This window comes from Pseudonocardia phyllosphaerae, assembly GCF_046546475.1.
Taxonomy (GTDB): domain Bacteria; phylum Actinomycetota; class Actinomycetes; order Mycobacteriales; family Pseudonocardiaceae; genus Pseudonocardia; species Pseudonocardia phyllosphaerae.
This window is the reverse complement of sequence record NZ_JBKGXS010000011.1, coordinates 1-110,432: the sequence shown is the minus strand read 5'-3', so window position 1 is coordinate 110,432 and position 110,432 is coordinate 1. Positions and strand designations below refer to the sequence as shown.

At 73.4% G+C, this 110,432-nt stretch carries 118 protein-coding genes; 47 read left to right on the top strand and 71 right to left on the bottom strand.

Features of this window, described 5'->3' with window-relative positions:
• The first annotated feature begins 4 nt into the window (after positions 1-4).
• The gene (locus ACLE50_RS20410) at positions 5-1,300 is read left to right on the top strand and encodes a magnesium transporter MgtE N-terminal domain-containing protein (protein ID WP_410945204.1); all 1,296 of its coding nucleotides are present in this window, start codon (positions 5-7) and stop codon (positions 1,298-1,300) included.
• The gene (locus ACLE50_RS20405; RefSeq protein ID WP_410945203.1) at positions 1,293-1,892 is read left to right on the top strand and encodes a DUF1003 domain-containing protein; all 600 of its coding nucleotides are present in this window, start codon (positions 1,293-1,295) and stop codon (positions 1,890-1,892) included. Before ACLE50_RS20410 ends, ACLE50_RS20405 begins: the two co-directional genes overlap by 8 nt.
• On the opposite strand, the gene ACLE50_RS20400 is transcribed toward ACLE50_RS20405, so the two are convergent.
• Positions 1,870-2,343: a MarR family winged helix-turn-helix transcriptional regulator gene (locus ACLE50_RS20400; RefSeq protein WP_410945264.1), complete on the bottom strand. Its 474-nt coding sequence runs from the start codon at positions 2,341-2,343 to the stop codon at positions 1,870-1,872. The genes ACLE50_RS20405 and ACLE50_RS20400 overlap by 23 nt on opposite strands.
• Before the next feature lie 161 nt (positions 2,344-2,504).
• On the opposite strand from ACLE50_RS20400, the gene ACLE50_RS20395 reads away from it, so the two are divergent.
• On the top strand, positions 2,505-3,653 hold the full coding sequence (locus tag ACLE50_RS20395; protein ID WP_410945263.1) for an Mrp/NBP35 family ATP-binding protein: 1,149 nt from the start codon (positions 2,505-2,507) through the stop codon (positions 3,651-3,653).
• Positions 3,654-3,766: 113 nt separating this feature from the next.
• Here the strand turns inward: ACLE50_RS20395 and ACLE50_RS20390 are convergent, their stop codons facing one another.
• The 6 genes from ACLE50_RS20390 to ACLE50_RS20365 all read right to left on the bottom strand — a co-directional run bounded on the left by ACLE50_RS20390 (position 3,767) and on the right by ACLE50_RS20365 (position 9,119).
• Positions 3,767-5,023 (bottom strand): aspartate aminotransferase family protein, encoded by a 1,257-nt coding sequence (locus ACLE50_RS20390; protein ID WP_410945202.1) that lies wholly within the window; start codon positions 5,021-5,023, stop codon positions 3,767-3,769.
• Positions 5,024-5,436: 413 nt separating this feature from the next.
• Positions 5,437-6,366, bottom strand: a complete 930-nt coding sequence (locus tag ACLE50_RS20385) for an AEC family transporter (protein ID WP_410945201.1) — start codon at positions 6,364-6,366, stop codon at positions 5,437-5,439.
• Between the two features lie 28 nt (positions 6,367-6,394).
• Positions 6,395-7,072 (bottom strand): GntR family transcriptional regulator, encoded by a 678-nt coding sequence (locus ACLE50_RS20380; RefSeq protein ID WP_410945200.1) that lies wholly within the window; start codon positions 7,070-7,072, stop codon positions 6,395-6,397.
• A 4-nt stretch (positions 7,073-7,076) separates the two neighbouring features.
• On the bottom strand, positions 7,077-7,805 hold the full coding sequence (locus ACLE50_RS20375; protein ID WP_410945199.1) for a maleate cis-trans isomerase family protein: 729 nt from the start codon (positions 7,803-7,805) through the stop codon (positions 7,077-7,079).
• A complete protein-coding gene (locus ACLE50_RS20370; RefSeq protein ID WP_458788564.1) occupies positions 7,802-8,602 on the bottom strand; it encodes a maleate cis-trans isomerase family protein in 801 nt (266 codons plus the stop codon). Before ACLE50_RS20370 ends, ACLE50_RS20375 begins: the two co-directional genes overlap by 4 nt.
• A 16-nt stretch (positions 8,603-8,618) precedes the next feature.
• Positions 8,619-9,119, bottom strand: a complete 501-nt coding sequence (locus ACLE50_RS20365) for a DUF3830 family protein (protein ID WP_410945197.1) — start codon at positions 9,117-9,119, stop codon at positions 8,619-8,621.
• Positions 9,120-9,237: 118 nt separating this feature from the next.
• Here ACLE50_RS20365 and ACLE50_RS20360 point away from each other — a divergent pair, with 118 nt between their 5' ends.
• Positions 9,238-10,227 (top strand): D-2-hydroxyacid dehydrogenase, encoded by a 990-nt coding sequence (locus tag ACLE50_RS20360; RefSeq protein ID WP_410945196.1) that lies wholly within the window; start codon positions 9,238-9,240, stop codon positions 10,225-10,227.
• Complete coding sequence (locus ACLE50_RS20355) at positions 10,224-11,633, top strand: amidase (protein ID WP_410945195.1); 1,410 nt, start codon at positions 10,224-10,226, stop codon at positions 11,631-11,633. Before ACLE50_RS20360 ends, ACLE50_RS20355 begins: the two co-directional genes overlap by 4 nt.
• Before the next feature lie 310 nt (positions 11,634-11,943).
• On the opposite strand, the gene tatB is transcribed toward ACLE50_RS20355, so the two are convergent.
• The 4 genes from tatB to sigE form a co-directional block, all read right to left on the bottom strand.
• Positions 11,944-12,456: a Sec-independent protein translocase protein TatB gene (tatB, locus tag ACLE50_RS20350; protein ID WP_410945194.1), complete on the bottom strand. Its 513-nt coding sequence runs from the start codon at positions 12,454-12,456 to the stop codon at positions 11,944-11,946.
• A gap of 95 nt (positions 12,457-12,551) precedes the next feature.
• On the bottom strand, positions 12,552-14,180 hold the full coding sequence (locus ACLE50_RS20345) for a S1C family serine protease (protein WP_410945193.1): 1,629 nt from the start codon (positions 14,178-14,180) through the stop codon (positions 12,552-12,554).
• Positions 14,181-14,293: 113 nt separating this feature from the next.
• On the bottom strand, positions 14,294-15,001 hold the full coding sequence (locus ACLE50_RS20340) for an anti-sigma factor family protein (protein WP_410945192.1): 708 nt from the start codon (positions 14,999-15,001) through the stop codon (positions 14,294-14,296).
• Positions 14,998-15,597: an RNA polymerase sigma factor SigE gene (sigE, locus tag ACLE50_RS20335; RefSeq protein WP_410945191.1), complete on the bottom strand. Its 600-nt coding sequence runs from the start codon at positions 15,595-15,597 to the stop codon at positions 14,998-15,000. Before sigE ends, ACLE50_RS20340 begins: the two co-directional genes overlap by 4 nt.
• 140 nt (positions 15,598-15,737) lie before the next feature.
• Between sigE and ACLE50_RS20330 the strand changes: the two genes are divergently transcribed.
• On the top strand, positions 15,738-16,370 hold the full coding sequence (locus ACLE50_RS20330; RefSeq protein WP_410945190.1) for an O-methyltransferase: 633 nt from the start codon (positions 15,738-15,740) through the stop codon (positions 16,368-16,370).
• 148 nt (positions 16,371-16,518) lie between these two features.
• Here ACLE50_RS20330 and glgC read toward each other — a convergent pair whose 3' ends face one another.
• Positions 16,519-17,754, bottom strand: a complete 1,236-nt coding sequence (gene glgC / locus ACLE50_RS20325; RefSeq protein WP_410945189.1) for a glucose-1-phosphate adenylyltransferase — start codon at positions 17,752-17,754, stop codon at positions 16,519-16,521.
• Between the two features lie 176 nt (positions 17,755-17,930).
• Here glgC and glgA point away from each other — a divergent pair, with 176 nt between their 5' ends.
• A complete protein-coding gene (gene glgA, locus ACLE50_RS20320; protein ID WP_410945188.1) occupies positions 17,931-19,094 on the top strand; it encodes a glycogen synthase in 1,164 nt (387 codons plus the stop codon).
• A 56-nt stretch (positions 19,095-19,150) separates the two neighbouring features.
• Here glgA and ACLE50_RS20315 read toward each other — a convergent pair whose 3' ends face one another.
• The 8 genes from ACLE50_RS20315 to dapE all read right to left on the bottom strand — a co-directional run bounded on the left by ACLE50_RS20315 (position 19,151) and on the right by dapE (position 24,962).
• Positions 19,151-19,318, bottom strand: coding sequence for a DUF3117 domain-containing protein (locus tag ACLE50_RS20315; RefSeq protein WP_410945187.1), 168 nt, complete (start codon positions 19,316-19,318; stop codon positions 19,151-19,153).
• A gap of 267 nt (positions 19,319-19,585) precedes the next feature.
• Positions 19,586-20,296: a DNA-3-methyladenine glycosylase I gene (locus ACLE50_RS20310; protein ID WP_410945186.1), complete on the bottom strand. Its 711-nt coding sequence runs from the start codon at positions 20,294-20,296 to the stop codon at positions 19,586-19,588.
• 82 nt (positions 20,297-20,378) lie between these two features.
• Positions 20,379-20,846, bottom strand: coding sequence for an SRPBCC family protein (locus tag ACLE50_RS20305; RefSeq protein WP_410945262.1), 468 nt, complete (start codon positions 20,844-20,846; stop codon positions 20,379-20,381).
• Between the two features lie 85 nt (positions 20,847-20,931).
• Complete coding sequence (locus ACLE50_RS20300; RefSeq protein ID WP_410945185.1) at positions 20,932-21,285, bottom strand: DivIVA domain-containing protein; 354 nt, start codon at positions 21,283-21,285, stop codon at positions 20,932-20,934.
• A gap of 52 nt (positions 21,286-21,337) precedes the next feature.
• Positions 21,338-22,366, bottom strand: coding sequence for a glycosyltransferase family protein (locus ACLE50_RS20295; protein WP_410945184.1), 1,029 nt, complete (start codon positions 22,364-22,366; stop codon positions 21,338-21,340).
• Entirely contained in the window at positions 22,363-22,992 is a 630-nt protein-coding gene (locus ACLE50_RS20290; RefSeq protein WP_410945183.1) for an LOG family protein, read from the bottom strand. Before ACLE50_RS20290 ends, ACLE50_RS20295 begins: the two co-directional genes overlap by 4 nt.
• Positions 22,989-23,795 (bottom strand): LOG family protein, encoded by an 807-nt coding sequence (locus tag ACLE50_RS20285; protein WP_410945182.1) that lies wholly within the window; start codon positions 23,793-23,795, stop codon positions 22,989-22,991. The genes ACLE50_RS20290 and ACLE50_RS20285 overlap by 4 nt, the downstream gene beginning before the upstream one ends.
• A 96-nt stretch (positions 23,796-23,891) precedes the next feature.
• Positions 23,892-24,962 (bottom strand): succinyl-diaminopimelate desuccinylase, encoded by a 1,071-nt coding sequence (gene dapE, locus ACLE50_RS20280; RefSeq protein ID WP_410945261.1) that lies wholly within the window; start codon positions 24,960-24,962, stop codon positions 23,892-23,894.
• Positions 24,963-25,357: 395 nt separating this feature from the next.
• On the opposite strand from dapE, the gene ACLE50_RS20275 reads away from it, so the two are divergent.
• From ACLE50_RS20275 to ACLE50_RS20265, 3 genes are read left to right on the top strand one after another with little or no spacing between them, the layout of a single operon-like run.
• Positions 25,358-26,185 carry a helix-turn-helix transcriptional regulator gene (locus ACLE50_RS20275; protein WP_410945181.1) on the top strand — a complete coding sequence of 276 codons (828 nt, stop codon included), beginning with the start codon at positions 25,358-25,360 and terminating at the stop codon, positions 26,183-26,185.
• Between the two features lie 11 nt (positions 26,186-26,196).
• A complete protein-coding gene (gene dapD / locus ACLE50_RS20270) occupies positions 26,197-27,135 on the top strand; it encodes a 2,3,4,5-tetrahydropyridine-2,6-dicarboxylate N-succinyltransferase (RefSeq protein ID WP_410945180.1) in 939 nt (312 codons plus the stop codon).
• Between the two features lie 8 nt (positions 27,136-27,143).
• The gene (locus ACLE50_RS20265) at positions 27,144-28,121 is read left to right on the top strand and encodes a CHAD domain-containing protein (RefSeq protein WP_410945179.1); all 978 of its coding nucleotides are present in this window, start codon (positions 27,144-27,146) and stop codon (positions 28,119-28,121) included.
• 29 nt (positions 28,122-28,150) lie between these two features.
• Here ACLE50_RS20265 and ACLE50_RS20260 read toward each other — a convergent pair whose 3' ends face one another.
• From ACLE50_RS20260 to fdxA, 3 genes are all read right to left on the bottom strand, one after another.
• Positions 28,151-29,410 carry an MFS transporter gene (locus tag ACLE50_RS20260; protein WP_410945178.1) on the bottom strand — a complete coding sequence of 420 codons (1,260 nt, stop codon included), beginning with the start codon at positions 29,408-29,410 and terminating at the stop codon, positions 28,151-28,153.
• A gap of 118 nt (positions 29,411-29,528) precedes the next feature.
• Positions 29,529-30,635 carry a succinyldiaminopimelate transaminase gene (gene dapC, locus ACLE50_RS20255; RefSeq protein WP_410945177.1) on the bottom strand — a complete coding sequence of 369 codons (1,107 nt, stop codon included), beginning with the start codon at positions 30,633-30,635 and terminating at the stop codon, positions 29,529-29,531.
• The gene (gene fdxA, locus ACLE50_RS20250) at positions 30,632-30,958 is read right to left on the bottom strand and encodes a ferredoxin (RefSeq protein WP_410945176.1); all 327 of its coding nucleotides are present in this window, start codon (positions 30,956-30,958) and stop codon (positions 30,632-30,634) included. The genes dapC and fdxA overlap by 4 nt, the downstream gene beginning before the upstream one ends.
• Before the next feature lie 117 nt (positions 30,959-31,075).
• Between fdxA and ACLE50_RS20245 the strand changes: the two genes are divergently transcribed.
• Positions 31,076-32,164 carry a GNAT family N-acetyltransferase gene (locus ACLE50_RS20245; RefSeq protein ID WP_410945175.1) on the top strand — a complete coding sequence of 363 codons (1,089 nt, stop codon included), beginning with the start codon at positions 31,076-31,078 and terminating at the stop codon, positions 32,162-32,164.
• A 41-nt stretch (positions 32,165-32,205) separates the two neighbouring features.
• Here ACLE50_RS20245 and ACLE50_RS20240 read toward each other — a convergent pair whose 3' ends face one another.
• From ACLE50_RS20240 to typA, 11 genes are all read right to left on the bottom strand, one after another.
• The gene (locus ACLE50_RS20240) at positions 32,206-33,027 is read right to left on the bottom strand and encodes a hypothetical protein (protein ID WP_410945174.1); all 822 of its coding nucleotides are present in this window, start codon (positions 33,025-33,027) and stop codon (positions 32,206-32,208) included.
• The gene (locus ACLE50_RS20235; RefSeq protein WP_410945173.1) at positions 33,024-33,440 is read right to left on the bottom strand and encodes a hypothetical protein; all 417 of its coding nucleotides are present in this window, start codon (positions 33,438-33,440) and stop codon (positions 33,024-33,026) included. Before ACLE50_RS20235 ends, ACLE50_RS20240 begins: the two co-directional genes overlap by 4 nt.
• Positions 33,437-34,330, bottom strand: a complete 894-nt coding sequence (gene mshB, locus ACLE50_RS20230) for an N-acetyl-1-D-myo-inositol-2-amino-2-deoxy-alpha-D-glucopyranoside deacetylase (RefSeq protein ID WP_410945172.1) — start codon at positions 34,328-34,330, stop codon at positions 33,437-33,439. The genes ACLE50_RS20235 and mshB overlap by 4 nt, the downstream gene beginning before the upstream one ends.
• Before the next feature lie 9 nt (positions 34,331-34,339).
• Positions 34,340-35,491 (bottom strand): tRNA (adenosine(37)-N6)-threonylcarbamoyltransferase complex transferase subunit TsaD, encoded by a 1,152-nt coding sequence (gene tsaD, locus ACLE50_RS20225; protein WP_410945171.1) that lies wholly within the window; start codon positions 35,489-35,491, stop codon positions 34,340-34,342.
• 24 nt (positions 35,492-35,515) lie between these two features.
• Positions 35,516-36,556: an ABC transporter ATP-binding protein gene (locus ACLE50_RS20220; RefSeq protein WP_410945170.1), complete on the bottom strand. Its 1,041-nt coding sequence runs from the start codon at positions 36,554-36,556 to the stop codon at positions 35,516-35,518.
• Positions 36,553-37,650 carry an ABC transporter ATP-binding protein gene (locus ACLE50_RS20215; protein ID WP_410945169.1) on the bottom strand — a complete coding sequence of 366 codons (1,098 nt, stop codon included), beginning with the start codon at positions 37,648-37,650 and terminating at the stop codon, positions 36,553-36,555. The genes ACLE50_RS20220 and ACLE50_RS20215 overlap by 4 nt, the downstream gene beginning before the upstream one ends.
• A complete protein-coding gene (locus tag ACLE50_RS20210; protein ID WP_410945168.1) occupies positions 37,647-38,618 on the bottom strand; it encodes an ABC transporter permease in 972 nt (323 codons plus the stop codon). Before ACLE50_RS20210 ends, ACLE50_RS20215 begins: the two co-directional genes overlap by 4 nt.
• Complete coding sequence (locus ACLE50_RS20205) at positions 38,611-39,591, bottom strand: ABC transporter permease (protein ID WP_410945167.1); 981 nt, start codon at positions 39,589-39,591, stop codon at positions 38,611-38,613. Before ACLE50_RS20205 ends, ACLE50_RS20210 begins: the two co-directional genes overlap by 8 nt.
• 156 nt (positions 39,592-39,747) lie before the next feature.
• Positions 39,748-41,484 carry an ABC transporter family substrate-binding protein gene (locus ACLE50_RS20200; protein ID WP_410945166.1) on the bottom strand — a complete coding sequence of 579 codons (1,737 nt, stop codon included), beginning with the start codon at positions 41,482-41,484 and terminating at the stop codon, positions 39,748-39,750.
• A gap of 346 nt (positions 41,485-41,830) precedes the next feature.
• Positions 41,831-43,789 (bottom strand): ABC transporter family substrate-binding protein, encoded by a 1,959-nt coding sequence (locus ACLE50_RS20195; protein ID WP_410945165.1) that lies wholly within the window; start codon positions 43,787-43,789, stop codon positions 41,831-41,833.
• A 175-nt stretch (positions 43,790-43,964) separates the two neighbouring features.
• Entirely contained in the window at positions 43,965-45,890 is a 1,926-nt protein-coding gene (gene typA / locus ACLE50_RS20190; protein ID WP_410945260.1) for a translational GTPase TypA, read from the bottom strand.
• Between the two features lie 70 nt (positions 45,891-45,960).
• Here typA and ACLE50_RS20185 point away from each other — a divergent pair, with 70 nt between their 5' ends.
• Complete coding sequence (locus ACLE50_RS20185; protein WP_410945164.1) at positions 45,961-46,110, top strand: hypothetical protein; 150 nt, start codon at positions 45,961-45,963, stop codon at positions 46,108-46,110.
• Between the two features lie 179 nt (positions 46,111-46,289).
• Here the strand turns inward: ACLE50_RS20185 and ACLE50_RS20180 are convergent, their stop codons facing one another.
• A complete protein-coding gene (locus tag ACLE50_RS20180) occupies positions 46,290-47,339 on the bottom strand; it encodes a hypothetical protein (RefSeq protein WP_410945163.1) in 1,050 nt (349 codons plus the stop codon).
• Positions 47,340-47,649: 310 nt separating this feature from the next.
• Positions 47,650-48,474 (bottom strand): NUDIX domain-containing protein, encoded by an 825-nt coding sequence (locus tag ACLE50_RS20175; protein WP_410945162.1) that lies wholly within the window; start codon positions 48,472-48,474, stop codon positions 47,650-47,652.
• Positions 48,475-48,557: 83 nt separating this feature from the next.
• Here ACLE50_RS20175 and ACLE50_RS20170 point away from each other — a divergent pair, with 83 nt between their 5' ends.
• The 3 genes from ACLE50_RS20170 (at position 48,558) to ACLE50_RS20160 (ending at position 50,772) form a co-directional block, all read left to right on the top strand.
• Positions 48,558-49,613 (top strand): ABC transporter ATP-binding protein, encoded by a 1,056-nt coding sequence (locus ACLE50_RS20170; protein WP_410945161.1) that lies wholly within the window; start codon positions 48,558-48,560, stop codon positions 49,611-49,613.
• The gene (locus ACLE50_RS20165; protein ID WP_410945160.1) at positions 49,610-50,386 is read left to right on the top strand and encodes an ABC transporter permease; all 777 of its coding nucleotides are present in this window, start codon (positions 49,610-49,612) and stop codon (positions 50,384-50,386) included. The genes ACLE50_RS20170 and ACLE50_RS20165 overlap by 4 nt, the downstream gene beginning before the upstream one ends.
• Positions 50,387-50,466: 80 nt before the next feature.
• Complete coding sequence (locus ACLE50_RS20160) at positions 50,467-50,772, top strand: 4a-hydroxytetrahydrobiopterin dehydratase (RefSeq protein ID WP_410945159.1); 306 nt, start codon at positions 50,467-50,469, stop codon at positions 50,770-50,772.
• A 28-nt stretch (positions 50,773-50,800) separates the two neighbouring features.
• On the opposite strand, the gene ACLE50_RS20155 is transcribed toward ACLE50_RS20160, so the two are convergent.
• Positions 50,801-51,613, bottom strand: coding sequence for a carbon-nitrogen hydrolase family protein (locus tag ACLE50_RS20155; RefSeq protein WP_410945158.1), 813 nt, complete (start codon positions 51,611-51,613; stop codon positions 50,801-50,803).
• 220 nt (positions 51,614-51,833) lie between these two features.
• Here ACLE50_RS20155 and ACLE50_RS20150 point away from each other — a divergent pair, with 220 nt between their 5' ends.
• Positions 51,834-52,904 carry a 3-deoxy-7-phosphoheptulonate synthase gene (locus ACLE50_RS20150; protein WP_410945157.1) on the top strand — a complete coding sequence of 357 codons (1,071 nt, stop codon included), beginning with the start codon at positions 51,834-51,836 and terminating at the stop codon, positions 52,902-52,904.
• 160 nt (positions 52,905-53,064) lie between these two features.
• The gene (gene mscL / locus ACLE50_RS20145; protein WP_410945156.1) at positions 53,065-53,502 is read left to right on the top strand and encodes a large conductance mechanosensitive channel protein MscL; all 438 of its coding nucleotides are present in this window, start codon (positions 53,065-53,067) and stop codon (positions 53,500-53,502) included.
• 26 nt (positions 53,503-53,528) lie between these two features.
• Here mscL and ACLE50_RS20140 read toward each other — a convergent pair whose 3' ends face one another.
• Both ACLE50_RS20140 and ACLE50_RS20135 read right to left on the bottom strand, forming a co-directional pair.
• The gene (locus ACLE50_RS20140; RefSeq protein WP_410945155.1) at positions 53,529-54,017 is read right to left on the bottom strand and encodes a GNAT family N-acetyltransferase; all 489 of its coding nucleotides are present in this window, start codon (positions 54,015-54,017) and stop codon (positions 53,529-53,531) included.
• A gap of 35 nt (positions 54,018-54,052) precedes the next feature.
• On the bottom strand, positions 54,053-54,376 hold the full coding sequence (locus ACLE50_RS20135) for a hypothetical protein (protein ID WP_410945154.1): 324 nt from the start codon (positions 54,374-54,376) through the stop codon (positions 54,053-54,055).
• Positions 54,377-54,458: 82 nt separating this feature from the next.
• On the opposite strand from ACLE50_RS20135, the gene ACLE50_RS20130 reads away from it, so the two are divergent.
• Together ACLE50_RS20130 and ACLE50_RS20125 are read left to right on the top strand one after the other, a co-directional pair.
• Positions 54,459-54,674: a hypothetical protein gene (locus tag ACLE50_RS20130; RefSeq protein WP_410945153.1), complete on the top strand. Its 216-nt coding sequence runs from the start codon at positions 54,459-54,461 to the stop codon at positions 54,672-54,674.
• Between the two features lie 182 nt (positions 54,675-54,856).
• The gene (locus tag ACLE50_RS20125) at positions 54,857-57,172 is read left to right on the top strand and encodes a UvrD-helicase domain-containing protein (RefSeq protein WP_410945152.1); all 2,316 of its coding nucleotides are present in this window, start codon (positions 54,857-54,859) and stop codon (positions 57,170-57,172) included.
• Between the two features lie 6 nt (positions 57,173-57,178).
• Here ACLE50_RS20125 and ACLE50_RS20120 read toward each other — a convergent pair whose 3' ends face one another.
• The 4 genes from ACLE50_RS20120 to ACLE50_RS20105 form a co-directional block, all read right to left on the bottom strand.
• A complete protein-coding gene (locus ACLE50_RS20120; protein ID WP_410945151.1) occupies positions 57,179-57,697 on the bottom strand; it encodes an OsmC family protein in 519 nt (172 codons plus the stop codon).
• Between the two features lie 112 nt (positions 57,698-57,809).
• Complete coding sequence (locus ACLE50_RS20115) at positions 57,810-58,367, bottom strand: dihydrofolate reductase family protein (RefSeq protein WP_410945150.1); 558 nt, start codon at positions 58,365-58,367, stop codon at positions 57,810-57,812.
• Between the two features lie 97 nt (positions 58,368-58,464).
• On the bottom strand, positions 58,465-58,662 hold the full coding sequence (locus ACLE50_RS20110; protein WP_410945149.1) for a hypothetical protein: 198 nt from the start codon (positions 58,660-58,662) through the stop codon (positions 58,465-58,467).
• Positions 58,663-58,772: 110 nt separating this feature from the next.
• Complete coding sequence (locus ACLE50_RS20105) at positions 58,773-59,720, bottom strand: alpha/beta hydrolase (protein WP_410945148.1); 948 nt, start codon at positions 59,718-59,720, stop codon at positions 58,773-58,775.
• A 103-nt stretch (positions 59,721-59,823) separates the two neighbouring features.
• Here ACLE50_RS20105 and ACLE50_RS20100 point away from each other — a divergent pair, with 103 nt between their 5' ends.
• The 3 genes from ACLE50_RS20100 to ACLE50_RS20090 are packed head-to-tail and all read left to right on the top strand — an operon-like array spanning position 59,824 to position 61,108.
• On the top strand, positions 59,824-60,708 hold the full coding sequence (locus tag ACLE50_RS20100) for a helix-turn-helix domain-containing protein (RefSeq protein WP_410945147.1): 885 nt from the start codon (positions 59,824-59,826) through the stop codon (positions 60,706-60,708).
• Positions 60,702-60,869, top strand: coding sequence for a hypothetical protein (locus tag ACLE50_RS20095; protein WP_410945146.1), 168 nt, complete (start codon positions 60,702-60,704; stop codon positions 60,867-60,869). The genes ACLE50_RS20100 and ACLE50_RS20095 overlap by 7 nt, the downstream gene beginning before the upstream one ends.
• On the top strand, positions 60,866-61,108 hold the full coding sequence (locus ACLE50_RS20090) for a PIN domain-containing protein (RefSeq protein WP_410945145.1): 243 nt from the start codon (positions 60,866-60,868) through the stop codon (positions 61,106-61,108). Before ACLE50_RS20095 ends, ACLE50_RS20090 begins: the two co-directional genes overlap by 4 nt.
• A 138-nt stretch (positions 61,109-61,246) precedes the next feature.
• Here ACLE50_RS20090 and ACLE50_RS20085 read toward each other — a convergent pair whose 3' ends face one another.
• Entirely contained in the window at positions 61,247-61,909 is a 663-nt protein-coding gene (locus tag ACLE50_RS20085) for a TMEM175 family protein (protein WP_410945144.1), read from the bottom strand.
• A 194-nt stretch (positions 61,910-62,103) separates the two neighbouring features.
• Between ACLE50_RS20085 and ACLE50_RS20080 the strand changes: the two genes are divergently transcribed.
• Complete coding sequence (locus ACLE50_RS20080) at positions 62,104-62,739, top strand: TetR/AcrR family transcriptional regulator C-terminal domain-containing protein (protein WP_410945143.1); 636 nt, start codon at positions 62,104-62,106, stop codon at positions 62,737-62,739.
• Positions 62,740-62,854: 115 nt separating this feature from the next.
• Here ACLE50_RS20080 and ACLE50_RS20075 read toward each other — a convergent pair whose 3' ends face one another.
• From ACLE50_RS20075 to ACLE50_RS20050, 6 genes are all read right to left on the bottom strand, one after another.
• Positions 62,855-63,292, bottom strand: coding sequence for an HIT family protein (locus tag ACLE50_RS20075; RefSeq protein WP_410945142.1), 438 nt, complete (start codon positions 63,290-63,292; stop codon positions 62,855-62,857).
• A gap of 180 nt (positions 63,293-63,472) precedes the next feature.
• Positions 63,473-63,793, bottom strand: a complete 321-nt coding sequence (locus ACLE50_RS20070; RefSeq protein WP_410945141.1) for a HigA family addiction module antitoxin — start codon at positions 63,791-63,793, stop codon at positions 63,473-63,475.
• Positions 63,762-64,007, bottom strand: coding sequence for a type II toxin-antitoxin system RelE/ParE family toxin (locus ACLE50_RS20065; RefSeq protein WP_410945140.1), 246 nt, complete (start codon positions 64,005-64,007; stop codon positions 63,762-63,764). The genes ACLE50_RS20070 and ACLE50_RS20065 overlap by 32 nt, the downstream gene beginning before the upstream one ends.
• A 76-nt stretch (positions 64,008-64,083) precedes the next feature.
• A complete protein-coding gene (ychF, locus tag ACLE50_RS20060; protein ID WP_410945139.1) occupies positions 64,084-65,157 on the bottom strand; it encodes a redox-regulated ATPase YchF in 1,074 nt (357 codons plus the stop codon).
• A 24-nt stretch (positions 65,158-65,181) separates the two neighbouring features.
• Positions 65,182-65,850: a response regulator transcription factor gene (locus ACLE50_RS20055; protein WP_410945138.1), complete on the bottom strand. Its 669-nt coding sequence runs from the start codon at positions 65,848-65,850 to the stop codon at positions 65,182-65,184.
• A complete protein-coding gene (locus tag ACLE50_RS20050; RefSeq protein WP_410945137.1) occupies positions 65,847-67,322 on the bottom strand; it encodes a sensor histidine kinase in 1,476 nt (491 codons plus the stop codon). Before ACLE50_RS20050 ends, ACLE50_RS20055 begins: the two co-directional genes overlap by 4 nt.
• A gap of 135 nt (positions 67,323-67,457) precedes the next feature.
• Between ACLE50_RS20050 and ACLE50_RS20045 the strand changes: the two genes are divergently transcribed.
• Together ACLE50_RS20045 and ACLE50_RS20040 are read left to right on the top strand one after the other, a co-directional pair.
• The gene (locus ACLE50_RS20045) at positions 67,458-69,110 is read left to right on the top strand and encodes a DNA-3-methyladenine glycosylase 2 family protein (protein WP_410945136.1); all 1,653 of its coding nucleotides are present in this window, start codon (positions 67,458-67,460) and stop codon (positions 69,108-69,110) included.
• On the top strand, positions 69,107-69,613 hold the full coding sequence (locus ACLE50_RS20040) for a methylated-DNA--[protein]-cysteine S-methyltransferase (RefSeq protein ID WP_410945135.1): 507 nt from the start codon (positions 69,107-69,109) through the stop codon (positions 69,611-69,613). Before ACLE50_RS20045 ends, ACLE50_RS20040 begins: the two co-directional genes overlap by 4 nt.
• A 122-nt stretch (positions 69,614-69,735) precedes the next feature.
• On the opposite strand, the gene ACLE50_RS20035 is transcribed toward ACLE50_RS20040, so the two are convergent.
• Together ACLE50_RS20035 and ACLE50_RS20030 are read right to left on the bottom strand one after the other, a co-directional pair.
• Complete coding sequence (locus ACLE50_RS20035; protein ID WP_410945134.1) at positions 69,736-70,245, bottom strand: hypothetical protein; 510 nt, start codon at positions 70,243-70,245, stop codon at positions 69,736-69,738.
• A gap of 128 nt (positions 70,246-70,373) precedes the next feature.
• A complete protein-coding gene (locus tag ACLE50_RS20030) occupies positions 70,374-70,895 on the bottom strand; it encodes a DUF4232 domain-containing protein (RefSeq protein WP_410945133.1) in 522 nt (173 codons plus the stop codon).
• Between the two features lie 239 nt (positions 70,896-71,134).
• On the opposite strand from ACLE50_RS20030, the gene ACLE50_RS20025 reads away from it, so the two are divergent.
• On the top strand, positions 71,135-72,670 hold the full coding sequence (locus ACLE50_RS20025) for a DNA recombination protein RmuC (RefSeq protein WP_410945132.1): 1,536 nt from the start codon (positions 71,135-71,137) through the stop codon (positions 72,668-72,670).
• 4 nt (positions 72,671-72,674) lie between these two features.
• The gene (locus ACLE50_RS20020; RefSeq protein ID WP_410945131.1) at positions 72,675-73,829 is read left to right on the top strand and encodes a DUF6542 domain-containing protein; all 1,155 of its coding nucleotides are present in this window, start codon (positions 72,675-72,677) and stop codon (positions 73,827-73,829) included.
• Positions 73,830-73,988: 159 nt separating this feature from the next.
• Here the strand turns inward: ACLE50_RS20020 and ACLE50_RS20015 are convergent, their stop codons facing one another.
• Complete coding sequence (locus tag ACLE50_RS20015) at positions 73,989-74,960, bottom strand: 4-hydroxy-3-methylbut-2-enyl diphosphate reductase (protein WP_410945130.1); 972 nt, start codon at positions 74,958-74,960, stop codon at positions 73,989-73,991.
• A gap of 112 nt (positions 74,961-75,072) precedes the next feature.
• On the opposite strand from ACLE50_RS20015, the gene ACLE50_RS20010 reads away from it, so the two are divergent.
• Genes ACLE50_RS20010 through ACLE50_RS20000 form a run of 3 tightly spaced genes read left to right on the top strand, consistent with a single transcriptional unit; the run spans position 75,073 to position 77,185 of the window.
• The gene (locus tag ACLE50_RS20010; RefSeq protein ID WP_410945129.1) at positions 75,073-75,696 is read left to right on the top strand and encodes a lipid droplet-associated protein; all 624 of its coding nucleotides are present in this window, start codon (positions 75,073-75,075) and stop codon (positions 75,694-75,696) included.
• A complete protein-coding gene (gene xseA / locus ACLE50_RS20005; protein WP_410945128.1) occupies positions 75,693-76,952 on the top strand; it encodes an exodeoxyribonuclease VII large subunit in 1,260 nt (419 codons plus the stop codon). Before ACLE50_RS20010 ends, xseA begins: the two co-directional genes overlap by 4 nt.
• Complete coding sequence (locus ACLE50_RS20000; RefSeq protein WP_410945127.1) at positions 76,949-77,185, top strand: exodeoxyribonuclease VII small subunit; 237 nt, start codon at positions 76,949-76,951, stop codon at positions 77,183-77,185. Before xseA ends, ACLE50_RS20000 begins: the two co-directional genes overlap by 4 nt.
• Before the next feature lie 3 nt (positions 77,186-77,188).
• On the opposite strand, the gene ACLE50_RS19995 is transcribed toward ACLE50_RS20000, so the two are convergent.
• Entirely contained in the window at positions 77,189-77,806 is a 618-nt protein-coding gene (locus tag ACLE50_RS19995; protein WP_410945126.1) for a DUF4245 family protein, read from the bottom strand.
• 298 nt (positions 77,807-78,104) lie between these two features.
• Between ACLE50_RS19995 and glpX the strand changes: the two genes are divergently transcribed.
• The 4 genes from glpX to ACLE50_RS19975 all read left to right on the top strand — a co-directional run bounded on the left by glpX (position 78,105) and on the right by ACLE50_RS19975 (position 83,571).
• Entirely contained in the window at positions 78,105-79,097 is a 993-nt protein-coding gene (gene glpX, locus ACLE50_RS19990) for a class II fructose-bisphosphatase (protein ID WP_410945259.1), read from the top strand.
• An 87-nt stretch (positions 79,098-79,184) separates the two neighbouring features.
• Positions 79,185-80,585, top strand: a complete 1,401-nt coding sequence (locus ACLE50_RS19985) for a class II fumarate hydratase (RefSeq protein ID WP_410945125.1) — start codon at positions 79,185-79,187, stop codon at positions 80,583-80,585.
• 177 nt (positions 80,586-80,762) lie between these two features.
• Positions 80,763-82,013 carry an EAL domain-containing protein gene (locus ACLE50_RS19980; RefSeq protein ID WP_410945124.1) on the top strand — a complete coding sequence of 417 codons (1,251 nt, stop codon included), beginning with the start codon at positions 80,763-80,765 and terminating at the stop codon, positions 82,011-82,013.
• Between the two features lie 37 nt (positions 82,014-82,050).
• Positions 82,051-83,571 carry an ATP-dependent DNA ligase gene (locus ACLE50_RS19975; RefSeq protein WP_410945123.1) on the top strand — a complete coding sequence of 507 codons (1,521 nt, stop codon included), beginning with the start codon at positions 82,051-82,053 and terminating at the stop codon, positions 83,569-83,571.
• Here the strand turns inward: ACLE50_RS19975 and ACLE50_RS19970 are convergent.
• Positions 83,502-84,377, bottom strand: coding sequence for a GntR family transcriptional regulator (locus ACLE50_RS19970; RefSeq protein WP_410945122.1), 876 nt, complete (start codon positions 84,375-84,377; stop codon positions 83,502-83,504). The genes ACLE50_RS19975 and ACLE50_RS19970 overlap by 70 nt on opposite strands.
• 92 nt (positions 84,378-84,469) lie before the next feature.
• On the opposite strand from ACLE50_RS19970, the gene ACLE50_RS19965 reads away from it, so the two are divergent.
• Positions 84,470-85,921, top strand: coding sequence for a GuaB1 family IMP dehydrogenase-related protein (locus ACLE50_RS19965; RefSeq protein ID WP_410945121.1), 1,452 nt, complete (start codon positions 84,470-84,472; stop codon positions 85,919-85,921).
• A 76-nt stretch (positions 85,922-85,997) separates the two neighbouring features.
• On the opposite strand, the gene ACLE50_RS19960 is transcribed toward ACLE50_RS19965, so the two are convergent.
• Positions 85,998-87,278, bottom strand: coding sequence for a PhoH family protein (locus tag ACLE50_RS19960; RefSeq protein ID WP_410945258.1), 1,281 nt, complete (start codon positions 87,276-87,278; stop codon positions 85,998-86,000).
• Positions 87,279-87,772: 494 nt separating this feature from the next.
• Positions 87,773-89,050 (bottom strand): DUF885 domain-containing protein, encoded by a 1,278-nt coding sequence (locus tag ACLE50_RS19955; RefSeq protein ID WP_410945120.1) that lies wholly within the window; start codon positions 89,048-89,050, stop codon positions 87,773-87,775.
• 319 nt (positions 89,051-89,369) lie between these two features.
• Between ACLE50_RS19955 and ACLE50_RS19950 the strand changes: the two genes are divergently transcribed.
• Both ACLE50_RS19950 and ACLE50_RS19945 read left to right on the top strand, forming a co-directional pair.
• Positions 89,370-89,759, top strand: a complete 390-nt coding sequence (locus ACLE50_RS19950) for a hypothetical protein (RefSeq protein ID WP_410945119.1) — start codon at positions 89,370-89,372, stop codon at positions 89,757-89,759.
• Between the two features lie 875 nt (positions 89,760-90,634).
• On the top strand, positions 90,635-91,003 hold the full coding sequence (locus tag ACLE50_RS19945; RefSeq protein ID WP_410945118.1) for a hypothetical protein: 369 nt from the start codon (positions 90,635-90,637) through the stop codon (positions 91,001-91,003).
• Positions 91,004-91,136: 133 nt separating this feature from the next.
• Here ACLE50_RS19945 and ACLE50_RS19940 read toward each other — a convergent pair whose 3' ends face one another.
• Positions 91,137-91,901 (bottom strand): isoprenyl transferase, encoded by a 765-nt coding sequence (locus ACLE50_RS19940; RefSeq protein ID WP_410945257.1) that lies wholly within the window; start codon positions 91,899-91,901, stop codon positions 91,137-91,139.
• Between the two features lie 140 nt (positions 91,902-92,041).
• Between ACLE50_RS19940 and trhA the strand changes: the two genes are divergently transcribed.
• Positions 92,042-92,668 carry a PAQR family membrane homeostasis protein TrhA gene (gene trhA, locus ACLE50_RS19935; RefSeq protein ID WP_410945256.1) on the top strand — a complete coding sequence of 209 codons (627 nt, stop codon included), beginning with the start codon at positions 92,042-92,044 and terminating at the stop codon, positions 92,666-92,668.
• A gap of 7 nt (positions 92,669-92,675) precedes the next feature.
• Here the strand turns inward: trhA and ACLE50_RS19930 are convergent, their stop codons facing one another.
• From ACLE50_RS19930 to mca, 4 genes are all read right to left on the bottom strand, one after another.
• Positions 92,676-93,242 carry a hypothetical protein gene (locus tag ACLE50_RS19930; protein ID WP_410945117.1) on the bottom strand — a complete coding sequence of 189 codons (567 nt, stop codon included), beginning with the start codon at positions 93,240-93,242 and terminating at the stop codon, positions 92,676-92,678.
• Positions 93,243-93,301: 59 nt separating this feature from the next.
• Positions 93,302-95,365, bottom strand: coding sequence for a thioredoxin domain-containing protein (locus tag ACLE50_RS19925; protein ID WP_410945116.1), 2,064 nt, complete (start codon positions 95,363-95,365; stop codon positions 93,302-93,304).
• 34 nt (positions 95,366-95,399) lie between these two features.
• Entirely contained in the window at positions 95,400-95,672 is a 273-nt protein-coding gene (locus ACLE50_RS19920) for a hypothetical protein (protein ID WP_410945115.1), read from the bottom strand.
• A 95-nt stretch (positions 95,673-95,767) separates the two neighbouring features.
• On the bottom strand, positions 95,768-96,721 hold the full coding sequence (gene mca / locus ACLE50_RS19915; RefSeq protein ID WP_410945114.1) for a mycothiol conjugate amidase Mca: 954 nt from the start codon (positions 96,719-96,721) through the stop codon (positions 95,768-95,770).
• 431 nt (positions 96,722-97,152) lie between these two features.
• Between mca and greA the strand changes: the two genes are divergently transcribed.
• Complete coding sequence (greA, locus tag ACLE50_RS19910; protein ID WP_410945113.1) at positions 97,153-97,641, top strand: transcription elongation factor GreA; 489 nt, start codon at positions 97,153-97,155, stop codon at positions 97,639-97,641.
• A 97-nt stretch (positions 97,642-97,738) separates the two neighbouring features.
• Here the strand turns inward: greA and ilvA are convergent, their stop codons facing one another.
• Positions 97,739-98,989: a threonine ammonia-lyase gene (gene ilvA / locus ACLE50_RS19905; protein WP_410945112.1), complete on the bottom strand. Its 1,251-nt coding sequence runs from the start codon at positions 98,987-98,989 to the stop codon at positions 97,739-97,741.
• 84 nt (positions 98,990-99,073) lie between these two features.
• Between ilvA and ACLE50_RS19900 the strand changes: the two genes are divergently transcribed.
• The gene (locus ACLE50_RS19900; protein ID WP_410945111.1) at positions 99,074-99,298 is read left to right on the top strand and encodes a hypothetical protein; all 225 of its coding nucleotides are present in this window, start codon (positions 99,074-99,076) and stop codon (positions 99,296-99,298) included.
• Between the two features lie 31 nt (positions 99,299-99,329).
• Here the strand turns inward: ACLE50_RS19900 and ACLE50_RS19895 are convergent, their stop codons facing one another.
• Both ACLE50_RS19895 and ACLE50_RS19890 read right to left on the bottom strand, forming a co-directional pair.
• Positions 99,330-100,475, bottom strand: a complete 1,146-nt coding sequence (locus tag ACLE50_RS19895; protein ID WP_410945110.1) for a cystathionine gamma-synthase — start codon at positions 100,473-100,475, stop codon at positions 99,330-99,332.
• A gap of 101 nt (positions 100,476-100,576) precedes the next feature.
• Complete coding sequence (locus ACLE50_RS19890) at positions 100,577-101,944, bottom strand: cystathionine beta-synthase (RefSeq protein WP_410945109.1); 1,368 nt, start codon at positions 101,942-101,944, stop codon at positions 100,577-100,579.
• A 143-nt stretch (positions 101,945-102,087) separates the two neighbouring features.
• Between ACLE50_RS19890 and ACLE50_RS19885 the strand changes: the two genes are divergently transcribed.
• A complete protein-coding gene (locus ACLE50_RS19885) occupies positions 102,088-103,308 on the top strand; it encodes an acetyl-CoA C-acetyltransferase (protein ID WP_410945108.1) in 1,221 nt (406 codons plus the stop codon).
• Positions 103,309-103,440: 132 nt separating this feature from the next.
• Positions 103,441-103,866 (top strand): DUF2267 domain-containing protein, encoded by a 426-nt coding sequence (locus ACLE50_RS19880; RefSeq protein ID WP_410945255.1) that lies wholly within the window; start codon positions 103,441-103,443, stop codon positions 103,864-103,866.
• A gap of 185 nt (positions 103,867-104,051) precedes the next feature.
• On the opposite strand, the gene ACLE50_RS19875 is transcribed toward ACLE50_RS19880, so the two are convergent.
• The gene (locus ACLE50_RS19875) at positions 104,052-104,873 is read right to left on the bottom strand and encodes a Bax inhibitor-1/YccA family protein (protein WP_410945107.1); all 822 of its coding nucleotides are present in this window, start codon (positions 104,871-104,873) and stop codon (positions 104,052-104,054) included.
• A 125-nt stretch (positions 104,874-104,998) separates the two neighbouring features.
• Complete coding sequence (locus ACLE50_RS19870) at positions 104,999-105,361, bottom strand: hypothetical protein (protein WP_410945106.1); 363 nt, start codon at positions 105,359-105,361, stop codon at positions 104,999-105,001.
• Between the two features lie 178 nt (positions 105,362-105,539).
• Between ACLE50_RS19870 and ACLE50_RS19865 the strand changes: the two genes are divergently transcribed.
• Positions 105,540-105,773: a hypothetical protein gene (locus ACLE50_RS19865; RefSeq protein WP_410945105.1), complete on the top strand. Its 234-nt coding sequence runs from the start codon at positions 105,540-105,542 to the stop codon at positions 105,771-105,773.
• 5 nt (positions 105,774-105,778) lie between these two features.
• Here ACLE50_RS19865 and ACLE50_RS19860 read toward each other — a convergent pair whose 3' ends face one another.
• Positions 105,779-106,027, bottom strand: coding sequence for a hypothetical protein (locus ACLE50_RS19860; RefSeq protein WP_410945104.1), 249 nt, complete (start codon positions 106,025-106,027; stop codon positions 105,779-105,781).
• Between the two features lie 242 nt (positions 106,028-106,269).
• Between ACLE50_RS19860 and ACLE50_RS19855 the strand changes: the two genes are divergently transcribed.
• Positions 106,270-106,491, top strand: a complete 222-nt coding sequence (locus ACLE50_RS19855) for a DUF397 domain-containing protein (RefSeq protein ID WP_410945103.1) — start codon at positions 106,270-106,272, stop codon at positions 106,489-106,491.
• A gap of 33 nt (positions 106,492-106,524) precedes the next feature.
• Here ACLE50_RS19855 and ACLE50_RS19850 read toward each other — a convergent pair whose 3' ends face one another.
• Positions 106,525-107,580, bottom strand: a complete 1,056-nt coding sequence (locus ACLE50_RS19850) for an NAD(P)H-dependent flavin oxidoreductase (RefSeq protein ID WP_410945102.1) — start codon at positions 107,578-107,580, stop codon at positions 106,525-106,527.
• An 80-nt stretch (positions 107,581-107,660) separates the two neighbouring features.
• Between ACLE50_RS19850 and prcB the strand changes: the two genes are divergently transcribed.
• Complete coding sequence (gene prcB, locus ACLE50_RS19845; protein WP_410945101.1) at positions 107,661-108,452, top strand: proteasome subunit beta; 792 nt, start codon at positions 107,661-107,663, stop codon at positions 108,450-108,452.
• Between the two features lie 9 nt (positions 108,453-108,461).
• Here the strand turns inward: prcB and ACLE50_RS19840 are convergent, their stop codons facing one another.
• Both ACLE50_RS19840 and ACLE50_RS19835 read right to left on the bottom strand, forming a co-directional pair.
• Entirely contained in the window at positions 108,462-109,028 is a 567-nt protein-coding gene (locus ACLE50_RS19840; protein ID WP_410945100.1) for a GrpB family protein, read from the bottom strand.
• Between the two features lie 32 nt (positions 109,029-109,060).
• Positions 109,061-109,279: a hypothetical protein gene (locus ACLE50_RS19835; protein WP_410945099.1), complete on the bottom strand. Its 219-nt coding sequence runs from the start codon at positions 109,277-109,279 to the stop codon at positions 109,061-109,063.
• An 85-nt stretch (positions 109,280-109,364) separates the two neighbouring features.
• Between ACLE50_RS19835 and ACLE50_RS19830 the strand changes: the two genes are divergently transcribed.
• Together ACLE50_RS19830 and ACLE50_RS19825 are read left to right on the top strand one after the other, a co-directional pair.
• Positions 109,365-109,934, top strand: a complete 570-nt coding sequence (locus ACLE50_RS19830; RefSeq protein ID WP_410945098.1) for a TetR/AcrR family transcriptional regulator — start codon at positions 109,365-109,367, stop codon at positions 109,932-109,934.
• A 276-nt stretch (positions 109,935-110,210) separates the two neighbouring features.
• The coding region (locus tag ACLE50_RS19825) for a hypothetical protein (protein WP_410945097.1) at positions 110,211-110,432 on the top strand (222 nt) is incomplete at its 3' end.

Here is a 110,432-nt window from a genome sequence, read left to right as displayed (position 1 = left end):
GACCATGGCCTCGGCACGGGTGTTCGTCGCGCGCATGGCCGGCCTGGCCGTCTTCGGCCCGGACGGCGAGCGGATCGGGAAGGTGCGCGACGTCGTCGTCACGTTGCGCGTCGACAGCTCCCCGCCCCGGGTGCTGGGGCTGGTGGTGGACCTGTCGTCGCGGCGGCGGATCTTCGTGCCGATGCTGCGGGTCGCCGACGTCGCGCCGACCGCGGCGACCCTGGCCACCGGGTCGGTCAACCTGCGCGCGTTCGACCAGCGGCCCAACGAGACCCTGGTGCTCGGCGAGCTGCTCGACTCCCCGGTCACCGTGCGGGAGTCCGACGCCACGGGCACCGTCGTCGACGCCGCGATCGAGCCGACCCGCACCCGCGACTGGGCGATCACGAAGGTCGCCGTCCGGCACCGGCGCACCCGGCTGGCCCGTCGCGCCCGGGTCGAGGTGTACAGCTGGGAGTCCGTCTCCGGGCTCGACGTCGCCGCCGCCCGCGGCGCGGACCGGCTGCTCGCGGTGTTCGACGCGATGCGCCCGGCCGACGTCGCCGCCGCGCTGTCCAAGCTGCCCGAGGAGCGCCAGCGCCAGGTCGTCGACGCCCTCGACGACGAGCGCCTCGCCGACGTGTTCGAGGAGCTGTCCGAGGCCGACCAGCGCGAGCTGCTGGCCTACCTCGACGAGGACCGCGCCGCCGACGTCCTGGAGGCCATGTCCCCCGACGACGCCGCCGACCTGCTCGGCGAGCTGTCCGACGACGAGGCCGGCCGGTTGCTGGAGCTCATGGAGCCCGGCGAGTCCGAACCGGTCCGCCGGCTGCTGCGCTACGAGTGGGACACCGCGGGCGGCCTGATGACCCCGGAGCCGATCACGCTGGGCCCGGACGCGACCGTCGCCGAGGCCCTCGCCCGGGTCCGCAACCCCGAGGTGCCGGCGGCGCTGGCGAGCATGGTGTTCGTCGTCCGGCCCCCGACGGCGACGCCGACCGGGCGCTACCTGGGCTGCGTGCACGCCCAGCAGCTGCTGCGTGCGGCGCCGTTCGAGCTGGTCGCAGGCATGGTCGACACCGAGCTGGCGCAGCTGGGCCCGGACGCGGGCCTCGGCGAGGTGACCCGCTACTTCGCCACCTACAACCTGGTCGCGGGCCCGGTCGTCGACCCGGAGGAGCACCTGCTGGGCGCGGTCACCGTCGACGACGTGCTGGATCATCTGCTGCCGTCGGGCTGGCGGGACCGGGACTCGGCGACCGTGCGGGCCCACCAGGTCGACCCGGATGTTCTCGACGCGGAGGGGGTCTCCGGTGCCTGAGCCGCACTACGGACGCCGGCTGGACCAGCCGCGCGTCGCCCGCCGACGGTTCGAGGTCGATCCCGACGGCTTCGCCCGTATCTCCGAGCGGATCGCGCGCTTCCTCGGGACCGGGCGGTTCCTCGCGATCCAGACCGTGATCGTCACGGTGTGGATCGCGCTGAACCTGCTCTCCTGGCAGCTGCAGTGGGACCCGTACCCGTTCATCCTGCTCAACCTGGCGTTCTCCACCCAGGCCGCCTACGCCGCACCACTGATCCTGCTCGCCCAGAACCGGCAGGACGACCGCGACCGGATCGCGCTGGAGGAGGACCGGCGCCGCGCGGAACGGACCAAGGCCGACACCGAGTTCCTGGCCCGGGAGCTGGCCGCGCTGCGCCTGGCCGTCGGGGAGACGGCGTCGCGGGACTACCTGCGCGGCGAGCTGGACCGGCTCGGCGAGCGGCTCGACGACGCCGTTGCGCGGGCCGTCTCCCGCTCGACCGGCGAACCGGGGACCGAGGGGACGGAGCTGTCCGAGCCCGCGACCGACGGCCGCAAGGACGGGAAGAAGGCGCGCAAGCGCGGGGTCAAGGGACCAGCTTCCGGCTGATCCGCTCCAGGGCGGTGAGATCGGCGTCGTCGAGCCGGTCCGCGAAGTGCTCCCGGATGCCACGCATGTGGGTGACGGCGGCGACCCGCAGCCGCTCGTACCCGGCGACGGTGAGCTCGGCGCTGACGCCGCGGCCGTCGTCGGCGACCTTGGAGCGGGTGACCAGGGCGGCGCGCTCGAGCCGGTCGACCAGGCGGGTGACCCCGGAGCGGGACAGCAGCACGGCGTCGGCCAGCTCGGTCATCCGCAGCCGGTGCCCGGGCGCCTCGGAGAGCTGGACCAGCACGTCGTAGGCGGCCAGGGACAGGCGCTGCTCGACCTCCAGCTCCACCTCGAGCGCCTTGGTGATGCCCGAGTGCGCCCGCAGGAAGCTGCGCCAGGACGCCAGCTCGGCCGGCGTCGGGACGGCTCGGCGACGCCCGGACCCGGTCGGGGCTGCAGGGGCGGCGATGTCGTCCACCGGAGTGATCCTAGGAGACACCGGTTGCGCACGGAACGCGACCGGCCGTGACGACGGTGCGGCCGGTCACCGGAGGCGGCGGCGCGGGGGCGCACTCGGCGACGGCACGTAGCATGGAGAGGTCTCGAATGGGAGAGAGGTCGTTCCACGCCATGTCCGTCACCGGCAGCACCAGCACCGTCGAGGATGCGGTCCGGGCCGCGCTCGGCAAGGTCGAGGACCCCGAGATCCACAAGCCCATCACCGAGCTGGGGATGGTCAAGAGCGTCGCCGTCTCCGCCGACGGGCTCGCCGAGGTCGGCGTGTACCTGACCGTGGCCGGCTGCCCGATGCGCGAGACCATCACCTCGCGCGTGACCGACGCGGTGTCGCAGGTCCCCGGCGTCGAGCGGGTCGAGGTCGAGCTCGACGTCATGAGCGACGAGCAGCGCACCGAGCTGCGCAAGTCGCTGCGCGGCGACTCCGAGGAGCCGGTGATCCCGTTCGCGCAGCCGGGCTCGCTGACCCGCGTGTACTGCGTCGCGTCCGGCAAGGGCGGCGTCGGCAAGTCCTCGGTCACGGTGAACCTGGCCGCGGCACTCGCCCGGCGCGGGCTGAAGGTGGGCGTGGTCGACGCCGACATCTACGGCCACTCGGTGCCGCGGATGCTCGGCGCGAGCGACCGGCCCACCAAGGTCGAAGAGATGATCATGCCGCCGCAGGCGCACGGCGTGAAGGTCATCTCGATCGGCATGTTCACCGACGGCAACACCCCGGTCGTCTGGCGCGGGCCGATGCTGCACCGTGCGCTGCAGCAGTTCCTGTCCGACGTGTTCTGGGGCGACCTCGACGTGCTGCTGCTGGACCTGCCCCCGGGCACCGGTGACGTCGCGATCTCCACCGCGCAGCTGATCCCGAACGCGGAGCTGCTGGTCGTCACCACGCCGCAGCAGGCCGCGGCCGAGGTCGCCGAGCGCGCCGGGTCGATCTCGCTGCAGACGCGCCAGCGGCTGGCCGGGGTCGTCGAGAACATGTCCTGGATGGAGATGCCCGACGGCACCCGCGCCGAGATCTTCGGCTCCGGCGGCGGACGCACCGTCGCGGAGTCGCTGAGCCGCTCGCTCGGCGCGCACGTACCGCTGCTCGGCCAGGTGCCGCTGGAGCCGGCGCTGCGCGAGGGCGGCGACGCCGGGAACCCGATCGTGCTGGGGCAGCCGGACTCCCCGGCCGCGCAGGCGCTCGACTCGATCGCGGAGAAGCTGTCGGTGCGGGCCCGCGGGCTGGCGGGGATGAGCCTGAACATCTCCCCCGCCGGGCGCTGAGGTCCCGCGGACCCCGCCCCGTACGGCACCCCGCACGGACGACACACACGAGGCCCCGCCCACCGGATCCGGTGGGCGGGGCCTCGTGCTTTCTCGGTCCCCCGGGGGTCCGGTCAGCTCAGGGCGTCGTTGAGCGCCTTGGTCCAGAGTGCCAGGCCCTCGTCGATCTGGTCGGCGGTGACGACCAGCGGCGGGATCATCCGGACGATGTTGCCGAAGACGCCGCAGGTGAGCAGGAGCAGGCCCTGCGCGGCCGCGGCGGCGTGCACCTTGGCCGCGGTGGCGCCGTCGGGGCGGCCGTCGGCGTCGACGAACTCGATGCCGACCATGAGGCCGCGGCCGCGGACGTCGCCGATGGCCGGGACGTTCTCGGCGGACTCCCGGACGCCGGCGAGCAGCCGCTCGCCCTGCACGCGGGCGTTCTCGACCAGGCCCTCCTGCTCGACGACGTCGAGGGTCGCCAGCGCCGCGGCGCAGGCGACGGCGTTGCCGCCGTAGGTGCCGCCCTGCGAGCCCGGCCAGGCCTTCTCCATCAGCGCGGTCGGCGCGGCGATCGCCGAGAGCGGGAAGCCCGACGCCAGGCCCTTGGCGGTCACGATGATGTCCGGGGTGAAGCCCTCGGCGTGCTGGTGGCCCCAGAACCTGCCGGTGCGCCCGTAGCCGGTCTGGACCTCGTCGGCGATGATCAGGATGCCGTGCTTGTCGGCGCGCTCGCGCAGGCCGCGCAGGAACGCGGCGGGGGTCGGGACGTAGCCGCCCTCGCCGAGCACGGGCTCGATGATGAACGCGGCGACGTCCGACGCCGGCGCGGAGCTGGCGAGCACCCGGTCCAGCTCGCGCAGCGCGAACTCGACGGTCTCCTCCTCGCTCCAGCCGTAGCGGTAGGCGAACGGGAACGGCGAGAACGCGACGCCGCCCATCATCGGCCCGATCCCGGCGCGGATCTTCGCCCCGGACGTGGTCAGCGCAGCGGCGCCGAACGTACGGCCGTGGAAGCCGCCCTCGAACGCGACGATCGTGGACCGGCCGGTGGCCTGGCGAGCGAGCCGCACCGACGCCTCGACGGCCTCGGAGCCGGAGTTGGTGAAGAACACCGAGTCGATGCCCTCGGGCAGGACCTCACCGAGCCGGTCGGCCAGCTTCAGCAGCGGCTGGTGCATGACGGTCGTGTACTGACCGTGGATCAGCGTCCCGACCTGCTCCTGCGCGGCCTGCACCACCGTGGGATGGCAGTGCCCGGTGGACGTGACGCCGATGCCTGCGGTGAAGTCGAGGTACCGGCGGTCATCGGTGTCGTACAGGTACACACCCTCACCGCGGGCGGCCTGGACCGGGGTGGCCTGCTTCAGCAGCGGGGACAGCTGTGCCATGGGTTCGCAGCTCCTGGAGGTGTCGGGGCGCGGTCGTCGGATTCCGGATCCTGCATCCGGAACCACGGTTGTCGAGTTGTCGACAATCGTAGGGAAGCACGTCCGGGCGGGCTCGGGCAAGGGGCGGCGCGGGCCCGCTTTGCTCTGCTCACCTCTACGCATCACCCCTGGTTCGGGCCGTCGCTCGGCTCTGCTCACCCCGCGCAGAGCGGGTACCGCCCCGGAGTCGGCGCCGGCGGGCCGTCCTCAACCGGGCCGGGACCGGCCGACCGGCCCGGAGCTGCTGCGCCGAGGTGAGCAGCACCGGGAAACCCCGTTGAGCTGGGGTGATGCGTAGAGGTGAGCAGAGCAAAGGCGCCCCACAGCGCCCGGCCCCGGCGCCCGCCGGACACCCTCCCGGACGGTCGAGACGATCATGCCAATGCGGCGGCGACCACCAGCAGGACCGGGACCGAGACGATCGTCGTCGTCAGGCTCGCGTCGCGGGCGAGGGCGACGGCGCGGTCGTAGCGCATGGCGTAGCCGAAGACGTTCTGTGCGGTGGGCAGCGCCGCGCACACCACGGCGGCGAGCAGCGGCGGGCCGGACAGGCCGAGCAGGCCGCCGGCGAGGCCCCACGCGATCAGCGGGTGCGCGACGTTCTTGATCGCGACCACCCACCACAGCGAGGGGCCGGTGTCACCGGTGCCCGGACGCCGGGCACCGTGCAGCGAGATCCCGAACGCCAGCAGCATCGCCGGCACCGCCAGGTCGGCGATCAGCTCGACCGGCGCGGCGACCGGCCCGGGGATCCTCAGCCCGGTCGCGGACACGATCAGACCGAGCGCGGTGGCGACCGCGATCGGGTTGCGGGCGGGCGCGAGCACCAGCCGCCACCAGCTGGGACGTTCGCCGCGGCCGTCGCCGGGCAGCACGTCCATCAGCGTCGTGAACAGCGGCGTGAGCACCGCGAGCTGGAACAGCAGCACCGGGGCGACCGCGGCAGGGTTGCCGAGTACGTAGGTGACGATCGGGATGCCGAGGTTGCCGGCGTTGACGTAGCCCGACGCCATCGAGCCGACGACGGTCTCCCCCGCCGGGCGCCGCCGGGCCAGCGCGACCGGCACGAACAGCAGGCAGGCCAGCGAGCTGGTCACGGCGGTGACCACCAGCGCCGAGGACAGCACCGCACGGACGTCGGAGTGCGCGAGCGTGGTGAACAGCAGCGCCGGCGTCGCGACGAAGAACGCCGTGCGCGACAGCACCCGCGCGCCTTGGTCGCCGAGGACGCGCTGCCGCCCGAGCAGGTACCCGACCCCGACGACGACGCCGATGACCAGGAAACCCTCGAGCACACCCGCCACGGTTGGCGATGCTACGGACCCCGACGAATCAGGCGGCTCCGGGCATCGCGGACAGGATCCGGTTCACCGCGTCGTCCATGTGCACGCCGAGCCGGTCCAGCAGCAGCTCCGCGCGGCCGTCGCGCACGGCGTCGCGCAGCCCCTGGTGCTCGGCGACCAGCTCGGCCGCCGGCGGGGCGTTGCGCTGGAACGCGGCCAGGCACATCCGTGTCTCGACGAGCAGCCCCTCGGCCATCCGGCGCAGCCGCGGGCTCCCGGACGCCGCGACCAGCGCGGCATGGAAGTCGTGGTCGGCGTCGGCGATCGCGACGGAGTCGCCGACCGTGGCCGCGGCCTGCATGGAGCCGAGCGGGACGTCGAGCGCAGCGACGGCCGCGTCCCGGCTGCCCGCCAGCACCTGCAGTGCGGCGGCCCGTTCGACGGCGGTGCGGGCCAGGTAGACGTCGCGGACGTCGTCGGGACCGAGCTCGCGCACGAACAGCCCGCGGTGCCGCTCGCTGCGCAGCAGCCCCTCGGCGACGAGCCGCTGCATCGCCTCGCGCAGCGGCCCGCGGCTGACGCCGAGCCGGTTCGCGAGCTCGACCTCACCGAGCTGGGTGCCCGGCGCGAACGTGCCTCGCATGATCGCCGCGCGGATCCGGTCCGCCACGATCTCGGCGGTGGAACGCCGGCTGACCGGCTCGATCTCCGAGACGTCCAGGCCCATCAGGTCACCCCTTCGCGAACAACGTCCCCAGCCCGGATCGGCGCACGTCGGCACCGGCCAGGCGCAGCCCCTGCCAGATGCTGACCTGGTTCGCGGTCAGTACCGGCTTGCCGAGCCGGAAGTCCAGCGCGTCCAGGACGTCCACGGTGTGCAGCGCCGTGTCCGGCAACAGCACCGCGTCGGCCTGCGGCGCGTCCGACGACACCGCGTCGGCGAACTCCACCACCGTCTCCCCGGGCAGCGTCCCCACCTCGGCGGCGGTGATGATGTCGCGCGCCGAGATCGTCAGCACCGAGATCCCGAAGTGGGTCAGGAACTGCACGAACGCGCCCGCGACGTCCGGCGGGTAGGTCGCCCCCAGCGCGACGGAGCTGACCCCGAGACGCCGGCAGGCGTCGACGAACGCGAACGACGTGCTCGACGCCGGGACGCCCGCCGTCCTCTGCAGCGCCGCGACCTGCTGCGCCGCGCCGTCCGGTCCGAAGATGAAGCTGCCCGACGTACAGGCCCAGACGATCGAGTCCAGCGGGCCCGCCTCCTCGGCGAGCTCTCGGGCGCCCTCGGCGAGGACGTCGTCGCCGCCGATGTCGAGCAGCGCGTCCTCGCGGTGGGCGTCCACCTTCATCTCGGTGTGCACGAGCGGGAGCCGGCTGCCGTCGTCGAGCAGCTTCTCCGCACGCGGGTAGTCGTCCTCGGCCGAGTAGCCGGGGTACAGGATGCCGATCGTGCTCATATTGTGGACATTCCTACAGATTCCTCGGGCAGGCAAGTGGGTGGATCGCCCGGCTTCCAGGACTCGAGCAGCCGCCCGCTCCCGACCGCGGCACGGTCGATCTTGCGGCAGGCGTCCCACATCGTGACCTGGTTCGCCGTGATCACCGGCTTGCCCAGCGTGCGTTCCAGGGACTCGATCGCGTCGTAGGTCGGCAGGTTGGTGCAGGAGATGAACACCGCCTGCGCCTCCGGCCGGTCGACCGACCGGGCGATCTCGACGACGCGCGCCGGCGTCGTCCGCCAGATGTTGCCGACCAGCCCGAGACCCGCGCTCGCAACGGTCTCGACGTGGTGGTCGGCCAGGAAGGTGACCAGGCGTTCGGTCACCGACGCGACGTACGGGGTGGCGATCGCAACTCTGCTCACCCCCAGCACCGCGAGGGCCTCCACCAGCGCACCGCTGGTCGTCGACGCCCGCGGGGCGCCGGCGTCGAGGATCGTGCGGTGCAGGACGTACTCGGCCGCGGCGCCGGCGACGAAGCTGCCCGAGGTGCAGGCGTAGCTCACGACCCCGGGGCGCGGGGTGAGGACGTCGCGGGTCGCCTGGCGCACCGGGCGCCGGTCGGCGATCGCCTCCGCCATCTCCACCGTCATCGCCGTCGTCAGGAACGGCATCCGGGTCAGGTAGAGCGACGTGTCGTCCGGGGCCCAGCGCCACATCTCGCGGTCGAGGGCGAAGTCGAACGGCGCGATCACCCCGATGCCGGGCGCGTCGCCGCCGTCCCCGTCGCCGGGGACCTCGTGCCCGGCCGACAGCTCGACGTGCACGGTCCTACTCCTCGACGCGGGAGTAGACGAGCCGCTCCCCCACGCTGCCCGAGCGCCACACGTCGTGGCACGCGGTGGCCATGGCGTCGAACCCGTCGACGATCGTGGCGAACACGTTGCCGGGGACCCACCCGACGTCGCCGTTGAGCAGCAGGTTGTTGCGCCCGTAGAAGATCGCGAGGTCGATGCCACCCGCCTCGGCGTCGATGCCCTGGTCGTCCTTGAACGCGGCGTCGAGCATGCCGCCGTGGAAGTCGAAGTAGCAGACGTCGGCGGGGATCGGGGTGATCGTCGGGTTCTCCTGCCCGATCCGCGGCCCGAACCGGCGGACGATCGTGTAGACCTCGTTGCGCGCGTACTTGGCGTGCTGGGCCTCGCCACCCAGCGGCCCGTCGGCCAGTGCCTGCCACACCGCGGCGGTCGTCCGCGGCGCCTCCTTCTCCAGCAGCTCGGCAGTGCAGGCGACACCGCGCTTCTCCAGCGCGATCCTGATCAGCTTGGCCATCGGGCCTCCTCTCACGGGGTCCTCACGCGCCCTCGGACGACGCGGATTGTTGACAATCGTAGGGTCGCTTCCTAGCGTGTCAACGCCCCCGACGACCTCCCCACCGACAGGACTCTCGTTGCCGGTTTCCGCTGGTCAGGACCCCATTACCGTCACCGTTCTGCACGGTGGCGAGACACCGCCGAAGCTCGTGGACAAGGCCGGTGGTGACGTAGATCTCCGGCTGGCGGACGGCCCCGGCGAGCTCGCCGCGGCGTTGCCCGGCAGCGACGCCCTGCTCACCTGGGACTTCCTCACCGACGCCGTCAAGGAGGTCTGGACCGACGAGATCACCACCGACCTGCGCTGGGTGCACACCGCCAGCGCCGGGGTGGACCGGGTGGCGTTCCCCGAGCTGCTCGCCGCGCCGGTGACGCTGACGAACTCCCGCGGGGTGTTCGACCGGCCGATCGCGGAGTACGTGCTCGGGGCGGTGCTCGCGTTCGCCAAGGACACCGCGCGGTCACTGCGGCTGCAGCAGGACCGCACGTGGCGCCACCGCGAGACCGAGTCCGTCGCCGGGAAGGTCGCGACGGTCGTCGGGAGCGGTCCGATCGGACGGGCGACCGCGGACCTGCTGGGCGCCGCGGGGCTCGCGGTTCGGCTGGTCGGGCGGCGCGCCGCCGACGGCGTCCACGCCTTCGACGAGCTGCCGGACCTGTTGCCCGACACCGACTTCCTCGTGCTGGCGGCGCCGCTGACCGACGCGACCCGCGGCATGCTGGACGACCGGGCGCTGGGGCTGCTTCCCCGGCGGGCCCGGGTGATCAACGTGGGGCGGGGGCCGCTCGTCGTCACCGACGACCTGATCGCCGCCCTGGCCGACGAGCGGATCGCCGGCGCCGCGCTCGACGTGTTCGAGACCGAGCCGCTGCCGTCGGACTCGCCGTTGTGGGCGATGGAGAACGTGCTGGTGACCCCGCACATGTCCGGCGACGTCGTCGGGTGGAAGGACATGCTCGTCGACCTGTTCGTCGACAACCTGACGCGCTTCCGGGACGGCCGGGAGCTGCGCAACGTGGTGGACCCCGAACGCGGGTACGTGAGCACCTCCGGAGGAGACGCGTGAGCGAGACGACGGCCGACCTGAGCGCCACCGAGCTGCTGGCGGGCTACCGCACCGGGGAGATCTCACCGGTGCAGGCGACCCGCGACGCGCTGGACCGCATCGAGCAGCACGACGGCGCGGTCAACGCGTTCTGCCTGGTCGACGCGGACTCCGCGCTGTCGCAGGCCAAGGACTCCGAGGCCCGCTGGCAGGCCGGGGAGCCGGTCGGGCCGCTCGACGGCGTCCCGACCTCGATCAAGGACATGCTGCTCACGATCGGCTGGCCGACCCGCAAGGGCTCGACGACGACCTCCGCGGAGGGCCCGTTCGAGGTCGACGGCCCGCCGGTCGCGCGGGTCCGCGCCGCCGGGGCGGTGCTGCTCGGCAAGAACACCACGCCCGAGCTGGCGTGGAAGGGCGTCACCGACTCGCCGCTGACCGGCGTCACGACCAACCCGTGGGACCCGACACTGACCGCGGGCGGGTCGTCGGGGGGCAGCGCGTCGGCCGTCGGGCTCGGGATGGGGCAGCTCTCGCTGGGCACCGACGCCGGTGGCTCGGTCCGGATCCCGGCCGCGTTCACCGGGACCGTCGCGCACAAGCCGACCTACGGCCGGATCGCGCACTACCCCGGCTCGGCGTTCGGGACACTCGCGCACGTCGGGCCGATGACCCGCACCGTCGGCGACGCGGCCCTGCTCTACGACGTCGTCGCCCGGCCCGACACCCGCGACCCGTGGGTGGACGGCCCGCTGGTCGAGTCGGCCGTCGAGCGGCTGGCGGGCGGCGCGCAGGGCCTGAAGATCGGTTTCTCGCCGACCCTGGGATATGTCGACGTCGACCCGGAGATCGCCGCGCTGGTCGCCGAGGCCGCCGCGGTGTTCGCCCGCGAGCTGGGCGCGACCGTCGAGAACGCCGACCCCGGATTCGCCGACCCGATCGACCCGTTCCACACGCTGTGGTTCGCCGCGGCCGCGAAGTCCCTCGAGCCGATCCCGGCAGAGAAGCGGGCCGCGATGGACCCGGCGCTGGTCGCGATCGCCGAGCTGGGCGAGCAGGTCTCCGCGCTGGACTACCTGGGGGCGATGGCCGTGCGCAACGAGCTCGGCACGCTGATGGGCGGGTTCCACGACGAGTACGACCTGCTGATCACCCCGACGCTGCCGATCCCCGCCTTCGAGGGCGGACGCGAGGTGCCGGAGGGCTGGCCGCAGCCGCGCTGGACGTCGTGGACGCCGTTCACCTATCCGTTCAACATGACCCAGCAGCCGGCGACGTCGGTGCCGTGCGGGTTCACCTCGTCCGGGCTGCCTGTGGGGCTGCAGATCGTCGGGCCGCGGCACGCCGACGCCACCGTCCTGGCCGCCGCCCACGCCTACGAGCAGGCGACCGAGCACCACCGCCGCCGCCCCGCCCTGCTGGGCTGAACGGAGTAACCCGGTCTGGTCGAGCGGCCGGCCCGCCCTGGGAGGCGGTCCGGCCGCTTTGCTCTGCTCACCTCGACGCATCACCCTCGCTGAGCTGGGCGGATGCAACCGCTACGGCTCTGCTCACTGCTCTGCGGCAGGCCCGCCCGGCTCTGCTCACCGACGGGGTTCCGAGCAGTGTCCGGGTGCGGGACGGCCTAGGTGAGCAGAGCAGAGCACGGCGGGTGAGCTGGGGTGATGCGTAACGGTGAGCAGAGCAAAGCGCCGCAGGTGTCACCCCGCCGGCGGCCCCAGAGAGGGGCGTCGACGATCAGGTCGCGTCGGGGTCGACCGGGGGGCGCTCACCGGAGGTCAGCGGCGGCTCCGGTGCGCGAGCGGGCGTGACGCCGCCGGGCCCGGAACCGTTGGACACGGAGCCGTTCGCGGCCGCACCGTTCGTCCCTGCACCGTTCGTCCCCGCACCGTTCGCGGCGGCGCCCGCGGCCGCGCCTCCGGCGACGGCACCACCGGCCGCGGCAGCGCCGTTCACACCGTTCGCGGACCCGCTGAGCGGACCGTCGTCGGCGAACAGGCTGCGGGTGATCGCGGTACGCGGGTTGAGCGAGCGCAGGCTACGGAGGTCGTTGAGCGGCTCACGCAGCGACTCGTACTCCGGGCCCAGCTCGGTCTTCAGATGGTCGCGCGCCCCGGTCGCGTACTCGCGGACCTGCCGGACGGCGTTGCCGAGCCAGCGCGCAGCGTCCGGAAGGCGCTCCGGGCCCAGGATGAACAGGCCGGCCACCACGAGGACCAGCAGCTCGGGCAGCCCGATGTTCTCGAACACGACCTCAGAGTACGCAGCCCGATGTGAGACCTCGGTCGGGATCGGCTTCGGAGCCGGTGAACTCCTGGTGCGAACGGCGCCTCGGGCCGTCCCGCTCAGCGTTGCCCGAGCGTCGCGGTCACCGTCAGCGGACGGCCCTGGCGCACCAACCCGACGGGCACCTGCTCCCCCGGCTTGTGCTCGCGCACCGCGACGACCAGCTCGTCGGCCCCGGCGATGTGCCGCCCGGCCACCGAGACGACGACGTCGCCCTCGGCGATCCCGGCCGCGGCCGCCGGGCCGTCCCCGACGACGTTCTGCACCTGAGCACCGTCGTCGGAGCCGTCGGTCACCGAGCGCGCGTTGACCCCGAGGTCGGCGTGCACGACGCGCCCGGTGCGGATCAGCTCCTCGGCGACCGCGCGCGCGGTGTCGATCGGGATCGCGAACCCGAGGCCGATCGAGCCGCCCTGCCCGCCGCCGGACTGACCGGAGTCCGCGCTGCGGATCGCGGTGTTGACCCCCACGACGGCGCCGGCCGCGTCCACCAGCGGGCCACCGGAGTTGCCGGGGTTGATCGCGGCGTCGGTCTGGACGGCGTCGATGACCGCGTCCCCGGCGCTGCCCTCCGGGTCGAGACGCAGCGGCCGGTTCACCGCGGACACGATGCCGGTCGTCACGGTCCCGGTCAGCCCGAACGGCGACCCGATCGCGACGACCCCGTCCCCGACCGCGAGGTCGGCCGACCGGCCGATCGCGGCCACCGTCGGGTTCGCGACCGGCACCTTGACCACGGCGAGGTCGGTCATCGGGTCGGCGCCCACGACCGAGGCGGGGTGCCGGGACCCGTCGGAGAACACGGCCTCGACGCGTCCCTGCCCGGGTCCGAGCGCCGGCGCGACGACGTGGTTGTTGGTCAGCACGTAGCCCTGGGGGTCGATGACGACGCCGGAGCCGTTCCCGGCCTGGTTCCCGACCGTCACCTCCAGCGATACGACGGCGGGCAGCACCCGTCCGGCGACGTCCGGGACCGAGCCGGGCGGACGTTCCTTCGCCTCGCCGGTGGACGCGAGGACCGCGCCGGGGCTGGTCAGCGAGTCGGCGCCGGACGCGACCCAGTGCCCGACGAGGCCACCGAGCGCCCCGATCGCCAGCGCGAGCACGCCGAGCAGCGCGAGCGCACGCGGGGCGACGCGGCCTCCGAAGAGCACCTCGCGGACGCTGAGCCGCGGCCCGGCCGGTCGGTCGGCGGCGGGCGCGGGTGTGTCGTCACCGGGCGGCGGGGCCGCGACGACAGGGGTGTCCGGGTCCCGCCAGGGGTCGGTGGCGGAGCCGCCGGGCCAGAACGGGGCGTCGTCGCCACCGGGCTGCGCGGCTCTGCTCACCTCCTCCGAGGGCGGTCGCTGCAGGCCCCCGTCGGTGTCCGGGCGGCCGAACGCGCGTGCGACGGCGGCGGTCGGCGGCGGCGCGGCCGGGGCGGCACCGTTCGTGGTCCCGTTCGTGGCCGCTGCGTGGTCGCCGGCCCGGTCGAACCCGCTCGTGACGCCGTCGGGCCTGCCGAACGCGGCACGCTCGGCCGGATCGGTCGCAGGCCGGTCCAGCCCACGCGGCTCGAGCCGTTCCGGGGCGGGGTCCGCGGTCGCGGGACGGATCCCGGCGCCCGACGACCCCGTGTGCTCGTCGCTCATCGACGCCCCGGGGTCGTCGGCGTCGGGCCGGGCACGGCTCGGGACACGATCGGGCACACCACCCGCCCAGACTGCCGGGCGGGCGGTGAAGTCCCTGTCACGGAAACACTCCGGCACCACGCCCGACGATCACGACCGGGTGCCCCGACCGGCACCGGGACCGGCGGGGACTAGCGCGGCGGGAGCCCGGCGTCGCGAACCGCGCCCGAGCCCGGAACGAACGGGGCGTCCGAGGCCGTACCGGAGCCGGTGCCACCGGCGGGCGGGGCCCCGGTCGTCGCACCGGCCACCGTGCTCCCGGGCGCCACCGCGTTCGACGACGGCGCTGCGCCCGGCCGGGCCCGTCCCGGCTGAACCGGGTTGACCGACAGGCGGGCGACCGCGGGCGTCGCCGAGGCCGGTCCCGGCGCGCCCGGTGCGGCGGGCCCGGATCCGGTCGCGGCGGGCAACCCGAACGCGAGCGCGCCGAGCGCCAGCCCGGACACCGCGGCGCCGGTGCCGAGCTTGACCCGGCGCGAGCGGCGGGACCCGCGCTGCGGGACGCCCTCGGGACGCAGGACGGCCACGAGCTCGCCGGAGCCGGTCAGCGCGAGGCCTGCCGGGAGTCCGGGCAGCTCGGTGTCCTGCGGGATCGAGTGCAGCGCCGAGAGCAGTGACGGCGGCAGCGTGGGCGCGTCGGCACCGCGTAGCGCGGAACGGGCCCGGCGCTGCGCGGTGACCTCGTTCGCGCACTCCGGGCAGGTGTCGAGATGCCGAACCGCGCGGTCGTGCGGGCCCGCGGCGAGCTCGCCGTCGACGTAGGCCACGACCGCCTCGAGGGTGAGGTGGTCCTGCCCCCAGTCCGGGGGCACGACCTGGAAGCGGCGTCGATCGCTCACGGGATCAACTCTGCCACCGGGGTGCTCCGCCGTGCCACCGCCTCCTCGGCGGGGCCGGCGGCGTCCGCGGCGTCGGCGGCGGCGCGGTGGCGCTCCAGCGACGCGCGCAGCGCGGTCCGGCCGCGGTGGATCCGGCTGCGCACGGTGCCCAGCTTCACCCCGAGCGTCGCGCCGATCTCCTCGTAGGACAGTCCCTCGACGTCGCACAGGACGACCGCGACGCGGAAGTCCGGCGGCAGCTCGTCGAGCGCGGCCTGCAGGTGCGGGTCGAGGTGGTTGATCGCGAACACGGTCTCGGGCTCGGGACCGCCGCCGGGGAGCCGCTCGGTGTCGTCGGGCAGACCCTCCATCCGGAGCCGGGCGCGGCGGCGCACCATGTCCAGGAACAGGTTCGTGGTGATCCGGTGCAGCCAGCCCTCGAACGTGCCGGGGGTGTAGTTGGCGAGGGACCGGAACACCCGGATGAACGTCTCCTGGGTCAGGTCCTCGGCGTCGTGCTGGTTCCCCGACAGCCGGAAGGCCAGCCGGTAGACCCGGTCGGCGTGCTCACGGACGACCTCGTCCCAGCTGGGCGGGGTCCAGTCGTTGGCCGGCATCGCGGTAGGGCACCTCCACTGCGGCCGCGGGGGTGTCTCCGCGGATCGTTGTCGCACTAGAGAGTGCACTCGCCCGATGAGTACCGTGTGAAACGCATCTGAGAGAACTCTGTGAATACTCGTCCCGTTAATCTTGGTCCATGACGACTCCCGCGGGCGCCGGCGCGTACGCCGAGACCTACCTCGTCGAGGACGAGGTGCTGGGACGCGCACGCGCGGCCGGCGACGCGGCGGGGGCCCATCCGATCACCCCCGCCGGTGGCGCGACCCTGTCGGTACTGGCCGCGACGATCGCCGCCCGGGCCGTCGTGGAGATCGGGACCGGCTCCGGGGTCAGCGGGCTGTACCTGTTGCGCGGCATGGCCCGGGACGGCGTCCTGACCACGATCGACGTCGACCCCGAGCTGCAGCGCTCGGCGCGTCGGACGTTCATGGAGGCCGGTTACGGCCCCGGGCGGCTGCGCCTGATCAACGGGATGGCGCTGGAGGTGCTGCCGCGGCTCACCGACGGCGGCTACGACCTCGTCGTCGCCGACGCGATCCCCGGCGAGTACCCCGGTTACCTCGCCGAGGCGATCCGGCTGCTCCGCCCCGGCGGCGTGCTGATCCTGGAAGGGGTGCTCGACGGCGGGCGCATCGCCGGCGACGGCTCCGCCGACGGGCCGGGCACCGCGGCACTGCGGGAGACCGCGGAGCTGGTGCGCGACGACGAACGACTGCTGTCCGCGCTGCTGCCGGTCGCCGACGGGATGCTCTGCGCCGTCCGGCGGTGACCGCGAATCGGCTGGTCACGAGGCTGGAGCGGCGCCGCTCGGCTCTGCTCACCTACCGCCCCGCGGCTCTGCTCACCTACGCCCGCACGGCTCTGCTCACCTACGCCCGCACGGCTCTGCTCACCTGTGGCCGTGCGGCTCTGCTCACCTACTCCGCGGTGACACCCTTGCCCAGTACGACGACGCCGCCGTTGGACACGGTGTAGCGCGCCCGGTCCTGGTTCAGGTCGACCCCGATCAGCGCGCCGTCGGGCACGACGACGTTCTTGTCCAGGATCGCGCGCCGCACGACCGCGCCGCGGCCGATCCGGGCGCCGGGCAGCACGACCGAGTCCGAGACCTCCGCGCCGCCCTGCACGCTGACGTTCGGGCTGATCACCGACCGGCGCACGATCGCCCCGGAGATGATCGTGCCGGCGCCGACGATGGAGTCCTGCGCGATACCGCCCTCGACGAACTTCGCCGGCGGCAGCGCGGGCGTCCCGGTGCGGATCGGCCAGCGCTGGTTGTAGAGGTTGAACACCGGGTGCACCGACACGAGGTCGGCGTGGGCGTCGTAGTAGGCGTCGATCGTCCCGACGTCGCGCCAGTAGCCGGCGTCGCGCTCGGTGGCACCGGGGACGATGTTGTCGGCGAAGTCGTAGACGTGCGCCTCACCCCGCCCGACCAGTGCCGGGATGATGTCGCCGCCCATGTCGTGGTCGGAGTCGGCGTTGGAGGCGTCGGCGCGCAGCGCGTCCAGCAGGACGTCGGTGGAGAACACGTAGTTGCCCATCGAGGCGAACGTGACGTCCGGGTCACCGGGCACGTGCGGCGGGTCCGACGGCTTCTCGAGGAACTCGGTGATCAGCCCGGTCTCGTCGGAGGCGATGCAGCCGAAGGCCTTCGCCTCGGCCCGCGGCACCCGGATCCCGGCGACGGTGACGCCCGCGCCGGACTCGGCGTGCTGGGCGATCATCTGCGCCGGGTCCATCCGGTACACGTGGTCGGCACCGAAGACGGCGATGTAGTCGGGCTCGTCGTCGTAGACCAGGTTCAGGCTCTGGTAGATCGCGTCCGCCGAGCCGGTGTACCAGCGGCGGCCGAGGCGCTGCTGCGCCGGCACCGTGGTGATGTACTGGTCGAGAACCGAGGACAGCCGCCACGTCGTCGAGATGTGCCGATCCAGCGAGTGCGACTTGTACTGGGTCAGCACGCACAGCCGGTCCATACCCGCGTTGACCAGGTTCGACAGCACGAAGTCGATCAGCCTGTAGTTGCCGCCGAACGGAACGGCGGGCTTGGCACGGTCGGCGGTCAGCGGCCACAGCCGCTTGCCCTCGCCGCCGGCCAACACGATTCCCAGCACCTTGCCCGGCAGCCGGCCCGACGACGTCGCTCGCATGTGACGAGACCCTAATGCCCGTTCCGGGCAGGGGCCAGCGCTCGCGGGAAGCGTGTGCGCCCGGGCGTGTTCCCGGCCGTCCGCCGGGCGACCCGGCCGGGTCCGGACCGACGTCCGCGATGCGGACCCGCGGCGCGGTACCCCGATCGGGTCCGCATCCCGTACGGTCCCGATCCGTGCGCGTCGGCATCCTCACCCGTGAATATCCACCCGCCGTCTACGGCGGCGCCGGAGTCCATGTCGGACACCTCGTCCCCGCGTTGCGGGAGCTCGTGGACGTCGACGTGCACTGCTTCGCCGAACCCGGCATCCCGGCCCCGCCGGACGCCCGGGCGCACTCGGCACCGCCGCTGCCCGACGGCGCGAACGCGGCTCTGACCACGCTCGGCGTCGACCTGTCGATGGCCGCGGAGCTGGAGCGCTGCGACGTCCTGCACTCCCACACCTGGTACGCCAACATGGCCGGCCACATCGGCGGCCTGCTGCACGGCCGCCCGCACGTGGTGACCGCGCACTCGCTGGAGCCGCTGCGGCCGTGGAAGGCCGAGCAGCTCGGCGGCGGATACCGGCTGTCGTCGTGGGTGGAGCGGACCGCCTACGAGGCCGCGGACGCCGTCATCGCCGTCTCCGAGGGGATGCGCCGCGACGTGCTGGCCGCGTACCCGTCGATCGATCCGGACCTGGTGCACGTGGTGCACAACGGGATCGACACCGAGTTCTACGCCCCGGACCCCGACCGCGAGGTGCTGGCCGAGAACGGGATCGACCCGGACCGGCCGCTGGTGGTGTTCGTCGGGCGGATCACCCGGCAGAAGGGCGTCGGGCACCTGGTGGCCGCGGCGCACGAGATCGACCCGGCCGCACAGATCGTGCTGTGCGCGGGCGCCCCGGACACCCCGGAGATCGCCGCGGAGACCGAGCGCGCGGTGGCCGAGCTGTCCGAGTCGCGCGGCGGCGTGGTCTGGATCCAGCGGATGCTCAAGACCACCGAGGTCCGGCAGCTGCTCTCCGCGGCGACGGTGTTCGTGTGCCCGTCGGTGTACGAGCCGCTGGGGATCGTGAACCTGGAGGCGATGGCGTGCGGGACCGCGGTCGTCGCCTCCGACGTCGGCGGGATCCCGGAGGTCGTCGCCGACGGTGACACCGGCCTGCTCGTGCACTACGACGCCGCCGACACCCGGGCCTTCGAGGCCGGGATCGCGGCGAAGGTCAACGAGCTGGTCGGCGACCCGGCACGGGCGGCCCGGATGGGCGAGCGCGGGCGGGAGCGGGCGGTCGAGGACTTCGCCTGGGCCGAGATGGCGCGACGGACCCTCGAGGTCTACGACAGCGTGACCTGACGACGCTCATCCGGGCCCCGGCGTCGCCACGCCGGGGCCCGGATGCGGCAGGGTTGTCAGCCGACGGTGCCCTTGAGGGCCTCGCTGAGGTTCTCGGCCTCGTCGGGGGTCATCTCGACGACCAGGCGGCCACCGCCCTCGAGCGGGACGCGCATCACGATGCCCCGGCCCTCCTTGGTGACTTCCATGGGCCCGTCGCCGGTGCGGGGCTTCATCGCGGCCATTCGTCGTCCTCCGTCAACATCCACACTGTCGGTCCGCGCGGGCGCGCTCGGGGCTCTGCGCCGGCCGCGGTGTGCCCATTGTCCCCCATCATCGTTGTCGCGGTGCAACCGAGGCGATCACGAGGTGGGCACGACCGGCGTGTCGTTCACGCAGCGCAGCGCGGTGACGACGGTCCGGTGACCGTGCAGCCCGGTTGGCGATCAGCCCTCGCGTTCGGACGGTGGGTGCGGTGCCCCTCGCGGGCGCCGGCTCAGCGCCGGCTCGGCTCAGCGCGGACCGGTGGTTGCGGCGGCGCGCCAGCAGTAGGCGACGTGATCGTCGACGAGTCCGGTCGCCTGCATGAGCGCGTAGCAGGTGGTCGGCCCGACGAACCGGAAGCCGCGCTTCTTGAGCGCCTTCGACAGCGCCGTGGACTCCGGTGTGAATCCCGGGACGTCCTCGATCCGCTGCGGGCGCGGATGCGACGCGGGGTCGGGGGCGTAGGAGGCGAGGAAACCGCCGAGGTCCTCTCCGGCGTCGGCGAGATCGAGCACGGCGCGCGCGTTCGCGACGGCGGCCTCGATCTTCTGCCGGTTGCGGACGATGCGGGCGTCGGCGAGCAGGCGGGCGACGTCGTCGTCGCCGAAACGGGCGACGGTCTCCGGGTCGAAACCACCGAAGACCTCGCGGAACGCGGGACGCTTACGGAGCACGACGATCCAGGACAGCCCGGACTGGAAGCCCTCGAGCGTGATCCGCTCGAACCAGGCCGCCGTGCCGTGGACGGGGTGGCCCCACTCGTCGTCGTGGTAGGCGATGTAGTCCGGAGCCGACAGCGCCCAGTCGCAGCGGCCGACGGCGGGGTCAGCGGCGGGTTCGCCGCTCGGTGCGGGGGCGGCGTCGGGGCCGGGTTCTGTGCCCCGGCCGGGTTCTGTGCCCCGGCCGGGTTCGGCGCCCCAGGCGGGGCCGGGCGCGTCTCCGCGCTTTGCTCTGCTCACCTCCACGCATCACCCCAGGTCAGCGACCCTCCCCTTGCTCTGCTCACCCCGACGCAGCGGGGTGCCGACCGTCCCGGACGGGTCACCGGCGGGCCTCGAAACGCCGTTCGGTGTCGCGGGCCATCGCGTGCAGTGAGTGCGCGACGCCGGCGCGGAACGCGGGGCGCACGAGCGGCCAGCCGAGCCGGCCAACGGGACCGAACGGCAGGTCGAGCAGCTCGGTCCACAGGAACCGGCTGCGGTCCGGGCCCAGGTCCTCGACGGCGAACACACCCTCGCCGCGGACCACCTTCCCGGTGTGGACGACGACGACCTCGCGGCGGCCGGGTGCACCGGCGGCCGGCTCGGACCAGTCGGTGATCCGCATGGTGTCGGCGACCGCGAGCGGGCCCACCCCGGTCGTCGCACAGAGCTCGGTGCCGACCGAGCGGCCGTCGCCGGCGGTCACCTCGACGCGGGTGCCGAGCATCCACGCCGACTGCCCGGCCCAGTCGGTGACGACCTCCCACAGCACCGCGGCCGGCACCGCGACATCGACGGGGACGGTCAGCTCGACGCGGTTCCCCTGCGCCGCAGCCGATCCGCTCTGCTCACCCCGGCCGTCCCGGCTCTGCTCACCACCGCGGCGGCTCTGCTCACCACTGCTCGTCACCGGGTGCCTCCTCGCTGCGCAACTGCTCGATCGTCGCCTCGAGCCGGGCTGAGCGCTCGGCCAGTTCGCGTCGTTCCAGCCGCAGCCGGTCCACCTCGTCGGCGAGCCGGTCGAGCGCCCAGTCGACCTCGGTCATGCGGTATCCGCGGACGACCTGCTGGAAACGCAGGTCGCGCACGTCGGCGCCCGAGACCTCGCGGGACGGCAGCCGGGTCGGCGTCGCGTCCGGCGCGAGGGGTGCGAGCTCCTCGCCCCGGCCGAACACCGCGGCGGCCAATACGAACACCAGTCCCGCCACGACCGCGAGGACGAGCACGTACACGAGCGCGGTCCCCATGCCGCCATCTCATCACGGACCCCGGCGCCCGTACCGAACCCGGCGGCGCGTCTCACCCGGCTCGGCGTGCCGTCCGTTGCGGGCATGCCGGCGCGGTGTCCCGGACCTCGCCGGGCGGCGGCCGGTCGACCTGCAGCAACGGGTACGTCGCGCTGGTCCAGTGCGTCCCGGTACCGGCACCCTCGCCGGGGTCGTCCGTGGCCGCCCCGGCGTCGGCCGGCAGGAACGCGGTCAGCCCGGCCCCGGAGTCGGGGACCCCGCACCGGTCGAGCGCGGTCGCGAGCACCTCACGGGAGGTCTGGGCGAGCTCACGCAGCGGACGGTTGCGGTGCCGGCGCACCCCGACGTCGACCTGCGCGATCGCACCTGGACCGGCCAGCGCCGCGGCGTCGAGCAGCAGCCCGATGTCGACGCCGTAACCGGTGGCGAAACGCAGCCGGTCGAGCAGCGTGCGCGTCGCGGCGAACTCACCACCCAGCGGCTGGCGGACACCGCCCAGCTCGGGGCGCAACGCCGCCAGCAGCGGACGGGCGAGCAGCTCGGTGACCCGGCCACCCTCGTGACCGTCGTCGCCGCCGAGCGGACGACGGTGGTAGCCCTTGACCAGCTGCGGCGCAACGAGTCCCCGGCTCTGCTCACCACCGCCACGGCTCTGCTCACCAGCCGCGCCGCGGCTCTGCTCACCAGCCGCGCCGCGGCTCTGCTCACCATCACCGAGCAACGGCCCCACCAGCCGCGGGACCAGGTCCGGATGCGGGTCGACGAGGTCGGCGTCGAGGAAACAGACGACGTCGGGCGGTTCCGGGTCGGCGCCGAGGGCCACGACCGCCCGCCACAGGGCCTCGCCCTTGCCCGGGAGCACCGGGACGTCCGGGACCGCGTCCTCCCTGGAGAGCACCCGCGCCCCCGCCTCGGCGGCGCGCACGGCGGTCCGATCGGTGCTGCCGGAGTCGAGCACGACGACGTCGTGCACCAGCGGGTCCCGCCCCCGGGTCAGGGGCAGCAGCCCGCGTACCAGGGACCCGACCGTCGTCTCCTCGTCGAGGGCGGGGAGGACGACGGCGACCCGGGGCCGGTTCACGCGACGGGGCGGGCGCAGGCGTCGAGCGCGGCGGCGACGGGGTCGGCGTCGGGGTCACCGCCGGCGGGCTGCCCCGCGCCGACGACGCGCAGCCGTCCCACCGAGGTCGCCGAGGCGAACCCGCTGTCGGCGAGCCCGTCGACCCAGTCGAGCAAACCCTTCCAGTGCCCGGCCGGGTCGAGCAGCACGACGGGCTTGCCGTGCAGGCCCAGCGAGCCGGCCGTCCAGACCTCGAAGAGCTCCTCACAGGTCCCGAGGCCGCCGGGCAGCGCGAGGAACGCGTCGGCGCGGTCCTCCATCTGCTGCTTGCGCTCGCGCATGCTCTCGGTGACCACCAGCTCGTCGGCCTCGGTGTCGGCCCACTCGCGTTCCACCATCGACCGCGGGATGACGCCGACGGTGCGCCCGCCCCCGGATCGGGCACCGTTCGCGACGGCGCCCATCATCGACAGGCGTCCACCGCCGGAGACCAGGGTCCAGCCGCGTTCGGCGACACCGCGCCCGACCGCCCGGGCGAGCTCGATGTGCGCCGGGTCGATCCGGTCCGACGACGAGCAGTAGACGCAGACCGCGAAGCCCGGCCTGCCGTCCCGCTCGGTGCCCTGCGGGGTGTCCGGCGTGCTCAATGTGCCTCCTCCCAGGCGTGGTAGGCGTCGAGGACGACGTCGACGGCGTCGTCGATGTCGTCGGTCAGGTGCAGCAGGTCGAGGTCCTTCTCGCTGACGGTGCCCTGCTCGACCATCCTCGTGCGGATCCAGTCGTAGAGACCGCCCCAGTAGTCGGTGCCCAGCAGCACGACGGGGAACTTGGTGACCTTCTTGGTCTGGACCAGGACCAGCGCCTCGAACAGCTCGTCGAGGGTGCCGAACCCGCCGGGCAGGCAGACGAACGCCTGCGAGTACTTCACGAACATCGTCTTGCGCGCGAAGAAGTACCGGAAGTTGATCCCGAGGTCGACCCACGGGTTCAAGCCTTGCTCGAACGGCAGCTCGATGCCGAGCCCGACCGACAGGCCACCGGCCTCCGACGCGCCCCGGTTGGCGGCCTCCATCGCGCCCGGTCCCCCGCCGGTGATGACGGCGAACCCGGCCCCGGCCAGGCGCGCGCCCAGCTCACGCCCGATCGCGTACTCCGGCGAGTCCGGCTTGGTGCGGGCCGAGCCGAACACGGTCGCGGCCCGGGGCAGCTCGGCGAGCATGCCGAAGCCCTCGACGAACTCGGCCTGGATGCGCAGCACCCGCCACGGGTCGGTGTGCACCCAGTCGGCGGGCCCGCGCGAGTCGAGCAGCCGCTCGTCGGTGGTGGAGGGCTCGACGCTGCGGCCGCGGCGCAGTATCACCGGGCCGCGCTGCTTCTCCGGCGGTGCGGGGCTGGCGGCACCGTTCTCGGACGGGGCGGGGCCGTGCGGGTCGGCGGTCTGGTCGGGCATGTGCGTCCTCGGGTCAGGGTCGGGACGGTGTGGAAGTCGAGACGGTGTGGAAACGGTGACGGAACGGTTCGGAGGCAGGACGGGGCGGATGCGGGGTCAGGATTCGGGCGCGAGGTAGCGGTGCAGGACCTCGGTGCAGGCGGTGATCCGGTCCTCTGCAACGTGCTCCTCGCGCGTATGGGCGAGGTTCGGGTCGCCCGGGCCGTAGTTGACGGCCGGGATGCCCAGCGCGGCGAACCGGGAGACGTCGGTCCAGCCGTACTTGGCGCGCGGCTCGGCCCCGCTCGCGGCGACGAACTCGGCCGCGGCCGGCGCCGACAGTCCCGGCAGGGCGCCCGGTGAGAGGTCGGTGACGGTGACGTCGTACCCGTCGAGGACCTCGCGGACGTGCGCGACGGCCTGCTCGGCGGAACGGTCCGGGGCGAACCGGAAGTTGATCGTGACGACGCACTCGTCGGGGACGACGTTGCCGGCGATCCCGCCGCCGATCCGCACGGCCTGCAGGCCCTCGCGGTACACGCAGCCGTCGATGTCGACGTCGCGCGGGGTGTAGGACGCGAGCCGGTCGAGGATCTCCCCGGCGCGGTGGATCGCGTTGTCCCCCAGCCACGAGCGGGCGGAGTGGGACCGGCGGCCGGTGGTGCGGGCCTCGACGCGCAGCGTGCCCTGGCAGCCGGCCTCGAGGGTGCCGTCGGTGGGCTCGCCGAGGATCGCGAGGTCGGCGTCGAGCCAGTCGCGGTGCTCGCGCTCGATGCGGCCGAGACCGTTGCGTTCGGCCTCGATCTCCTCGCAGTCGTAGAACACGAACGTGACGTCGTGGCGCGGGTCCGGCAGCGCGGCGGCGAGGTGGGCGAACACGGCGTCGCCGGACTTCATGTCCGAGGTGCCGCAGCCGTGGATGATCCCGTCGGCGCGGCGCGAGGGCACGTTGTCCGCGATCGGCACGGTGTCGATGTGCCCGGCCAGCAGCACCCGGTGCGGGCGGCCGAGACGGGTGCGGGCCAGCACCGCGTCACCGGAGCGGAGCACCTCCAGGTGCGTGGCCTGCGTGCGCAGCGCCTGCTCCAACGCGTCGGCGAGGACCCGTTCCTCCCCCGAGACGCTCGCGACGTCGACCAGCGCCGCAGTCAGCGCAACCGGGTCGGCCGTCAGGTCCAGCGTGGGCAGGGTGGTGGTCACCGCGCCGACGCTACCGACCGGTGCGACGCCACCGTGTCACCCCGTCCCTGCGTGCGCCGCTGTTCACCGGGCCGACACCTGAGTCGATCTTGTACGCCGCGCGGGCGGGCCCGTGGCGGTGAATCCGGTGGTGGCGCCGGGGGCGCGCTTTGCTCTGCTCACCTCCACGCGTCACCCGGGCTCCCCGGGCCGGGCCGGGCCTCAGGTCCCCGGCCCGACGATGTCCCGCTGCGCGGAGGTGAGCAGAGCAAAGCCGGGTCCCCGCGGCTGCCCCGCCCACCCGCCGATCCGGAGCCGCCGGCGAGTTGTCCACAGGCCCGGATGTTGTCCACAGCTGGCGCATTCGTGGGGTCGTCTCGGCCTCGTGCACCCACTCTCGGTGCATGGACCTCGATGAACGTGCTGTCGGTGAGGACGACGGCGAGCCGGTCGGGCTGGTGGACGACCCGTTCCCGCCGTCGCCGGTCACCCCGGTGCCCGACGCGTCGGACCTGGTGAGGACGGTGCGGCGGCGGGCCGATCTCTCGCAGCGGGAGCTGGCGCGAGAAGTGGGGGTGTCACCGACGACGATCGCGCGCATCGAGTCGCGCACGCTGGCACCGAGCCTGGTCACGCTGGGCAAGGTGCTGGCGGTGGCGGGGCTGCGGCTGGCCGTCGTCGACACCGAGAACCGGCAGGTGCCGCTGATGAGCGACCCACCCGGCGACGACCTGCGCGACGGGGCCGGGCGGCGCTACCCGTCGCACCTGGACACGATTCTCGACCCGCTCGAGGGCGAGTGGTGGGGCGACCGCTACGGCCTGGCCCGCCCGCCCGAGACCTTCCACCGTGACCGTGCGCTGCGCGACGCCCTGCGCCGGCGCAGCGTGTGGGAGGTGCGGGTCGCCCAGCTGTGGTCGGCGCCACCCCCGCCGACACTCGAACGCTGGATCCAGCTGACCGCCCGCTGCGAGCACTGCCACCGGCTGCCCGAACCGATCCCGTTGCCCTACACCGCGGAGCGTGTCGTCCGTTACCTCTCGGCGGCGGCGCGGGTGGCGAGCGACCGGCTCGCGGTCCATCACGAGCAGCTGCGGCGCCATCCCCGGGCCACCGGATCCGGCCGTCGTGCTCCGTTCCGGCCCGCGCACGGCACCGGTTCCGGGCCGGGCCGCCCGGCCGTGGCGGGGCCCACCCCCGGCCCCGCCGCCGAGGCGGAGGACGACCGGTAGGTTCGGCTCCCGTGAGTACCGAGTACCGCCGTGAAGGCGCTTCCGGAACCGGCCTGGCCACGGTCACGACCGACGGCACCGTCCTCGACGTCTGGTACCCGGCGCCCGCGCTCGCCGGCCAGGACGTCCCCGACGTCGCCGAGGACCTCGACGCGCTCGTCGGGACCGACGAGGTCCGCGGGGTGCGCACCGAGGTCGTGCGCACCGAGATCGCCTCGCTGTCCGACGCGCCCGCCGACGCCGCCGACGTCTACCTGCGCCTGCACCTGCTCAGCCACCGCCTCGTGCAGCCGCACCAGGTGAACCTGGAGGGCCAGTTCGGGCTGCTCGCCAACGTCGTCTGGACCAACCACGGCCCCTGCGCCGTGCCCGGCTTCGAGCTGACCCGCGCCAAGCTCCGCCGCCGCGGCCCGGTCACCGTCAGCCACATCGACAAGTTCCCGCGGATGGTCGACTACGTGACGCCGTCCGGGGTCCGGATCGGTGACGCCGACCGGGTCCGTCTGGGCGCGCACCTGGCCGAGGGCACCACCGTCATGCACGAGGGCTTCGTCAACTTCAACGCCGGGACGCTGGGCTCGTCGATGGTCGAGGGCCGGATCTCGGCAGGTGTCGTGGTCGGCAACGGCTCCGACGTCGGCGGTGGCGCGTCGATCATGGGGACGCTGTCCGGGGGCGGCAAGGAGGTCATCTCCGTCGGCGAGCGCTGCCTGGTCGGCGCCAACGGCGGCCTGGGCGTCTCCCTCGGCGACGACTGCGTCGTCGAGGCCGGTCTCTACGTCACCGGCGGCACCAAGGTCACGCTGCCCGACGGCTCCACCGCCGCCGCGCGCACGCTGTCCGGGCAGAACGGGCTGCTGTTCCGCCGCAACTCGGTCAGCGGTGCCGTCGAGGTGCTGCCGCGCACCGGCGACGGCATCGAGCTCAACTCCGCGCTGCACGCGAACTGAGACCGTCGATGGCCGCCGTACCGCAGCCCGGGTCCGCTCCCGTCGGCGTCGCCGACCTGCCGGAGGCACCGTTCCCGGGACCGGAGGACACCGCACCTGCGCACGTCCGTGCCCTGCTGCACCGCAGGTTGCGCGCGATGCTCGAGCGCGAACCGGGCGCCCGTGCCGGCTCCGCGGAGGACCTGGCACGGATGCGGGTGGCGGTCCGGCGGATGCGGGCCGCGCTGCGGTCGGCGCGTCCACTGCTCGACCGGGCCTGGGCCGACGACCTGCGCTCGCAGCTGGGGCGGCTCGGGCGGGCGCTGGGCGCGGTGCGCGACCTCGACGTACTGATCGAGCACCTGCAGGACGATGTCGCGACCCTCCCGGCCGCCGAGCGGGCCGCCGGTGACCGGCTCCTCGACGGGCTGCTCTCCGAGCGCGAGGCCGCCCGGAACACGATGCTGGCCGAGCTCGACTCCCCGGCCTACGCCGAGCTGGGCCGGCGGCTGGTCGCGGCCGTCGGCGCGGCGCTGCCCGAGCCGTCCTCGGACGCGGACCGGCCGGAGCTGCTCGACCTGGTGCGCACCGAGGCCCGCAAGATCACCAAGGCGGTGCGTCGCGCCGGGGAGACCCCGCCGGACATGACCCTGCACGACCTGCGCATCCGCGCCGAGCGGCTGCGCTACGCCGCGGAGCTGGTCGAGCCCGCGATGCGCGACGACGACGGGGCCCGCACTCCCGAGTCCCGTCGCGTCCGGCAGCTGCAGAAGTCCGCCGCCCGGCTGCAGGACGTCCTGGGCGACCACCAGGACGCCTGCGTCGCCGAGCACCGGATCCGCGTCCTGCTCGACGCCCTGGGCCAGACCCCGGACGCGCACGAGGTGTTCGTCGGCGGCCGGCTCGTCGAGCGTGAACGCACCCGGGCCGAGGTGCTGCGCCTGCAGTGGTGGGACGCCTGGCAGGACGTGGCCGCGCACATCGCGCAGCTCGACGACCGCTCCTGAGCCACGGCGGTTCCCGGCCCACAGCGGTCTCAGCCGCTCGGCCGGTCCCCGATCCGCAGGATCGCCCCGGCCTGCAACGCCGCCGCGGCGACGAGCAGCAGGATCGCCGGGACGAACCCGCCCAGGTCGACCAGCAGGCCCATCAGCAGCGGCCCGAGACCGGCCGCGAAGTACCCGACGCCGAGCCCGAACCCGCTGACCGCGGCCGCGCGGGCCGGCGTCGAGGTGCGCCAGGCGATCACGGTGAGCCCCAGCGGGAAGCCCGCGCCGACGCCGATGCCGATCAGCACGGCCCACAGCCACGGCAGCGGCGTCCCGTCCCCGGGCAGCACCAGGATCCCGAGGGTGCCGACCGTGCTGCTGACGACGGTCAGGAACGCCCAGAACCGCCACCGGTGCCGTCGTTCCGCAGCGGCGGGCATGAGCAGTGCCGCCGGGATCTGGGCGATGCTCCACGCGGACAGCAGGAGTCCCGCCGTCGCCGGGCTCCAGCCGCGGCCCTCGTAGAACGGCGGCAGCCAGGTCAGCCAGCTGTAGAACAGCGTCGAGGACCCGGCGAGGTAGCAGGCGACGCGACGGGCGAACGGATCGCGCCAGGCGCTGAAACCGGCCTCGACCGAGGCCTCGTCGTCGCGGGCGTGCGGTCCCTCGGCGGAGCCGGCGGGGTGCGCGGTCGTCGCTCCGGGCCCGGGGTTGCGGCCGATGCGCGACCCGACCGGCACCCACACGGCGAGCGCCAGCGCCGCGGGCACCGCCCACACCGCCAGCGAGTACGACCACCCGCCCAGCAGCACCGCCAGCGGCGCCGCGAGCGCGGACGAGACCGTCGCACCGAGCATCATCGACACGACGTATCCGCCGGTCACGGCCCCGGCGCGTTCGGGCAGGTGCTCCTTGACCACGCCGGTGACCAGCACCCCGCCGACCCCGATCCCGAGTCCGACCAGCAGGCTCCCGACGACGAGCGTCCCCAGCACCGGCACGGCGCGCACCAGGCTCCCGACCCCGATCGTCGCGACGGCGACGCCGAGCAGTCGTTCCCTCCCGACCCGGGCGGCCAGCGCCGACGCGGCGAACGACCCGGCCGACATCATCAGCACCGCGCACGCCTGCACCAGCCCGGCGGCGCCGGAGCCGATGCCCAGGTCCGCGCGGGCGGTCTCGAGCAGCGGCGGGTATCCCGACAGCGCGGCGCGCAGGTTCAGTGCCAGGGCGAGCACGCCGACGAGCACCAGCCCGGGGCGGACCCGCGTCGTCGCAGCGGGTGTCGTCCCGGGGGTCGTGCTCATGGGTGCGGCCTCCCGCGTCGTTTCCTGCCGTAACGGTGAGCAGAGCCGTCACGGTAAGCAGAGCAAAGGCGCCGCGGCCAGCTCACCGGCCACGGCGCCCCGCCGCACGGTCAGGAGATCAGCTGCTCCCGGTGAGCCGCTCCACCGCGGCGTCGATCCGGTCGTCGGACGCGGTCAGCGCGACGCGGACGTACGCGTCGCCCGCGGGCCCGTAGAACTCACCGGGCGCGACGAGGATGCCCAGGTCGGCGAGATGCTCGACCGTCGCCCGGCACTGCTCACCACGGGTCACCCACAGATAGAGCCCCGCCTCGGAGAACTCGACGGTGAACCCGGCCTTCTCCAGCCCGGCCCGCAACCGGGCCCGGCGCGCGTCGTAGCGGGCCGACTGCTCGGCGACGTGGGCGTCGTCGGAGACGGCGACCTGCAGCGCGGCCTGCACCGGGCGCGGCACGATCATGCCGGCGTGCTTGCGCACCTCCAGCAGGTTCGCCACGACGGCCGGGTCTCCGGCGACGAACCCGGCGCGGTACCCGGCCAGGTTCGAGATCTTCGACAGCGAGTGCACGGCCAGCAGGCCGGTGTGGTCGCCGTCGCAGACCTCGGGGTGCAGCACCGAGCGCGGCGCCGGGTCGGCGTCACCGGGCAGGCCGAGGTAGCACTCGTCGGAGGCGACGACCGCGCCCCGCTCACGGGCCCAGGTGACGACCTTGCGGAGGTGCTCGACCGGCAGGACGCGCCCGGTCGGGTTCGACGGAGAGTTCAGCCACACCAGCTTCACCCGGGCAGGGCCGGCGGCGGTCAGGCCGTCGGCCCGGACGTGCTCGGCCCCGGCCAGCCGTGCACCGACCTCGTAGGTCGGGTAGGCCAGCTCCGGGAGCACGACGGTGTCGCCGGCCCCGAGGCCCAGCAGCGTCGGCAACCACGCGACCAGCTCCTTCGAGCCGATCGTCGGCAGTACCGCGGCCGGGTCGACCCCTGTGACGCCGAAACGGCGCTCCAGCGAGGCGGTGATCGCCTCCCGCAGCGCCGCGGGACCGTGCGTCGTCGGATAGCCGGGCTCGGCCGCAGCCGGGCCGGCGAGGGCCTCACGGATCGGCTGCGGCACCGGATCCACCGGTGTCCCGACCGAGAGATCGACGATGCCGTCCGGGTGGGCCTCGGCGCGCGCACGCGCCGAGGCCAGCGAGTCCCAGGGGAAGTCGGGCAGGTTCAGGCTGCTCACTCGTCGTGTTCCTGCGGGGCCAGGCTCTTGATCGGCTCCACGTCGTAGTCGACCTTGCCGACCTTGGACGCGCCGCCGGGCGAGCCCAGCTCGTCGAAGAAGTCGACATTGGCCTTGGTGTAGGCGGCCCACTGGTCGGGGACGTCGTCCTCGTAGTAGATCGCCTCGACGGGGCAGACCGGCTCACACGCACCGCAGTCGACGCACTCGTCGGGGTGGATGTAGAGCATGCGGGCGCCCTCGTAGATGCAGTCCACCGGGCACTCCTCGATACACGCCTTGTCCATCAGGTCGACGCAGGGCTCGGCGATCACGTAGGTCACTTCGGTGGTCCTCCACTCGGGCAGCGGGCAGCCCCTGGAACGTGTGGTGGTGGGGTGCCCGGTCAAACTGGGACACCCGCGAGGTTAACCCCCGAGGTCCCCCGAGGCAGGAGAGAGGTGGTGGTCGCCATGCTCGACGACCTGCTCGGTCGCCGTGTGTCACTGCGCCATCGCATAGCGCCCGACGACGCCCCGGGCCCGCGCTTCACCGACGCCGTCGGCGAGCTCACATCCGGCGGGCCGGACACGGTGCTCGTCCGGACCCGTTCCGGCGAGGTCCGGGTGCGCCGCGACGCCGTCGTCGCCGTTCGTGCGGTGCCCGCCGCCCCGCCGCGTCGTGCCTCGCGGGCGGCGATCGCCCACCTCGAACGGCTCCGTTCGGCCGCGTGGCCGGCACCCGTGCGCGAGCAGCTGGGGGGCTGGACGCTCCGCGCGGCGCCCGGGTTCGCCAACAACCGGGCCAACTCCGTGCTGGTGGAGGGCGACCCGGGTGCACCGATCGACGCGGCCCTGGCCCGGGTCCGCGCGTTCGCCGACGAGTACGGCATCGCCCCGCAGCTGCAGCTCCCGGTCGGCTCCCCCTGGACGCGTCGCCTCGCCGACGCCGGCTGGGTCCCCGCCGACCCGCCCGGCGAGTGCCTGGTTCTGGTGACGACGCTGCCCGACACCCGGCCCGACGACGCCGAGGTCCCCGACTGGCCGAGCACTCCGCCTGCGGGTTGGTGGTCGGTGTTCGACGACCCCGTTCCCGACGACGACACGGCCGTCCGTGCTGTCGTCGCACCGGTGCTGCGCAGTGGTGAGCAGAGCAGGACGCCCAGCTCGGAGGGGGTGCTGCGTAGGGGTGAGCAGAGCAAAGCGCACCCCGAGCCGGGCCCGCCGGGCCCCGGCGACCAGAGCCCAGCCGCCCCGGCCAAGATCGGCTTCGGGCTGCTCCACGTCGACGACTCCCCCGCCGCCACGGCCCGCGCCACGGTCGTCGAGGACCACCTCTACGTCGCCCGGCTGGCCGTGCGGCCGGAGTTCCGCCGCCGCGGCCTGGCCGACGCCCTGATGCGCGACGCGCTCGTCTGGGGCCGCGCCCGCGGGGCGCGGCACGCGATGCTCGACGTCACCGCGGACAACGACGCCGCCCGCGCGCTCTACGCACGCGACGGCTGGACCGAGCACCACCGCTACCAGTACCTGCGGCCCGCCCAGGGATAGACCGCAGGTGAGCAGAGCAGCGGGCAGGTGAGCAGAGCCGCTCAGGCGCCCGCGGCGAGCCCCCGACGGCGCAGCCACGCCCGCCCGCGGTCGGCGGCGCGCTTGAGCCCCGACCACTCCCCCAGGTACTTCCCCACGACCCCGACGACGGGCAGGTAGCCGAGCCACTCGTGGTAGAAGCGGCCGTGCGGGCGCTTGTCGAGCTGGTCCTGCACCGCGAACAGCGCCCAGCCGAGCCGCCACACGGCGGTCCCGACCCGGCGCAGCGTCGCGCGCTTGCCGGTCCCCGCGATGTCGCCGGTCAGCTCTTCGGCGCGGACGTCGGCGGCGGCGTCCTCCTCGGGGGTGAGCGCTCCGCCGAGGGTCAGCTCACGGCGGAACAGCACCGAAGCCAGCAGCTCGACCAGCCGGTCCTCGTCGGTGACGCCGTGCTCACCGGCGATCGCGACGAGCACGAGGCCCTCGCCGGCCGCGCCGATCGCGTCGGACACCGGCAGGGTGCGGGCCAGCGCCCCGCCGAGCCCGGGCAGCGACGCGACGAGCGTGGTGAACCGCCCGACGCGGTACACCCACCAGTGCGTACGGGCATCGACGTCCATCCGCGCCCACGCCGCGGTCCCCGGGATCTCCACCGAGGACAGCGCGTCGAGCAGCGTGTCGACCCGCTTCCGGAGCCTGCTGCTCTGCTCGGCCGGAACCAGGTCGGTACCGGCCGACGAGCCCTGCGCGGCCTCGCGCGAGCGCAACCCGAACGGGTCGGCCTCCCGCAGCCCCGCCAGCACCGGCCGGGTCGCCCGCACGAACGGGCGCAGCACCGTGACCAGCGGGCCGTCGTCGATCGGCTGGTTGCCGGGCACCGTCATCGTCGTCCTCCGGAGATCGCGCCGGGGCGCGGGCCGCGCCGTTCCGGCGGAGCCATGATCCGCTCCAGCTCGCGACGGTAGGTGATCAGCCCGGCGGCCGCACCGGCGGCGAGCAGCAGCAGCGACTGCCAGGTCGCGGGCAGCAGCACGTCGCCCCCGGGCCCGAGCATGCCCAGCACCAGCGTCGCGAGGAACCAGACGACGATCGGCGCGGCGGCCCCGACCGGGGTGGGCAGCAGCTCGGTCGCGGTCACGTGCACCAGCCACGGCAGCGACACGACGACGATCAGCGTGCCCAGCGGCACGGGGACCGGTCCGACGTAGAGCATCTGGTAGCAGAGCTCGAACGCCACCAGCAGCACCGACACCACCAGCAGGACGAACGCGAACACGCCCCGGTTGGACTCGATCACGGCGTCTCCACCCCCTCGAACAGGTCGGTCTCGACGGTGCCCGGCGCGGCGCCCTCCAGCACGAACTCCTCCGTGCCGAGCAGCGGCTGGGCGATCCGGTTGCTCATCGCGTACGCGGTCCACCCGCTACCGCTGCGGACGTCGATCTGGGTCGCGTGCGCGCGCATGGCCGCGATCCGCTCGTCGTGGAACTTCTCGACGTCGACCCGGGTGGTGACCTCGGCCGGGTCGTGGCCGGGGTGCTCGTCGGGCTCGGGCCAGCGCAGCCCGGTGCGGCCGGTGTCGCCGTCGAGGGCCTCGTGCAGCTCGGCCAGGCCCGCGTCCTGCAGCTCGGTGGAGCGCACGGCGTAGTACAGCTTCGCGACGACGTCGGGCCGCGCCGCCGCGGCGGCCGCGGTCAGCTCGTGCGCGCGGATGTGGTCGGGGTGGCCGTAGGTGCCGTCGGAGGCATACGACACCAGCACCTGCGGCCGCACCTCGTCGATGATGTCGAGCAGCTGCGCGAGCTGGACGCCGAAGCCCTCCGGCCCGGCGAGCGCGCGGGCGGGAAGCTCCGGCGGCAGCCCTGCGCGGGTGCCGTGCCCGGTCAGGACCATCCCGCTGTCGCGCCAGCGCCCGGCGCCGCCGAGGTAGCGGTGCCGCGGCCCGCCGAGTGCGTCGAGGGCCGCGTCGAGCTCGCGGATCCGGTACCCGCCGAGCTGGTCGCCGCGGTCCGGGGCGAGCTCGGCCAGCTCCGGCGGGATGACCTCGCCCTCCTCGCCGAGGGTGCAGGTCACGACGGTGACCTCGGTGTCCGGGTCGGCGGTGTAGCGGGCGATGGTGCCGCCGGTGAACAGGGTCTCGTCGTCGGGATGGGCGTGGACGAACAGCAGGCGGCGGTCGGGGGACACCGGCCGATCCTACGAGGCGTGACTCGGCGCGGCGTCCGCCCGGGCGAGCGTGGGCAGCGGGTACTCCGCGGCCTCCCCCTCGGCCGGTGGGACGGGCACGGTCGCCCCGGTCAGCGGGACGGTCGGCACCGCGGTCGTCGCGAGCCCCGCCGGTGCGACGCCGTCACGCACCAGCAGGTCCCCGAGTGCGGCGATCATCGCGCCGTTGTCGGTGCACAGCCGCGGTGCCGGCACCCGCAGCGTGATGCCCGCCGCGGCGCAGGCGCGCTCCATCTCGCTGCGCAGCACCTTGTTCGCGGCGACGCCGCCGACCATCAGCAGGGTGTCCGCGCCACGCTCCCGGCACGCGCGGATCGCCTTGCGCACCAGCACGTCCACCACCGCCATCTGGAACGACGCGGCGACGTCGGCGACCGGCAGCGCACGGCCCGCGTCGTGCGCGGCCTCGACGTGGCGGGCGACGGCGGTCTTGAGCCCGGAGAAGGAGAACCCGAACACCGCGTCGCGCGGGCCGGTCATCGGGCGCGGGAACGCGATCGCGGCCGGGTCGCCGTCGAGCGCGGCCTTCGACACCGACGGCCCGCCGGGATAGGGCAGCCCGAGCAGCCTGGCGACCTTGTCGAAGGCCTCCCCCGCCGCGTCGTCGACGGTGTCGCCGAGGTGCTCGACGGGGTCGCGGGCCAGGTCCCCCAGCGACAGCAGCGAGGTGTGCCCGCCGGAGACGATCAGGCAGACGCAGCGCGCGGGCAGCGGCCCGTGCTCCAGCACGTCGACCGCCGCGTGCCCGGCGAGGTGGTGCACGCCGTAGAGCGGGACGTCCAGCGCCGTCGCGTACGCCTTGGCCGCGGCCACGCCGACGTGCAGCGCCGGCGACAGCCCCGGACCCGCGGTGACGGCGACGGCGTCGACGTCGGACAGCGACACCCCGGCCGCGTCGACGGCGGCGCGCACCATCGGCACGACCGCGCTCACGTGCGCCCGCGCCGCGACCTCCGGGACGACCCCGCCGAAGCGGGCGTGCTCGTCGGCCGACGACGCCAGGCCCTCACCGAGCAGCACCCCGTCCCGGACGAGCCCGGCCCCGGTCTCGTCGCACGACGTCTCGATTCCCAGCACCAGCGACACGCCGCCCAGTGTCCCACCGGGCGACGTGTCCCTCACCAGCACCTACAGCGTCGACGGCGCCTACAGCAGCGACAGCGCCTCGGAGTAGTGGCAGGCGACCGGATGCCCGGATCCGCGGTCGACGAGCTCCGGCTCCTCGTCCACGCATTTGCTCTGCTCACCTTCGGTGAGCGTCGACGCGAACTTGGGGCAGCGGGTCCGGAAGCGGCAGCCCGAGGGCGGGTTCGCCGGGCTCGGCAGGTCCCCGACCACGGTGACCCGCTCACGGTTCCGCTCCCGCCGCGGGTCGGGCAACGGGATCGCCGAGATCAGCGCGTGCGTGTACGGGTGCCCGGGGTTCTCGAACAGGGCCTCCGCCGGACCCGTCTCGACGATCTTGCCGAGGTACATCACGGCGATCCGGTCGGCGATGTGGCGCACCACCGACAGGTCGTGCGAGACGAACAGGTACGACAGCCCCAGCTCGGACTGCAGCTCCTGCAGCAGGTTCAGCACGCCCGCCTGGATGGAGACGTCGAGCGCGGAGACCGGCTCGTCGAGCACGATGAGCTTCGGCTCCAGCGCCAGTGCCCGCGCTATGCCGATGCGCTGGCGCTGCCCGCCGGAGAACTCGTGCGGGTAGCGGTTCCCGTGCTCGGGCTTGAGCCCGACCTTGCGCATCAGGTCCCGAACCTTCTGCCGGCCGCCGTCGGCGTAGAGCCCGTGGATCCGCAGCGGCTCGGCGATCAGCTCGCTGACCGGCATGCGGGGGTCCAGCGACGCGTACGGGTCCTGGAACACCAGCTGCATCTCGCGGCGAAGTGACCGCATCCGGCCGCCGGGGAGCCCGGTGATCTCCTCGTCGTCGAACAGGATCTCGCCGGACGTCGCCGGGATCAGGTTCAGCGCGACGCGGGCCAGCGTCGACTTCCCGCAGCCGGACTCCCCGACCAGGCCGAGGGTCTCGCCCTCGGCGATATCGAACGAGACGTCGCTGACGGCCTGGACTGCCCCGGTCTGGCGGCGCAGCAGCCCGCCCGAGCGGATCGGGAAGTTCTTCACCAGGTGACGGGCCGACAGCAGCGTCGACGTCCCGGTCTGCTTCATCGCGGCACTGCTCATCGTCCGGCCTCCCCGGATGGTGCGGCCCCCGCCGGGGCACCGGCCGGCTCGGCGTCGGTGACGGCGGCCGGATCGAAGATCTCGTGGGCCGCCAGACCGGCGACCTGTGACGAGTGGTGGCACGCCGCCTCGTGCGACGGTCCGACCTCGACGAGCTCGGGCTCGCTCTCGCCGCACACCTCGCCGGCCAGCGGGCATCGCGGTGTGAACGGGCATCCCGGCGGCATGTTCACCACCGACGGCGGCGAGCCCGGGATCGGGGTCAGCCGCGAGCTCGAGCGGTCGAGGCGCGGCAGGCTGCCCAGTAGACCGACTGTGTAGGGCATCCGCGGCTCATAGAAGATCTCGTCGACGCTGCCGATCTCGACCGGCTTGCCCGCGTACATGACCAGCACGCGGTCGGCCTGCCCGGCGATGACGCCGAGGTCGTGGGTGATCAGCACCATCGCCGCCCCGGTCTCCTGCTGGGCGACGCGCAGTGCGTCGAGCACCTGGGCCTGGACCGTGACGTCCAGCGCGGTCGTCGGCTCGTCGGCGATGATCACGTCCGGGTCGTTCGCCATCGCGATCGCGATGACCACACGCTGGCGCATACCGCCGGAGAGCTCGTGCGGGTAGGAGTCGACGCGCTGCTCGGGGTTCGGGATCCGCACGGTCCGCAGCAGCTCGACCGCCCGCTCGCGGGCCTGCGCCTTGCTGACGTCGCGGTGCGCGAGCACGGCTTCGGCGATCTGGTAGCCGACGGTGTAGACCGGGTTCAGCGAGGTCATCGGATCCTGGAAGATCATCGCGATGCGCTCGCCGCGGATGGTGTTGAGCTGGTTCTCGGACAGGGTGACCAGGTCACGGCCGTCGAACTCGATCGAACCGGTGATCTTCGCGGTGGGCGGCAGCAGCCCCATCACCGCGAGCGAGGTCACCGACTTGCCGGAACCGGACTCGCCGACGATGCCGAGCACCTCGCCACGGCGCAGCGTGTAGTCGACGCCGCGGACCGCCCGCACCGGGCCGTCCGCGCTCGGAAAGGTCACGGTGAGCCCGGAGACGGTCAGCACCGCCTCGGGGGCCCCCGGGGTGTTCTGCTGGTCGGTCACTGGCGCACCTTCGTCTGCTGCGGGTCGAACGCGTCACGCAGGCCGTCGCCGATGAAGTTGATCGTGAGCGCGATGATGATGATGAACAGGCCCGGGAAGTAGAACAACCAGGGCCGTGTGGTCAGCGCGGTCTGCGCCTCGGAGACGAGCAGGCCGAGCGATGTGTCCGGGACCTGCACACCGAAGCCCAGGTACGAGAGCGCCGTCTCCAGCAGGATGGCCAGCGCGACCAGGATCGTCAGGTTCACGAAGATGGAGCCGAGGGCGTTGGGCACCAGGTGCCGCAGGATGATCCGCGAGTTCGTCGCGCCCAGTGCCCGCGCCGCCTCGATGAACTCCTTCTCGCGCAGCGACAGCACCACGCCTCGTGCCACCCGGGAGACGTAGGCCCAGTACAGGCCGGCGATGACCAGACCGATCAGGTACCAGGTGCCACCGAAGTTGTGCGCCAGCATCGCTGCGACCGCGATCAACGGCAGCGTCAGCACCAGGTCCGAGATCCGCATCATGGTCGAGTCGACCCAGCCACCGAAGAAACCGGCGATCGATCCCCACAGGGTGCCCACGAACGTCGCGAGCAGCGCGACCAGCACCGAGACCTGCAGCGAGATCCGCGTGCCGCCCAGCACCTGGGCGAACTGGTCCTTGCCGACCGCGTCGGTTCCGAACGGGTGTTTCAGCGACGGCGGCTTGGAGTTGTCCGGCGTGATCTCGCCGACCCCGTACTTCCACAGCGCACCGCCGACGTAGGCGAGCAGGACCAGCAGGATCAGGACGACGAGGCTGACCATCGCGGCCCTGTGCTGGAGGAACCGCCGCAGGATCAGCTGCGTCTGGCTCCGCTCGGCGACGGTGAACTCTCGGTCCGTCCCGGCTGGTCCCGGCGCGGGGGTCGGGGTGTCGACGGCTCCGGCCGCGGCGATGGCGCCCGTGGTGTCCACCGAGGTCGTTCCGGTCGGCTCAGGCATAACGGATCCTGGGGTCGAGGACGCCGTAGAGCAGATCGGCGACCAGGTTCATGACGATGACGATGACCGCGGAGACCAGCAGCCACGAGGTGACGGCGTAGGTGTCGAACGTCGTGATGGAGTTCAGCAGGTAGTCGCCGAGGCCGCGCCACTGGAAGACCTTCTCCGTGACCACGGCGCCGCCGAGGATCGAGGCGACGTCGAGCGCGGTGACCGTGGTCAGCGGGATGAGCGCGGTCCGCAGCGCGTGCTTGTACATCACCGTCCGGCGGGACAGCCCCTTGGCACGGGCCAGCCGGACGTAGTCCGAGTTCAGCGTCTCCAGCATCGAGGCCCGGGTGAACCGGCTCCACGCCGCGTAGGAGACCAGGGCCAGCGCGATCGTCGGGAGCACCATGTGCCCCGCGATGTCGGCCAGATTCGCGAAGAACCCCTTGGGCGGCGGGATCGACGACGAGCCGATCGTCGAGATCACCTGGCCGCCGACGGACTTGTTGAAGTCGATGCCCCCCTGTTTGAGCAGGATGGCCAGCCAGAACGCCGGCATCGCCAGGAACAGGAAGCCGAGGAACGTCGCGGTGTAGTCGGCCTTGGAGTACTGGCGCACCGCGGTGTAGACGCCGACGAGGACCGCCAGCACCAGCGCGATCACCATCGCCACGAGGACGAGCCGGATGGTCACCCAGAAGCGGGTGCCCAGCTCGTGACCGATGTTCTGGGTGGAGACCACGGACGGGCCGAAGTCGCCGGTGAACACCCCGCCCAGCCACGAGAAGTAGCGCGGGATCAAGGGCTGGTTCAGGTGCAGGCGCTCGGCCTCGGCAGCCAGGACCTGTGGTGGGGGCGGCGGGTTGCGCAGGATCAGGGGGGTGAGCGGGTTGCCGGACAGCGTGCCCAGCCAGAACACGATGAACGACGAGACGAGCAGGATCGGGATCGAGATCACGACCCGCCGCACTGCGTAGAGAAGCATGTGGGGGTCTCTCCGACACGTGGTGGGTCACCGGCGGGTCCGGCTCGTGGCCGGCCCACCGGCGTCGGCTAGAGGGGAAGTGTGCCACTCGCAGGCCCGACCGGTGCCGTGTCGATCATGGTTGATCGGAACGCGGTCCCGGCCGGGCCGTGGGAGTCAGCTGCCGGTGCGCAGACCCCACTCGGCGGAGTTGTACGTCGGTCCGCTGAGGGTCGCGTTGCCCCGGATGTTGGCCACGGTGTTCTGCGACGCGATCAGGGTCGGCTTCTGGTACAGCGGTAGCACGTAGGCGTCATCCATGATGATCTTGTCCGCCTCGTTGAGCTTTGCCGTCGCCGCCGCCGTGTCCGTGGACGAGGCAGCCTCGTTCAGCAGCTTGTCGGTCTTCGGGTTGTTGTACTTGCCGAAGTTGTTGCCCGACGAGGACAGGAAGGTCTGCTGAGCGTTCGCGTACGGCGCCGGCGACTGGATCCAGGCGAACACGATGATGTCGTAGTCGCCCTTGGTGGTGGTGTCACCGAGGTCGTCGGTCGGCTCGACCGTGACGTTGATACCCAGCTGCTTCATGTAGCCGGCGAACAGCTCGCACTCGTTCTGCCGGATCGAGTTGCCGACGGTGTAGCGGATCCGCAGGTCCGGAACCGCCTTACCCGACTTGTCGACCAGCTTGGACCCGACACCGGTGTAGCCGGCCCGGGTCAGGATCTGCTTGGCCTTCTCGATGTCACCGGCACCCTGCCCGGTGGGCGTCACGTTGTCGGTGTAGCCGTCCTGCTGGGGCAGCAGCATCATGCTGTTCAGCGGCTTCACGTCCGGGTTGAACTGCCCGACGGTCTTGGCGATGATGTCTTCCCGGTTGACCGCGGTGTACATCGCCTGCCGCAGTGCCTTGTCCTTCAGCGCCGGTGTCCGCAGGTTGAAGTCGTAGTGCTCCCACTGGATGCCGAGCTGCTGGGTCTGCGACACGTTCGGGATCTGCTCGATCTGCTGGACGATGTCGACCTGCGGCTGCGGATAGACGACCTGCACCTCATTGTTCTGCAGCGCGATCGGCTCCTGCGTCGCGTCGGTGATGACGCGCAGGATCAGGGCGTCCAGCTTGGGCTTCGCCTGGCCGTACCACTTCGGGTTCGGGACGAGCGTCAGCGCCTGATTGTCCTGCCAGCTCTTGATGACGTACGGGCCGCCCGAGTAGGTCGGAACGGTCTTGCCGAACCAGTCGAACGACTGCGCGACCCCCTGCGGAGTGTTCAGGTCACCGTGCTGCTTCGCGATGTGCGCCGGGTAGAGCGGCTGCCCCGAGGAGAAGTAGTTCTGCCAGTCGGTGATGGGCTTGGTCAGCGTCATCGTGGCGGTCTTGCCGCCGTCGGAACCGGCGACGTTCTTCACCGCGTCCCAGCCACCGTTGCCCGCCGTGGCACAGTCGGGGCACTTGGTCGGGCTCTGCATCTTCCAGGAGTAGGCGAAGTCGTCGGCGCTGATCGGTGTGCCGTCGCTCCAGACCGCCTCGGGCCGGATCTTGTAGACGATCGTCGTCGGGTTGACGAGCTCGGCCGAGACCATGAGGTCCTTGTTGAGCGCCAGCTTCAGATCGGGCTCGGTGGTGAATGCGGCCGGCATGTAGGTCTGGGTCGCCATGCCCGTCTCGAACACGTTGCCCTCGGCCGAGACGACATTCCAGTTCGGAATGTTCTTCTCGATGGCCATCGTGATCGTCCCGCCCTGCTGCACCTGGTCGGCCGGAACCGAGTTACAGGTGTTGAGGTTCTGCGGGCACTCCGCGTAGTTCCCGGTGGCCGTGGACCCGCCACCACCCTCTTCTCCGCCGCCACCACACGCACTCAGCAGCAGCGCAACAGAACCCGCCACCGCGACCGCGACAGCCGCCTTCATTCTCATCGTCGACGAGCCTCTCGAGATCAAGTGGGCGCACTCCGGTGTGGCGCCCGTCGGGTCTCGGGCCGAGCCCGGATGTAGCGCCGGGTAGGGCCCAGGAGCACGCCGTTAGCACGCCCCCCTGTGCTCCGCGCCGACAGAAAGTGACCGTCGTACTTCCGATGGTCGACCGTCGAACGACTCGCAGCCGGATGGACGCTAGCAGCGCACACAGCCGTGTCATAGGTCTCGGAACTCGCCGAAACCTGTTTGGTACAGACGTACCACTCCGTGTGAGCGAGAGGCTCCGGACGGCGACGGTGCTGCTCTGCTCACCGATACGCAGCACCGCCGTCGGCGCTGGTCAGCTCCCCGGCACCGACGTCTGCGTCGAGTCGCTGGAGCCCTCGGGCTCCTTCCAGGTCCGAGCGCCGGCCATCGGCCCGATCCCGAGCGGCCCCGGCGTCACCCCGGTCGACGCGTCGGTCTGCTTGTTCGTGATCAGCAACCCCTGGGCCTGGTAGAGCGGCAGCGCGGGCAGCTGCGTCCACAGCACCCGTTCGGCCTCCGCGGCGACCGCCGGGTCGTCGTTGGTGATCAGCTGGTCGAGCAGGGGCTGCAGCGTGGGCAGGCAGCTCTGGCCCGGCAGGTCGTCCTGCGCGGGATCGGGTTCCGGGGCGTCCGGAGTGGACGCGGGGGCCGAGCTCTCCGGGCAGCCGTAGTCCGATGCCAGGCGGGGACCCACCGCGCCCACCACCGGTCGCGGGGCGACCAGGACGTCGACCGCGACCGTCGAGCCGGTCTGTCCGGGGATGCCGGACGTGGTCGGCGTGGCGGAGGTGGAGGAGGTGCTCGGTGTCGTCGTCGAGCCCGGCGACGGAGTCGGCGCCGGCGTCTCGGGCGCGCCGCCGCCGTCCGGATCGGTGGTCGGCGTCGGCGTCGCCGAACCGGACGACGAGGAACCACTCGTCGGGGTGGACGTCGGTGTCGGCGTCGTCGGCGTGACACTCGGGCTGTCGAGCAGTTCCGGGGCGCTCGGCGTGATCACCGTGGCCAGGATCCCGCCGGCCTTGAGCTGCTCGGCGACGACCTGCGCGACCCGGATGTCCTCGGGCCGGTCGGCCCCGGCCCCGACGACGACCGACAGCTGCCGCCCGCCCAGGGTCCAGCGCCCGTCGGCGCCGCGGACGTAGCCGGCCTCGGTCAGCGCCGCCGACGCCGCCCCCGGGTCACGCCGCGCGGGCGCGCCCTCCGGCGCGGTGGCCGCGTAGCCGGGGTCGGACGGGGCGGCACCGAACGCGTCGACCGGGGTGGCGTCGGGGTTGATCCGGCGCCGGATCGACTCACGGTCGAGCGTCGCGGCGACGCCCTCCCGCACCCGCGGGTCGGACAGCGGTCCGTCCTCGGTACGGAACATCAGCTGCTCGGCGTCCGGGCGCGGGGACCGGCGCACCGTCGGCGCCTTGCCCGCCGAGGTCATCGCCTCGATCGCCTTCGTGATCTGCGGCCCGGCGTCGGGCAGCGCCATGTCGATGTCCTGGTTGCCCAGCGCGGCGGACAGCTGGCCGGCCGGGGTGCGGCGCAGCACGATCTCGTCGAGCACCGAGGGGGTGTCCCAGTACGGGTCGTTGCGGGCCAGCACGATCTCGCCGCGCAGCCGGTCGACCTGCATGACCCGGAACGGCCCGCCGGCGGCGGGCTCACCGTTGGCGAACGGCGCGGTCCAGCCGCCGGGAGCGTCCTTGAGCAGGTGCGCGGGCAGCAGGTTGGAGAACAGCTCCTGCCAGTGCGGGTAGGGCTTGGCGAACACGACGTCGACGGCCTTGCCCCCGGCCCGCGAGCGGACGTCGGTGATCTGCCGGTACCCGGCGGCGCCGATCGTGTTGGGCCGGCTGCGCATCTGCTGCCAGAGGTAGACGAAGTCCTCGGCGGCGATCGGGGCGCCCGACGACCAGCCGGCGGAGACGTTCAGGTCGTAGCTGACCGTGAACGGCGACTGCGAGGTGACCTTCGCGTCGGTGGCGACCGTGCGGTCCAGCTGCGGGACGCCGCGGGCGTCGGGGCGGAACACCGACGGCATCGACAGGGCCGCGATCGCGGTGGTGGCCGGGGACTGGTCGGAGCGCAGGTGCGGGTTGAACCCCGGCCCGAAGTCCGTCACCCCCGCGACCACCCGGGTCGGAGTGGTCACCGGGACGGTCGGCGGCGCCGGCTGCGGAGGCGGTGCGGGCTGCGGCTCGGCGGAACAACCGGCGAGCACGAGCACGACGGCCAGCAGACCGGCCACCGCGGGGAGCGTGCGGACGGGGCGACGATCGGTCACCCCGGCAGTATCCCGGTCCGGGTCCGGCCCCTCGCCCACCGGGCGGGGACCGGACCGCCGGGCCGGGACTCTGCTCTGCTCACCCCGGCGCAGCACCCCGGCTGACCAGGGGCTCTGCTCTGCTCACCTCGACGCAGCACCCCGGCCCACCGGGGCCCTTGCTCTGCTTACCTACCTACTTGGTGCCGTTCGCAGCGGCCTTGGCGCGCGAACGGGCGCGAGCTCGCAGGCTCGGGTCGAGCTCGATCTTGCGGATGCGGACGTTCTCCGGGGTGACCTCGACGCACTCGTCGGAGGCACAGAACTCCAGCGACTGCTCCAGGCTCAGGATCGTCGGCGGGACGAGCTTGACCAGCACGTCGCTCGTGGACGAGCGGATGTTGGTCAGCTTCTTCTCGCGCGTGATGTTGACCTCGAGGTCCTCGTTGCGCGTGTACTCGCCGACGACCATGCCGCCGTAGACCAGCGTGGTCGGGCCGACGAACAGCGTGCCGCGGTCGGCGAGCTGGTCGATCGCGTACGGCGTGACGGGCCCGGAGCGGTCGGAGATCAGCGAGCCCTTGTTGCGGGTGCGGATCTCACCGACCCATGGGCCGTAGCCGTCGAACACGTGGCTGGCGATACCGGCGCCGCGGGTGATCGTCAGGAACTCGGTGCGGAAGCCGATGAGACCGCGGGAGGGGACGCGGAACTCCAGCCGGACCCGGCCCTCGCCGTGCACCATCTCGCCCATCTCGCCCTTGCGGGCGGCCAGGAGCTGGGTGACGGCGCCGAGGCTGTCCTCGGGGACGTCGAGCGAGAGCTGCTCGAACGGCTCGTGCAGCTTGCCGTCGATGGTCTTGGTGACGACCTCGGGCTTGCCGACGGTCAGCTCGAAGCCCTCGCGGCGCATGGTCTCGACCAGCACGGCCAGCGCCAGCTCGCCACGGCCCTGGACCTCCCACGCGTCGGGACGCTCGGTGGGCAGCACGCGGATCGAGACGTTGCCGATCAGCTCGGTGTCGAGCCGGTTCTTCACCAGGCGCGCGGTCAGCTTCTTGCCCGGGTGCGGGTCGCGGCCGGCCAGCGGCGAGGTGTTGGTGCCGATCGTCATCGAGATGGCGGGCTCGTCGACGTCGATGCGCGGCAGCGCAACCGGGTGCTCGGGGTCGGCGAGGGTGTCGCCGATGGTCACGTCGGCGATTCCGGCGACGGCGACGAGGTCACCGGCACGTGCCTCCTCGGCCGGGACGCGGTCGAGGGCCTCGGTGCGCAGCAGCTCGGTGACCTTGACGCGCGGGGTGCTGCCGTCCTCCCGGCACCACGCGACCTGCTGGCCGCGGCGCAGCACACCGGCGCGGACGCGGCAGAGCGCGATGCGGCCGAGGAAGCTGGACGCGTCGAGGTTGGTGACGTGCGCCTGCAGCGGGGCGGACGGGTCGTCGGCGGGCGGCGGGACGACGTCGAGCATCGTCTCGAACAGCGGGGTCAGGTCCTCGGAGTCGGGAAGCTCGCCGTCGGCGGGCCGGATCCGGGACGCCTTGCCGGCGCGGCCGGAGGCGTAGACGACGGGCAGGTCGAGCAGGTGCGCGGTGGCGGACTCGTCGAGGTCCAGGTCGTCGGCCAGCTCCAGAAGCAGCTCGAGCGACTCGTCGACGACCTCGGCGATCCGGGCGTCACCGCGGTCGGTCTTGTTGACCACGAGCATGACGGGCAGCCCGGCGGCCAGGGTCTTGCGGAGCACGAAGCGGGTCTGGGGCAGCGGGCCCTCGGACGCGTCGACCAGCAGCACGACGCCGTCGACCATGGACAGGCCGCGCTCGACCTCACCACCGAAGTCGGCGTGGCCGGGGGTGTCGACGACGTTGATCGTGGTGCCGTGCCACTTCACCGCCGTGTGCTTGGCGAGAATGGTGATGCCCTTCTCGCGCTCGAGGTCGTTGGAGTCCATGACGCGGTCGACGAGCTCGGCACGCTCGCCGAACGCGCCGGACTGGCGCAGCATGGCGTCGACCAGGGTGGTCTTGCCGTGGTCGACGTGCGCGACGATCGCGACGTTGCGCAGGTCGGGACGGCTGGACTCGTCGCGGACGGCGTCGGTCGCCTCGGCGGAACGGGGGATGGTCACACCGCCAGCGTATCGGCGGCAACCTCTGGCCCCTCCTCTGCGTGCAGGTTAGCCTGACCTCGCCATGGGTAAGGTGAAGAAGAAGTGCTGCCGGTCGAAGCCCAAACGTTGCAAGAACTGCCCGGTCGTCGCGTTGCGCCTGAGCAAGGTCGGCGCGGACGACCTGAGCGGGAAGGCCTACGACCGCGCGGTGAAGAAGGCCCGCATCTACTGACCTCGCTCCCCCGCACCTGACCTGCCGATATCCTCTCGCCCGGCCCCCGGGCGAGAGTTCGGCGGACGATCTTCGCAGGACAGCGCCGGTACCCGCCGCCGGCGCCGTACACGATCTCCGCGCTCGCGTCGTCCGGGCGAGCACCCGGGACCCGGCAGTCGCGTTCGGCATGGCCGGGGTCACACGGTGTTCTGACACACAGTGCCCCGGGACGAGCCGCCGGACGCCGCCCTCGCGGGGCCGCCGGGCGCCCCGGCGCCTCCGCAGCCGGGCAACCGTGTGCGCATCCCGGCCGTCGCCCCGCCGGTGCGTGGCCGGTCGGCGACCGCGAACCGCACCGCGGCGAGCACCTGCGCCGGCCGGTGGGCCGGGTCCGCCGGGTCGAGGGTGAGCACCCGCCAGCCGTGCCGACGCAGCACCCCGCGCCGCCACGCCGTCGACTCCTCGTCCGTGGCGCCGTGGAACTCCACCGCCAGCCGGGCCCGCGGGAACGCCAGCGCCGGCACCACGCCGGCGACGTCGTGCCCGCACGTCCAGCCGCCGACACCCGCCTCGGTCAGCGCCCCTCGCAGCCGGACCAGTGCGGCCACGCCGGAGCGCCGGACGACGGCGGTGAGCAGCCGCCCGGACGGTCCGCTGCCGTGCGCGCCGAGGTTGCGGACCTGCGCGGCCAGCAGCGCGGGCAGCGCCCCGGGCCGGGTCAGCACCCGCTGCAGCAGCGCCGTCGCCGCGGCCTCGGGCAGCTCGGTGCACGCCTCGAGCACCGACAACGCCGGCGCGGTGACCAGCACACCCCGGTGCTCGACGACGTCGGCCGGGTCCAGCTCCCGCCGCCGGACGACGACCCCGGCACGCGGCCGCGGCGCCCGCCGGCGCGGCACGGTCACCCCGACCGCCGTCACGGCCCCCGGGCCGCCCGGAGCGTGCTCGAGCAGCCCGTGCCACCACACCGCCGCGGCACCGCAGAGCACCGCGCCGTCCCCGGCCCACAGCACCGCGGCCCGGACCCGCTGCTCGTCGCCTGCCGGGTGGCTCGCCTCCCGGTAGACCCGCGGATGCACCGGCACCCAGCGCCGCGTGGCGAGCCGGCGGTCGATCGCGTCCGGCGACAGGCCGGCGCCGAGCGCCTGGGCGCGGGTGACCAGCCCGTGCTGGCGCTCGACGAGACCCGCGGTCGGGTCGCCGGGGGCGGTCGTGGCGGGGGCCGCTGAGGCCGCTGCAGCTGTCATGTGGCTTGGACGTCACCGGCTCCCTCGCCGGTGTCGGTGGTTCTACCGAGATCGCCGGTCGGGCACGCTCCGCCGCGGTGCGTATCGGTGAGCAGAGCCGCGGCGCGGTTGATCATCGGGCGCGGTCGGGCCGGTGCCGCGCCACTGCCCGGGACCCGCGGTGAGCCCCGCTTTGCTCTGCTCACCTCTACGCATCAGGGCTGCTCAGGTCGGGTCCGGATGGCACCGACCAGGGGTGATGCGTGGAGGTGAGCAGAGCAAAGCGCCAGGCCGGCGCCTCACCGGCGCCGGAACGCCGCCCCGAAGTGGATCAAGGACGGAGAAGGTCGACCAGCTCGGCGAGGACGGCGCGGTCGGCGTCGAGCCAGCCCAGCGTCGCGACCTCGGCGGGCCCCACCCAGCGCAGCTCCCGGTGCTCGCGCGCCTCGGGTTCCGGCGATCCCGGTTCGAGCTCGGCGCGGTGGATGCGCAGCACCCGGCGTCCGATCGGCAGGTCCGTACCGACCCGCGCCCCGGCCCGCACGTGCGCGCCGAGCTCCTCGAACAGCTCCCGGCGCAGTGCCCCGGCCTCGCTCTCCCCCGCCTCGACCCCGCCCCCGGGCAGCTCCCAGCGCCCGGCCAGCTCGGGCGGGTAGGAGCGCTGGGCGACCAGCAGCCGCCCGTCGCGCACGACCGCCGCGCCGACCACCGCAGGCGCCGCGGCTAGCTCGGCGACCCGGCCGGCGAGGGCGTCGCGGCGGACGACCAGCAACCGCCGGGCGAAGGGCCGCAGCACCGGGTCGGACAGCCTGCCGAGCATCCCCAGCGGCGGCTCCCAGGTGATCTCGTCGTGGACCCGGGTGCCGTGCCCGTCGGGCGCGATCCGGGTGACGTGCCGCAGCACCGCGACCGGGCCGGCCGCGCGTTCGGACACCAGGCCGTCGACGCCGGCGTCGGTGATCCGGGTCCGGACGGTCAGCACCCGCCCGGGCAGGGTGATCGTCACCTCGTCGCCCGCGACGAGCAGCGCGGCCGGCGCGCGCAGCCGGGCTCCGAGGCGGGCGACGGCCGTCGTCGCGGTCGTCGTCTCGCGCAGCACCCCCGCGACGAGGCGCGGTGGTCCGGGGACGTGGTGGTCGAGGCTGCACACCGGCACGCGCCGATCCTCGCCGATCAGCGCCGGCCACGAGTCCTGCGAAACGCCCACGCTCACGCGCACCGCCGTTCAGGCTGGTCGTCGTGCAGAACGCTCCCGTCCTCGACCCGCGCGCCGCCGCGGCGCCGACCCCGGACCCGGTCGCCGCCCGGTTGCACGGGGTGAGCTGCGGTTTCGGCCGCCGGCAGGTGCTCGACCGGATCGACCTGGAGGTCCCGATGGGTGCGGTACTCGGCCTGCTCGGCCCGAACGGCGCCGGCAAGACCACGCTGCTGCGCACCCTGCTCGGCCTCATCACCCCGGACGCAGGCACCGTCGAGCTGCTCGGCCGCCCGCTGCCCGCCCGCGCCGGCGAGGTCCTCCCGCACGTCGGCGTCCTGCTCGACGCGCCTGCCCTGCACCGGCACCGCACCGCGCGGCAGAACCTGCTGCGCTGTGCCGCGCTCGAACCGCTGCTGGAGACCCACCGCATCCCGGGCGCGGTCGACGCGACCCTGCAGCGGGTCGGCCTGGCCGGGCACACCGACCGGCGCGTGCAGGGCTACTCCCTCGGGATGCGGCAGCGCCTCGCGCTCGCCGTCCCGCTGCTCGCCCGCCGCCGCCTGGTCGTGCTCGACGAGCCGACCAACGGCCTCGACCCGGCAGGCACCCTCGACGTCCGGCGGCTGATCGGCGAGATGAACGCTTCCGGTGCGACGGTCGTCGTCAGCTCGCATCTGCTCGGCGAGATCGAGGCGACCTGCTCGCACGTGGCGGTCCTGCAGCAGGGCCGGCTCATCGCCGCCGGGGAGCTGCGGGCGCTGCTGTCCGGCGGGCCGTCCGCCGTCGTGGTGTCCACTCCGGACGCCGAGCACGCGGTCCGCGCCCTGCAGTCCCGCGGGATCGACGCCGAGACCGGACCCGACCGCAAGGTGCACGTCGCACCCGGCCCGGCCGCCCCGGACGTCGTCGCGCTGCTCGTGCACGCCGGCGTCGCGGTGCACGAGGTGACCCGGGCGGAGTCCCGGCTGGAGGAGGTCTTCGCCCGGCTGACCCGCGGCCCGGCACCTGACCCGGCACCCGGACCGGCACCCGGTCCCCCGCCGGGCTCCGCGGCCGGGGCTCCCGGTCCCGCGCCCCGTTGGGCGGTGCAGCCGTGACCGCCCCGCTGCGCCGCCCGGTCGTCGCGCCGCTGGGCCGGATGCTGGGCGCCGAGCTGACCCTCGCGCTGACCCGCCCGCGCACCGTCGTCGTCCTCGGGGCCACCGCGCTGCTGCCGGTCCTGGTCGCCATCGGGATGCTCCGGATGGACGAGACCGAGACGCACGCGATCGGGGTGCTGATGGTGTCGGCGTCCGAGCTCGCCGCGTTCTCCGCGGGGCTGCCCGTGGTGCTCGTCGCCGCCGACGCCCTGGCCGCGGAACGTGCCCGCGGGACCCTGGACCTGCTGCGCCTCGCCCCGGTCGGTGTGACCCGGTTGCTGGTGCTCAAGACCGGCGCGGTCGTCGCCACGGCCGCGCTGGCCGCCACGATCCTGACCGTCGCCGCGCTGATCGCGGGGCTGCTGGTGCTCGGACCCGGCCCGATGGGGACGGCCGGGACACTCGGGCGGGGGATGCTCACCGCGCTGTGGCTGACCGGGCAGCTCGCCGCACTGGGGGCGGGGGTGCTCGCGGTCTCCGCCGCCACCCGCCGTCCGACGGCGGCGGTGGCGTCCGGGCTCGTCGTGGTCACGATCGCGCCGCTGGCCGGGATGCTGTGGCGGCCGATGGCACCGCTGCTGCCCACGGGGCACTGGACCGAGGTCATGGCCCAGGTCTGCCGGAGCTCGGTCGGACTGTCCGCGGCCGGCTCGACGACGCTGCGCGCTGCCGGGTTCGCCGTGGCCGGGCTGGGACTGGCCGCCTACCTGCTCGCCCGCCACGACGGCTGACCGGCCCGCAGGCCCCGGCCGCCACGCCGAGGATCGGGTTCCAGCAGACACCATCGGCGCCGCTGCGCGACGATGGGCCCATGGCCACCACAACCCTGCTCACCGACGACGAGGTCCGCGACGCCCTGGACCGCCTGCCCGGCTGGGACCGCGACGGGGACTCGATCGTCCGCACCGCGAAGCTGCCCGACTTCGGCGCCGCCGTGTCCGTCGTGGACCGGGTCGCCGACGACGCCGAGGCCGCCGACCACCACCCGGACATCGACATCCGCTACAACACGCTGACGTTCCGGCTCTCCACGCACTCCGAGGGCGGGCTGACCGCCAAGGACACCGAGCTCGCCGGGCAGATCAGCGATCGGATCACCTCCGCAGGCGGCAGCTGACCCACCCCCACGCGCGGCCCGATGGGCCTCAGAACCGCCGGTTGCTCAGCACCGGCAGCTGGGCTCGCACGTCGGCCACCGACGCCGGGTCGACGTCGACGACCAGCAGGCCCGGCTCCGCGCCCAGCGACGCGACCACCTCGCCGCGCGGCCCGGTGACCGCCGAGAACCCGATGCCGGTCGGACCCTTGCCGTGCTCACGCCCGGCCGTGGTCGGGTCGGCCTGGTCGCAGGCGACGACGTAGGTGCCGGTGTCCAGGGCACGTGCCCGCACCAGCACCTCCCACTGCGCCCGCTTGCCCGGCCCCGCTCCCCAGGACGCCGGCACCAGCAGCACGGTCGCACCGTCGTCGGCGAGGCGCTGGTAGAGCCCCGGGAACCGGACGTCGTAGCAGGTCGAGAGGCCGACGACGACCGGATCGGTGCCGGGGCCCTCGGCGTCGGGGACCTCGACGACGACCGGCTCGGACCCCGCCGCGACGGTGTCGGACTCGGCGAAACCGAACGCGTCGTAGAGATGGATCTTGTCGTAGCTGGTCTCCACCCCGGCCCCGGTGACGAGCAGGGTGTTGGCCACGCGCCCGTCGTCGGCGGGGGTGAACATGCCCACGACGACGGTGACGCCGGCCTCGGCCGCGATCGCCCGCACCTCCGACGCCCAGGCGCCGTCCAGGGACTCGGCGACCGGGCCGAGCGGGACCCCGAAGCAGCACTGCGTGGCCTCGGGGAACACCACCAGCCGCGCCCCGGACTCGGCGGCCTCGGTGGTCCGCTTCCGGACCTCGACGAGGTTCGCCGCGGGGTCGGGGGTGGACGAGATCTGGGCCAGCGCGATCCGCATGTTCCGGTCGTACCACGTCCGCGTGCGCCGCGGGGCCGCGCGAGCGGGTGGTACGGTCGGGATGTGCTGCGCGCCTTCTACTACTGGTTTCGCGAGCCGGCCCGGGATGGGTCGGCCGGCGTGACCGCGCGCTGACCTCCATCCCCACCAGCCGGCATCTCGGACCGGCTCGGGGCAGGTGACACGGGTCGGTCCGGCCGGGAAAGGACCACCGACCCCGATGAGTACCTCCACCGCCCCGCTGATCGACACCCCGCTCGACGACACCCGGATCGGGCGCATCGCGCCGCTGATCTCCCCGGCCCTGCTCAAGCACGACCAGCCGGTGACCGGCGACGTCGCCGGCACCGTTCTGCGCGGCCGCGACGAGGTCACCCGCATCCTCGACGGCGACGACGACCGCCTGCTGGTCGTCGTCGGCCCGTGCTCGGTGCACGACCCGGACGCCGCACTGGACTACGCCCACCGCCTCGCCGCGCGCGCCGAGGAGCTCTCCGGCGAGCTGTGCGTGGTCATGCGGACCTACTTCGAGAAGCCGCGCACGACGGTCGGCTGGAAGGGCCTGATCAACGACCCGGGCCTGGACGGCACGTTCGACGTCAACCGCGGACTGCGCACCGCACGCCGGCTGCTGCTCGACATCTCCGCGCTCGGACTGCCGGTGGGGTGCGAGTTCCTCGACCCGATCACCCCGCAGTTCATCGCCGACGTCGTCACCTGGGGCGCGATCGGCGCGCGGACCGCGGAGAGCCAGGTGCACCGCCAGCTGGTCAGCGGCCTGTCGATGCCGGTCGGGATCAAGAACGCGACCGACGGCGACGTCCGCGCCGCCGTCGACGGCATGCGTGCCGCGGCGGCGTCGCACGTGTTCATGGGCGTCAACAACGACGGCCTCGCCGGGCTGGTGACCACCACCGGCAACCCGGACACCCACGTCATCCTGCGGGGCGGGGCGCGGCCGAACTACTCCGCCGCCGACGTCGAGGCCGTGCGCGAGAGCCTGCGCGCGGCCGGGATGCCGGAGCGGGTCGTCGTCGACGCCAGCCACGGCAACAGCGGCAAGGACCACGTCCGCCAGGCCGGGGTCGTACGCGAGCTGGCCGAGCGGATCGGCGCCGGCGAGCAAGCCGTCACCGGGCTGATGATGGAGAGCTTCCTCGAGGCCGGGCGCCAGGAGCTGGGCCCGGACATGGTGCGCGGGCAGTCGGTCACCGACGCGTGCCTGTCCTGGGGCACCACCGACGAGCTGCTGGGCACCCTCGCCGACGCGGTCCGCACCGGCCGTCGCTGATCCGGCTCCCCTACCGGGCCGTCCGGCTCGGACGGCTGCTGCGCTGGGCGGATGTGACGACGTTCGCCCGGCGCGTGGGGTGCGGACCGGCCGTGGGGCCTGCCAGGCTGCCCCTGCGACCGGGCGGATCGACCGCCCGGATGTGAGACGAGGGGGCAGCGTGCTCAAGGGTTTCAAGGACTTCCTGCTGCGCGGGAACGTCGTCGACCTGGCCGTGGCGGTCGTCGTGGGCTCGGCGTTCACCGCGGTGGTCACGGCGTTCACCGAGGCGTTCCTCGAGCCGCTGATCAAGCTGTTCTCCGGCGGCGGGACGATCGGCGGCGCCTTCGTCGTCGACGGCGTCACGTTCAACTGGTCGTCGTTCGTGAACTCGGTGATCACCTTCATCATCACCGCGGCCGTCGTCTACTTCCTGGTCGTGCTGCCGCTCAAGACGATCCAGGAGCGGCGCCAGCGCGGCGAGGAGTCCGGGCCGGCGGAGCCGACCGAGGTCGAGCTGCTCAAGGAGATCCGGGACCTGCTGCAGGCCGAGCGCGTCGACCCGTCGTCGAACGGGCGGCACTCCTCGGGCGGGGCGAAGGCGGCCGGAACCGAGTAAGGCCGCCGCAGGCCGGGCCGCGCAGGTCAGGCGGGGCGCGCCGTCGGGACGGCGCGTTCCATCCGGATCTCGACCATCCCGTCGGGGCTGGCGATGGTGCCGCAGTCGGAGAAGCCGTGCCTGCGGTACAGCCCCGACGCGAAGTCGTTGCCGACGACGACGTGCAGGGTCAGCACGTCGGCACCCCACCACGCGGCGCGCTCCAGGACCGCGGCGACGAGCGCATCGCTGGCGCCCTCGCCGCGGGCGTGCGGGGCGACCCACAGCGACAGCAGGTCGGCGATGCCCTCGTCGTCCGGCGGGACCGCGATGGCCATCCCGGACGGACGACCGTCGAGGTCGGCGACCAGGTAGCGCCCAGGTGCCTCGAGCCGCTCCCGCCAGGCGGACTCCCCGGCACCGATCCAGTCCTCGAGCCTGGAATGGAACGCGTACGGCGCGTCGGCGAGTGCGGCCAGGCGCAGGTCACGCCAGGTTCGCCAGTCGTCGGGGGTGAGCTCCCGAACGGTGATCATCGGGCGCCTCCCCCGGAACGGAAGCGCCGAAGGTATCAGCGATGCCCGCGACCGGTGTGTTGTGCCCGTACCGCCGGACCGAGCAGCCCGGCGGCGCACCCGGCCGCGGTGAGCGCGACGGTGACGGCGAGCAGCTGGGCGGTGGGCCGTCCGTGGACCAGCAGCGTGGCGGTGGCGGCGAGGACCAGCGCGGCGGAGGTCCCGACCGGCGACGACCGGTGCCGAGCCGGGACGACCCGACCCAGGAGCGCGGCGACACCGGCGAGGGTGCCGGCCAGGAGGAGCGCGACGACCGCATCCACCCAGGTCCACTGCAGCATCATTGCCCACCACCACTCGTCCGGACCAGTGTGCACCACGGAGCGTGATCGTCTCTTCCCCAAAGCTGATGACGTGGTGTGGCCCAGCGCAACGCGACGCGGTCCCGCGCGACATACGGGCATGAGCTCCGCGCCGATCGTCCGCCGCCGTACCGGCCGCCCCACGCCCGCCCGCCTGGTCCTGGCCGGCGTCGTGGCGGTGCTCGCCGTTCTCGTCCTCACCGGGATCACGACGACCGCGCACCGGGTGCACGGCTCCGGCCCGGCCGGGGTCGTCGCGCACAGCGGGACCGTGGGCCCGACCGCGCCGGCCGACGCGCTGACGCTCGGGAGCTGATCCGCGCACGGCCCTGATCGGCGCACGGTCCTGCCGATACAGGATTAGCGGAGGAGATGCAGAAAAAGCTATTCTGATGGGTGCGATCGAAACGCGAAACCCGTTCTCTGCACCACCAGTATAGCACCGGAGGCAATTCCGTGTCACATCCTGATCCGGTCCCGGCACCGTCCACTCCCCCGGTGGAGCGGGAACGCGAGCTCGAGACCGGGCGGATCCGGTATCTCCAGTCGTTGCTCGCCGACGAGCTGGCCGCCGCCGAGGACCGGGCGCGCGGTGTCCTGGCCGCATCGACCGGGGAGGAGCTCAGCGCCCGCTGGGAGCGCGACGTGTCGGTGACCCGCTGGTCGGACCGGGCATCGGCGCTCAAGGCGGCCCGCTCCGGGCTGTGCTTCGGCCGGCTCGACCACACCGACGGCACGACCGGCTACATCGGCCGGATCGGGCTGACCGACCCCGGCGACGGCGAGAGCGCACTCGTCGACTGGCGCGCGCCGGTGGCCCGCCCGTTCTACTGCGCGACACCGGTGACGCCGCTCGGGGTGACCCGGCGACGGCATTTCCGGATCGCCGGAACCGCACCGGACGAGCGCGTGGACGCTTTCCACGACGACGTCCTGACCGGCGTCGCCGACGATTCCGGTTTCCCCGGTTCCGGGATGGTTCCCTCGTCGGCGGAGTCGTCGGATCCGGCGCTGCTCGCGGCGCTGACCGCGCCGCGCGGCTCCCGGATGCGCGACATCGTCTCCACCATCCAGGCCGAGCAGGACGACATCATCCGGCTGCCGCTGGCCGGCACCGTGGTGATCGAGGGCGGCCCGGGCACCGGCAAGACGGCGGTGGCACTGCACCGGGTGGCCTACCTGCTCTACACACACCGGGAGCGGCTGGCGCGCAGCGGCGTGCTCGTCGTCGGGCCGAGCGCGGAGTTCATCCGCTACGTCGGCGGGGTGCTGCCCGCGCTGGGCGAGTCCGCGGTGGTGTTCACGACGCCGGGGCGGCTCGCACACGGCGTCGTGGCGACCGCGCTCGACGACGACGCGACCGCCCGCGCCAAGGGCGACCTCGCGATGCTCGACGTGCTGCGCCGCGCCGTCGCCGACCGGCAGGAGCTGCCCGGACACACCGTGGAGATCGAGCTGGACGACGTGACCGTCGAGCTCGACGACGCCCTGGTCCACACGGCCCGGGACCGGGCCCGCGCGACCGGGCGGCCGCACAACGCCGCCCGGGCGGCGTTCCGGGACGCGCTCGGTGCGCTGCTCGTCGACCAGGGCTTGGAGCGTCTCGAGGTCGGCCTGGAGGACCCGCCGGAGCTGGCGGCGCTGCTGGAGGGACTCTCGGACCTGCCGGAGATCGAGCCGTCCGGGGCGGCCGAGGTGTCCGCGGAGATGCGCCAGGGGCTGCGGGACAACCTGCGGGCGCACCCGGCGTTCCACGGCTGGGTCGAGGAGCTGTGGCCGGTGCTGACGCCGCAGCGGGCGCTGTCGGACCTGTTCGCGTCGCGGGAGCGGCTCGCGTCGGCGGTAGGTGAGCAGAGCCGGGACCGGGTAGGTGAGCAGAGCAGAGCCGCAGGTCAGCGGGGCACCGCTCCGGTAGGTGAGCAGAGCCGGGCCGATCTTCTGGCGCGGCCCGCGGGCGCTCCATGGACCGTCGCCGACGCCCCGCTGCTCGACGAGCTCGCGGAGCTGCTCGGCCCGGTTCCCGACTCTGTCACCACCCCGGCCGAGCCGGACGGGCGCTACGCCGACGACGTCCTGTCGATCCTGGAGTCCGACGACCGCGACGTGGCCGGTGAGGACCCGGACGAGGTGCGCCCGACCGACTTCGTGACCTCCGACGTCCTGGCCGCGCGGCACGCCGAGGGGCTGTCGGGCACCGTCGCCGAGCGGGCGGCGGCCGACCGGGACTGGCGCTACGGCCACCTCGTCGTCGACGAGGCGCAGGAGCTGTCGGCGATGGACTGGCACGTGCTGCTGCGCCGCTGCCCGTCGCGGTCGATCACCGCGGTCGGCGACCTCGCCCAGCGCAGCGCCGCAGCCGGGGCCCGGACCTGGGACGACGTGCTCGCCCCGCACCTGGAGCACCGCTGGACCCACCGCGGGCTGACGGTGAACTACCGGACCCCGGTGGAGATCATGGACCGCGCCGCGCAGGTGCTGGCGGAGTTCGCGCCGGACCGTCGCCCGCCGGAGTCGGTGCGGACCACCGGCGAGCAGCCCTGGGACCGCACCGTGGCGTCGTCCGCGGTGGCGGACGTCGTCGCCGAGGAGGCCGCGCAGCTCGAGCACGGCACGCTCGCGGTGATCACGCTCGACCCGTCGCCGGTGGCCGGGGTGCCCGCGGAGGTGCACACGCCGGCGTCGGCGAAGGGGCTGGAGTTCGACGCCGTCGTGATCGTCGATCCGGAGCGGATCGAGGCACACAACCCCGCCGACCTCTACGTCGCGATGACCCGGGCGACGCAGCGGCTGGGGCTGGTGCACCCCACGGACTGACCGTGCTCAGCTCGCCCGGGTGTCCACCGGGGTCGGGTTACGGAACAGGTCGAGCACCGGGCAGTGCTCGTCGACTGTGTCGCGCAGCCGCTGGTAGTCCGCCTCGGACGCCGGCCCGCTCAGGGTCACGTCGAGCCGGACCGCGCCGAAGCCGGGGCGGACGTCGTCGTCGATACCGAAGAAGCCACGGACGTCCAGGTCGCCCTCGACGTCGACCTGGACGTCGTCGAGCGGGATGCCGAGCTTCGCCGCGTAGAACCGGTAGGTCACGACCTGGCAGGACAGCAGCGCTGCGAGCGCGAACTCGACCGGGTTGGGTGCGGCGTTCTCCCCGCCCAGCGCGGGCGGCTCGTCGACGAGCACCTGGTGGTCACCGATGCGGATCTCGCTGCGGACGCCGTCGCCGCTGCTGCCGGTCGCCCGGAACAGGGTCTGCGCCTGGGACGCGTCCTGGGTGACGGCCTCGGTGGTGGCGTCGACGATGGCGCTCAGCGCCTGGTCGCGCGGGGTCTGGGTACTGGTCACGGAAGATCCTCTCGACGGGCTCGCCTCCGACCGTAGGCCCGGGCGTCGGCGCAGGTCGAGGAGCCGTTCACCGTGCGGGACAGGGGCCCGGGGAGTCCGGACACCCGACCGCTCACCGCGACCGGTGGTGCAGGAACGCGGTGCCGTTGCCGAACACGCGGTGCTCGACGAGCTCCAGGTCGAGCCGGACGTCGCCGGGCAGCGCCCGCAGGCCCCCGCCGACGATCTTCGGTACGACGAAGACCCGGAAGTCGGTCACCATCCCGGCCCGGATCGCGGCGGCCGCCGTCGTCGGGCCGAAGATCTCGACCTCGCCGGGCGCGTCCCGCACGATGCCGGCCAGCTCGTCGGTCGAGAGGTCGGCGACGAGCCGGACCCGGTCGGACACCACGTCGCCGGGTGCCAGGGTCGACGACGCCACGACCAGCTTCAGCCCCCTCCAGCGCCGGGCGAACTCCCGTTCCAGCCCGCCCCAGGAGTCGTCGCCGGTCTCCCAGTACCGCATGAGCTGGTAGGTGTTGCGGCCCAGCACCTCCGTGGACACCGCGCCCATCCGCTCGACGTGCAGCCCGAACACCTCGTCGTCCGGCCCGGACCACTGGAAGTCGCCGTCGGCGTCGGCGACGTAGCCGTCGATCGACATGGTCGCGGTGTAGCTCAAGGTGCCCATGCCGGACTTCTCCGCCGGCCCGCGCACCCTGTTACACCGCGGGGTTACGCCGCGGAGCGGATCACGCGGCCGCGTCGTCCACGGAGGTGCGGCCGGGTCAGTCGCCGAACTCGCGAACCTCGCGGTCCTCCTCGCGGTGCTCCTCGGCACGACGCTCGCGACGCGCGTCGGTCTCGGCCTCGTGGAGCTGCCCGTCGGTGAGGTCCGCGCTCTCGCCGTAGCGCTCGTCGCGGTCGACCTGGCGGTGCTCGTCGCCGTGCTCGCGCTCCTCGCGCAGCTTGTCGTACTTGCTCATGGTTCCTCCCTCGTTCGTGCTGCGGCGCCGTTCGCGCTCCGCAGGACGGGATCGTTGCACGAACGGCGTGGACGGTCCGCACGACGAGCAACTCGGCGAGAGGCGCCGCGTCAGGCGCCCCGCAGCCGCTCGTCGAGGAACGGCACCACCGACGTGAGCGCCTCCCCCGCCCCGTGCGGGCGGTCGTAGAGGTCGTAGTGCGATGCGTCGTCGATCTCGATGATCTTCTTGTCGGTCGACGCGGCACGCTCGTAGACCTCGTGACCGTCGCGCCATGCGCCGAACGCACCCTGCTTCGCCTCGTCACCGATCACGATCAGCAGCGGCTGGTCGAGCAGCTCCTCGACCAGGTGCACGGCATCCCAGCCCAACGCGGTGTCACCGTGTGCGACCTCGAAGCGGACGTTGCCGTTGTCCGCCCGCCCGCGGTCCGTGCGGTAGTACTCGAAGGCCTCGATGATGTCGATGTCCCCGGTCTGCTGCGCCGCCTCGGCCGTGCCGGGCAGGAACTCGGCGACCGTGCTCGCCTCGCCTCGCGCCTCCGCGGTCCGCCGGGCGCCGATCGCGCTGAGCGCCGCGACGACACCGCCGTCGTGACCGGCGATCTCGCGCTGGACCCGCCCGAAGTTCGCCCCGGTGATCGACACGACCGCCCGGAGGCGCTTCTCGGTCTTCGCCGCGGCCCAGGAGTAGCCGCCACCACCACAGATCCCCAGGACGCCGATCCGATCGGCATCGACGTAGGGCAGCGTCACGAGGTGGTCGACGACCCGGCTGAAGTCCTGCACCCGCTGGGCGGGGTCCTCCAGCAGGCGCGGCTCGCCGCCGCTGGCGCCCTGGAAGCTCGCGTCGAAGGCGATGACCACGTATCCGGCGTCGGCGAGGGCGGGGGCGTAGACGGTGCCGGAAGTCTGCTCCTTACAGCTACCGATCGGGTGGGCCACGACGACCGCGGGCCAGGTCCGCGCGGGGTCGAAGTCCGGCGGGAGGTGCAGGTCCGCCGCGATGTCCCAGTACATGTCCGCGTTGCGGAAGGTGATGTGCTCGATGGAGGACATGTCCCCACCGTCACAGCCGCCGCGGCTCCGGGCCAGCGAGCGTTCCTGCCTGGGAACGATCCTTCCCAGGATACCGAGGCAACGCTCGTCCTATCCTCGACGTGTGCCCTCCTCACCGCAGCTCAAGGCCCTGGGCGACCTCTTCCGCGTCCGGCGTGGCGAGATCGCCGTGGAGTCGATACCGGCGAACGTGGTGAGCGCCTCGGTGCGGCGGCGGGTCGCGGGTCTGCGGCGCGAGGAGGTCGCGCAGCTCGCCGCCGTCAGCGCCGACTACTACACACGGCTCGAGCAGGGTCGGCTCGCACCGTCCGACGAGGTCTTCGAGACGCTGTGCCGTGCCCTCACCCTGACCTCGGAACAGCGGGCCTACGCCGAGGACCTGCTCAACCACGCGCGCGGATACGTGCTGCCGACGCCCGGACGCGAGCCCGCGCACGACCGGCTCCAGCTGCTGCTGGACCAGCTGGCCGATCTCCCGGCGATCGTCTTCGGCCCGCGGATGGACGTACTCGCCTGGAACAAGCCGGCCGTGGCACTGATGACCGACTTCGCGCGGGTCCCCGCGGCCGAGCGCAACTACGTCGCGATGCTGTTCACCGCGCCCGAGCTGAAGGGCCTGTACGAGGACTGGCCCGGGGTCGCCCGCACCTGTGTGGGCATCCTGCGGCGTGAGGCTGCGGAGAATCCCGACGACCCGGAGCTCGCCGCGCTCGTCGGGCGGCTGTCGATCGCCAGCGAGGACTTCCGCCGCTGGTGGGCCGAGCACCGCGTCGCCGAGCAGGACTTCGGGTCCAAGGTCGTGCTGCACCCGAGCGCCGGGCGGATGCGCTTGAACTGGGACTCCTTCACCTACGCGGGAGCGGTGCGCCAGCAGCTCGTGCTGTGGTCGGCCGAGGACGGAACCGCAGACGCCCGCGCCCTGGCGACACTTGCCGAGGCGTCGCGTCACCGGCCGCAGCAGACGGGGACGACGGCGGGCCCGTGGTGATCACCGACCGCGGCGAACCCGCCTACGTCCTCCTGTCGATCCACGAGTACCAGCGGCTGGGAGAGAACGGTGATTCCCTGATGGACCGGCTGAGCATGGCCGACGACATCGACATCGAGTTCGAGCCCGTCCACGTGGATCTGCAGATCCCCGAGCTGTGAGCTACCTGCTCGACACGAACGTCGCCGGCGAGCTCCGGAAGCCGAAGCGGCTGTCCGATCCCGCGGTGCGGGCGTGGACCAGTTCTCGCGTCCCGTCCGAGCTGCACCTGTGCGTCATCACGATCCTGGAGATCGAACTCGGCATCGGACGACTGGAGAGGCGCGACTCCGGCCAGGCGGACCGCCTGCGGACCTGGATCGCCGTCGTGGAGCCCTGGGAGTACCGCCCTGCCGAGTGATCGGCGGCGCCCTCCGCTGAAGGGCGTCAGTAGTGGTACCGGGCCTGGAGGGTCACCAGATCCTCCCCGACGACCAGCGCCCGGCGCGGGCCGAGTCCTCGTCCATCGAAGGCGAGGGGCTCGACAGGTTGGCAGTCGTCACCGCGGGCTTCTTTCCTTGGGCCTGTGGCGGAGGCGGTGGATGGCGGCGATCACGGGCCCGTCCAGCAGCAGGAGCAGCAGCGGCCAGAAGCCGGCGGCAGGGACGACGAGGACGATGACGAATGCTGCGGCAAGGCAGATCGCGTTCCCGACTACTTGCTCGACGACGATCCGGTCCGGCGTCTGGTCGCCTCCGGCGCGTCGGAGCATCAATGCGATGACAGCGAGGGTGGCGCTGGAGACGAGGAGGACGCCGACGTAGAGGGCGAGGACGAACGAGTCGGTGCCGAACGAGCCGATCAGGCCTACCGGGAACGGCAGGAACGCGATGCACGCCAGCCAGATCATGTTCACGAAGGTGACTCCGCCGCCGACGGTTTCGGTGTGGGCGAAGAGCTGATGGTGCACGGTCCAGATTCGCCAGATGGCGACGAAGCTGATCAGGAAGCTGCCGATGAGTACGAGGTGGGATCCGACGAGGACGGCCGGCGTGGTTTCTGTGTGGGTCTCTTCCGTGACAAGCTCGATGAGCGGAAGCACCAGCAGGGTGATCGCGATCGCGACAACCGCGTCGCTGAAGGCGATCAGCCGATCCGCGGGCAATGCCGTCTTCCGATGCAGCGGGCTGCTCAGCAGCGGCGGCGTCTCGTCGTCGCTCACACTCGCTCCTGACCAGTCGACGCGGGCCGCCCGCAGGCGGGGGTCGGCTTGATCGCTGGATGCTGCCGTCTCCCGTCCGTCATTCGGTCGGGGTTGCGCCGGCGTGCCGTGCAGCTCACATCATCACCTCACTCATTTTCTAACTTAGTTCAACACGTCACGCAGGGTAGTTGAACTTTGTTAAGCTGACAAGTGTGGGCTCCGGACTCAGCAAGGACGACATCGTGGCAGCGGCCCTGCGCGTTCTGGGCGTTCGCGGGATCGACGGCGTGACGGTGCGGGCGGTCGCGGCCGAACTCGGCGTGCAGGCCGCCGCGCTCTACTATCACGTCCGCAACAAGCAGGCACTCCTGGATGAGATGGGCACAACCATCCAGCGCCGAGTCGTCGAGTCCTTGGCCGGCCACACGTGGTCGGGCAGCTGGCTGGACGACCTGTCGGCCTATGCGTGGGCGCTGCGGCGGGAGTATCTGGAGCATCGTGACGGTGCGCGGACCTTCAGCGGCACGCTGATCACCGATCCGGATGTGCTTCGCGCCCAGGAGCCCTGGCTGCGTCGTTGGCTCGACGCGGGCGTCCCTGCCGAAGTCGCGTTCGACGGGGGTGAACTTGTCACCGCATTCGTGGTCGGCTTCGTCATCGAGGAACAGGAACGGGCCCAATCCGCGACTCAGCCGGCACGGTACGGCGACGCGGAGCGGGACCGTCGCGTCGGAGACGAGGCGCCCCTTGTCCGCGCGGCGGGGCACGCAAGACACGATGACGAGCAACGCTTCGGCCGACAGCTGTCCGCGGTGCTCATCGGGCTCGACGCATCAGCTCGTCGCTGACCTCAGTTCGACCTCAGAGCAATCGATCTGATCACGAGAAAAGTGAATAAAGCGAACCGTCATCAACGCTAAACGTTAAATCTGAACTCCACTGCATTGGGCCCACTCTCAACCACTACCGCCGTGGGGGCTCCAGCACCTCTCGAATCATCATTGCGGAAGCAGCGAGTGACTCCTTCGAACGGCCACTCCAATGCGCGTCAATCATGAAACCATCGTCACGGAACCGGGGAAAAACGTGCAGGTGAGAGTGAAATACTTCCTGAAATGCCTCCTCGCCATCAGCGAAGAAGAGGTTCACCCCCTCACAGCGCAGCTCGGAGTTTTTCATCGCCTGCGCCATACCTTGGGCGACCGTCATCATCCGACCCGCGGTCTCCGGAGTGATGTCGGTGAGGCCAACGAAATGATCCTTTGGAATCACCAGCACGTGACCATCGGTCACCGGATTGATGTCCATGAAGGCGAGCACGGACTCGTCGTCCCAGACTACGTCGGAATTGGATGGATCGGCCACGATGCCGCAGAACACGCAGCCGGGTTCCTGCTTCACTTCTTTCCCCTAGAGTTTAGCCCGCTACGGAACTCCACCGCGTGCCCACACGTAGAGCCATCTTCATAGTCCTAGAGTGCGTGCCCGCCCGCGACCTGCAGAACTTGAGCGGTGATCCATCGGACGGCGTCGCATTCGTGCCGACAAATGCGCCACACAGTTCACATCCGACGAGGTCACTCATGCAGACTTCAGCGGAGAGATCGAGTCGATCTGGGTTCGCAGCGCCCGCCGTTCGACCCGCAGCTCGTAGTTCGACTGCAGGTTCATCCAGAACTCCTCGGACGTCCCGAAGTACCGCGCCAGACGGATCGCCGTATCAGCCGTGATACCCCGCTTGCCGTGCACGATCTCGTTGATGCGCCGCGGCGGCACACCGATGGATACGGCGAGCTTGTTCTGCGTGATCCCGAAGCCCTCGATGAAGTCCTCCATGAGGATCTCCCCAGGGTGGATCGGCTCGATCAGGTCACTCTCGGTGGTAGTGGACGAGTTCGACATCTTCCGCACCCCCATCTCTCCGGACGAAGCAGAGACGCCACTGCGCGTTTACGCGGATGCTGTGCTGCCCGCGTCGGTCACCGACGAGCCGCTCCAAGCGGTTCCCCGGCGGTACCCGGAGGTCCTCGACGTCCTTCGCCGCATGAATCAGCTCGAGCTTCCGCAGCGTCGCCCGCTGCACGGTGCGATCGGGCACTCTTGACGTACTGCTCATGCCAGATGCGCTCGGTGTCCTTGCTCCCGAACGATCTGATCACGAACCCAGTGTGTGACGGGAGCCGTCATCAACGCTAGACGTTAAACCGGAACTCCACCACGTCGCCGTCATGCATGACGTAGTCCTTGCCCTCCATGCGCACCTTGCCCGCGGACTTGGCGGCGTTCATCGAGCCGGCGGCGACGAGGTCGTCGTAGGAGACGATCTCGGCCTTGATGAAGCCCCGCTCGAAGTCGGTGTGGATCACGCCGGCGGCCTGCGGCGCGGTGGCGCCCTGCGGGATCGTCCAGGCGCGGGACTCCTTGGGGCCCGCGGTCAGGTAGGTCTGCAGCCCGAGGGTGGAGAAACCGGCGCGGGCCAGCTGGGCCAGGCCCGGCTCGTCCTGCCCGATGGACTCGAGCAGCTCGGCGGCGGACTCGTCGTCGAGCTCGAGCAGCTCGGCCTCGACCTTGGCGTCGAGGAACACGGCCTGGGCCGGGGCGACCAGGTCGGCCAGCTCCTTGCGGCGGGCCTCGTCGCCGAGGACACCCTCGTCGGCGTTGAAGACATAGAGGAACGGCTTGGTGGTGAGCAGCGTCAGCTCGCGCAGCGGGGCCGGGTCGAGCTTCGCCTGGAACAGCGTGCGGCCCTCGTTGAGCACCGCCTGTGCCTCCTGGGCGGCCTCGAGCGCGGGGCGGCGGTCCTTCTGGGTCCGCGCCTCCTTCTCCAGGCGCGGGATCGCCTTCTCCAGCGTCTGGAGGTCGGCGAGCACCAGCTCGGTGGCGATGGTGTCGATGTCGCTCGCGGCGTCGATCTTCCCGTCGACGTGCACGACGTCCGGGTCGTCGAACACCCGCACGACCTGGCAGATCGCGTCGGACTCGCGGATGTTCGCGAGGAACTTGTTGCCCAGGCCCGCACCCTCGGACGCACCCTTGACGATGCCGGCGATGTCGACGAAGGACACCGTCGCCGGGATCGTCTTGTCCGACGAGAACATCTCGGCCAGCTTGTCGAGGCGCGGGTCGGGCAGCGGGACCACGCCGACGTTCGGCTCGATCGTGGCGAACGGGTAGTTCGCGGCGAGGACGTCGTTGCGGGTCAGCGCGTTGAACAGGGTCGACTTGCCGACGTTGGGCAGCCCGACGATGCCGAGGGTGAGGGACACGGGCGACCAGGGTAGTCGCAGGTCTCAGCCCGGTTCGAGCCGGTAGCCCGCGCCGCGGACCGTGGCGATCCATTCCGGGCCGAGCTTGCGCCGCAGGTAGCGGACGTAGACGTCGACGACGTTCGACGCCGAGCCCGACTCCCCCTCCCATGCCAGGCGCAGCAGCTGGTCGCGGGAGAGCACCTGCCCGGGGTGACGCAGGAACGCCTCGGCCAGCGCCGCCTCGCGCACCGACAGCTCCACGGTCCGCCCGTGCACGACGACGTGCCGGGTCCGCGGGTCCAGCTCCAGGCCGTGAAAGGACAGGACGTCGCGGTCCGGAGCCGGCCGGGAGCGCTCCAGCCGCAGCCGGACCCGGGCCAGCAGCTCCTCGAACCGGAACGGCTTGGGCATGTAGTCGTCGGCGCCGCCCTCGAGCCCGGCGACGGTGTCGGTGACGCTGTCCCGGGCGGTCAGGATGATCACCGGGATGGCGATGCCGGCCTGGCGCAGGCGGCGCAGCACGGAGAACCCGTCGGCGCCGGGCAGGCCGATGTCGAGCACGAGCAGGTCGAACCCGCCGGTGACGGCGTGGTCGTGCACGCCGGGGCCGTCGGCGACGACGGTGACCTCGAACCCGGCCGCCCGCAGGCCCTTCTTGACGAACGAGGCGATCCGCGGTTCGTCCTCGCCGACCAGGATCCGGCTGCTCACGCTCCCTCCCGGGGCAGGTCGAGGGTGAACGTGGCGCCCTCGCCGACGACGCTGTCCAGGCGCACCCGGCCGCCGTGCGTGGTCGCGATGGCCTCGACGATCGACAGGCCGAGCCCGGCGCCGTCGGAACGGGGTGCGTTCTCGCCGCGGGCGAACCGGCGGAAGATCCGGGCCCGGTCGGCCTCGGAGATGCCGGGGCCGTCGTCCGACACCCGGATCCGCAGGCGCTCGTCGTCGGCGTCGGAGCCCAGCTCGATCCGGTCCCCCGGCCCGGTCGCGCGGACCGCGTTGTCGGCGAGCGCGACGACGGCCTGGGTGATCCGGTGCGGGTCGAGCCGCATGTGGATCGGCGCGGCCGAGGTCAGCCGCCACTCCCGGTCGGCGAGCGCGGTGAGCTTGCCGAACATCTCGCGGGTGAACGCGTCGACGTCGACCTCCTCCGGTTGCAGCAACGTCAGCTGCTCCGCCCGGGTCAGGCTGAGCATCTCCGAGACGAGCTGGTTCATCCGGTCCAGCTCGTCGTCGACCAGGGCGACGGCGTCCCGGACGTCGTCGGGGTCCTCCGGGTCGAGAACGCCCAGGTGGCCACGGACGATCGTGATCGGCGTCCGCAGCTCGTGGCCGGCGTCGTCGACGAAGCGGCGCTGGGACTGCATGCCGCTCTGCACCCGGTCGAGCATGTCGTTCAGCGTCCCCGCCAGCTCGGCGATCTCGTCACGGGGCCTGGCGCGCAACGGGACCCGCCGCGAGAGGTCGGTGTCGGTGATCCCCCGCGCGGTCGCCGCGACGTCGCGCAGCGGCTGCAGGATCCGGCCCGCGGCGAGCCACGCGCCCAGCGCGGACAGCATCGCCACCCCGATCCCGACCAGCGTCATCAGCCGCGCCGCCTCGTCGGCGAACTCGTGCTCCTGGTCGACCAGGTAGGCGATGACGACGACGCCCCGCTCCGGGCGCCCATCGAGCCCGACCGGCAGCGCCGCCCAGTGCACCTCGCCGCCGGCCGACATATAAGTGCCGCGGGTCGGCGCGGGCACGGTCGCGACCAGCCGGGTGAACGCGGGGTCGGTGCGCAGCCGTACGTCCGGGCTGATCACCCGGGACTCCCAGCGGAAGCGGCCGTCGAGGTAGCCGAGGAACTTCTCGTTGGGCCGGGCCACGTTCGTCGCGATCACCGAGCGGAGGATCTCGTCGACGGAGCCGAACGGCCGCCCGGTCGAGGGGTTCACCCCGGCGCGGGCCGAGCGGGCGAACTCGTCGATCTGCGGGCCGAGTGCCGCGTCCACCCGGCGGTCGGTCTCGCCGATCAGCAGCAGCCAGGTGACCAGCGTGACGACGCCGAGCGAGGTCAGCACGAACAGCACCACCCACCCGACGATGCGGGTCCGGGCGGCGGTCGCGCGGCCGGTGCGCCGGGCGTGCGGATCGTGCTCGACGGTGCCCGGGCCGAGGTCGGTCGCGATGATCGCCTCCACGTCACGGTCGGGTCGAACGGTGCTCCACACAGCCGGGCCGCCGTGATCGTCGCGGCGGCCCCGACCATGATCCCGTATGCGGTGCCGGGGTGGTCGGGCGACGTTCGCGCCGCCCTCCCCGCACCTCCGACACCGGTGACCGATTTCCGCGAGAACCCGGGCGTCGGCGGTGGCAGTCTCGGTGTCGTGCTTCTCGACCACGACACCTGCTACCGGGCCGTCGCCGCCAAGGACGCCCGCTTCGACGGGCAGTTCGTGACCGCGGTCCGGACCACCGGCATCTACTGCCGCCCCTCCTGCCCGGTGCCGCCGCCGCGCTCGCGCAACGTGGAGTTCCTGCGCACCGCGGCCGCCGCCCAGCACGCCGGCTACCGGGCGTGCCGGCGCTGCCTGCCCGACGCCGTTCCCGGGTCACCGGAGTGGAACCTGCGCGCCGACGCGGCCGGGCGGGCGATGCGGCTGATCGCCGACGGTGTCGTCGAGCGGGAAGGGGTGCCAGGGCTCGCGTCGCGGCTGGGCTACTCGGCGCGCCAGCTCGGCCGGATCCTCGCCGCGGAGCTGGGCGCGGGGCCGCTCGCCCTGGCCCGGGCGCAGCGCGCGCACACCGCCCGGATTCTCGTCGAGACGACACCGCTGGGGCTCGCCGACGTCGCGTTCGCGGCCGGTTTCGGCAGCGTGCGGCAGTTCAACGACACCGTCCGCGCGGTCTACGGGGTGCCGCCGTCGCAGCTGCGGGCCGAGGCCGCGCGCCGCTCCCGGACCGCCGGGACCGACCCGGCGCCCGGGGCCCTGACCCTGCGGCTGCCCTACCGGGAGCCGTTCGACGCCCGCGGGCTGCTCGACCATCTGGCGGTACGGACCGTGGACCGGGTGGAGGACGTCGTCGGCGGGGTGTACCGCCGGACGCTGGCGCTCCCGCACGGCCCGGCGACGGTCGCGCTGGACCTGACCGCACGGGCCGGTGCCGTCCTGGCGACGCTGCGGGTGAGCGACCCGCGCGACGTCGGGCCGGCCGTGGCGCGGCTGCGCCGACTGCTCGACCTCGACGCCGACCCGCACGCCGTCGACGCCGTGCTGGGTGCGGACCCGGCGCTCGCCGGTGCCGTGGCCGCGACACCGGGGATCCGGCTCGCGGGCAGCGCCGACCCGGCCGCGACGGCGGTCCGCACGCTGCTCGGCCAGCAGGTCTCGGTCGCTGCCGCACGGACCGCTGCGAGCCGGCTGGCTGCCGCACACGGCACCCCGCTGCCCGCCGAACTGCGCGGCGGCAGCGACAGCGGCGACGGCCGCGGCGGCGACAGCGGCGACAGCGGCGACAGCGCCGACAGCGCCGACAGCGCCGACGGACCGGACCTGCTCTTCCCGGAGCCGTCGGTGCTGGCCGAGGTGGAGATCCCCGGCCCCGCCCGGCGGGCCGCGGCGCTGCGCGGGCTGTGTACCGCGCTGGTGTCCGGCGATCTCGTCCTCGACGCCGGACGCGACCCCGCCGACCTGCGGGCCGAGCTGCTCGCGCTACCCGGGATCGGTCCGTGGAGCGCCGGGTACCTGGCGATGCGGGTGCTCGGGGCTCCGGACGAGCTGCTCGCCTCCGACCTCGCGGTACGCCGTGGGGCCGCCACCCTCGGCCTCCCGTCGGACGAGTCCGCACTGACCGGGCGGGCGCACGCCTGGTCGCCCTGGCGGTCCTACGCCGCCACCCACCTCTGGCGGATCGCCGCCACCGTTCCTTCTCCTGCCCCTTCCTCTGGCCCGTCCCCTGTCCCGTCGTCTGCTCGGAGGAGCGCATGACCACCGCCGTGTACGGCACCCGCGAGACCCCGCTCGGCCCCTTCACCGCCGTCGTCGACGCCGGCGGCACCGTCCTGGCGTCCGGCTGGACCGACTCGGTCGACGAGCTGTTGTCACTGGTCCACGCATCGCTGCGGCCCGGCGACGTCGTCGAGGGCGACCTCGGCGCGGTCGGTGAGGCGATCGACCGCTACCACTCCGGTGAGCTGTCGGCGATCGACGACGTGCCCGTCCGGCAGCGGTCCGGGCCGTACCGCGAGCACGCATGGGAGGTGCTCCGGACGGTGCCCGCCGGCGCTCCGGTCACCTACTCCGGCTACGCCGACCGGACCGGTCGTCCGGCGGCCGTCCGCGCGGCGGCGGGCGCGTGCGCGCAGAACGCGGCGGCGCTGTTCGTGCCGTGCCACCGGGTGCTGCGCACCGACGGCTCGCTCGGCGGGTTCCGCTACGGGCTGCCGGTGAAGCAGTGGCTGCTCGACCACGAGGCCACCGGGACGGTCTGACCGACCCTCCACAACGCCGACGGGCCGTGCCGGTGACCCGAAGGTCACCGGCACGGCCCTGGTGGCTCGCAGGCGGGGCTCCCCCCGGTTCCCACCCGCGAGCTGGCTGCGGAACGTGCAGGTCAGACGAGCGCGGAGACCGGCCCGACCAGCGGCGTGCCGTCGACGACCATCGGGCCGTCGGCGGCGAAGTCGCCGGGGACCTCCCCGTCCTGCTCGACCGGCGTGAAGTGCAGCCGGTCCGCCGAGACCCCGCCCGTGGTGCCGGGCACCATGACGATGAACTCGACCGGGCCGTTCTCGCTGAGCCACGCGGTCTGGCTCTGGTCGCCGTAGGACACGGTGTGGTTCGCCAGCGGTGTGTCGCCGCGGCTGAAGCCGACGTTGGTCGGCGACCCCTTCAGCGTGCACGGCGCGGTCCCCGGAGCGGCCTTGATGACCACGGAGTACTCCCGGTACCCCGACGGGCTCGTCCCGATCTGTGAGACGGTGGCCTGCTGGTTGGCCGGGCGGCAGGCGCTCGGCCGCGGGTCGGTCGTCGGGTGGCCGGTGTCGGCGGCCGCGACGCCCGCCGGAGCGAGTGCGCCGACGGCGACGGCGAGTGCGGCGACGGTACGGGTGATGGTGCGCATGACTTGTCCCCCAACATGTCGATGAGCGGTGGGCCGACGCTACGGCCCAGGACGCCCGCGGGCGGGGTGGCTCCCCCGTACCCCGCCCGCGGACGAGTTCTCGGGTGTGGTCGAGTTCTCGGGTGTGATCAGCCGGCCGCGGTGACCGGGCCGATCTGCGGCGTGCCGTCGACGGTCAGCGGGCCGTGCGCGACGAAGTCGCCGGGCACCTGGCCGTCGGGCTCGACCGGCGTGAAGTGGACCTCGTTGGCGGTGGCGCCGCCCGGGGTGTTCTGCACCTGGACGTCGAAGGTGACCGGGTGACCGGGCGCGAGCACGGCGGTCTGGTCCTGGTTGCCGTAGGCCACCGTGTTGATGGCGCGCGGCGAGCCGTTGAGGCTGAACCCGACGTGGGTCGGCGATCCCTTCAGCGTGCAGGGCGCGGTGCCCGGGCCGGCGGTGATGGTGACCGCGTAGTGGCGGTGCCCGGCGCTCGAGTCGGACTGCGTCACGGTGGCCTGCTGGTTGGCCGGGCGGCAGGCGCTCGGGGCCGGGGCTCCGGCGGGCGCCGGGGTGTCCGCGACGGCGACACCGGCCGGGATGAGCGCGGCGGCGGCGACGGACAGGGCGGCGGCGCTGCGGCCGATGGTGCGGGCGAGTCGGGTGTTCATGTGCTGCAACCTCTCTCGTGCCTCACTGGGTCGGACACTGGAGAAGACGCCCGCCCCGGCGACGGGTTCGCCCGCCGTGGTCTTGGCCTCCCCGAGGCAACCCGGCGGGCGGCCCGGCCGTCCCCGCGTGGACGCACGGATAAACCCCGAACCGTTCAACACGCCCGTGCCGGCACGCTGACCTGCGACGACGGCGCACCCGCCGATAAATGTCGGTGGTCGGGTGCAGGCTGCGTCGTGTGGATGCCACGAGCCTTCTTCTCGGGACGCTGCTGGGTGCGGCGATCGCCGCCGTCGTCACCTGGCTGCTGGTCTCCGCCCGGTTCCGGGCCGCGGCGGCCGAGTCCGAGCGGGCGTCGGCCAACACCTCGGCCACGGCCCGGGCCGATGCGGCAGCCCTGCGCGCCGAGCGCACCGGGCTGCTGGAGCGGATCGAGGATCTGCACGAGGAGCTGGACCGGGCGACCGAGCGGGGCCGGCGCGCCGAGCACGAGGGGGCGGCCTCGGCCGCCGCGCTGCAGGCCGAGCGGCGGGCCCGCGGCGAGCAGGAGCAGTCGTTCGCCCGGCGGGAGGCGGAGCTGAAGGACTCCTTCGCCGCGCTGTCGCAGGACGCGCTGGCCCGCAACAACGAGGCGTTCGTGGCGCTGGCGGAGAGCCGGTTGAAGGAGGCGACGGCGTCGCTCGCGGCGAAGGCCGAGGGCGAGGAGACCGCGCGGGCCAAGGCCGTCGAGCAGCTGCTGGACCCGGTGACGACGGCACTGGGCCGCGTCGAGGGCCAGCTGCGGTCGGTGGAGAAGGACCGCGAGTCCGCCTATGCCGGGCTGCGCGAGCAGGTGCGGGCGATGGCCGAGAGCTCGGACCGGCTCGGCAGCGAGACCAAGCAGCTGGTCAACGCGCTGCGCGCCCCGCAGGTCCGCGGCCGCTGGGGCGAGATGCAGCTGCAGCGGGTCGCGGAGATGGCCGGGATGGTGGAGCACTGCGACTTCTCCACGCAGGTCAGCGCGTCGTCCGAGGAGGGCGGCGTGCGGCCGGACATGATCGTGCGCCTGGCCGGGGGCAAGCAGGTCGTCGTGGACGCGAAGGTGCCGTTCGCGGCGTACCTGGAGGCCGTGGAGGCCTCCGACCCGGACGTGCACGCGAAGAAGCTGACCGCCCACGCCCGCCAGCTGCGCGCGCACGTCGACCAGCTGGCGGCGAAGACGTACTGGCAGTCGTTCGAGCCGACGCCGGAGTTCGTGGTGCTGTTCGTGCCGGGCGACCCGTTCCTGGAGGCGGCGCTGCGATCCGACCCGGGGCTGCTGGAGTACGCGTTCGGCCGCAACGTCGTATTGGCGACGCCGACGACGCTGGTCGCGCTGCTGCGCACCGTCGCCTACGGCTGGAAACAGGAGGCGCTGGCGCGCAACGCCGCGCAGGTCCACCAGCTGGGCCGGGAGCTGCACGGGCGGCTCGCGACGATGGGCACGCACGTCGCGAAGCTCGGCCGCAGCCTCGACTCGGCGGTCGACAGCTACAACAAGGCGGTGTCGTCGCTGGAGACGCGGGTGCTGGTCAGCGCGCGGAAACTCTCGGACCTGCAGGTCGCCGACGCCGACCTCGAGGCGCCGTCGACGGTCGACCGCACCCCGCGCGGGGTGGCCGCACCGGAGCTCGTGGCCTCGGCCGGAGACGCGCTCGTGTCGTTCGACGACCTGAGCCGTCGCGACTCCCCGGCCCAGGACACGACCGACGACCACGAGGGCCCGGCTCAGCGCCACCGGGGGGAGTTAGGCTGACCGGGTGACCCCGCCTCGCACGAGCGCGGCCCGCCGGCCCGGTGGGTCCGGAACGCAGGCCCGTTCCGGACGCGGCGGCTGGCCGGTCCGGGAGCGCTCCCTGCTCCGTCCCGTCCTCGGTATCCCGCCGCTCGCCGCCGTCGGTCTCGCCGTCGCGGCCACCGCGATCGGCGTCGTGGCCGACCTGCTGCGGATCGGCACGGTCGGCGGCGTGTTCGAGGCCGGCTACCTCGTGGGCTGCGTGCTCGCCGTCGGCTGGGTCCGCCGGCGCAGCATCTTCCTGCCCGCGGTGCAACCGCCGTTGCTGCTGGCCGTGGTGGTGCCGCTGATGGCCGTGCTCGTCGGGTCCCCCGGCGGCGCGGGCGGGGCGAAGAGCGTGCTCATGGCGGGCGCGCCGCTGATCAACGCGTTCCCGGCGATGGCCGTGACGACCGTGGTCGTCCTGCTGGTCGCCGGGTTCCGGCTGCTGGTCCAGCGCCTGGGCCCCGACGACGCCGTCGGCCGGCTCCGCACACGGCTGGGCAAGGACCCCGGCGGGCACGATCCCGACCGGCTCGGCAGGCCGTCCGGCGGCGGGGCGCGTCCGGCGGCCGCGGGCTCGGCGCGGGGTCGCCCGGCTTCCGGGTCGCAGCCGGGTGCACCGCGTTCGGCGCCGACGGCGTCCGGGGCTCGTGGTGGGTCCGGCGGCCGCGACGGGGCCGGGGGTGCCCGGCCCGCCCCCGGGCAGGGGTCGCGGTCGGGCAGGCCGGGAACCGCTCCGGCGGCCGGGCCGTCCGGCGGCACCGGGCGCAACCGGCCGTCGTCACGGGGTGAGCAGAGCCGTGGTGAGCAGAGCCGCGGCGGGCCCGAGCGCCGTGGTGAGCAGAGCCGCGGCGGGCCCCGGCGCCCCGAGCGCGGGGCGCCGGAACGCGGTGGACCGGAGCGCGGCGGCCGGGGCGGCGAGCGCGGAGGTCCGCGGCGGCCGTCCGAGGCGGGACGCCCGCCGGAGCCCGACGCGGGACCCTCCGGCACGAGATCGCCGGGACGGGGCGCACCCGGACGGGGCGACGCCCGGCCTGCACCCGGCGGGAACGGTGGGGCGCAGCAACCGCGGGGACGCCCGGCCGGTGACCGGCCCGGTCAGGACCGCCGCCGCCCGGGCCCCGGCCGGCGCGGCTGAGCACCCACCCGGGCGTTCCGCGCAGCCGCCACCGCGTTCCGCGGAACGCGGCCCCGGCGGCGTCGAGCGGCACCTGAGGGCTGTTCGATCACGCGTCGACAGCCCTGACGTACCCCTCGGCGCCGCAGCGCCGAGGGCGCCGTTCTCAGGACCGGGAGGTCAGGACTTCGCGGCCGCGGCTGGGCGCGGCGGGCGCAGCTCGCGCGGCAGCGAGAACGTCAGCGTCTCCTCGGCCGTGTCGACCTCCTCAACCGAGCCGAAGCCACGCTCGGCCAGGTGGTCCACGACGCCGCGGACGAGTACCTCGGGCACCGAGGCACCGCTGGTGACGCCGACGGTGGTGACGCCGTCGAGCCAGGCGTCGTCGATCTCCTTGGCGTAGTCGATCAGGTACGACGCGCCCGCGCCGGCACCGAGGGCGACCTCGACCAGGCGCACCGAGTTCGACGAGTTCCGCGACCCGACGACCAGCACGAGGTCGCAGCGCGGCGCCATCGTCTTCACCGCGACCTGGCGGTTCTGGGTGGCGTAGCAGATGTCGTCCGACGGCGGGTTCTGCAGGTTCGGGAACTTCTCGCGCAGCGCGCGGACGGTCTCCATCGTCTCGTCGACCGAGAGCGTGGTCTGCGACAGCCACACGACCTTGTCCGGGTCCCGCACCTCGATCTTGTCGACGTCGGCGGCGGACTCGACGAGCTGGATGTTGTCCGGCGCCTCACCGGAGGTGCCCTCGACCTCCTCGTGCCCGGCGTGCCCGACGAGCAGGATGTCGTACTCCTCGCGGGCGAACCGCTTGGCTTCCTGGTGCACCTTGGTGACCAGCGGGCAGGTGGCGTCGATCGTCTTGAGCTGCCGGTCCTTCGCCTCGTCGCGCACCGCGGGCGAGACCCCGTGCGCGGAGAACACGACGTGCGCCCCCTCCGGCACCTCGGAGGCCTCCTCGACGAAGATCGCGCCACGATCGCGCAGCGTCTCCACGACGTGCTTGTTGTGCACGATCTCCTTGCGCACGTAGACCGGGGCGCCGTACTTGTCGAGCGCCTGCTCGACAGCCTCGACGGCGCGGTCGACCCCCGCGCAGTAGCCACGGGGCTTGGCGAGCAGAACCTGCTTGGCATCCGAACCGGACATGCCCCCCAGCGTACGGACGACCCGTCGGACGGTCAGCCGCACGTGACCGGTCCGACCGCGACCCGGCGTGCCCGCTGCGCACGGACGCCGCCGACGGGGGACAATCGCGGCCATGTCACCGCTGCCGCTTCCCGTGCGGATCGCCGCCGGCCTCGTCGTGACCGCCGTCGAGGGAGTCCGTGAGCTGCCCCGGCAGGCCGTCGAGCTGCCGGTGACCGCCGTCAGCCAGGCACTGCAGGTCACGATGCGGGTGCAGCAGACGATCACCGAGCTGGCCATCAAGGGCGACCGCGCGCTCGGCACCCTGACCCCCGCCGAGGAGATCCCGGCCTGGGCCACCTTCGACGAGGACCTCCCGGACCTCGACGACCCGCTGCCGCCCGCCGGGTTCGAGCAGGCCGCGCTCAACGGAGCCGGGTACGCGGCCGAACCGGACGGCACCGTCGCCCGCTCGGCCGCCGTCGACGGCACGGTCGCCACGCTGCGCCCGGCCCGCGCCGGGATCCCGGTCGAGCGGCCGGCGGGAGTGTCCAACCGGGCCGAGGCCTCGGCGAGCGCGCCCACGGCCGTCCCCGAGTACCCGTCGCTGAGCGTCCCGCAGCTGCGCGGCAAGCTGCGCACGCTGAGCATCGACGACCTGTCCGACCTGCTGGCGTGGGAGACGGCGCACCAGAACCGCCCGCCCTACGTCACGATGCTGACCAACCGCATCGCGACGCTGTCCCAGGAGTCGTGACCACTCCCCCGGCCACGAGCGAGGAGAACCCCTGGCCGGTCCGGACGGTCGCCCGCAAGATCGCGGAGTGGATCGACCGGCTCGGCGCGGTCTGGGTCGAGGGCCAGCTGGCCCAGGTCAACACCCGCTCGGCCACGTCGTTCCTCACCCTGCGCGATCCTGCGGCGGACGTGTCGCTGCAGCTCACCGCGCCGTCGTCGCTGGTGCGGGACTCCGGCGACGCCGTCGCCGAGGGCAGCCGGGTGATCGTGCACGCGAAGCCGTCGTTCTACCTGGGGCGCGGCACGCTGACCCTGCGGGTGGACCGGATCCGCGCCGTCGGGCTCGGTGAGCTGCTCGCCCGGATCGAGCGGCTGCGCCGGCTGCTGGCCGCGGAGGGCCTGTTCGACCCCGCGCTCAAGCGCAGGCCGCCGCTGCTGCCGCACACCATCGGCCTGGTGACCGGCCGCGACTCGGCTGCCCAGCACGACGTCGTCAGCAACGCGACGGGGCGCTGGCCCGCCGTCCGGTTCCGGATCGAGAACGTCGCGGTGCAGGGCGGGCTCGCCGTCGAGCAGGTCGTCGGGGCACTGCGCGGCCTCGACCGGGACCCCGACGTCGAGGTGATCGTGCTGGCGCGCGGCGGTGGCAGTGTGGAGGACCTGCTGCCGTTCTCCGACGAGACGCTGTGCCGCGCCGTCGCCGCCTGCCGCACCCCGGTGGTCTCGGCGATCGGGCACGAGCCGGACACCCCGCTGGTCGACCACGTCGCCGACCTGCGCTGCTCCACCCCCACCGAGGCCGGGCGCAGCCTCGTGCCCGACCTGGCCGAGGAGACCGCGCGGATCGCCGGGCTGCGCGACCGGGCCCGGCGCGCGCTGCACGGCTGGGTCGACCGCGAGCAGCGCCATCTCGACGGCCTGCGCCGCCGCCCGGTGCTGGCCGAGCCGCTGCGGATGCTCGACGCCCGCGAGGCCGAGATCGTCCGGGCCCGCGAGGCGACCCACCGCGCCGTCGTCCGGCGGATCGAGCGGGCGGAGTCCGAGCTGGGTCACCTGCGCGCCCGGCTCGCCGCCCTCGGCCCGACCGCGACGCTGGCCCGCGGCTACGCGATCGTGCAGCTCGCCGGTACCGGCGGGGAGATCCCACCGCTGCTGCGCGACGCCACCGACGCCCCCGCAGGGACCGCCCTGCGGATCCGGGTCGCCGAGGGTGCCGTCGCCGCGACGTCCGACGGACCCGAGACCACCCCCACCAGTACGGAGACACCCGCATGACCGAGCGCCCCGCCGTCGACTCCCTGGGCTACGAGGACGCCCGCGACGAGCTCGTCGAGGTCGTCCGGGCCCTCGAGGTCGGTGGCCTCGGCCTCGACGACTCGGTCGCGCTCTGGGAACGCGGCGAGGCACTGGCCCGCCGCTGCGACGAGCAGCTCGCCGGGGCCCGCGAACGCATCGAGGAGAAGCTGGCGCACGCCGACGACCCCGATGCCGACGACGCCGGGGACTGAGCGTCAGCCGGTGCGCCCGGGCAGCACCCGGGCCTTCGGCAGCGCGTCGGCGAGCGTGCCGAACGCGGCCTCGTCGGCCGAGCCGGTGACCAGCAGCCGGACCTGCGGGTTCCCCGGCAGCGTCGCCACCCGGAACGGCTCCCCGCCGGGAGAACGGAAGATCTCCCAGGTCAGGCCGCCCGCCGACGTCGTCCCGGCCGGCGTCGGCGCGCCCGACCCGCGGCCGGCGGCGCCGGACTCGGTGGCGAGGACCCCCTCGGTGGAGCCGTCGGTCTGCACGAACGCGAGGTAGTCGGCGTCCGGCGTGATGTAGCCGACGCGCACCGCGGTGCCGCCGCCCTGGACCGGGCCGCGGTCGGTGGAGTTCGCGCGGAACGGCACGTCCGGGACCCGCAGCGGGAACCGCGACGCCGACGCGTACTCGGTGAGCCGCTCGGCGACGTTCACCGTCGGGCCCGAGTTCGGGTCCTCGGCCGGGCCGTCGGGAGCGAACGAGCACGACCCGCCGACGCTGACGATCAGCAGACCGACCGGCAGCAGCAGGAGCAGCGCACCGAGCAGGTCGCGCATCCCGGTCTCGCCGCGGCCCGGCTTGCGCATCGCGCGCGGCCCGGCCGGCACCCCCGCCGACCTGGCAGAACCGGACGAACCGGACCCGGCTGCACCGTCCCGGACCGGCTCGGACGGGGTCGCCCCGGAGGCCTCCGCGTGCGGATCCGCGGGCGTACCGGGGTCGGATGGTGAGCTCACGCGACCATCGTCCCAGCCCCGCCCCGGAACATGGCGTCGGTCGCTCATCGACTGCTCAACCCCCTCGGACGTGCGAGGATCGCGCCGCAGCGCAACCCGACCCGAGGAGAGACTCCCCGTGAGCCAGCACGCCCCCCGCCGTCGTGAGGCGCCCGACCGCAACCTGGCGATGGAACTGGTCCGGGTCACCGAGGCCGCGGCGATGGCCGCAGGCCGCTGGGTCGGCCGCGGCGACAAGAACGGCGGCGACGGTGCGGCCGTCGACGCCATGCGCCAGCTGATCTCGTCCGTGTCGATGCGCGGCGTCGTCGTCATCGGCGAGGGCGAGAAGGACGAGGCCCCGATGCTGTTCAACGGCGAGGAGGTCGGGGACGGCGAGGGCCCGTCCTGCGACGTCGCCGTCGACCCGATCGACGGCACCACGCTGATGAGCAAGGGCATGCCGAACGCGCTGGCCGTGCTCGCCGTCGCCGAGCGGGACGCGATGTTCGACCCGTCGGCGGTGTTCTACATGGAGAAGATCGCCACCGGCCCCGAGGCCGCGGACGCCATCGACATCACGCTGCCGGTCGGCGAGAACATCCGGCGCGTCGCCCGCGCCAAGGGCCTCGACGTCGGCGACGTCACCGTGTGCGTGCTCGACCGCCCGCGGCACGAGGAGATCGTCCGCGAGATCCGCGAGGCCGGGGCCCGGATCTCCTTCATCTCCGACGGCGACGTGGCCGGCGCCATCGCCGCCGCCCGCCCCGACTCGGGCGTCGACCTGCTCTACGGCATCGGCGGCACCCCGGAGGGGATCATCACCGCGGCCGCGCTGAAGTGCATGGGCGGCGAGATCCAGGGCAGGCTCTGGCCCACCGACGACGAGGAGCGCCAGAAGGCGATCGCCGCCGGTCACGACCTCGACAAGGTGCTCACCACCGGCGAGCTCGTCCGCGGAGACAACGTGTTCTTCTGCGCCACCGGCATCACCGACGGCCCGCTGCTGCGCGGCGTGCACTACCGAGGCGGCGGCGCGGCGACCCAGTCGATCGTCATGCGGTCCAAGTCCGGCACCGTGCGGATCATCGAGGCGTTCCACCGGCTGTCGAAGCTGCGCGAGTTCTCCACCGTCGACTTCGACGCGACCGACCACGCCGGCGAGGCGCCCGAGATCCCCTGACCCCTGCCACCGGTGGGGTCAGGTGAGCCTGACCTCACTCGGCGAGCAGCCGCGCGGAACCCCGCGCGGAGGAGTAGACCTGCGCGTATGAGCTCCGAGTACCGCATCGAGCACGACACCATGGGCGAGGTCCGGGTCCCGGCCGACGCGTTGTGGCGCGCCCAGACCCAGCGCGCGGTCGAGAACTTCCCGATCTCCGGACGAGGCCTGGAGCGCGCCCAGATCCGCGCGCTCGGCCTGGTCAAGGCGGCCGCCGCCCGCGCCAACCTCGAGCTGGGCGTGCTCGACGAGGCCAAGGCCGGCGCCATCGCGGCCGCCGCCGACGAGGTCGCCGACGGCCGCTGGGACGACCACTTCCCGGTCGACGTGTTCCAGACCGGCTCGGGGACGTCGTCGAACATGAACGCCAACGAGGTCATCGCGACGATCGCGGCGAAGGCGGGCACCGAGGTTCACCCGAACGACGACGTCAACGCCTCGCAGTCCTCGAACGACGTCTTCCCGACCACGATCCACCTGGCCGCCACCGAGGCGCTGGCCACCGAGGTCGCCCCCGCGCTGGAGCACCTGGAGGCGGCACTGCGCCGCCGCGCGCAGGACTGGGCGGAGGTCGTGAAGGCCGGGCGCACCCACCTGATGGACGCCGTCCCGATCACCCTCGGCCAGGAGGCCGGCGGCTGGGCCAGCCAGGCCGGCTACGGCGCCGACCGGGTCCGCGACGCGCTCCCCCGCCTGGCCGTGCTGCCGATCGGCGGAACGGCGGTCGGCACCGGGTTGAACGCCCCGGCCGGGTTCGGCGCCGCCGTGGTGGAGAAGCTGCGCGAGGCCACCGGGCTCGACCAGCTCACCGAGGCGGCCGACCACATCGAGGCCCAGGGCTCCCGCGACGGCCTGGTCGAGGGCTCCGGCGCGCTGCGCACCGTGGCGACCGGCCTCTACAAGATCGCCAACGACCTGCGCTGGCTGTCCTCGGGCCCGCGCACCGGGCTCGCGGAGATCCACCTGCCGGATCTGCAGCCGGGCAGCTCGATCATGCCGGGCAAGGTCAACCCGGTGATCTGCGAGGCCACGATGATGGTGTGCGCACAGGTCATGGGCAACGACGTGACCGTCGGCTTCTCCGGTAGCCAGGGCAACCTCGAGCTGAACGTGATGATGCCGGTCATGGCGCGCAACGTGCTGGAGTCCGCGCGGCTGATCGCCAACGCCGCCCGGCTGCTGGCCGACAAGGTCGTCGACGGGATGGAGGCCGACGTCGACCGCACCCGGGAGTACGCCGAGTCGTCGCCGTCGATCGTCACCCCGCTCAACTCGAAGATCGGCTACGAGGAGGCGGCGGCCGTCGCGAAGCAGGCCCTGAAGGAGCGGAAGACGATCCGGGAGGTCGTCATCGAGCGCGGCCACGTCGAGAACGGCACCCTCACCGAGGCCGACCTGGACCGTGCGCTCGACGTGCTGGCGATGACCCGGGGCGAGAAGCGCGGCTGACCCGGCCCCGACCAGGAGACGGGGGACGATTCGGACGATCCCCTCGCACCGTGTGCGACGCGCCGTGTGCGAGGGGTCAGTCCATCCGTTGTTCACAGATTCGTGATCGTTCGGACGCCACGTTCATGACAGTCTGTGACAACTGCTGAAGATCACTCCCCCGAACGGACTCTTGCCGTGCCCCCCAACGAGCTGAGTGGACGTTTTCGCTACGAGCCGGTACACGACCTGCGCACCGGCCGGTTCGCCGGTGTCGAGGTCGTCCTCCGGCACCCGCAGGACCGCGTGCCCGAGGACGTCCACGACCGCGGCGCCCGCCGGGCGGCCGAGCTGGACGCGTCGACGGCCCTGTCCGCGGTCGCCTCCGCCCGCGCCCTGGACCCGGCCGTGCCCGTGCAGGTCGACGTCGCCGCCGACACCGCCGTGCTCGCCCGCGACCGGCTGGCCTCGATGCTCGCCGGCGCGACCGTGGCGCCGATGCTGGAGATCGGGCCGCCGGTCGTCGTCGCGACACCGGCCGAGCAGCTGGTCCCCGCGCTGGCCGACCTGCGCCGCCGCGGCTTCCGGATCGCCCTCGACGGCGTCGGCCGTGCGTTCGGCCCCGAGATGATCGCCGCCGTCCGGCCGGACGTGGTGAAGTTCGAGCCGGACCTCACCGTCGGCACCGCCGATGCGGGCGTCACGGCGTCGGTGCGGGCGGTGCTGGAGGTCTGCCGGGCCGTCGGGGTGCTCGTCGCCGCGACCGGCGTCCGGGACCCGCAGCTGCTGCCCGGGCTCTACGCAGGCGGTGTCGTCCTCGCCCAGGGGCCGCTCCTCGGCGGGACCCGTGACCTGCCCGAACCCGACGGCGCGACGCTCCCGGCTCTGCTCACCCTGCTGCACGCCGCCCCGCGCACCCCGCACCGGCCGTCGCCGGTGCCCCGGGCCCCGGTGCCCGGGGCGCCGTCCGCGACCGGCCGGAACGTCGTCCCGCCGAACGCGGACCCACCGGTGCGCGGGCTCGCGACACCGGCGATCGTGCTGCCCGAGGACGCCCTCTGCGAGACCGTCCGCGACGCCGTGCGCGAGCACCCGGACGCGTCCGGGGTCGTGCTCGTCGACGCCGCCCACCACCCCGTCGGCTACCTCGACCGCAGCCGCTTCCTGCTCGAGATGACCGGCCGCTTCGGGCACGCCCTCTGGGCCGACAAGCCCGCGCACAAGCTCGCCGACCCGCCCCGCCTGGTGGACGAGCGTGCCCCGCTCGGGCGGGCGCTGGAACTGAGCCTGTCCGGCGACCCCGCCCGCTCCTACGACGACCTCGTCGTCGTCACCCCGGAGGGAACCTGCCGCGGCGTCGTCGCCGTCGCCGAGCTGTGGCGCCGCTCGATCCGCCCGGCCGGACCCGCCCGTCCCCGCCCCGGAACCGGTGCCGCCTGCAGCGCATGACGCGCAGACCGTCGGTCCCCGCTGCTCTACTGACCGGGTGCTGTTCTCCGACGTCGTCGCCACCTCCGCCGCGGTCGGCGCGACCCGCTCTCGCACCGCGAAGGCCACCGCGCTGGCCGGGCTGCTGCGTGCCGCCGCGCCCGGCGAGGTCGTCCCGGTCGTCGCGTGGCTGTCCGGGGCGCCGCGCCAGGGCCGGATCGGCACCGGATGGCGGACCCTGTCCGGGCTCGACGCCGCCCCGGCCGGCGACCCGTCGCTGACCGTCGAGGCCGTCGACGCGCTGCTCGACGAGCTGACCGCCACCAGCGGCTCCGGCTCCACCGCCCGCCGCCACGACCTGCTGCAACGGCTCTACGGCGCCGCCACCGCCGACGAGCAGCGGTTCCTGCACCGGCTGCTCACCGGCGAGCTGCGCCAGGGCGCGCTGGAGGGGCTGATGGTCGAGGCGGTCGCCGCCGCGTCCGGGGTCACGCAGACCGTGGTGCGCCGGGCACTGATGCTGTCCGGTCGGCTGCCCGAGACCGCCGCGGCGGCGCTCGCCGGTGGCGCCGACGCCCTGGCCGGCATCGGGCTGGAGGTCGGCCGCCCGCTGCGACCGATGCTCGCCTCCCCCGGCGACTCGCTCGACGCCGCGCTGGCCGCACTCGGCGAGCGGGTCACCGTCGAGCACAAGCTCGACGGCGCCCGGATCCAGGTGCACCGCCACGGCGACGACGTCCGGGTCTGGACCCGCACGCTGCGCGAGATCACCGACGGCGTGCCCGAACTCGTCGCGCTGGTGCGCGGGCTGCCGTGTGACACCGTCGTGCTCGACGGGGAGACCCTCGCCCTCGACGACGACGGCCGCCCCCGCCCCTTCCAGGACACGATGAGCCGGTTCGGCGCCGAGGCCGACCGCGACGTCGTGCTGTCGCCGTTCTTCTTCGACCTGCTGCACCTCGACGGCCGGGACCTGGTCGACGAGCCCCTCGCCACCCGGCTCGACGCGCTCGACGGGCTGCTCGCGGACCATCCGGCACTACGGATGCACGGCGCCCGCGAACCCACCGCCGCCGAGGCCGCGGCCGTGCTGGACGCGGCGCTGGCGGCCGGGCACGAGGGCGTCGTCGTGAAGGACCTGGCGGCGCCCTACGCCGCGGGCCGGCGCGGGAAGGCGTGGCAGAAGGTCAAGCCGGTGCACACCCTCGACCTCGTGGTGCTCGGCGCGGAGTGGGGGTACGGGCGGCGGACCGGGTCGCTGTCCAACATCCACCTCGGTGCCCGCGATCCCGGCGGTGGCGAGCCGGTCATGGTCGGCAAGACGTTCAAGGGGATGACCGACGAGCTGCTGGCCTGGCAGACCGCGACGTTCCCGCAGTACGCCCGGGCCGAGGAGCCCGGCGTGGTGTACCTGCGGCCCGAGCTCGTCGTGGAGATCGCGCTCGACGGGGCGCAGCGCTCCACCCGGTACCCGGGTGGCGTCGCGCTGCGGTTCGCGCGGGTGCTGCGCTACCGGCCGGACAAGACCCCGGCCCAGGCGGACACGCTGGAGTCGGTGCGCGCGTTGCTGTCCGGCTGAGTGTCCCCGGAACCGGCGCCGTCGGCTGTCGCGGCCCGGTGCGCCAGCGACCCCGGCCGGGACCGGGCGATCACCGCGGCCAGCACCCGGCCGTCGGAGCCCAACAGGGTGCGCTCGGTGCCGAGCACCGGGGTGCGGGTCGCGACGCCGAGCTGCAGCGCGACGTCCGGGTCCGCGGGCACCGGGCCGCAGCGGGTACGGACCTCGGCCGGGGCCAGGCCTGCGTCGGCGAGCAGGCGGTCGAAGATCCCGGTCTCGGGCACGGCGAGCAGCGCGGCCGCGTCGGTCCCGGAGAGGTAGTGCGTCGCGAACAGCCTGCCCCCGTCGACGGTCACCGACACGCACTCCAGCCGCAGGCACGGGCTCCCGGACGGCACACCGAGCCAGGTCGCGAGTGCCTCCGGGGCGGCGATCCCGGCGCGGTCCACCCAGCGCGGCGGCTGTGCCGGGTCCGGGTCGGGCACCGCCGGGATGTGCCGGGCCGATCCGCTCCCGGCGGGAGCGCCGGACGCGGGCACGGTGCCGGGCACACGCGGCAGCACGGGCGCCGGGGCGGTGCCGGTGTAGCCCGGCCGGGCCACCACCCGGAACGCGCCGGGGCCGGGGCGCAGCAGGCCCTCGTCGGTGAGCAGGGCCAGCGCGGTGCGGACCGCGGACCGCGACGCCGCGTACTCGCGCATGAGCTCGTCGGTGCCCGGGAGGAGCCCGCGCAGCTGGGATCGGCCGGCGATCGCGACCCGGAGCAGGTCGCGGACCCGGCGGGCGTCCCCCGAGCGTGCGGGGGCGATCGGCGACGGTACCGGCATGTACCCGACGGTAATCACGCACGGTTGCCCGATGGTTCCTCCGACGTGACGGCCTCGTGACAAGTCCCGTGCGGGCGTAGCATCTTCTGACCGTGCGCTTCCTCGACGACCGGACCCCCGAACACGACCTCACCTACGACGACGTGTTCCTCGTTCCCCGCCGCTCCGACGTCGTCTCCCGCTTCGACGTCGACCTGACCACCCCGGACGGCACCGGCGCCACGGTGCCGGTGGTCGCGGCCAACATGACCGCCGTCGCCGGGCGGCGGATGGCCGAGACCCTCGCCCGCCGCGGCGCCCTGACCGTGCTGCCGCAGGACGTGGCGACCGACGCCGTCGCCGACATCGTCGGCTGGATCAAGCAGCGGGACCCGGTGTGGGACACCCCGCTGGTGCTGCGGACCGGGGACGCCGTCGCCGACGCGCTGAACCTGCTGCCCAAGCGCGCGCACGACGCCGTCGTGGTCGTCGACGACGGCGGCCGCCCGGTCGGCACCGTCGACGAGGCCGCCTGCCTGGGCGTCGACCGCTTCACCCGGCTCGCCGACGTCCTCGACCCGGACCCGGTCACGCTGGCGCTGGACACACCGCCGCGGGAGGTGTTCGAGGCGCTGCAGAGCACTCGGCGCGCCCACGCCGTCGCCCTCGGTCTCGACGACGACGGCAGGCTCGCCGGTCTGCTCACCCCGCTCGGTGCGCTGCGCGCCGGCATCTACACCCCCGCGCTCGACGCCCGCGGCCGGTTGCGGACCGCGGCCGCGATCGGGATCAACGGCGACGTGGCGGTGAAGGCGAAGGCGCTGCTCGACGCGGGGGTGGACGTCCTCGTCGTCGACACCGCGCACGGGCACCAGGGCAAGATGCTCGACGCGCTGCGCGTGGTGCGCTCGGTCGTCGACACCGAGGGGGCCGCGGTGCCGGTCGCCGCGGGCAACGTCGTCACCGCCGAGGGCGCCGCGGACCTCGCCGACGCCGGGGCCGACATCGTCAAGGTCGGCGTCGGGCCGGGCGCGATGTGCACCACGCGGATGATGACCGGCGTCGGGCGGCCGCAGTTCTCCGCCGTCGCCGAGTGCGTGGCCGCGGCCCGCGAGCGCGGCGCCGTCGTCTGGGCCGACGGCGGGGTGCGCCACCCGCGCGACGTCGCGCTGGCCCTGGCCGCGGGCGCCGCGTCGGTGATGATCGGGTCCTGGCTGGCCGGGACCTACGAGTCCCCCGGCGACCTGCTGCGCGACGAGCACGGCCGGGCGTACAAGGAGTCGTTCGGGATGGCGTCGAAGCGGGCGGTCAGCGCGCGGACCCGCGGGGACAACGCCTTCGACCGGGCCCGCAAGTCGCTGTTCGAGGAGGGCATCTCGTCCTCGCGCCAGCGGCTCGACCCGGACCGTCCCGGCGTCGAGGACGTGCTCGACGGCATCTGCTCCGGCGTGCGGTCGGCCTGCACCTACACCGGCGCCCGGACCCTCGGCGAGCTGCACGAGCGGTCGGTCGTCGGGATGCAGACCACGGCCGGGTTCACCGAGGGCACCCCGCACGGGCGCTGAGCACTCGGGCCCCCGCACGCACCGCGGCCCCCGCACACGCCGGTGTGTGCGGGGGCCGCGGCCGGGAGCGGGCGGGTCAGGAGTTCGGGCCCTCCAGCATCTCGGTGACCAGCGCGGCGATCGGCGAGCGCTCGCTGCGGGTCAGCGTGACGTGCGCGAACAGCGGGTGGCCCTTGAGCTTCTCGATGACGGCGTTGACGCCGTCGTGCCGCCCGACCCGCAGGTTGTCGCGCTGCGCGACGTCGTGGGTGAGCACCACCCGCGACGCGGCGCCGAGCCGGGACAGCACCGTCAGCAGCACGTTGCGCTCCAGCGACTGCGCCTCGTCGACGATGACGAAGGTGTCGTGCAGCGACCGGCCGCGGATGTGGGTCAGCGGCAGGACCTCGAGCATCCCGCGGGCGATGACCTCGTCGATCACGTCCTGACTGACCAGCGCACCCAGGGTGTCGAAGACGGCCTGCGCCCAGGGCTGCATCTTCTCGCTCTCGTTGCCGGGCAGGTACCCGAGGTCCTGCCCGCCGACGGCGTAGAGCGGCCGGAAGACGACGATCTTGCGGTGCTGCTGGCGTTCCAGCACCGCCTCCAGCCCGGCGCACAGCGCCATCGCCGACTTACCGGTGCCGGCGCGCCCGCCGAGCGAGACGATCCCGACCTCGTTGTCCAGCAACAGGTCCAGCGCGATCCGCTGCTCGGCGGACCGGCCGTGCAGCCCGAAGGCCTCCCGGTCGCCGCGGACGAGCTTCACCCGCTTGTCGGCGGTGACCCGGCCGAGCGCGCTCGACGCGCCGGTCAGCCGCACGCCGGTGTTGCAGGGCAGCTCGCGGGCGTCGTCGTGGTCGAGGACGCCGTCGCGGAACAGCGTGTCGACGTCGTCCGGCGTGACCTCCAGGTCGCTCATCCCGGTCCAGCCGGAGAACAGCACGTCCTGGCCGTGGTACTCGTCGGAGTCCAGCCCGACCGCCGCGGCCTTCACCCGCAGCGGCATGTCCTTGGTGACCAGCGTGACGCCCGGCGGAGCCGTCGGGTCGGCCTTCAGGTTCAGCGCACAGGCCAGGATCCGGGAGTCGTTCGAGTCGGTGCGGAAGCCCGCGGGCAGCACCGTCGGATCCGAGTGGTTGAGCTCGACGTGCAGGGTGCCTCCGTTGTCTCCGATGGGGATCGGGGCGTCGAGGCGGCCGTACTTCACCCGCATCTCGTCGAGCTGCCGCAGTGCGGTCCGGGCGAACCATCCGAGCTCGGGGTGGTGACGCTTGGCCTCCAGCTCCGAGATCACCACCAGCGGCAGGACGACCTGGTGCTCGTCGAAGCGCAGCAGCGACCACGGGTCGCTGAGCAGCACCGATGTGTCGAGCACGTAGCAGCGGGTTCCTGCCGGGGCGTCCCCGACCGGCTCCTGGGACGAGGCCTGGGCCGGGTCGGTGAGGGCGGGACGTCGATCGGTCACGAGGGCTCCCTCGCAGGCGCGGCACCACGCCTGCTCTGCGTCGGGCCGGCCGGCCCTGATGCGGAGTGCGGCGACGACGAACCACCTCGGCGGTCCGTCTGCCGGCACGACCGCAAGGGCCGGATGCCGGCCCTCTCGGGTGCGTCAGACACCACGTTCAGGGCCTCCCGGACGGGCCGCGTGGGGTACGACCCGCCGATCCGGACGCTACCGGTGGTCACCCTCGTGCGGTCAATAGCAACTCTCCGACGAGGCGGCGACTTCGACCCCGATGGCAGAGTCGTAACCTACCGTTCATCGTTCGTCGAATACCGTCCGGCGTCGGAGGTCGTTCCCGTGACCCGGTCGGCGGGCGCCCGTTCGGCGCAGCCGGGCGGGACCGGCCGGAGCATCGGCGGCAGGGTTCAGAACGCCGCGGCCCGCGCCGCGTCACCACCGTCGGTCACCGGGGCGGCGAGGTCCGCGGGCAGGACCGGGCGGTCGAACAGGGCACGCAGCCCGGCCGCCGGGCCGTCCGGGTGGCGCTGCAGCCAGGACCGGACGAGTGGCTCGCCCTCGGCGTAGGTGGCGGGGTAGCCGCGCCAGCGCGGCCGTTCGAGGAACCCGAGGATCCGGCGCGCGTGCGCGTCGGTGACGAGCAGCCACCGGCGCAGGTGGGCGAGGACCTCGTCCGGGCCGGCGCCGTGGACGTGCCGCAGGACCGCCGCGTCGAGCCGGACCCGGGTGAGCGGTCGCTGCGCCTCGAGCACGGCCTCGGCCAGCTCGCCGTCGCACCGGACGCCGACGCCGGCCAGCACCTCCTCGGCGAGCGCGCCCCAGCCGGGGACGAGGAGCAGCGCGGCCTCGGCCGCGCCCTCGGCCAGGGTGGCCTGCGGTCCGTGCACCAGCCGCAGGGCCATCTCGGGGTAGCGGGCGGACGCGGCGTCGGCCAGGCAGGCCTGCACGTGGTGGCCCGGATGGATCTCGTGTGCGAGCAGCGGCAGCAGCTGACCGGCGCGCAGCCCGGCGTCGCCGTCGATCCGCACCGTGCTGCGGAACCCGCCGCGGTAGCGGGTGAGCGCCGTCCACGGCCGGTCGGTCACCAGCTCGACGTCGGCCTGCGCGATACGCGGCAGCCCGACGGCCTCGGCGGTGCGTCTGCGGAGCTCGCGGCTCAGCGCCTCGACGGCGGGCCCGAGCCGGTCGGGGTCGACGACCTCACCGGCGGCGTACGTGCGCATGCGGTCGGCCAGCGGGCCCCGCCCGGGCAGCACGAGGTCGAGCCGGTGGTGCGCCGCGCGGTACACCTCCGGGTCGCCGGGCCGGGGATCGACGCCGTAGTGGTCCCGGACCTCCGCGGTCCAGTCGTCGGTGATCCGGTCGCCGGCGGCCCGGTCGCCGGCGGGGGCAGCGGGGCGCCTCCGGCGGAAGCGGCCCGGTGCCGCGGTGCCCGCACCGGCCGCGCGCAGAGCCGTGCGGCGCAGTGCGACCAGCTGGGCGTCGAGCCAGCGGGCACGGGCCGGGGCGAGCCCGGCCCCGGGGAGCTCGCGGCGCAACCGGTCGGCCTCGGCGACGGGGTCGGCGGCCGGACGCCCGCTCCCCGGACCGGGGCCGGGCAGCGGCCCGTCGAGCACCCCTCCGAGGTCTCGGTCGAGACACGACGCGAGCGAGATCGTCGCCTTCAGCAGGCTCTCGGAGGACACTGATGCGACAGTAGGCCGCTGCTGCGCCGGGAGCACCTGCGACGCGGCCTGCGTCCGGACGCGTCCGTTCGAGTGGCCCCCTCCACGTTCTGTCACCGATCTCTGGTGTAACCGGTAGTACCCCCACCCACACAATTGCCCGATCCGGCGAATAACCTCGCCGAAAGTAATAGTTCGACGACTTCGGCAGTACAGTTTGTTTCGGGGAGGTCAGGGGGTATAGATTGGCCCCCAGTCGGCGCGGGCTCCCCACTGTCATCGCGTCGGCAGGCGTGAGGCCGGCTCCAGCCGGACTCAAGACCGAAACAGGAGAATTACTGTGCTGAAGAAGGCTGGAATCGTGGTCGCGGCCTCCGCCGCCTCGCTGCTCGCCGTCAGCCCCCTCGCCTTCGCCGGCGACGGCGGGCACGACCACCACGGCCACGGCGGCAACTCCGTCGTGCAGAAGGGCAACATCGACAAGAGCGCCAAGGGCATCATCGCCGGCGCCAACGGCAACAACGTCAACGTGCCGATCCAGGCCTGCAACAACACCGTCCCGGTGAACGTCCTGGGCGTGCAGGTCCCGGTCCAGGACGCGTCGGCCCTCAACGGCATCACCGGCGCCCTGGGTCTCGCGGGCGAGGCCAAGGCCAAGTCCGGCGACTCGACGACCGACCAGTCCCGCAACTGCGGCCAGGTCTCGGGCTCGGGCGACAAGAACGGCTGATCGACTCCGATCAGAGGAGAAGCCCCGGGGCGCATGCCCCGGGGCTTTTTCGCGCGTTCACCACACCGTTTATTTCCATATCCACAACAGTTTCCCGGCACGCATTCAGGGATCCGCACCCGTTTCTCGATTCGGCGTCGATCCGACATGGGGCTACCGTTTCCGGGGTTCGTGACGCCCCGAATACGGCCAGCGGGACGAGAAGTGCCGCCATCACCCGCTCAGCCCATTCCGTCGTCACCCGGCAGGGGTGATCCGGGCCCCGGAAACCGCACGACCCCGCCGCCGTCACCCGGCTCGGCGACCGTCGGCATCCCCGACGGGGCGACCCCCGGCCGGGCCCGCGGCGCCGACGGAGAGCACCTCCGGCGCCGCGATCCCCCGCAGGCCCGCCTCGCAGCGGCGTGCGTTCCACCCGTCCGAGACGCGCATCCCGGCGTCCTGCCCCGGCTTCTTGACACCCCGGCACCCGGGAAGACGTCACCCGCCGGGCAGCCGGAGACCCCGGGGGCGAGCCGTGTACACGACCGAGCCGGACTCGACGCGACCGGAGCGCCGCCCGGGTGCAGCCGGGCACTGCTGCTCGGCGTAGTCACCATCCGTCCGGACCGGCCTCAGCACTCCCCCGGACGCCGTAACGCCGACACGCCCGGCCGAGCGTCACGACTCATCTCCCCGTGCGGACGAATCCCCTGGTACACGAACGGTCCAGCAACCTTTGCAAGTCGATACGCAGGGTCAGATTGTGGACGCTCTGTGCGTCCGTTAGATTGACGCCCAGTCGGCGCGGGCTCCCCCGGTTCGAGCGTCGACAGGTTACAGAGCGTGCGCACGGCAGATCCTTGCGCAGCTCCGGACTCAACAGGAGACGAACTGTGCTGAAGAAGGCTGGAATCGTGGCCGCGGCCGGTGCCGCGTCGCTCGTCGCAGTCAGCCCGCTGGCGTTCGCCGGCGAGGGCAACGACCAGACCGCGTCGCACCACGGCCACGGCAAGGACCAGACGGCGGACAACGCCTCCGGCAACGTGGCGCAGAACAACAGCCACGGCCTGGTCAACGTGGCCGACAACAACGTTCAGGTTTCCCCGCAGCTGCTGTGCGGCAACCAGATCGCCGGCAACGACGTCGTCAAGGGCGCGCTGGGCCTGCTCAAGGGCAAGGCCAAGAACGAGTCGGACAACAACTCGTCCAACACCGCGTCGTGCACGAACGCGCCGAGCACCGGCGAGACGTTCAACCAGTAGGACCTGCACGGCACGCGCTCCCCGTCGCGTGCGGTGACGAGAGCCCCGGGATCGACGATCCCGGGGCTCTTCTCGTTGTCGGGGAGGGTCCGAGCCCGGCGACGCGTTCACGCAGCGTCGCCGAGCGGGTCACTCAGGTGCCGTAGCGCCGGTGCCGTGCCGCGAAGTCACGCAGCGCACGCAGGAAGTCGACCCGGCGGAACTCCGGCCAGTACGCCTCGCAGAAGTAGAACTCCGAGTGCGCCGACTGCCAGAGCAGGAACCCGGACAACCGCTGCTCACCGCTGGTCCGGATGATGAGGTCCGGATCCGGCTGTCCGGACGTGTAGAGGTGCTCGGCGATGTGCGCGACGTCGAGCCCCTCCGCGAGCTCCTCGATCGTCCGGCCCGCCTCCGCCTGGCTCAGCAGCATCTTCCGGACGGCGTCCGCGATCTCCTGCCGCCCGCCGTAGCCGACTGCGACGTTCAGCTGCAGGCCGCTGCGGTCCGTGGTCCGCGCGGCCGCTGCGGCCAGCCGTTCCGCGAGCGACGGCGGCAGCAGCTCCATCGCCCCGACGACCCGGACCCGCCACGGGGTGTCCGGCCCGGAGAGGTCGTCGACCACCCCGCCGATGATGTCGAGCAGTGCCGACAGCTCTGCCGGGGAGCGGGTGTCGAGGTTGTCGGTGGACAGCAGGAACACCGTCACCACCTCGACGCCGGCCTCGGAGCACCAGCCCAGCATCTCCGCGATCTTCGCCGCGCCCGCCCGGTGCCCCTCGGCGGGATCGTCGATCCCGGCCTCGCGTGCCCAGCGACGGTTGCCGTCGAGGATCAGTGCGACGTGCTTGGGGCTCTCGGCCCCGACGAGCTGGCGGAGGATCCGGCGCTCGTACACCGAGTAGAGCAGGTCTCGAATCGCCACGACGACGAGCGTAGACCCGACCCGTCGCGGCTGTGGCGGTCGTCCGCCTCGCGGGACGCGCGTGGCGGACGACCCGTAGCGTCGTGGGCGTGTCCCCGCCGACCACCGCACCGTCCGTGCCGGTCAAGCCGAGCATGCGCGGGAAGCTGCACCTCTGGAGCCTCGTCGCGTCGGTCTTCGCCTGTGCCGCACTGATCAGTGTCGCCGGGGCCCTGGTCGGCGCCGGTGCCGCGGCCGCGGTCGCGGTGTACTCGGCGACGACGTTCGGCCTGTTCGGCGTGAGCGCGCTCTACCACCTGCGGCACTGGAGCGACCCCGCCCACCGCGTCCTGATGAAGCGCCTCGACCACTCGATGATCTTCATGTTCATCGCGGGGACCTACACACCGGTCTCGGCGCTCGCGCTCCCCGCGGCGACGGCGACCTGGGTGCTCACGGTCGTCTGGGTCGGTGCGCTGGCCGGCGTCGCACTGAAGCTGGCGTGGCCGACGGCGCCGTCCTGGCTCGGCGTGCCGATCTACGTCGCGCTCGGCTGGGTCGCGGTGTTCGTGTTCCCGGCGCTGGCCTCCGGCGGCGGGGTCGCCGCGCTGGTACTGCTCATCGTCGGCGGCGTCCTCTACACCGCGGGTGGTGTCGTCTACGCGCTGCGCCGTCCGAACCCGTGGCCTGCCACGTTCGGCTACCACGAGATCTTCCACGCGGCGACGGTGCTGGCCTGGGCCTGCCACCACGTCGCGATCTGGCTGGTGCTGCTGCGCTGAGCCCCGGTCAGGCGCTCGGCCCCTGCGAGCGCAGGTCCTCGACCCGCGCCATCGCCGAGCGCAGCTCGGCCAGCCACTCGTCGGCGTGCTCACCGACCAGGCGGACCGACCAGCTCAGCGCGTCGGAGCGGGAGCGGGCGACGCCGGCGTCGACCAGGGTGTCCAGCACGATCCGCTCGCGCTGGCGCAGCCGGGTCATGACCGGCACCGAGATCGTCGTGAACAGCTCGCTGGTGTCACCGAGGCGCACGCCCCAGGCGACCTTGCGCTGGTACCGGCTCTCCGCCTGACGGGCGATCTCGATCCGCCGTTCGCGGGTCTCCTCGCGGAATCGCGCGATCCGGCCCGCCTCCTCCGCGGCGCGGTCGGCGCGTCCGGCGTCGGTGTCGGGGTGCTCGGTGCCGAGACCCGGCAGCTCCCCGACGACGACGATCTCGTCGCGGTCGCAGGTCACCTCCGGGGCGCCGGTGAACCAGCCCTCCGGCAACCGGCCTGCGAACCAGGCCCCCGCGTCCTCTGCCGCGGGCAGGTCCGCCTGCTGCCAGCCGCCCCGTGCTCGTCCTCGTGCGCTCATGCCGCCACCTCCATCAGGTGATTACAGCATTACACGACTGCACCGGGAGTGCCACCGGGTCAGTTCCGCAGCAGCTCCGCCAGGTCCTCCGGGGTCGTGACCGGGACGTCGCAGACCGGTCCGCGGCAGACGTAGGCGGCGGGCTCCCCCGCGACGGTGCCGCGCCCGGCCAGCAGCGGGATCCCCGGCGCGTCCGGCTCCCCGGCCACGACGACCGCGCCGCCGGGGGCGTCCCGGCGTGCCCGCTCGAGCAGCGCGACCCCGGGCGACGACCGGTCGCCGGAGCCGAGCTCGTCCGGCGTCCCGTCACCCTCCACCGCGACTGCGACCTGCACCGGCCCGTCGACCAGCGCCTCGGCCGCGGACAGCCAGTGCCCGAGGAACCGCGGGGCCCGCGGCACGAGCGTCCCGATCGCCCGCAGCGCCCGCTCCGCCGCGCCCCGGTAGGCCGCGGCGCGCTCCTCCCCCGCCAGTACCGACGCCGCGACCAAGGCCCCGACCAGCGCGGACGTCCCGCACGGCGACGCGTTGTCGGTCAGCTCGCGCGGCCGGTGCGGCAGCTCGCCGTCACCGTCGGCGACCTCCTCGGCGGTGTCCAGGTAGACGTCCGGGCGCCCCGGGGCGGCGAACCGCTCGCAGGTGTCGTCCAGCAGCTCCAGCGCGACCGCGAGCCGCTCCGGGTCACCGGTGGCCTGGTGCAGCGCGAGCAGGGCCTCGACCAGCAGCGCGTGGTCCTCCAGGACGCCCTCGGCGGTACCGACCACCCCGCCCCGCGACGACCGCCGCAGCCGGCCGTCGACCCGGTGCAGCCCGAGCAGCAGGTCGGTGATCTCCGATGCCGCACCCACCCAGTCCGGGCGGTCCAGCGCGGCCCCGGCCTCGGCGAGCGCGACGACGGCGAGCGCGTTCCACGCGGTCACGACCTTGTCGTCGCGCGCCGGCTGCGGGCGCTCGTCGCGCGCGGTGAGCAGAGCCGCGCGCACCCGCTCCCAGCGGTCCGGGTCGTCGGGGTCGCGGGGCAGCTGCAGCGTCGATGCGCCGTCCTCGAACGTCCCGGAGTCGGTGACGCACAACAGCTCCGCGGCCCAGGTGCCGTCGTCCTCGCCGAGGACGGCGCGCAACTGGTCCGGGGTCCAGACGTAGGTGAGCCCCTCGACGCCGTCGGTGTCCGCGTCGAGCGCCGAGGCCAGGCCGCCCTCGGGGGTGCGCAGGTCGCGCAGCAGGAACCCGGCGGTGGCGTCGGTGACCTCACGCGGCAGCGGGGTCCCGGTGCGCCGCGCGAGGTGGGCGTAGGCGCGCAGCAGCAGCGCGTTGTCGTAGAGCATCTTCTCGAAGTGCGGCACGACCCAGGCCTCGTCGACCGAGTAGCGGGCGAACCCGCCGGCGAGCCGGTCGTAGAGGCCGCCGCGAACCATCGCCTCGGCGGTGCCGGACACCAGCCGCGCCGACTCGGCCGAGCCGGTGCGCTCGTGATGGCGCAGCAGGAACTCCAGCACCATCGACGGCGGGAACTTCGGCGCCCCGCCGAACCCTCCGTTGACCTGGTCGTACTCCGCGGCGAGCACCTCGACGGCGTCGTCCAGGCTCTGCTCACCCACCGCGAGCGGCTCGGGGTCGGTGGCTGCCTGCTCGGCGAGCTCGGCGGCGACCCGGGCCGCAGCGGCGCGGACCCGCTCGCCGTCCTGCGCCCAGGCGGCGGACACGGCGTCGAGCAGCTGGCGGAACGACGGCAGCCCGTGTGCCGGCTGCGGCGGGTAGTAGGTGCCGCACTGGAACGGCTCGCCGTCCGGGGTGAGGAAGCAGGTCATCGGCCAGCCGCCCTGCCCGGTCATGGCCTGGGTGGCGGCCATGTAGACGGCGTCGACGTCCGGACGCTCCTCGCGGTCGACCTTGACCGCCACGAACCCCCGGTTCACGACGGCGGCCACGGCCGGGTCCTCGAACGACTCGTGGGCCATCACGTGGCACCAGTGGCAGGCGGCGTAGCCGACCGACAGCAGGACCGGCACGTCCCGGCGGCGGGCCTCGGCGAACGCCTCGGCCGACCACGGCCGCCAGTCGACCGGGTTGTCGGCGTGCTGGAGCAGGTACGGGCTGGTGGAGCTGGCGAGCCGGTTCGGCATGCGCGCCACCCTGTCAGACGCCCGCGGACCGGGCTCAGGACCCGGCGGGCCCCTCGGTCCGGTCCCGCCCCGGCTCGGCCCCCGCATCGGCCCCGGCGGTCTCCTCCGGGTCGTCGAACGACTCCGGCAGCCGCTTGAGCCGCTTGGACATCGACACGACCAGGAACACCGTGACCAGCAGCAGGATCAGCACGACGACGAGCCCGACCGGCGAGGAGTTCCCGAACTCGGGCAGCTGCCCGGGCGGGGGCGCCGGGTCCTGCGCGGGAACGAGCGCGAGCACTCCGGCGGCCGCCGTACCGGTCATGGCTCCGAGCACCGCCGACCGCCTCCGAACTGGGTGACATGGGGGGAGCAGGGCCGTGCCCGGCTCTGCTCACCCAGGCTACCGGCCCTCCCGACTCACCCCGCGCGGCGCCGGGCCTGCTCCTGGGCGGACTCCTGGGCGGACTCGGCGTCGAACGGGATGCCGGCGAACAGGTCGTCCTCCGGGATGGTCGTCTCGACCAGCGACTCGACCAACTCGTAGTCCTCGGTCGGCCACACCCGCGCCTGCACCTCGAGCGGGGTGAAGAAGAACCGGCTGTCCGGGTCGATCTGGGTGGCATGGGCACGCAGCGCGTCGTCGCGGCGGCCGAACCAGTCCGCGCACGGGACCTTGGTGGTCACCCGGTCCTCGGGGTCCGGACGGCCGGACTCACGCCACTTCTGCAGCCACTCGGCGTAGGGCGACTCCTGCCCCGCCTCCAGCGCGGCCCGGTGGAACGCGTCGAGCCGGGCCAGCGAGAAGCCGTGGCCGTAGTACAGCTTCAGCGGCTGCCACGGCGCCCCGGCCTCGGGGAAGAGCGCCGGGTCGCCCGCCGCCTTCCAGGCCGCCATCGACACGACGTGGGTGCGGATGTGGTCCGGGTGCGGGTAGCCGCCGTTCTCGTCGTAGGTGACGATCACGTGCGGGCGGAACTCGCGGATGACGCGGACCAGCGCCTCGGTCTGCTCCTCGACGTCGCCGAGGGCGAAACAGCCCTCCGGCAGCGGCGGCAGCGGGTCCCCCTCGGGCAGCCCGGAGTCGACGAACCCGAGCCAGACGTGCTGCACCCCGAGGATCTCCGCCGCCTTCGCCATCTCCGCGTTGCGCACCGACGTCATGTTCTCCAGGACGTCCGGGCGCTCCATGGCGGGGTTGAGGATGCTGCCGCGCTCGCCGCCGGTGCACGTCACGACCATGACCTCGTGGCCCTCGTCGACGTAACGCGCGGTGGTGGCCGCCCCCTTCGACGACTCGTCGTCGGGGTGGGCGTGCACCGTCATCAGCCGCGGGCGCTCGCCGGGGGCGAGGACGGGTTCGGTCGGGCTCATCGGGTCGGTTCCTCCGTGGTCACCGTGGTGCTCACCTGTGGTCTGCGGTCGTCGCCGATCCTGGCAGAGGGGACCGACAGCCACCGCCGACCGCCGGTGCAACGCCGTGCGCGCCCGGTCTGTTCCGACCGGCCGGACCGCGGCACGCCCGGTGCTTCCCGACACCCCGGAACTTTCCCTCGCCGCACGGTGGAACCCATCACCACCTGCGAAAACCCGCATACGGGGAACTCCGGCGGCGCCTCGTCCGTTCGACGAACGGCTGCGACGAACGGCGCTCACCGTGTTAGAGTGATCCGCACACGACCCGCCACACGGGTCGTGTTTTTCCTTACTCGGGGCGTGCCGTCCGGCGGCCGAACCCCGCGAGCCCACCGGTGCCTGCGCACGCGGTGCGGACGCGCCCTGTTTTCCTGAAGGAGTTGATGACGGTGACGGACACCCAGGCGACCTGGCTGACCCAGGAGGCCTTCGACCGGCTGAAGTCGGAGCTGGACGGGTTGATCGAGAACCGGCCCGTCATCGCCGCCGAGATCAACGCCCGCCGCGAGGAGGGCGACCTCAAGGAGAACGGCGGCTACCACGCGGCCCGCGAGGAGCAGGGCCAGCAGGAGGCCCGGATCCGCCAGCTCCAGGAGCTGCTGCGCACCGCGGAGGTCGGCACCGCGCCGACCAGCTCGGACGAGGCGACCCCCGGCACCATCCTCGAGATCAAGTACGAGGACGACGAGGACACCGAGCGCGTGCTGCTCGGCTCCCGCGAGGAGGGCAGCCACGGCGACCTGCAGGTCGTCTCGCCGAACTCCCCGCTCGGTGCGGCGCTGCTGGGCGCCAAGCCCGGCGACACCCGTGAGTACCAGCTGCCCGACGGCGGCAACATGAGCGTCACGCTGGTCAAGGTCGAGGCCTTCCCCGGCTGACGCCACTCACCCCGCGTCGGGGCCCGGCCGGACTCCGGCCGGGCCCCGACGTGTGTCACGGGTGGTTGGTCACCGGCTCACGCCTCTGTTCACCGGCTCACGCCTCGCGTCCCGGCGGCACCGAGACCGTGTGCCCGGCCCGGCGCAGGCCGGCGACGATCGCGTCCCGGTGCTCGGGACCGCGGGTCTCCAGGCTCAGCTCGACGTCGACCTCCCCGACCGGTAGCGCCCCGCCGATCCGCGAGTGCGCGACGTCGGTCACGTTGGCGCCCAGCGACCCGACGAGAGCGAGCAGCTCGGCCAGCGATCCCGGCCGGTCCGCGATCGGCACGTGCAGCGTCAGGTAGCGCGACGACGCGACCAGCCCGTGCCGGACCACCTGCAGCAGCACCAGCGGGTCGACGTTGCCGCCGGACAGCACCGGCACGATCGGCCCGCTCCAGCGCCCGGGGTGGTCCAGCAGCGCCGCCACCGGTGCCGCGCCGGCGGGCTCCACCAGGAGCTTCGCCCGTTCCAGGCAGTGCAGCAACGCTCCGGACAGCGCGTCCTCGTCGACCGTCACGAACTCGTCGACCAGGCCCGCGACCTGCGGGAAGGTGACCTCACCCGGGCGCCCGACGGCGATGCCGTCGGCCATCGTACGCATCGCCCCCGCCGGGATCGGCTCGCCGGCCGCCAGCGACGCGGGCCACGCGGCGGCCCCGGCGGCCTGCACCCCGACGATCCGCACCCCGGGCCGGTGCGCACGCAGCACGGCCGCGACGCCGCCCAGCAGCCCGCCGCCGCCCGCCGAGATCAGGACGGTGCCGACGTCGGGGACCTGCTCGAGGATCTCCAGGCCGACCGTGCCCTGCCCGGCGACGACATCGGGGTGGTCGAAGGGGTGCACCAGCACCGCCCCGGTCTCCTCGGACGCGGCGGTGGCGGCCACGACGGCGTCGTCGACGGTCTGACCGCCGAGGACGACCTCGGCGCCGTAGCCGCGGGTCGCGTCGACCTTGGGCAGTGCGGCGCGCTCGGGCATGAACACGGTCGCGCGGACGCCGAGGAGCTGGGCGGCCAGCGCGACGCCCTGGGCGTGGTTCCCGGCACTCGCCGCAACGACGCCGCGGGCACGTTCCTCGTCGGTGAGCCGGGCGATCCGGGTGTAGGCGCCACGGATCTTGAAGGACCCGGTGCGCTGCAGGTTCTCGCACTTGAGGTGGACCGGGGTGCCGGCCAGCTCGGACAGGGCACGGGCGCCGGCGATGGGCGTCGTGCGGACGACACCGGTCAGCAGCTCGCGCGCGGTGGCGACGTCGGCTGCGGTGACCGGAGGGGTGACGGGTGCGCTCGGTGGGGCGGCCATTCCGGCAGTCTTGCACCGCTGCGGGTACTGTCGCGGACGTCTCACCGGGCGTGGTCGCCCGGTGACCGTGGAGGGACCCACCGCATGACCCGGATGCGCACCACTGCGCCCCTGCTGCTGGCCGCCGGCCTGGCCGCGCTGGCCGTGGCGACCGTGCGTGATGCGGGCTGCGCCGATCCGGGTCACTACGTGCCTCGCGCCGACGGCAGCTGGTCGCTGGTCGGGGGCTGCGTGGCCCCCGGTGACCTCGTCGTCCCGCCCCCTCCCCCGCCGGCCCCGGCCCCGGCCCCGCTGCAGTCGCGCAGCTGAGCCGGAGCCCGGCGGTCCGTTCGGGGCCGGGTCAGCCCAGCGTGTCGAGCGCGGCGCGCAGGTCCTCGATCAGGTCCTCGGCGTCCTCGATGCCGACCGAGAGCCGCACCAGGTTGTCCGGCACCTCGAGCATCGAGCCCGCCGTCGACGCGTGCGTCATCTGGCCGGGGTGCTCGATCAGCGACTCGATGCCGCCGAGCGACTCGGCCAGGGTGAACAGCTGCGTGTTCGAGCAGACCTGCAGGGCCGCGTCGCGCCCGCCTGCGGTCTGGAAGGAGACCATGCCGCCGAAGCGGCGCATCTGCTTGGCCGCGACCTCGTGGCCGGGGTGGTCGGGCAGGCCCGGGTAGAGCACCTTCTCCACGGCCGGGTGCCCGGCCAGCATCTCCGCGACGCGCTCGGCGTTGTCGCAGTGCCGCTCCATGCGCACCGCGAGGGTCTTGACCCCACGCAGCGTCAGCCACGCGTCGAACGGGCCGGGGACCGAGCCGGTGGAGTTCTGCGCGAACGACAGGGCCGCGGCCAGGTCGTCGTCGTTGGTCACGATCGCGCCGCCGACGACGTCGGAGTGCCCGCCGACGTACTTGGTCGTGGAGTGCACGACGACGTCGGCACCCAGCGCCAGCGGGGTCTGCAGGTAGGGCGAGGCGAACGTGTTGTCGACGACGAGCGACGCGCCGGCGTCGCGTGCCACCCCGGCGAGGGCGGCGATGTCGGCGATACCGAGCAGCGGGTTGGTCGGCGTCTCGGTCCACACGACCTTGGTCTCCGGCCGGATCGCCGCGCGCAGCGCCTCGACATCGGACAGGTCGACCGGGGTGTGCTCGACACCCCAGCCGGACAGCACCTTGTCGATCAGGCGGAACGTGCCGCCGTAGGCGTCGTGCGGGATGACGATGTGGTCGCCCGGCTTGAGCAGCACCCGCAGCAGCGTGTCGGTGGCGCCCATCCCGGAGCCGAACGCGCGGGCGTGCCTGCCGTCCTCCAGCGCGGCCAGGCACTCCTGCAGCGTGGTCCGGGTCGGGTTGGCACTGCGGGAGTACTCGTACCCGCCGCGGGTGCCGCCGACGCCGTCCTGGGCGTAGGTCGAGCTGGTGTGGATCGACGTGGTGACCGCACCCGTGATCGGGTCCGGCTCCTGGCCTGCGTGGATCGCGCGCGTGGAGAAGCCCTGCATGTGCGCCGAGACTACTCCGGGCGGAGCAACGGCCCCGACCTGCACGGGGGCTTCTCGGCGAGCGTCCGGCGAACTGCGCCCAGCGCGGTCCGGCCGGTCGCTCAGTTGCCGCCGAGGAACGCGATGACGTCCGACCGGGTGACGACGCCTGCGGGCTTGCCGTCGATCAGCACCAGCGCGGCGTCGGCATTCGCGAACGCGCCCATCGCGTCCTGCAGCGACTCCCCCGCTCCGAGCGTGGGCAGCGGCGGCGACATGTGGTTCTCCAGCTTGTCGGCGAGCTGCGCGCGGCCGGTGAACAGCGCGTCGAGCAGATCCCGCTCGACGACCGACCCGGCCACCTCCGCAGCCATGACCGGCGGCTCGGCCTTCACGACCGGCATCTGGGAGACGCCGAACTCGCGCAGGTAGAGCGCCGCGTCGGCGACGGTCTCGTTGGGGTGGGCATGCACCAGGTCCGGGATCGAACCGTCCTTGCGGCGCAGCACGTCGCCGATGGTGGCGCCCTCGGACGGCGGGAGGAAGCCGTAGCTGGCCATCCACGCGTCGTTGAAGACCTTGCCGAGGTAGCCGCGGCCGCCGTCGGGCAGCAGGACGACCACCACCGCGTCGGCGGGCAGCTTCTCCGCGACACGCAGCGCGGCGACGGTCGCCATGCCGCAGGACCCGCCGACCAGCAGCGCCTCCTCGCGGGCCAGGCGCCGGGTCATGTCGAACGAGTCGGCGTCGGAGACGGGGACGATCTCGTCGCAGATGTCGCGGTCGTAGGTGGTCGGCCAGAAGTCCTCGCCGACGCCCTCGACCAGGTACGGGCGCCCGGAACCGCCGGAGTACACCGAGCCCTCGGGGTCCGCGCCGATGATCTGCACGGCGCCGTTCGAGACCTCCTTGAGGTAGCGGCCGATGCCCGAGATGGTGCCGCCGGTGCCGATGCCCGCGACGAAGTGTGTGATCTTCCCGTCGGTCTGCTCCCAGATCTCCGGGCCGGTCGAGTGGTAGTGCGACTCGGGGTTCGACGGGTTGGCGTACTGGTTGGGCTTCCAGGCGCCGTCGATCTCGGTGACCAGCCGGTCCGAGGTCCGGTAGTAGGAGTCGGGGTGCTCGGGGTCGACCGCGGTCGGGCAGACGACGACCTCGGCGCCGTAGGCCTTGAGCACGTTGCGCTTGTCCTCGCCGACCTTGTCCGGGCAGACGAACACACAGTGGTAGCCCTTGCGCTGGGCCACCATCGCCAGTCCGACGCCGGTGTTGCCCGAGGTCGGCTCGACGATCGTCCCGCCCGGCTTCAGCTCGCCAGAGGCCTCGGCGGCCTCGACCATGCGCAGCGCGATGCGGTCCTTCACCGACCCGCCGGGGTTCAGGTACTCCACCTTGGCGAGGACGGGGGCGGCGATCCCCTCGGAGACAGTCCCGAGCCGGACGAGCGGGGTGTCCCCGACCAGGTCGACGACGTGTTCGGCGTAGCGCATGAGTGCATCCTTCCAGGGGCGTGGGTGCCTCCGCGTCGCGGAACCCCGATCAGGTGGGCGACGCCGGTCACGAGCGAGCGCGCCTCCGGTTACCGGTGAGTAGAGTCCGGGACCGAAGACACCCTGCGACGGAGGAGGACGTCATGCCCGAAGCCGTGATCGTCGCCGCGGCCCGATCCCCGATCGGCCGCGCGAACAAGGGCTCCCTGGCGGGGATGCGCCCGGACGACCTGACCGTCCAGATGGTGCGGGCCGCGCTGGACCAGGTCCCCGGCCTCGACCCGGCCGAGATCGAGGACCTCGTGCTCGGCTGTGGCCTGCCCGGGGGTGAGCAGGGCAGCAACATGGCCCGCCGGGTGGCCGTCCAGCTCGGGTTCGACACGCTGCCCGGCACCACGATCACGCGCTACTGCGCCTCGTCGGTGCAGACGACCCGGATGGCGCTGCACGCGATCAAGGCCGGTGAGGGCGACGTCTTCGTCTCCGCCGGCGTCGAGACCGTGTCCCGGTTCGCCAAGGGCACCTCGGACTCGTGGCCGGACACGCACAACCCGCTGTTCGCCGACGCCGAGGCCCGCACCGCCGAGGTCGCGGAGAAGGGCTCGGACACCTGGACCGACCCGCGGGAGCAGAACCTGCTGCCGGACGCCTACATCGCGATGGGCCAGACGGCGGAGAACCTCGCCCGCTACAAGGACGTGTCCCGCGAGGACATGGACCGGTTCGCGGTGCGCTCGCAGAACCGCGCCGAGCAGGCCATCGCCGACGGCTTCTTCGCCCAAGAGATCACCCCGGTGACGCTGCCCGACGGCACTGTCGTCTCCACCGACGACGGCCCCCGCGCCGGCACCACATACGACAAGCTCGCCGAGCTCAAGCCGGTGTTCCGCCCGGACGGCCGGGTCACCGCCGGCAACGCCTGCCCGCTCAACGACGGTGCCGCCGCACTGATCATCATGTCGGACACGAAGGCCGAGGCGCTGGGTCTCACCCCGCTCGCCCGGATCGTCTCCACCGGCGTCAGCGGCCTGTCCCCGGAGATCATGGGCTACGGCCCGGTCGAGTCGTCCCGGCAGGCGCTGACCCGCGCCGGCCTCACGATCGACGACATCGACCTCGTCGAGATCAACGAGGCGTTCGCCGCGCAGGTCCTGCCGTCGGCGCGGGACCTGGGCATCGACGAGGAGAAGCTGAACGTGCACGGCGGCGCGATCGCGCTCGGCCACCCGTTCGGCATGACCGGTGCCCGCATCACGACGACGCTGCTCAACGGGCTGCGCTCCACCGGTGGCCGCTACGGCCTGGAGACGATGTGCGTCGGCGGCGGGCAGGGCATGGCGATGGTGCTGGAGCGCCTGTCCTGACCCTCCGTCCGTCCACACCACGGGCCGGTCCGCGTACGACGCGGGCCGGCCCGTGGTGTGTGCGGGTTTCGCAGGCCGGACGGGTGGTAGTGGCCCCGGCAGACACGCACGTCCCGCCGAAGGAGGCACACCATCACCACCGCGAACGATCCGCACCCCGCCGACTCCACCCGCACGCTGCAGGCGTTCGTCGACCAGGTCCGCCGCGCCGCGGGCGTCGGCACCGAGTCCGAGGCCGAGACGCTGTCCCGGGCCACGTTCCGTCAGCTCGGTGAGCTGATCAGCGCCGGCGAGACGCAGAAGCTCGCGAACTCGCTGCCGAAGGAGCTGGCCACCGAGCTGGTGGCGACGCCGTCGACGTCGCAGGCCCGCAAGGTCGACCGGCTGACCTTCGTCGACGCCGTCACCGCGTCGACCGGGGACTCCGACATCGAGACCGCCGACGCCCGGGTGGACGCCGTGCTCGGCACGCTCGCGTCCTGGACGCCCGGGTCCGAGCTCGACGACCTGGCCCAGCAGCTGCCCGACGACCTGGCCCGGTCGCTCCGGACGAGCTGAGCCGGTCGGTACCGGCCCCACACGACGCCGGCCGGTACGGGGCCGGCCGGTACGGGGCCCCACAACACCACCCCGGACACGACGACGCCGCGGACACCGGCTGGTGTCCGCGGCGCGCGCGGGACCGGAGGGGGCGAATCCGGCGCCGCTCCCCGGCCGGGATCGGCCGGGCGTCGGGGAGGTCCTCAGTCCTGTCTGAGCAGGCTCAGCAGCCGGAGGATCTCGATGTAGAGCCAGACGATCGTCGTCATGAGGCCGAAGGCGATGTACCAGGAGTACTTCACCGGGACGCCGGCCCGTACCGCCTTGTCCGCGGCATCGAAGTCGAGCAGCAGGCTGAACGCCGCCACACCGATCACGACCAGGCCGAAGACGATGCCCAGCGGCCCCTCCCGAAGCCCGAGTCCACCCGTGGTGAAGAACCCGGCGACGAGGTTGGCCAGCATCAGGACGACGACGCCGATCATGGCGCCCATCAGCCACTTGGTGAACCGCGGCGTGACCTTGACGGCGCCGGTCTTGTAGACGACGAGCATGCCGAAGAAGACGCCGGCCGTACCGATCAACGCCTGGAAGGCGATGCCCGGGTACATGCGGTTCAGCGGCGCCGTGATCCCTCCGAGCGCGATGCCCATCGCGATCGAGTAGGTGAGGGTCAGCGGCGCACTGGGCTTCTGCTTGAAGATGACGATCAACGAGACGACGAGCCCGACGATGAACGCCGGGATCGCCAGCAGCATGCCGATCTGGCCGAGCATGACGGTTCCGACGCCGGCGGCCAGCGCGAGAACCGCGCTGATCACCGTCTTCTGGACGATGTCGTCGATCGTGATCGGCCGGTCGCTGCTCTTGCCCGCCTGCTGCGGGTCGACGTAGGACGACTGGGAACCGGCGTAGGCAGTGGTTCCGCCCATCATGCCGCCGCCCGAGCCGCCACCGAAACCGGCGTAGCCGCCGCCCTGCTGGGTGGGCAGGTTGCGGAACGCCGGGTTGCTCGTGGAGCGCACCTGGATCCTCCTCGCGGAACGTGTGGGCCCGTCCGGACGGGCCTCGCACCTCTTCAACGCCGTCCGGGCCCCAGAGGTTCCCGGCGGTAAAACAAAGTTTACCGATACCCGGGACGCGTGCCGGATCAGTGCCGCGGCGGCCCGACCCGTGGGAACCCGCGCGTCGGCGTCGGCGCCTCGACCAGGGCGGCGTCGATCGGGGCGGCATCGATCGGGGCGGCGTCGATCGGGGCGTGGACGTCGGTCTCCCGGACGTCCGGGCCGGGCTCCGGCACGACGGGGATGTCCGGCGTCGTCGTGTCGTGCCGCGGCTCGTCGGCCAGCGGGGCGTTGCCGCGCAGCTCCGAACGGATGAGCGACGGCCACCGGACGACGGAGTCGACCGCCGTCGCCGCGGCCTTGCGACCGGGCGGGCTCACCAGCGCGGCGACCACCGCGACCAGCACGATCACCAGGGTCACGATGCCGCCGGGACTCGGCGCGAACATGGGCGTACCTCCTCCTGCCCGGGTCCGGCGGGGGCATTCCGGACCCGGGTGACCAACGAGCGGGTCACGCTCCGGTCACGCCGTGTGCCGGGCGGGTCGACGCCCGCGGGGCTAGGGTCCGGCGTCACCGGCGGAGGTCTCCGCCGGCCCGCACGTCGACCACGGAGGTGACCCGCACATGTGGGCACTGCTGTCCCGGAACCTGCGCGTCTGGCTGCTGCTGGCGATCGGTGCGCCGATCCTGGCGTGGCTGCTGGGCAAGCTCGGTGACGCGATCGAGGGCAGGCGCGGCCCGAACGCGTTCTCGAAGACGCTGCACGCCGGGCGGCGCTTCCTGGAGCGCCGGACGAAGGGCCCGATGCGGCGGCACGACCGCCACGACCGGCACGATTACGACCAGCTGGCACGCTGACGACGTCAGGCCGGCTGCCCCCGTCGACGGCCGCGCAGCCCGCGCCGTCGACGCTTGCGGTCCTCGCCGGTGTCGTCGCGCTCGAGCGCGGCGGCCCGGGTGGCGCACCGTTCGCAGGGTACCCCGCTGCGCTCCTCGACGAGCGGCACCGGGGTCACAAGGTGCCCGCAGAGTGCCTCGTAGCGGCCGGAGCGGGTGGCCCGGTCCGAGCACATCTCGGAGTCGGGCACCTGATGGGCGCGACTGTCGGTCACCGACGTCATCGTGAGGAGTTCGGCGGCAGGTGCGCTGGGTCCCGCTCCGTTCAGCACGGCAGCACCCGTCCGTACGTGTGCCCGTACGTCGACCGGCGCATCAGCGGGACTCCTCGTGGTCGCAGCTGTTGCCATCGTCACCGACGAACGCCGCAATAGCAAGATCCACTTCTGAATCGACCGCTACTCTCCGCACTCGATCATGCAGGTCGGGGCGTGTTCACGACCACGGGAGGCCGAGCGTGACCCATCCCAACGGGACCCCCGCAGGCGAGCTCGGCGACGTGACCTGGCGGCGGCCCGCCGAGGGCTCGCAGGGCCTGGAGTTCGCCGTCCTCGACGACGGCCAGGTCGCCGTCCGCAACGCCACCGACCCGGACGGGCCGGTGCTCGTCTACACCGCCGCGGAGATCGCGGCGTTCGTCGACGGGGCCCGCAAGGGCGAGTTCGACGACATGGTCTGAGCGCGTCAGGGCACGCGCGTCAGGGCCCGCGCGTCAGGACAGCAGCCCGGCCGCGTCCGCCCACAGCGACCCGACGATCTCCCCGGCCGGCGCCCGCCGCGACCGCGCCGCGGCCTGCCCGGCCCAGTGGTTGACCCGGTCCACCGCGCCGGGTTCGCCCGCGCGGTAGCGGGCCACCAGGCGTCGCTGCTCGGGGTAGCGGGCGGGAGCCGGCGCGTCCGGCGACGCCCAGGCCCGGATGTAGCCGGTCGGGACCGCGCGGGCGAGCCGCCCGGTATAGGCGCGGGTGGTGACGGTGTCCTCCGGCGCGAGGCCGTCGAGGGCGGCGGCCCAGTCGTCGTCGATACCGGTCTCGGGGGCGCGCAGCAGCGCGGTGCCGACCTGCACCGCGCTCGCGCCGAGGGTGAGCGCGGCGGCCAGTGCGCGGCCGTCGGCGATCGCCCCGGCGGCGACGACCGGGACCGACAGCGCGTCAGCCAGCCTCGGGACCAGCGCGAACAGCCCGACGGCGGTGCGCTCGGCCGCGTCCGGGTCGCTCGTGCCGCGGTGTCCCCCGGCCTCCATCCCCTGCGCGACGACGGCGTCGGCGCCGGCCTCCTGTGCCGCCAGCGCCTCGTCGAGGGTGGTGGCGCAGGCGAACCAGGCGATGCCCGCGTCGTGCAGCGCCCGCACCTGCTCCGGGGCGAACACCCCCATGATCGACGACGCGACGGTGGGCCTGGCCGCGATCACGGCCTCGACCTGCTCCTCGAACACCGGGCCGGGCCCCGGCGGCGGGGCCGCGCGGCCACCGAGCGAGTCCAGGAACGCCTGCGCCGCAGCGGTGTCGGTGTCGCCGGGCGCGTCGGGGATCCAGAGGTTGAGCTGGAACGGTGCGTCGTCACCGGCGAGCCCGCGGAACCGCGCGGCCCAGTCCGCGATGCGTTCCGGGCTGTCGTTCACCGCGCCGGACGCGCCCATTCCTCCAGCCCCGGCGACGGCGGCCGCCAGCTCCGGCGGGCACGCGCCCGCCATCGGCGCCTCCAGCACCGGCACGCCCAGCCCGTACCGCTCGCAGAACCGCTCCGCCCGCTCCCGTGCGCTCGTCACGGTGACCGAGTGTGCCCCTCGGCGATGATCGTCGCTCCGGGGCTGGACCGGGGACGCCGGTCGGGGAAGGATCGGCTGCGATGACCGGCTCCTCGTTCCTCGACCAGCTGCGCGCGCACGCCCCGGAGCATCTGCCTTCGGCGTTGCAGCGTGACCCCGCCGCGCGCGTCCCCGCGGACCTGCAGACCCCGCACGGGACGACGATCGTGGCCCTGACCTGGGCCGACGGGGTCCTGCTCGCCGGTGACCGGCGGGCGACCTCGGGCAACCTGATCGCCCAGAAGGACCTGGTGAAGGTCCTCGTGCTGGACCGGACGTCGGCGGCCGGGTTCGCCGGGTCGGTCGGGCACGCACTGCTGATGCTCGAGCTGTTCCGCGCCGAGATCGAGCAGTACGAGAAGATCGAGGGCGCCCCGATCAGCCAGGAGGGCAAGATCCGCCGGCTGTCGTCGGTGGTGCAGGAGAACCTGCCTGCCGCGATGGCCGGGTTCGTCGCGCTGCCGATCTACGTCGGCTACGACGCGACCCGCACCGACCCCGCCCGGATCGTCACCTACGACCCCAGCGGCAGCGTCGCCCGCGACCACCAGGGCTACCGCAGCATCGGGTCCGGCTCGGACTTCGCCGAGTCGTCGCTGAAGAAGCGGCACTCCCCCGACGTCGACCGCGCAGGCGCGATCTCGCTGGCCGTCAACGCGCTGTGGGACGCCGCCGACGACGACACCGCCACAGCGGGCCCCGACCTCACCCGAATGATCTTCCCGAACATCATCACGGTGACCGCCGAGGGTGCGCTCGAGGTACCCGAGGACGAGATCCGCACCGCGACCGAGCAGATGCTGGCCGAGCGGGCAATCCGTCCGGGCGGCTGAGCCCGCGCGCTACTCCTCCGGCCGGGGCGGCCCGCCGGCGCGGGCGATGATCTCGTCGACGACGGAGTTCTTGGCGTCGGCGTAGAGGTTCATGTCGGCCCACTCGCGCCCGGCCAGCGACCGCTTCTGCGCCTCGTACCGCTCGCGCTCGTCCGGGTGACTGCGCAGCCGGTCCCGGAACGCGAGGTAGCGGGCGACCTCGACGCTGTCGTCGGCGTAGCAGTGCAGATTGACACCGAGATCGCGGACGGCGCCCCGCAGGCACCGGTGGCCGTCCTCGCGAACACGCAGGTCCCAGCCGTCGGCGAGCAGGTCGTCGAGGTAGGCGGGTTCGTCGTCGGGGTCGTCCAGCCCGACGACGACGTCGATCACCGGCTTCGCCGCCAGCCCCGGTACCGCGGTGGAGCCGATGTGCTCGATCCGGCGGGCGCGGTCCCCCAGCGCAGTGCGCAGGCGGGCGGCGACCTCGGCGTAGGCGTCCGGCCAGGTGGGGTCCGGTTCGGCCAGCTCGACGACGACCGGGCGCAGCCCGTGGATCAGCTTCTCCGCCAGTTCCTGCTCGCGTGGGGTGCGCACGGGCCCGATTCTGCTCTGCTCACCTCTACGCATCACCCCGTTCTGCGGCGCTGCACCTCCAGCCCGGCGATCGCCGCCACGGCCAGAACCAGCACGATCACCGGCCCGAGCCACGGCAGCGACGGCTGCCCGCCGAGCAGCGCACCCCAGATCGAGCCGATCCGGCCGGTGAACACGAGCTGCCCCAGCGGGATCAGCCCCAGCGTCACCGCGATCAGCCCGGCCAGCCCCTGCAACCCCTCACGTCCCATGGTCTTCCCCTCGTTGACGATGCGAGTGCATTGCAACAGGGGTTCGCCGCTCGTGTCAATGCGATCGCATTGCTACAGTGGCGGTGTGCCCCGCACCGTGGACTCCGACGCGCGTCGTGCCGAGATCGCCGATGCAGCACTCACCCTGGTCGCCCGCTCCGGCGTCGAGGCCGTGTCACTGCGCGCGGTCGCAGCCGAGGCCGGGGTGTCGATGGGCCGGGTGCAGCACTGGTTCCCCGGCAAGGACGCGCTGCTGCTGCATGCGCTGGAGCGGTCGCACCGGCGGATGGAGCAGCGGATCGAGGCACGCGCCGGCGCCGCCGGCGGGAGCGAGCGCGACGTGCTCGCGACGATTCTCGACGAGCTGCTCGGCGAGCATCCCGAGACCCGCGACGCGATCCGGATCCACGCCGCGTTCGCCACCCGCGAGGTCGACGAGCGCACCCGCGCGATCCTCACCGACGGCGACGACGAGATCCGCGCACTGACCCGGGCCGTCGTCGCCGACGCCGGATCGGCCGACCCGGACACCGACGCCGACGCGCTGCTGGCCCTGACGTCGGGACTGAGTCACGACGTCGTCCTGAACGGGGCCCCGGTGGCACGCGCCCGAAGAACTCTGATCGCGATGCTGGACCGCCTCGCCCCGCCGTAACCACCCGCCACACCTGTTGATCAGCACGGAACTATCGCCGGAACCGCAGAATCGCGCAGACGATCAACGCCCTCCCTGTCGATCAGCACAGCGACGCAGTGCGCACTGCAGAATCGTTCCGCTCGACAGGCGGCAGGTCGATCGACGGAGACCCGGACCCACCGGTCGAATGATCTGGCTGCGGAACAGCGACATATCCGGGCCGCCATCGCCGAATGGTCGGAAATATGCGCCCGACAACAGTTGATCAAACACCTGTTCGAGTAGAATGGAGCCATGCCCAGCGACCGGCTTCGTGATGCCTACCGCCTCCTTGTCGAGGCGGTGGATGCGCTCGATGCTGCCGCCGGAGCCGATGCCGATGATGCGGATCTGCTGTCGTCGCTGCCGATGGCCGAGGGCGTGGTGCGCCGGCTGGACCGGTGCACGGTGGCGGTCACGGCGGAGCTGGAGCGGCGGGGGGCGTTCGTCGAGCGCGGTTACAAGAATGCCGATTCC

What these genes read in the sequence shown, in the direction of transcription:
- ACLE50_RS20410 (WP_410945204.1), top strand. Translation starts at nt 5, where the DNA reads ATGGCCTCGGCACGGGTGTTCGTCGCGCGCATGGCCGGCCTGGCCGTC.
- ACLE50_RS20395 (WP_410945263.1), top strand. Translation starts at nt 2,505, where the DNA reads ATGTCCGTCACCGGCAGCACCAGCACCGTCGAGGATGCGGTCCGGGCC.
- ACLE50_RS20390 (WP_410945202.1), bottom strand. Translation starts at nt 5,023, where the DNA reads ATGGCACAGCTGTCCCCGCTGCTGAAGCAGGCCACCCCGGTCCAGGCC.
- ACLE50_RS20380 (WP_410945200.1), bottom strand. Translation starts at nt 7,072, where the DNA reads ATGGGCCTGGACGTCTCGGAGATCGAGCCGGTCAGCCGGCGTTCCACC.
- ACLE50_RS20375 (WP_410945199.1), bottom strand. Translation starts at nt 7,805, where the DNA reads ATGAGCACGATCGGCATCCTGTACCCCGGCTACTCGGCCGAGGACGAC.
- ACLE50_RS20365 (WP_410945197.1), bottom strand. Translation starts at nt 9,119, where the DNA reads ATGGCCAAGCTGATCAGGATCGCGCTGGAGAAGCGCGGTGTCGCCTGC.
- sigE (WP_410945191.1), bottom strand. Translation starts at nt 15,597, where the DNA reads ATGCCGGCCAACGACTGGACCCCGCCCAGCTGGGACGAGGTCGTCCGT.
- ACLE50_RS20330 (WP_410945190.1), top strand. Translation starts at nt 15,738, where the DNA reads ATGACGACTCCCGCGGGCGCCGGCGCGTACGCCGAGACCTACCTCGTC.
- glgC (WP_410945189.1), bottom strand. Translation starts at nt 17,754, where the DNA reads ATGCGAGCGACGTCGTCGGGCCGGCTGCCGGGCAAGGTGCTGGGAATC.
- ACLE50_RS20315 (WP_410945187.1), bottom strand. Translation starts at nt 19,318, where the DNA reads ATGGCCGCGATGAAGCCCCGCACCGGCGACGGGCCCATGGAAGTCACC.
- ACLE50_RS20300 (WP_410945185.1), bottom strand. Translation starts at nt 21,285, where the DNA reads ATGGGGACCGCGCTCGTGTACGTGCTCGTCCTCGCGGTCGTGGCGGGA.
- ACLE50_RS20285 (WP_410945182.1), bottom strand. Translation starts at nt 23,795, where the DNA reads ATGCCCGACCAGACCGCCGACCCGCACGGCCCCGCCCCGTCCGAGAAC.
- ACLE50_RS20275 (WP_410945181.1), top strand. Translation starts at nt 25,358, where the DNA reads ATGGACCTCGATGAACGTGCTGTCGGTGAGGACGACGGCGAGCCGGTC.
- ACLE50_RS20265 (WP_410945179.1), top strand. Translation starts at nt 27,144, where the DNA reads ATGGCCGCCGTACCGCAGCCCGGGTCCGCTCCCGTCGGCGTCGCCGAC.
- ACLE50_RS20260 (WP_410945178.1), bottom strand. Translation starts at nt 29,410, where the DNA reads ATGAGCACGACCCCCGGGACGACACCCGCTGCGACGACGCGGGTCCGC.
- ACLE50_RS20240 (WP_410945174.1), bottom strand. Translation starts at nt 33,027, where the DNA reads ATGACGGTGCCCGGCAACCAGCCGATCGACGACGGCCCGCTGGTCACG.
- ACLE50_RS20220 (WP_410945170.1), bottom strand. Translation starts at nt 36,556, where the DNA reads ATGAGCAGTGCCGCGATGAAGCAGACCGGGACGTCGACGCTGCTGTCG.
- ACLE50_RS20210 (WP_410945168.1), bottom strand. Translation starts at nt 38,618, where the DNA reads ATGCCTGAGCCGACCGGAACGACCTCGGTGGACACCACGGGCGCCATC.
- ACLE50_RS20205 (WP_410945167.1), bottom strand. Translation starts at nt 39,591, where the DNA reads ATGCTTCTCTACGCAGTGCGGCGGGTCGTGATCTCGATCCCGATCCTG.
- ACLE50_RS20200 (WP_410945166.1), bottom strand. Translation starts at nt 41,484, where the DNA reads ATGAAGGCGGCTGTCGCGGTCGCGGTGGCGGGTTCTGTTGCGCTGCTG.
- ACLE50_RS20185 (WP_410945164.1), top strand. Translation starts at nt 45,961, where the DNA reads ATGGGTAAGGTGAAGAAGAAGTGCTGCCGGTCGAAGCCCAAACGTTGC.
- ACLE50_RS20180 (WP_410945163.1), bottom strand. Translation starts at nt 47,339, where the DNA reads ATGACAGCTGCAGCGGCCTCAGCGGCCCCCGCCACGACCGCCCCCGGC.
- ACLE50_RS20160 (WP_410945159.1), top strand. Translation starts at nt 50,467, where the DNA reads ATGGCCACCACAACCCTGCTCACCGACGACGAGGTCCGCGACGCCCTG.
- ACLE50_RS20155 (WP_410945158.1), bottom strand. Translation starts at nt 51,613, where the DNA reads ATGCGGATCGCGCTGGCCCAGATCTCGTCCACCCCCGACCCCGCGGCG.
- ACLE50_RS20150 (WP_410945157.1), top strand. Translation starts at nt 51,834, where the DNA reads ATGAGTACCTCCACCGCCCCGCTGATCGACACCCCGCTCGACGACACC.
- ACLE50_RS20140 (WP_410945155.1), bottom strand. Translation starts at nt 54,017, where the DNA reads ATGATCACCGTTCGGGAGCTCACCCCCGACGACTGGCGAACCTGGCGT.
- ACLE50_RS20130 (WP_410945153.1), top strand. Translation starts at nt 54,459, where the DNA reads ATGAGCTCCGCGCCGATCGTCCGCCGCCGTACCGGCCGCCCCACGCCC.
- ACLE50_RS20115 (WP_410945150.1), bottom strand. Translation starts at nt 58,367, where the DNA reads ATGGGCACCTTGAGCTACACCGCGACCATGTCGATCGACGGCTACGTC.
- ACLE50_RS20110 (WP_410945149.1), bottom strand. Translation starts at nt 58,662, where the DNA reads ATGAGCAAGTACGACAAGCTGCGCGAGGAGCGCGAGCACGGCGACGAG.
- ACLE50_RS20105 (WP_410945148.1), bottom strand. Translation starts at nt 59,720, where the DNA reads ATGTCCTCCATCGAGCACATCACCTTCCGCAACGCGGACATGTACTGG.
- ACLE50_RS20070 (WP_410945141.1), bottom strand. Translation starts at nt 63,793, where the DNA reads ATGTCGAACTCGTCCACTACCACCGAGAGTGACCTGATCGAGCCGATC.
- ACLE50_RS20065 (WP_410945140.1), bottom strand. Translation starts at nt 64,007, where the DNA reads ATGAGCAGTACGTCAAGAGTGCCCGATCGCACCGTGCAGCGGGCGACG.
- ACLE50_RS20040 (WP_410945135.1), top strand. Translation starts at nt 69,107, where the DNA reads ATGACCACCGCCGTGTACGGCACCCGCGAGACCCCGCTCGGCCCCTTC.
- ACLE50_RS20035 (WP_410945134.1), bottom strand. Translation starts at nt 70,245, where the DNA reads ATGCGCACCATCACCCGTACCGTCGCCGCACTCGCCGTCGCCGTCGGC.
- ACLE50_RS20030 (WP_410945133.1), bottom strand. Translation starts at nt 70,895, where the DNA reads ATGAACACCCGACTCGCCCGCACCATCGGCCGCAGCGCCGCCGCCCTG.
- ACLE50_RS20015 (WP_410945130.1), bottom strand. Translation starts at nt 74,960, where the DNA reads ATGTCCGGTTCGGATGCCAAGCAGGTTCTGCTCGCCAAGCCCCGTGGC.
- ACLE50_RS20010 (WP_410945129.1), top strand. Translation starts at nt 75,073, where the DNA reads ATGTCACCGCTGCCGCTTCCCGTGCGGATCGCCGCCGGCCTCGTCGTG.
- ACLE50_RS20000 (WP_410945127.1), top strand. Translation starts at nt 76,949, where the DNA reads ATGACCGAGCGCCCCGCCGTCGACTCCCTGGGCTACGAGGACGCCCGC.
- glpX (WP_410945259.1), top strand. Translation starts at nt 78,105, where the DNA reads ATGGAACTGGTCCGGGTCACCGAGGCCGCGGCGATGGCCGCAGGCCGC.
- ACLE50_RS19985 (WP_410945125.1), top strand. Translation starts at nt 79,185, where the DNA reads ATGAGCTCCGAGTACCGCATCGAGCACGACACCATGGGCGAGGTCCGG.
- ACLE50_RS19970 (WP_410945122.1), bottom strand. Translation starts at nt 84,377, where the DNA reads ATGCCGGTACCGTCGCCGATCGCCCCCGCACGCTCGGGGGACGCCCGC.
- trhA (WP_410945256.1), top strand. Translation starts at nt 92,042, where the DNA reads ATGCGCGGGAAGCTGCACCTCTGGAGCCTCGTCGCGTCGGTCTTCGCC.
- ACLE50_RS19930 (WP_410945117.1), bottom strand. Translation starts at nt 93,242, where the DNA reads ATGAGCGCACGAGGACGAGCACGGGGCGGCTGGCAGCAGGCGGACCTG.
- ACLE50_RS19925 (WP_410945116.1), bottom strand. Translation starts at nt 95,365, where the DNA reads ATGCCGAACCGGCTCGCCAGCTCCACCAGCCCGTACCTGCTCCAGCAC.
- ACLE50_RS19920 (WP_410945115.1), bottom strand. Translation starts at nt 95,672, where the DNA reads ATGACCGGTACGGCGGCCGCCGGAGTGCTCGCGCTCGTTCCCGCGCAG.
- mca (WP_410945114.1), bottom strand. Translation starts at nt 96,721, where the DNA reads ATGAGCCCGACCGAACCCGTCCTCGCCCCCGGCGAGCGCCCGCGGCTG.
- ilvA (WP_410945112.1), bottom strand. Translation starts at nt 98,989, where the DNA reads ATGGCCGCCCCACCGAGCGCACCCGTCACCCCTCCGGTCACCGCAGCC.
- ACLE50_RS19900 (WP_410945111.1), top strand. Translation starts at nt 99,074, where the DNA reads ATGACCCGGATGCGCACCACTGCGCCCCTGCTGCTGGCCGCCGGCCTG.
- ACLE50_RS19895 (WP_410945110.1), bottom strand. Translation starts at nt 100,475, where the DNA reads ATGCAGGGCTTCTCCACGCGCGCGATCCACGCAGGCCAGGAGCCGGAC.
- ACLE50_RS19890 (WP_410945109.1), bottom strand. Translation starts at nt 101,944, where the DNA reads ATGCGCTACGCCGAACACGTCGTCGACCTGGTCGGGGACACCCCGCTC.
- ACLE50_RS19885 (WP_410945108.1), top strand. Translation starts at nt 102,088, where the DNA reads ATGCCCGAAGCCGTGATCGTCGCCGCGGCCCGATCCCCGATCGGCCGC.
- ACLE50_RS19870 (WP_410945106.1), bottom strand. Translation starts at nt 105,361, where the DNA reads ATGTTCGCGCCGAGTCCCGGCGGCATCGTGACCCTGGTGATCGTGCTG.
- ACLE50_RS19865 (WP_410945105.1), top strand. Translation starts at nt 105,540, where the DNA reads ATGTGGGCACTGCTGTCCCGGAACCTGCGCGTCTGGCTGCTGCTGGCG.
- prcB (WP_410945101.1), top strand. Translation starts at nt 107,661, where the DNA reads ATGACCGGCTCCTCGTTCCTCGACCAGCTGCGCGCGCACGCCCCGGAG.
- ACLE50_RS19835 (WP_410945099.1), bottom strand. Translation starts at nt 109,279, where the DNA reads ATGGGACGTGAGGGGTTGCAGGGGCTGGCCGGGCTGATCGCGGTGACG.